This is a genomic window from Sphingomonas sp. Leaf198 (genome assembly GCF_001424005.1).
In the GTDB taxonomy this organism is placed as follows: domain Bacteria; phylum Pseudomonadota; class Alphaproteobacteria; order Sphingomonadales; family Sphingomonadaceae; genus Sphingomonas.
In genome coordinates, this window is record NZ_LMPX01000002.1 from 456,479 (window position 1) to 570,140 (window position 113,662).

Sequence of the window (113,662 nt, forward strand, 5' to 3'; positions counted from 1 at the left end):
CTGGCCTGCCGTACGGGCAGCGGCTGTACGGATGTAGGCTGGGCCGCTGCCAGCTGCACCGGCGCCGGTTGCATGGGGGCCGGCCGCATTGGCACCGCCTGGACTGGCTGCGACTGAACCGAAGCCTGTTGAACCGGCGCGGGTTGCACGGGGCTCGTCGTCGCCGGTTGGGCGGGCGTACGCGTCGCTGCGGCAGCGACCGCATTGGCCACCCGCGTGTTGCTCTCCGACTGTATGCGCCCGGCAGGCACGGCGGCCATCTGCGTCACGGTAGTCGCCGGTAAAGCCCCGGTCGGCGTCAGCGCGGCCCGCGCCACCGAAACCGGCGATGCGGTTTGCGGCCCTCCAGTCGCTGCCTGCGCGACTTGCGGCGCGCGATAGGTCGGCTGCTGCGTTGCGATGCGCTCTCCTGCTTGCATGGGAGTGGCCTGCACCGTCCGGACCGACGACGACGCCAGCTGGACCGGTGGCGCGATCGCCGCGGGAATAGTCGTGGCGGGTGTCGCCGCAACAGGCGTCGTCGCGGCGGCACGCGTGGTAACCGCGGCCATTTCGGTCCGATCCGGCTTGCCGCGCCGGTTACGCTTGGTCTTGCCGGAGGTCGCGACGACCACCGCTCGGGGCGCGGCGGCGACCATGACCGGCGCGGTCGGATCGGGCGCCAGCATGCCCAGCGGCGGGGTCATCCGCGCGTCGGCCAGACGCGTGGGCGTCGCATGGACCTCCCCGAAATGCACAGCGAAGGCGCGGTCGCTCGCCGGCAGGCTTGGCAGGCGCTGGAAGAACGGTTGCAGGCCCTGTGCGGTGCCAGCCGGCATCATCGTCGTCGCGATCTTCTCGGCACCGGCGACGTCGCCGTTCATCGCGATGATGAACGCGCGCGAGCGCCATGCGCCACGATCGCTCTTGAGCAGCAATGGATTGAGCTGCTGGATCGCAAGCTCGGGCTTCCCTGAAATGCCGAGCGACAACGCGTAGCGCCTGATCGTCTCGTCATCGGGCGCATCGCGGAGTGCCACGCGGTAATCGCGCTGCGCCCGGTCCTGCTGGCCGATCAGGTCATAGGCGAGGCCGCGGTCGGCGGCGAACTTGCGCGGATCGAGGCCTAGACCCTCCGCCTGCGCGTAATAACGCAGCGCTTCGCCCGGACGCTCGGACCGGACGAGAATCGACGCCATCCCCGCCTTCGCACGACCATCACGCGGGTTCACCTTCTCGGCGCGCGCGAACAGCGCCGCGGCACCGCTGAGATCGCCGAGGCCCATCGACAGATCGCCGGCCTTGATCAGTGCATCGATGTCGCGCGGATTGGTTGCCAGTTGGCGCATCACGTCGCCGAGCTTGTCCGCATCGGTCGTGCCCGGAAGTGCCTGGACGACGCCTTGCGCGGACGCGGCGGCTGGCGCGGTCGCGAGCACGAGTGCCAGCGCAGCGGTCAGGAAATGATGGGACGAGCGGGTCATGAGGATCATCTGTCTAGACGCCAGCCCGACCGAACCGGCAATGTTTGCGTGCGCGGGTCGCGGCGAACCGGGGCGCGGTGGCGACGAACGCTGTGTTGGGCAGAGTCATTCGCTCAAGACCAGTATCTATCAGCTTCTGACACGCCTTCCTCCTAGATGCTCCGTCACCCCGGACTTGTTCCGGGGTCCACCGTGCCGCGTATCGCTGATCGGCGAGCATGCGGTGCCGTGGACGCCGGAACGAGCCCGGCATGACGGAGCTTTCGAGGCGTGCTTCAAACTCAAACCCGTCAGTCGACCTGCCGCCGACAGGATGATTCCCGGCTTACTGGTTGTTCTGGCGATGCAGGAAGCGCGGGATATCGAGCGGGTCCTGAGGGGCCGCTTCGCCGTCTTCCTTCGCCACGCCACGCGCCGCATTGGACATGCGCTCGAACAGCGTACCGCCGAGCTTCACGCGCGGGGCGGCCGGAACCGCCTCGGGGGCAGCCTCGGCACCCGGAGCGAGCCAGCGGCGACGTGCACCACCTTCGTCCGCAGCCGGCGTCGGCACCGGAACAGCCGGCGCGATCGGCGCGCGAGCGGGCGGCACCGACGATGCCGAAGCCGGACGCGCGATCGGACCACGACCGTAAGGCTCGTCGCCATACGTACGCGGCGCGGGAGCAGGTTGAGGAGCAGGAGCAGGAGCAGGAGCAACCGGCGCAGGCGCGGCCTGCGGCACCATCGTCTCGGCACCGAGCACCAGCTCGTCATCCGACTTCGACGCCGACGGCTCGACTTCCGACGACGCGTTCAGGTCGAGCGGCTCTTCGTCGGCGGACGAAGCAGCAGGCGCGGCCGACGACGCGGCGGGCTCGCTCGGACGGAACGAGGTGTTCTCGTCGGTCTTGCGCGATCCGAAGCTGAACGAGCGGGTCGGCTCGGGTGCGACTTCCGGCGGGCGCGCATCGGCGTCAATCCCGGTCGCGACGACCGAGACGCGGATCTTGCCTTCGAGTTCCTGGTTGAACGCCGAACCCCAGATGATGTTCGCATCGGGATCGACCAGGTCGCGGATGTGATTCGCGGCTTCGTCGACTTCGAGCAGGCGCATGTCGTCGCCGCCGGTGATCGAGATGATGACGCCCTTCGCGCCGCGCATGCTGACGCCTTCGAGCAGCGGGTTCGAGATCGCCTTCTGCGCGGCCTCGAGCGCGCGGTTGTCGCCGCTTGCCTCGCCGGTGCCCATCATCGCCTTGCCCATCTCCTGCATCACCGAGCGGACGTCGGCGAAATCGAGGTTGATGAGGCCCGGCATCACCATCAGGTCGGTGATGCTGCGGACGCCCTGCTGGAGCACCTCGTCCGCCATCGTGAACGCTTCCTTGAAGGTCGTGTTCGCGTTGGCGATGAGGAACAGATTCTGGTTCGGGATGACGATCAGCGTGTCGACATACTTCTGCAGCTCGTCGATGCCGCCCTCGGCCGACTTGGCGCGACGATTGCCCTCGAACGCGAACGGCTTGGTCACGACGCCAACCGTCAGGATGCCCATGTCGCGCGCCGCCTTGGCGATGACCGGCGCTGCGCCCGTACCCGTACCGCCGCCCATGCCGGCGGTGATGAAGCACATGTGCGCACCTTCGAGCATCTTGGCGAGCTGATCGATCGTCTCTTCGGCGGCTGCGCGACCGATCTCGGGACGCGAGCCGGCGCCGAGACCCTGCGTGATCTTGGTGCCGAGCTGGATCCGCTGCGGTGCGGTCGACTGCTTCAACGCCTGCGCGTCGGTGTTCGCCACGAGGAAGTCGACGCCCTGGACGTCGGCCCGCATCATGTTGGCGATCGCGTTGCCGCCCGCGCCGCCGACGCCGATCACCGCGATGCGGGGGGCCAGATCGTCCACTTCGGGACTAAGGAATTCGATGCTCATCGCCGTTCTCCGCACAACCCGGTAGATACGCTACGGCCGGGCCCCTGATTAATCTGTGTGCACCAACGTCACGGCCTGTTCCAGCCGAAATAACGCCAGCACCCTCGAAACTCTTAATAATTCGCGCGTGCCGCCTGAATCAACTTGCGCATCATGCCCATACCCTTTGGCCGATGCACCGTCGTCCGCTGCGGCGCGAGCCCGCGAAGGTCGATCGGGTTGGTCGCCGCGTAGAAGGCCAACCCCGCTAGCGTCGCGAACGCCGGTCCGCCATGCGCTTCCGGCAGCGCGGTCAGACCACGCGGTCGACCGATCCGCACCGACCGCCCGAGCGCCTGTTGCGCATAGTCGGCGATGCCCTTCAGTTCGGCACCACCGCCGGTCAGCACGACCTGACGCCCGACCGGCCCCTCGAACTTCAGCTTGGTGAGCGCGTTACGCACCTCGCCCATCTGATGCTCGAGCCGCTGGCGGATCACCCCGATCAGCTGCGCCTTGGTGATCTGAGCGCCCTCGCCCGCGCCGTCCTCCGCGGAGATCGGCATGACCGGGATCATGTCGTGATTATCGCGAGGGCTCGCATTGGCCGAGCCGTGGAAGCACTTCATCCGCTCGGCATTCTGCCGCCGCGTCCCGAACGCGCTGGCGATGTCGTCTGTAATGTCCTGCGCACCGATCGGGATCGAGGTCAGCCCGACCAGCATGCCGCCGGCGAACAGCGACACGTTGGTGATCCCCGCCCCCATCTCGACGAGCGCGACGCCAAGCTCGCGCTCCTCGTCGCTGAGGCAGGCCAAGCCCGTCGCGACCGGCGAGGCGATGATCGACTTCACTTCGAGATGCGCCGATCGCACGCAGAGATCGAGGTTGCGCACCGGCGAACCGTCCGCCGCGACGACATGGATGTGCACCCCGAGCCGGTCCGCATGCAGACCGAGCGGCGTCTTCACCCCCGTCAGCCCGTCGAGCGTATAGAGCGCTGGCTGCGCGTGCAGCACCATGCGGCCCTGCGGATCGATCGAGTTGCGTCCGGCAGCGAGCAAAGCATCGATATCCTGCTGCTCGACGCGGTGGCCGCCCAGTTCGAACTCGACCTCGGCGACGTCGGACACGAGCCCGCCGGCCGAGAACCCGACCCAGACGTTCTCGATGTTGATGCCGGCGATCCGCTCGGCCTGCTCGACCGCCTCGCGCACGGCCGCCTCGGTCGTCGCCATGTCGGCGATATAGCCGCGCTTGACGCCGCGGCTCTCGCGCTGGCCGGTGCCGAGCACGATCAGCTCGCCGCCGTCTCCCTTTTGCGCGATCATCGCCGATACCTTCGACGACCCGATATCGAGCGCCGTGATCAGCCCTTCCGGTGCCACCTTCGCCATGTCATCCCTCCCCGCCCGTTACGTTCGCGCCCGCCGTTTGCGACGGAGTATTCGTAGTTTCGCCCGTTGCTGGCGCGCTGGCAGGTGCCGGCACGTCGACGCTGTGCGCCAGGCTCGCGCCCGGTTTGCGCGCGACCAGCTTGGTCGGATCGCGCATGTCGAACCGGATCCAGCCGCGCCCCAGCAGCGGCCTTGCCCCGTCAAGTTCGGCGAACTTTACCAGCGCACGCGGCGCACCGTCTTCGGGCAGCGCCAAAGTCTCGCCGCTCTCGAACGTCAGGTCCCAGCGCCGATTGCCGACCCAAGTCGCCGCCTTCACGCGCGGCTTGAGCGCAGGCGCGGCGGCGAGCAGTGTCTGGTACGACGCCTCCTGCCGATCCGCGCCCGGCCCGATCACCAGCGGCAGATTCGGGATCGCATCGGGCTGAACCGGCTCCAGGAGCACCCCTGACGAATCGATCAGCGTGAGCTGGCCATTGTCCTGCCACACCGCCGCGGGGGTCCGCTCGACGATATCGACCAGCATCGTGTTCGGCAGCCGCCGCGAGACGTGCGCGTCCGCGATCCAGCCATAGCGCAGCAGCTTCTGCCGCACCGCCTCAAGATCGACCGACAGCATCGACGTCTGGTTCTGCTTGTCCTCCAGCGCGACCGCATAGACCGACATCCGGTCCATCCGCTTGAGGCCCGTCACCTCGATCTGCTCGACCTTGAAGCCCGCGCGCCCGGCACCTTCTGCCACCGCCGCGCCGATCATGCCAGGAATGCCGACCCACGTCGCCGCCGCGATCGCCACCGCACCGCCCGCGCCGAGGATCGACCACGTCGCGATTTTCCGCAGCGTGTCCTCGCTGACCGGGAGCATCCCGACCAGCCGGTCCATGACCGACACCTTCTTGACCGCGACCTTCCGGCGCGGGGCGGGCCGCTTGGGCGGCGGACCGCGCTTGATCGTGCGGCTCATGGAGAGGGGTGATCCGCGATCGCCTCGTCGACGATCGCCTGCACCAGCTCGGCATAGCTCATGCCGATATGCCGTGCCTGCTCGGGAACGAGGCTCAGCGGCGTCATCCCCGGCTGCGTATTCACCTCGAGCAGGAACAGTCCGTCGACGCCGCGCTCGTCATCCCAACGGAAGTCCGACCGCGACGCGCCCTTGCAGCCGAGCAACCGGTGCGCTTCGAGCGCGAGGCTCTTGCAGGCGTCGGTGATCTCGTCGGGAATCTCCGCCGGGCAGACGTGGACCGTCATCCCATCGGTGTATTTCGCGTCGTAATCATACCAGCCGCTCTTGGGCTTCAACTCGGTAACGCCGAGCGCCTTGCCGCCGAGCACCGCAGTCGTCAGCTCGCGCCCACGGATATAGGGCTCGGCGAGCAATTCCTCGAACTCGCCCCACGGCCCGACGCTATCGCGCGCGATCGGATTTCCGTAATTGCCGCTGTCCGTGACGATCGCCACGCCGACCGAGGAACCCTCGTTGACCGGCTTCAGCACATAGGGCCGCGCCATCGGATCGCTCTCGAACAGGTCCGCGGACTTGACGATCCGCCCACCTGGCATCGGCACGCCCGCGGGGACGAGCAGCAGCTTGGTCAGCACCTTGTCGATCGCGATCACCGACGTGGCGAGACCCGAATGGGTGTAGCGGAGGCCCATCAGGTCGAGCAGCCCCTGCACCGAACCGTCCTCGCCAGGCGTCCCATGCAGCGCATTGAACACGAGGTCGGGCTGAGCCTCGGCCAGCTTGGCAGCAACATCCCGCCCCATATCGATCCGCGTAACCCGGTGCCCGAGCGACTCAAGCGCATCGGCACAGCCATTACCCGACATCAGCGAAACCTCACGCTCCGCCGACCAGCCGCCCATGAGCACCGCGATGTGAAGAGGCGATGTCATAGCCCTCTCCCCTCCGGGGAGAGGGTTGGGTAAGGGGCAGTTCCGGGCGCTGCACTGTTTGGCAGCCCCTCACCCCGACCCTCTCCCCGCAGGGGAGAGGGAGCAGCGATGCCGACCCGCTGGATTTCCCATTCCAACGTCACCCCCGAATGCGCCTTCACTCTATCACGTACCTCTTCACCCAGCGCCTCGATCTCCGCGCTCGACGCGGACCCGAGGTTCAGCAGGAAATTACAATGCTTCTCACTGACCTGCGCATCGCCGCGAGTCAGCCCCCGACACCCGGCCGCGTCGATCAACGCCCAAGCCTTGTGCCCCTCGGGATTCTTGAACGTCGACCCGCCGGTGCGCGACCGCAAAGGCTGCGAAGCCTCGCGCTCGGCCGCAATCCGGTCCATCTCCGCACCGATCACGGCTGGCTCGCCGGGCGTGCCGGAAAACAGAGCCTCGACCACCACCGCGCCAGCGGGCAGGTCGGAATGGCGATAGGTGAACCCGAGTTTCTCGGCGGACCAGACTTCGACCGAACCGTCGCGCGTGACGACGGTAGCCTCGACCAGAATGTCGCTGACATCCCGTCCATAAGCCCCCGCGTTCATCCGAACTGCACCGCCGACAGTACCCGGTATCCCACGCAGAAACTCAAGCCCGGCAATCCCAGCATCCCGCGCGGCACTGGCAACGGTAATCCCCATCGCCCCCGCACCCGCACGAACGCGACCGTCTTGCACCGAAACCTTCGCCATAGCCTTGGGAAGCCGCACCACGACCCCCGGTACGCCGCCATCGCGTACAATCAGGTTCGAGCCTACGCCGACCGGTAGCACTGAAGTCGAAGGGTCGAGGGTCTTTAGCAACTCCGCCAAATCCTCGACATCCGCAGGCCGCACCAGCCACTCCGCCGGGCCACCTGTACGAAACCAGATGAAGTCCGCCAGACTGCCATTAGCCGTTAGAGTACCACGCAGCTCCTCCCCGGCACGGGGAGGGGGACCGCCAAAGGCGGTGGAGGGGGCTCGGCCAGAAGCGTTACGCTCGTGGACGCCCCCCTCCACCATGCCCTGCATGGTCCCCCTCCCCGTGCCGGGGAGGATTTGCGACGCGCCACTCACGCCATCACCTTCGCGCGCTCGGCCGCGATCGCATCTGCGAGGCCAGCCGCCCACTTGGTAATGTCACCAGCGCCGAGACAAACGACCATGTCATCCGCCTCGATCGTAGCCGCCAACTCCACCGCGAGCGCATCCGCATCCGCGACCACACCCGCGAACCGGTGCCCGCGCCGCTTCAACCCCTCGACCAAAGCCGCCGCATCGACGCCCTCGACCGGCGCCTCGCCCGCCGCATAGACCGGCGTCACCAACACCCGATCCGCATCGTTGAACGCCGTCTGGAAATCCTCCATCAGATTGCCAAGCCGCGAATAGCGATGCGGTTGCACGACCGCGATCACGCGACCCTTCACGCCCTCGCGAGCCGCCGCCAGCACGGCCCGGATCTCGACCGGGTGATGGCCGTAGTCGTCGATTATCGTGACCCCAGCCACTTCACCGACCTTGGTGAAGCGCCGTTTCACGCCGCCGAACTTGGCAAACCCCTGCTGGATCGTCGCATCCGCAATTCCCAGTTCCAGCGCCACGCCGATCGCCGCCAGCGCGTTCTGCACATTGTGCCGCCCCGGCATCGGCATCTCGATCCCCGAAATCGTCCGCGTCGCGCCATCGCGCTCACGCACCACGCAATCGAACCGGTTGCCGCCCGGGATCGGCGTAACCTCCACCCCGCGCACGTCAGCCTGCGCCGAGAAACCGTACGTCACGACCCGACGATCGCGCACCCGCGGCAGGATCCCCTGCACCTCCGGATGATCGAGACACAGCAACGCCGCGCCATAGAACGGCACATTCTCGACGAACTCGACGAACGCATCCTTCACTGCGTCGAACGAGCCGTAATGGTCGAGATGCTCGGGATCGATGTTGGTGACGACCGCGATCGTGCCGTCGAGCCGCAGGAAGCTGCCGTCGCTCTCGTCCGCTTCCACCACCATCCAGTCGCTCGCGCCCAGCCGCGCATTCGAACCGTAAGAGTTGATGATCCCACCGTTGATGACCGTCGGATCGACCCCGCCCGCATCGAGCAGCGCGGCTACCATCGAGGTCGTCGTCGTCTTCCCGTGCGTGCCAGCCACCGCGACGGTCGACTTCAACCGCATCAGTTCGGCGAGCATTTCCGCGCGCCGCACGACCGGGACACGTGCATTCAGCGCCGCCTCGACCTCAGGGTTCGAGCGCACGATCGCGGTCGACACGACCACCACCGCGGCGTCGCCGATGTTCGACGCGGCATGGCCGATCGCCACCGGAATGCCCTTGTCGCGCAACCCCTGCACCACATAGCCCTCGGCCACGTCGGAGCCCTGCACGCGGTAGCCGAGGTTCTTCATCACCTCGGCGATGCCCGACATGCCAATCCCGCCGATCCCGACGAAGTGGATCGTGCCGATATCCGTTGCGACGCCCTTCATGCGAACTGCGCCTTGGGCGTGGAGGGCGCAGCGACCGGAATCCGCGACAACGGTGCATCCAGGCTCTCGACCAGATCGGCCAGATCGCTCGCCGCATTCGGCCGCCCGCAACTGCGCGCACGCCCCGCCGCATTCTGCAACGCCGCCGGATCGAGCCCGAGTTTCTGCATCTGCTTGGCCAGTTCCACTGCGGTAAAGTCTCCCTGCGCGATCGTCCGCGCGCCGCCCGCCCGCGTGATCTCGCGCGCGTTCACGGTCTGATGGTCGTCGGTAGCACCCGGCAGCGGCACCAGGATCGCCGGCCGACCCGCCGCCGTCAGTTCCGAAATCGTCGAAGCGCCCGCGCGTGCGATCACCAGATGCGCCCACGCCAGCTGCTCGGGCATATCGGGCAGATACGTCGCCAGCTCGGCCGGAATATGATGCTCGGCGTACTTGGCGCGCACCGCATCGATATCCTCGATCCGTGCCTGATGAGTCACCTGCAACCGCCGCCGGAAGGTCACCGGCAGCATCGCCAGACCGTCGGGCACGACCTGCGACAATATGCTCGCCCCCTGGCTCCCCCCGGTCACAAGCACACGGAAGATGCCGTCTTCCTCCAACAGCGGATACGGCCGCGAGCGCAGCGCCAGCACCGCCTCGCGCACCGGGTTGCCGACCAGATGCGCCTTGCCCAGCAGCTTCGGCGCGAGGCGCTCGGTCGGCTCGGACGAGGTCGCGATCGCGTCCACGCGCCCCGCGACGAAGCGGTTCACGCGCCCCAGCACCGCGTTCTGCTCGTGCACCGCGGTCGGGATCTTATCCGCGAACGCCGCCAGCAACGCCGGCAGCGCAGGATAGCCGCCGAAGCCGATCACGGCCGCCGGCTTGAAGGTCCGGTATAGTTCGCGCGCCATCGCTCGCCCGCGCCACATCTCGCGCGTGGCCCGAGCCCAGCCGAGCGGCCCGCCGGTAAAGCGTCCAGCCGGCAGTACATGCGTCTGGATGTCCTGGAACAGCCCCGGAAAGCGCACGCCGCGCGCATCGCTGACCAGCGCGACACGGTGGCCACGCTTGGTCAGTTCGGCGGCGAGCGCCGCTGCCGGGACCATGTGTCCCCCGGTACCGCCGGCTGCGAGGACGTAATGCTTACTCATTCACCACTCCAGCGGACGACATAGGGGCTCCGCGTGAGAAACGGATTGCGCCGGGTAAACGCCAGCAGCAACCCCATGCCGACCGACAACGCGATCATCGACGACCCGCCATAGCTGATGAACGGCAGCGTCATACCCTTCGACGGTGCGAGGCCGGTGTTCACCGCCATGCTGACCAGCGCCTGCGCACCGAACTGTGTCGCCAACCCGGCGGAGGCGAGGAGCTTGAATTCGTCCTGCTCATCCAGCAGCTTGACGAACACCCGCACGACGATCGCAAGGAAGATCACCGCAATTACCGAACACGCGATCAGCCCGAATTCCTCGCCGATCACCGAGAAGATATAGTCGGTATGCGCCTCGGGCAGCCCGAATTTCGCCGCACCAGCGCCGGGGCCTGTTCCGGTCCAGCCGCCCGCGGTCAGCGTATTATGCGCCGCATTCGTCTGGAAATGGTCGCCCGCGCCCTCGCCCTCGACACCGGGAAACAGGAACGCATCGATCCGCGACCGCGCCACGCCGTAGAAGACATAGGCGGCAATGAGCCCCGCCGGCGCCATCGCGACGAGGCCGAGCATCACCTTGGCCGGCGTCCCCGCGATCATCAGCAGCGCCATCCACACCGAGCAGAAGATGATCGTCTGGCCGAAATCGGGTTGCAGCATCAGCAGCACCGCGACGCCCGCGGTCATCGCGCCGGTGATCAGCACGGTCGGCAGCTCGGCATCCTTCGCGCGCAGCGACAACAGCCACGCGACCGTGACGATGAACAGCGGCTTCAGGAACTCCGACGGTTGGAACTGCGCAAAGCCGACGCCGAGCCAGCGTCGCGCGCCGTTCGCCTCGACCCCGATGAACGGCGTCACCATCAGCATCAGCACGAACAGCGCGCACCCGCCGATCGCCATCCGCCGCGCCATCGACACGGGCATCATCGACACGCCGAACAGTACGGGGAGCGACACGCCGACCCACATCAACTGCCGCCAGAAATAGTAGAGCGGCGCGATCTTGTGGTGCTCGCCCGAATAACGGACCGCGCTTGCCGGCGACGCCGCCGCGACCGCAATCAGCCCGATCGCAATCAGGAACAGCGTCAGCAGCAACAGCATCCGGTCGATATCCCAGAACCACGTGCCGAGCGGCGACTGATCGCCCCGCCCGCCGCGCCGCTTCATCTTCGCGACGATCCCGTTCTTCTGTCCGGACACACCCATATCCATGGTCCCAGCGCGCATATCGGTCATGCCAGCGACTCCACCGCAGCGCGGAACGCGGCCCCGCGTGCTTCGTAATCGCGAAACTGGTCGAAGCTAGCACAGGCTGGGGATAACAAAACAGTGTCGCCCGGCTTGGCGTTTGCGGCGGCAGTCCGGACGGCGGCGTCGAGCGTGCCGACGTTCTCGACGGGCATGGAATCTTTCAAAATCTCGGCGAATTTCGGGCCAGCCTCGCCGATCGTGTAGGCGTGGACGACGTGGCCGAAGGCGGGCTTGCAGGCGTCGAGGTCGTCGCCCTTCGCGCGGCCGCCGACGATCCAGTGGACCCTGTCGAACGCGGCCAAAGCCGGCGCAGTGCTTTCGGGATTGGTCGCCTTGCTGTCGTCGACATAGGCAACGCCGCCATACGCGGCGATCTGCTCCATCCGGTGCGGCAGGCCCGTGAAACTCGTGAGTCCGCGGTCGATATCGACTTCGCTCACGCCCAGCGCCTTGACCACGGCGATCGCGGCGAGTGCGTTCTGGGCGTTGTGCGGGCCCTGGAGCGTCGGCCAATCGCGCTGATCCATGCACACGCCCGGGGCGATCTTGGTGAGGTGCTCGCCCTTCGCCGACAGCCCGCGCGCGATCTCGGCGGACGACGCATCGCCGATGCCGATGACCGCGTCATGCTCGGCCGACTGCATCGCGAACAGCCGCGCCTTGGATGCCGCATAGCCTTCGAAGCCATCATAGCGGTCGAGATGATCCGGCGTGATGTTGAGCAACACCGCGACGTCGCAATCGAGCGTCTGCGTCAGGTCGATCTGGTAGCTCGACAGTTCGAGTACATAGACGCCGCCCTCGGGGAGCGCTTCCTGCTCGAGGATCGGCAGGCCGATATTGCCGCCCATCAGCGTGGGGATGCCGGCGGTTCGGAGAATGTGGTGGACGAGCGCAGTGGTGGTCGACTTGCCGTTGGTGCCGGTGATGCCGACGACCTTGTGCGGCGGGAGGTCCTCTCGGGCCTGCGCGAAGAGTTCGATGTCGCCGATGACGGAGACGCCCGCCGCGCGCGCGGCCGCGGCAAGCGGATGCGTGTTCAACGGCACCCCCGGCGATACGACCAGAGCGTCAAAGCCCGAGAGATCATCCAACGGAGCGACTTCTAAAAGCCCTCTCCCCKSMGGGGAGAGGGAGCAAAGACGGCACGCTTCGCCTCGTCGGAATCCCACGCGACAACGCTCGCCTCACCAGCCACCAACGCCCGCACAGTCGCAGCCCCAGACCGCGCCAGCCCCAGCACCGCATAGCGTTTCCCGCGCCAGGCCTGCGCAACAATCACCGCAACTTCAACGTCGACAGACCGACCAGTGCCAGCACCAGCGCGATAATCCAGAAGCGGATCACGACGGTCGCCTCGGCCCAGCCGAGTTGTTCGAAATGATGGTGGATCGGCGCCATCCGGAACACGCGCTTGCCGGTGCGCTTGTAGAAGAACACCTGGATGATCACCGAGAGCGCCTCGATCACGAACAGGCCGCCGATGATCCCCAGCACGATCTCATGGTGCGCGACGACCGCGATCGTCCCCAGCGCACCGCCCAGAGCCAGCGAACCGGTATCGCCCATGAACACCGCGGCCGGCGGCGCATTGAACCACAGGAACGCGAGCCCTGCCCCAACGATAGCCCCGCAGAATATCGCCAGTTCACCTGCGCGAGGGACATGCGGAATGCCGAGATAGTCCGCGAACTTCACGTTCCCGACCAGGTACACGATCACCATGAACGCGACGCTGGCGATGATCACCGGCATCGTCGCCAGCCCGTCGAGCCCATCGGTGAGGTTCACCGCATTGCCGAACGACACGATCGTGAACGCTGCGAACACCGGGAAGAACCAGCCGAGATCGAGGTACATGCGCGACGTGAACGGCAGATACAGATGCGGCCCGTTCTGCGACATGATAATCGTCGCGGCGACGCCGGCGATGATGAACTCGAGAAGCAGTCGCGTGCGCCCGCTGATCCCCGCCGTGCTCGCCTTGCGCACCTTGTCATAGTCGTCGAGGAACCCGATCGTCCCGAAGCCGAGCGTCACGAACAGGCACGCCCAGACGTACGGATTGCTCAGGTCCATCCACAGGAAGATGGCGAGGCACATCGAGGTCAAGATCATCAGCCCGCCCATCGTCGGCGTGCCACGCTTCGACAGATGCGACTGCGGGCCGTCGGCGCGGATCGGCTGGCCCTTGCCCTGCCGCACGCGCAACCAGCCGATGAACTTCGGCCCGATGATCAGGCCGATGATCAGCGCGGTCGCGACCGCGCCACCGGTCCGCACCGTCTGGTAACGGATGAGGTTCAGCAGGCCGGGAAACCCCAGATGCTCGGCGAGCCAGTACAACATTCAGTTAATCCCGCCTTTGAGGCCAGTCTGGAGACCCGCCACGACGCGAGCGAGCCCCACCCCGTTCGATCCCTTGACGAGCACGACATCGCCGGGCGCCAGGATCGTCCGTAACGACGCGAGCGCGGCCGCAGCGTCGCCCACATGGACGGTTTCGATCTGTCCCTCAAGCACCTGCGCTAACGGCGCCATCGCTTCACCGACGAGCAGCGCCATTTCGACGCGCGCGGCGAGAATGGGCTCGGCGAGGCCGGCGTGATAGTCGTCGGAGCCCTCGCCCAGCTCGCGCATTTCGCCGAGTACCGCGATGTGGCGGCCCGGCTCGTGGCTGAGGACGCTTAACGTCGCGCGCATCGATGCAGGGTTGGCGTTGTAGCTCTCGTCGATCACCAGCGCCTGGCCTTCGCCGACGGTCACCAGCGACCGCGCGCCGCGACCTTGCAATCCGCCGAGTTCGGCCAGCGCGAGGCCGGCGAGTCCAAGATCACTGCCGGCCGCCTGCACGCAGGCCAGCACGCCGAGCGCATTGGACACCCAGTGCGCGCCGGGCTGCGCGATCGTGAAGCTCAGCTCGTGCTCGGCCCCCTGCCCCATCCGCGCGGTGACGAACGTCCCGCCGGTCGGCAGCCGCATCGCCTCGATCGCGCGAACGTCAGCGCTCTTTTCACTGCCGAACGTAACGATATGATCGGCGTGCGGCGCGGCATGGCCGAGCAGGCGATCGCGGTGCGGGCTGTCGGAGGGGACGATCGCCGTCCCGTCCGGTTCGAGCCCGGCAAAGATCTCCCCCTTGGCATCGGCGATCGCGCTCTCGTCGGGAAAGAACGCGGTATGCGCAGGCGCGATCGCGGTGATCATCGCGATGTGCGGGCGGACGAGCTGGGTCAGCTCGGCAAGCTCACCGGCGTGGTTCATCCCCATCTCGAACACGCCGAACTTCGCGGCGCGCGGCATCCGGGCGAGGCTGAGCGGGACGCCGGTGTGATTGTTGTAGCTCTTGACCGAGCGGTGCACGTCGCCGGGGGCAGCGCGGTCGAGGCAGGCGAACAGCGCTTCCTTCGCGCTGGTCTTCCCAACCGACCCGGTGACACCGATGATCTTGGCGGACGAGCGCGCGCGGCTGGCGCGGCCAAGTTCGTTCAATGCGGCGAAGCTATCTGCAACAAGGACGTGCGGATGGTTGCAAGCCTCGGACACGATCGCCCCCGCCGCGCCCTGTGCGAAGGCCTGGTCAAGGAAGAGGTGCCCGTCGCTGGCCTCGCCCTTCATCGCAATAAAGAGGTCGCCGGGCCCAACTTCGCGCGAGTCGAACGCAACGCCAGTGACGGCGAAGTCACCAGACGCCACACCACCGGTAGCGGCTGCGATCTCAGCTGAAGTCCACAGACTCACTGCTCCCCTCCCGCCTGCGGGAGGGGTCGGGGGAGGGGCTGACCAAACAGACCGGACGCCAGTACGTACGTCGCGCCCTCCCCTAGCCCCTCCCGCAGGCGGGAGGGGAATGATGATGTCGCCGCCCTCACGCCGCGCACTCCCGCGCGACGCTCACGTCGTCGAACGGCAGGACCATGTCCCCGACGATCTGCCCCTGCTCATGCCCCTTGCCCGCGATCAGCACGATATCCTCGGGCCCAGCCTCGCGCACCGCCGCGCCGATCGCCGCGCGCCGGTCGCCGATTTCCTCAGCCCCCCGCGCGCCCTTCAGGACGTCGCAACGGATCGCGCGAGCGTCCTCGGTCCGCGGGTTGTCGTCCGTCACGATCACACGGTCAGCATGCTGTACCGCGACCTGCCCCATCGTCTCGCGCTTGCCCGTGTCGCGGTCGCCGCCAGCGCCGAACACGACGATCAGCTTGCCGCCAGCATGTGGCTTGAGCGCAGCGATTGCTGCTTCGAGAGCATCGGGCGTATGCGCATAATCAACGTACACCGGTGCACCCGACTTCGCGATAACCGCGCGTTCGAGCCGCCCGCGTACCGGTTGCAGGCGCGCGAGATTGGCGATCGTCGCGGCCACATCGCCCCCGGTCGCGATCACCAGCCCAGCCGATACCAGCGCATTCGCCGCCTGGTAGGCACCAATCAGCGGCAAGGTGACCTTGTACGTCTGGCCGTCGGCCTCGATCGTCAACCCCTGCCCGAGCAACGTCGGATCGCGCCCCACCAGCCGCAGCGTCTCACCCTGCGTGCCGACCGTCACCAAGCGATTGCCGCGCTCGCGCGCCAGATCGATCACCCGCGCCGACTGCGGATCATCCGCCCAGACAACCGCGGCGCCGTCGGTCGACAACACCTCAGAAAACAGCCGGATCTTGGCCGTGAAATACGCCGCCATGTCGCCATGATAGTCGAGATGGTCGCGACTGAGGTTGGTGAACGCCGCCGCAGCCACCTTCAGACCCTCGGTCCGATACTGCGTCAGCCCGTGACTGGAAGCCTCGAACGCCAGATGCGTCACGCCTTCACGCGCAAGCCCAGCCACGTTCGACAGGAACGTCACCACATCCGGCGTGGTCAGCCCGGTCGTCACCCGCTCGTCGGCCGTCGTAACCCCGAGCGTACCGATCGACGCCGCATGAAACCCCGCCATCCGCCACAGCTGCCGGGTCATCTCGACGCACGACGTCTTCCCGTTGGTCCCCGTGATCGCCACCGACGTCTCGGGAAACGGCGCGAAAAACTTCGCCGCCAGTTGCGCGAACCGCTCGCGGGGGTTGTCGTCGGCGATGTACGTCGCGCCCTCGACCGTCAGCCCAGGCCGCGCGACCACCGCGATCGCACCCGAGCGGATCGCGTCCTCGATAAAGTCCTCACCATTCACGCGCGCGCCTTCGAACGCGCCGAACACCGTGCCCGGCGCGACCTTGCGGTGATCGATCGCGAACCCCGTCACCTGCGCCTCTTCCGTCCCGTCGGTCAGCGCTGCGAGTTTCATGCAATAGTCCTCATTGCCCGGTCGGCTGTGTACGCGACGGGTCCTGCCACAAAGTCGGCAGGATGTCAGACACGTCGATGTCGCGGTGCGCGTCGGGCACCACGCCCAGGATCGCACCGACGCGCGAGATCGTGCGGCCGACCACCGGCGCGGTGTTCCACGCCGCCGTCTTCCACCCGGCGGTTTCCTTCGTCCCGAGCGGCGAGTCGAGCATCGCCAGCACGACATAGCGCGGCGCATCCATCGGGAATGCCGCGGCAAACGTCGCCACGTTGCGCGAATGATCATACCCGCCCGACACAGCGGCCTCGGCCGTCCCGGTCTTGCCACCGACGCGGTAGCCCGGTGCATCGCCCTTGCGACCCGTACCGCGCTGCACGATCAGCCGCAGCATCTGCCGCATCCGCGCGCTCGTCTGCTCGCTGATAACACGACGACCGGCAACCGCATGACCCGGCGCGACCTTGAGCAACGTCGCCGGCCGCCAGATCCCGCCATTGACCAACGCGGCATAGGCGCTCGCCAGATGCAGCGGAGTCACCGCGATGCCGTGGCCATAGGCAGTGGTCATCGTCGTCGTCCGCGCCCAGTATTTCGGCCACAACGGACGGCCCTTTTCGCGCAGTTCGATATCGGGCTTGGTATCGAAGCCAAGTTTCTTGAACATCGCCTGCATCTTCGCGGGCCCGACCTCGTCGGCCACACGTGCGGTGGCGATGTTGGACGAATAGATTAGCGTCTCGGCCATGTTGAGCCAGCGCTTCGGATCGCCGCGCTCGTCATGGATCGTGAAGCGCCCGACCTGCAACGGATGCGTCGCATCGAAGCGCCGCGCAAACGATGTGACGACACCCGTGTCCATCGCGGTCGCCATCGTGATCGGCTTGAACGTGGAGCCAAGCTCGAACACGCTCTGAGTCGTGATGTTGCGAAGCTGTTCGCTACCCGACATGCCGACGCGGTTGGGGTTGAAGGTCGGCAACGAGACCATCGCGATCACCTCGCCGGTCGCCACATCGAGGACGATGCCGCCAGCCCCGCGGGCCGAAAACGTCGTCATCGCGCGACCGAGTTCGCTCTCCATCGCCGCCTGGACGCGGTTGTCGAGCGACAGTGCGACCGGCGTACCGTTGAGCGCGGGATTGGTCAGCCGCTCGTCGAGCACGCGCTCCATCCCGCTCATGCCGTGGCCCGCGGTCGACAGGAAGCCGAGCGCATGCGCCGCCATCGTCGATTGCGGGTACAGCCGCTGCGTATCGCGGTCGAACACGATCGCCGGCTCGCCGATCGCATTGACCTGCTCGACCAGCGCCGGCGACGCGCGCCGCTGGAGATAGATGAAGCTCTTGTCCGACGTCAGCAGCGCATAATAATGCGCCTGGTCGCCCGCCTCGGGCATCAGCGCGGCAAGCTTGCTGGCGATCTCGGTCGGGTCGCCGATCAGCTTCTTCGGGTGCACCGCGATCGTCCACGCATCGATCGTCCGCGCGAGCGGCGCGCCGTTACGATCGACGATATCGCCGCGTGCCGCGATCGCCGCCGAGCGCGCCTGCGGATCGGCGAGCGACGCCTGCACCGCCAGCATTCCGAGCCGACCGACCACCACCAGCACCGCTGCTCCGAACAGGAACATCAGCATCATCAGGCGCGTGTGCGCCGTCGCCACCAGTGCATGACGCTGGTTGGCGCTACGTTGCTGCGAGACGGGCCGGGCGACCAAGGCGGTCACCGCCGCTTACGGCTCTCGGAGCGGGCGCCGCTCATGATGTCACCCAGCGTCGTGTCGGACAGCAGCTTCCGGTCGAGCATCGCGACCGCCTGCGGGCGGACTTTCGAGACTGCTGCGAGGCGTTCGGTCTTAGCGGCGCTGACAAGCGCGGCCTCCGCGGAGCGCGGCGTCGAAACCGAAGCGCGGATCACGACCGGCTGGAGCGCCGTCTTGGACGCTGCCTGGATCGCGACGTTCATCGCGCGCGGTGCGCTGACCTGCGCCATCTGCACCGGAGCAAGCTTCACCACGGCAGGAGCAGCGGTGACCGGCACGGCCGACGTGGAGACGACGGACCCCGCCCCCGACGGCACGAGCAGCGCGGCGGTCTGGACCCCGTCCGCGCGCAGGCTGTTGACGTCGAGCGCCGCGAGCGCGGCCTCGCTCACGACGAACTGGCCCGCCGTCGGTGCCGACAGTGCCAGCGTATCGCCGTTCCAGCGCTCGAGCTGCGCCAGATTGCCCCGCGTATCGAACTCGGTTTCCAGCGCACGGATGTCGCGCTGCGCCGAGCGGATCTGACCATTGACCGCCTCCAGCTTCTTGCGCTCGGCGGCGACCTGCAGCGACACGAGGTAGAAACCGAGCACGACGGCCACGCAGCCCCCGAACCAGCCCACACCCTTCATCCGATACGCCGCCGTCATGTCGTCACCTCTTCCGTCCAGGGTTGCGCGGAGGTCCGCCGCGCCGTCCGTAATGTCGCCGAGCGCGCCCGCGGGTTGCGTGCGATCTCAGCCTCGCCGGCGCGAACACCGCGGCCGACATGAGAAAAACTAGGTTCTGCAACGGCTTTCACCTGCGGAAGATGACGCGAACCTGAAGGAGAGCCCCCAGACCGCGTGCGCAGGAAGCGCTTCACCATCCGGTCCTCGAGGCTGTGGAACGTCACGATCGCGAGCCGACCGCCGGGCTTCAGCACGCGTTCGGCCGCCAGCAGCCCGTCGGCCAGTTCGCCCAACTCGCGGTTCACGTGGATCCGGATCGCCTGGAACGCGCGGGTCGCGGGATCCTTCTTGTCGTGCGCCTTGTAGCCGAGCGCGCGGCGGACGATGTGCGCCAGCTCGCCGGTCCGCGTCAGCGGGCGCGCCGCGACGATCGCGCGGGCCACGCGACGCGACTTGGGCTCGTCGCCGTACTGATACAGCACGTCGGCGATCTCGTTCTCGTCCGCCTCGTTGACGAAGTCCGCCGCCGACATGCCGGCCTGCGCCATCCGCATGTCGAGCGGGCCGTCCGACTGGAACGAGAAGCCGCGCTCGGCCTGGTCGAGCTGCATCGACGACACGCCGATATCGAGCGTCACGCCGTCCACCGGGGCAAGGCCGCGCGATTCGAGTTCGGACGCCATCGCCGAGAAGTCCGCGGCGATCAGGGTCAGGCCTTCTTCGGCCTCTTCCATCGCGCGACCATTGGCGATCGCGTCTGGATCACGATCGAACGCGACGATCCGCGCGCCCGACTTGAGCAACGCCAGCGTGTAGCCGCCCGCGCCGAACGTGCCGTCGACCATCGTCTCGCCGGGCTCGGGGGAAAGCGCAGCGAGGACTTCGTCGAGCAAAACGGGGATGTGCGGAGCGTCGGGGGAACTCACAGCTGCACCCCCTTCTCGGCCATGTAGAAGCGCGCCATCTCCTTGACGACGGGGGGCATGCCGTCGGTGGCGATCAGCGTCGCGGGGTCCCAGATCTCGATGTAGTCGAGCACGCCGTAGAAGAACGCATGGCCCTTGATGCCCGCATAGAAGCGCGGGAACGCGGGCATGATGAAGCGACCGGAGCCGTCGAACGGCACCGCTTCGCCGGACGCGGCGGCGCGCTTGATATTGTAGTCGTATTCGCCGTTCTCGGACGTGTTCTCGGATTCGCGGCGATCGAGGCGCTCGGCGAGGATGTCGACGTAACCGGGATCATACGCGACCAGGCAGCGATTCTTCTGATGCGCGCCGATGATGATGGTCCCGCCGTCCTTGCCGTTCGCCTTGGGCGCATTTGCCGAGAGCGTGGTGCGGAGCGCCGAGGGGATGGCTACCCGGCCCTTGTCGTCGACAAGGCCGATACCGTCTCCTTGATAGCGACCACGCACCGACACGCCAAAACCCTTCGAATGGCGCACATGATTCACCGTCCCGAGCCGCGACCCTCGTCGCGCCTCGACCGCAGCAATCGCCGACGGTGAAACATGCCCCTGTATTAATCTCCATCTACCATAGCGGACTGGGGACGCAACGGGATTTTTGGGGATTGGACGGAATCCATGACAGGTTTCGTCGACCAAAGCGGGGAAAATTGCACCCCACACCGCGGATTAACGCGCCGTTAGGGACGTTCGGCTGGGGAATTCCGGGGATCAGGCACAATCGGCGGTTCGAACGGGCAGCCTCGATGGGCACGCGCGAATGTTCAACGCGCCATGGATCGTGTCCGGCGATGTGCAATCATCGATGTGCAATCAAGGGCAGCAATCAGCCTCAGCGAGTCGCGGATTGACCATTTGCACTGGGAGCTACGCCCATTTCGGCCAGGGGTTCGGTGGGATCCGCGGCGTCCCCACTGTTCGTCACGCCCATGTTGGCCACCACGTCCGGCTGGGCGGCCCCTACCGCCGCGACCGGCCGCTCGCGGCTTGCAGAGCCGATGATCGCGCTGGCAAGCCCGATCAAAAGCACCACAGCCGCAAGGCCGATCAGGCCGACCTTGATGCGCTGCATGCGCTGATAGGGATCGTTGGGTGACTTCATCTTGTCGCGTTCCGATACCCGACCATCGTCCCGCTGTCGATTCTCGACGCAGGGCGGCTCAAGTCAGGCCCTTGGCTGCGCGCCATTCGGGATCGTACAGCGTCGACAGATATCGGAATCCGGTATCGCACAGAATCGTCGCGATGCGCTTTCCCGGACCCAGATGCCGCGCCAGCGCGACCGCTCCCGCGACGTTGATACCCGACGACAAGCCGAGGCAGAGTCCTTCGTCGTCGAGCAGCCGGCGAACCCAGGCATACCCCTCCTGGTCCGAGATCCGGAACTGGGTGTCGATCGGCGCGCCTTCGAGGTTGGCGGTGATTCGCCCCTGCCCGATCCCCTCGGCGACCGACGATCCCTCGGACTTCAGTTCGCCGTGCGCATAATAGTTGTAGAGCGCGGCGCCGTGCGGGTCGCTAAGTGCGATGCAGACCGCCTCGTCCTTGGCCTTCAGCCCCAGCCCGACGCCGGCGATCGTCCCGCCGGTACCGGCCGCGCAAGTGAAGCCATCGACCCGGCCCTCCATCTGCGCCCAGATTTCCTCGGCGGTGCCGACGATGTGGGCGCGACGGTTGGCGATATTGTCGAACTGGTTCGCCCAGATCGCGCCCGGCGTCTCGTCGGCGATCCGGCGCGAGGTATGGACGAAATGGCACGGCGACGAGAACGCCGCCGCAGGCACCAGCACCAGTTCGGCGCCCAGAGCCCTGAGCGTGTCCATCTTCTCGCGGCTCTGCGTCTCGGGCATGACGATGATCGTCTTGTAGCCCTTGGCGTTGGCGACCAGCGCGAGACCGATACCGGTGTTGCCCGCGGTCCCCTCGACGATCGTGCCGCCGGGCTGGAGCAGACCCCGCTCCTCCGCATCCTCGACGATGAACAGCGCCGCGCGATCCTTGACCGACGCGCCGGGGTTGGCGAATTCGCACTTTCCGAAGATATCGCAGCCCGTTGCGTCGCTCGGCCCTTTCAGTCGAACGAGCGGTGTGTTGCCGATCAGGGCGAGCGTATCAGATGTCGTGTGCATCGCCGACAAATGGCGCTGCCATCCGCCGCGGGCAACCCATCGAAAGTTTTGCGTGCTAAACACGATACGCCAAGCCGACAGGTCGTGCCGAACGCCTCTCGCGCAAACCCATAACGTGCTTCCAGGGTGGATTGATCCATGTTAGCCTCGCCACCTGTCCAAGTCGCGGCCAGGAAAAGGGCTATCGGTGATGAAAAACTACGAACATGCGCTGTCGTTGCTGGAGGAAGCAACGCGGATCATGCTCGCTGTCGGCGACACGCTGGTCGCCGCGCACATCGCGACACCGATCGACGTCATTGAAACGCGTCTCACCGCATTGCGCGGCATGCAGAAGCCCTGACCCCCGTCCGACGCGCGCTCGACATGCCGCGCGCCTTGATCAGCCCGTCAGCAAGGCTGACCTGTTCGTCGTCCGGGGATGCGATGGTAGCGCTTAAACCTTGACGCCCTATGCTGCATGCGCGAAGCGAGGTCCGCTATGAAGATCATCCCCATCACCGCCGTTGCCGCGCTGCTCGTGCTGGCTGCCTGCAACTCCAAGCCAGCCTCGCCAGAGGTGGTCGACACCAATCCCGATCCGATGGCGAACACGCTTGCGAACGCCGCGCCGGTCGAACTGCCGCCCGCGATCAAGTCAGAAAAGACGTTGCGTTGCAAGGACAACAGCCTGTTGTACGTGACGTTCTTCCAGGGCGACAAGCAGGCCGTGGTCCGCACCAAGCAGGACGGCACGCCAACCACGCTGAAGTCGGACGTCGCCGGTTCGCCGAAGACCGCCGAGGGCGGCTGGTCGATGACCGGCAACGAGGACAGCGTCACGCTGACTCGTCCGGGCAAGTCGGCGCAGATCTGCCACGCATAAGGCTCGATCGGCCAATATTTTGGCGTGAACGGTTTCAGAAACGGCTGGCGGTCTTTCCGCCGGCCGTTTTTCTTTGTGTCGTGCACCCTTGCCCGGACGCCGCCGGCCCGGCACCGTATGATCCATGGCAACACTAGCGATATACAGCCTGAAGGGCGGCGTCGGTAAGACGACGCTCGCCGTGAACCTCGCCTGGTGCGCCGCCGCGCTGTCGGCAAGACGTACGCTGCTTTGGGATCTCGACCCGCAGGCCGCGGCGACCTGGGTGCTCGGGGGGCCGGGCAAGGTCGACCAGGCGCAGGCGATGTTCTCGAAGGATATCGCAGTCGCCAAGCAGGCACGGCCGACCGCATATCCGCAGCTCGACCTGATCGCCGCCGATGCATCGCTCCGCGGGCTCGACCAGTTGTTCCACGAACTCGACAAGAAGAAGCGCCTCGCCAAACTGGTGTCCGACCTCGCCGGGTACGACCGCGTTGTCCTCGACTGCCCGCCCGGCCTGACCGAGACCGCGGATCAGGTCATGCGCGCCGCCGACCTGATCGTCATCCCGGTCATCCCCTCGCCGCTGTCGACTCGTGCCTATGATGCCGTCGTCGCGCATCTCGGCGGCCGGACGCCGCTGCTGCCGGTCCATGTCATGGTCGACAAGCGCCGCGCGCTCCATGCCGAGGCGCTGGCCATGCATCCCGACTGGCCGGTGATCCCGATGGCAAGCGGGATCGAGGCGATGGCATCGCGGCGAGCACCGGTCGGCGTCTTCTTGCCAAAGTCGTCGGCGGCGCGCGCGTTCGCTGATCTGTGGCGGCGGATCGAACAACGGCTGGCCGCATGAGCGAGGGTCTCGATCCGAAAAATGGACTCGACCCGCAGCTCGTCCTCGGCGCCTACTCGGTCGGCGTTTTTCCGATGGCCGACAGCCGCGATGCCGCCAGCGTCTACTGGGTCGAGCCGCGCCGCCGCGCCGTGCTGCCGCTCGATTCGTTCCGGCTCTCGCGGTCGTTGCGCAAGACGATCGTTGCCGACCGGTTCCAGGTCACAGTCGATACCGCTTTCGAGCCTATTCTGCGACTCTGCGCCGAAAGCGTCGCTGGCCGGCCCGAGACCTGGATCAACGCGAGTATCGAACGCGTCTTTACGACGCTGCACGCGATGGGCTTTGCACATTCGGTCGAATGCTGGGACGGCGGCAAATTGGTCGGGGGGCTCTATGGACTCGCGCTCGGCCGTGCGTTCTTCGGCGAGAGCATGGTCAGCCGCGCGACCGACGCGTCGAAGGTCGCGCTCGCGCATCTGGTCGCGAGGCTACGCGTCGGTGGGTTCACGCTGCTCGACTGTCAGTTCCAGACCTCGCACCTCGCCTCGCTTGGCGCGGTCGAAGTCGATCGCGCGGATTATGTCGCGTTGCTGGCCGCGTCGCTCGACGGCGCGCTCGGCGCATCGGCGGCTGCGGGCGTGGCGTCGGCCGGCGACTTTCGCGCGCTCGATCGCTTGGCGGGCAAGGCCTCCGCATCGGACGCGGTATCGGGCCCGGTCGCGGGGAACGTCATCGCGCAACTCTTGGTCCAGACGTCGTAGACCGGGTTCTGCACCGCGTTCAGCGCGGGGCGTTCCTTGTAGAGCCAACCTGAAAACGTCCGGCGCCAGTGCGTGTCGACGCCGCGCACCAGCACCTGGACGAACGCGCCGGTCAGTTGCTCCTGCTCCCACGGCGCGGTCTGTTCGCAGGCGCGCAGCCGCAGCACCACATCGCCCATCCGCGTCGCCTGACCGGGCTTCAGCGTAACGTCGTGCGTTTCGCCATTTCGCTTGTTCAGGATGCCGATCACCGCAACGCGTTGCGCCATCGGCGTTCCGCCATTCGCGATCGCCGCCGCCCCGGTATCGATCGTTTCGACGGAGGAACTCGCCGACTCGTCCGCCATCGGCAGATCCTGCTGGACGACCCCGGCAGGCTTATTCGGCGTCTGCAACGCGCGATAGCCGAACCAGCCGCCGATCCCCAGCACCGCGACCAGCACGGCCGCGGCAAGCCAGCGCAAATTCACCCTTCGGGGACCCAGGCTTCGTAGTCACCGGTGGCCGCCGCACGCGTTCCGCCCTTTTCGAGCGCACCCGAAGGACGATACGCGAGCGCGGTGCCGGTCATGTTGGGAATCGCCGGCTTCTGCCAGGCCCGAACCGGCGGCAAAGCGCGCTCGGGAACGTCGTCGACCTGATGATGCAACCAGCTGAACCACGCGGGCGGGACCCGGCTGGCGTCAGTCGCGCCCTGATAGATCACCCAGCGACGCGGGTTGCCGGCGGTATCCTTGCCGCCCTCGTAATAGACGTTGCCAAGCGCGTCCTCGCCCTTCTTCGCCATGCTGCGCAAGCCGAATTTGGTGCCGAGGGTGGCGCCGTTCCACCACGTGAAAGTCGATGCAAGAAAGCCCATGCCGATGCGCTTAACCCGAGTGAGGGCGGGCATCAACCATGATGATGGCCGAGGTCAGGCGAAGCCTCGCTTCCTGTGTTATTCGAGAGGCGTGTCGTTGCTCACCCTTTTGCAGCAAGGAGGTGCCGACGTTCGACCGGCATGCCGCTCCCCCTTGTTCTCCCGCAAAAGAGGGAACCCAGTCTGGTCCCCGCCTTTGCGGGGAAACATCTTACCCGCGTAGAGACGCAGCCTTCCCCATCAGCCCGGCTCGGCGATCCGGCAGCCCCTACCGCGCTACTTCGCGCTCTCGTCCCAGGTTACGCGATCACCCTCGGCGATCCCCAATTCCGCAGACCGTCCACCCATCAGTTCCAGCACCGCGCCGACCGGTTCGCCCGACGGGATCGGCGCCTCGGAAAACGGTACGGTGTTGTCCGCGATCCGGGCGATCGTCCGGTCTGCACGGATGTAGAGAATGTCGAGCGGACTCGGCGTGTTCTTCATCCAGAAGTTCGCGTTCACCGGAGCGCCGCCGTCCGCCGGATAGGGCCAGAACAACATCCCGCCATCGGGTTTAAGATCGGTCCGGTACATCAGCCCGCGTTCCTGTTCGGCCGCCGTCTTCGCGCGCTCGACGACGAACACATGCGGGCCGTTCGCGCTTTTGATCGTGAGCGTAAGCACCGGGGCATTCTCGGTCTTGGTATCGGCATGCATGTACGCGATCCCGCCCGCTCCCGCTCCGCCAACCAGAACCGCGGCCAGACCGGCCTTGGCAAATACGCTCATTACAAACCCTCTTCGACCACGACCGCCAGCGGCCCCTTCCGTCCTGCGACGACCCGCGCGCGGAGCGGTTGCTCGGGCTCGACCGATTCGATCCCTGCGCGACGCAGCGTCTCCATATGGACGAATATATCGCTGCCGTCAGCGCTACGGACGAGAAAGCCATAGCCCTTGAGGCGGTTGAACCATTTGACGACGACCGGCTCGAACGGGCCAGCGGCATCGATCATCGCGATCGGATCGACCCGGTCCGGCGACGATGTCGACGAACGCTCCACCTCGGCGACGGCATTGGTCATGTCTATCGAGACGATCTCGCGCGCCTGGAACCCGCGTCCACGCTGAACCGACAGGGTCTCGATTCGTGCGCCCTCGGGCAGGCTGCGGCGACCATGAGGCTGCAGGACGGAAAAATGGACGAGGATATCGCCAACGCTATCGTCATCCGCGACGGCGAAGCCGAACCCACGGGTCACGTCGAACCACTTGATGACGCCGCCGATCGCACGCACATCGACGCCGCCGACAAGTCCGGCCAATAGTCCCCCGTTGTCGATGGTGGCTTCGATCGCAGTTTCGATCGGCATTTCCGCCCCTGTTTGCGTCACTATACGCATCATTACACCCCTAGCCGCCTAGCTAGCACGCTTCGTCGCAATCGCAACGAATCCATAACGGACATCACTCGAAATCTGATGCTTCTACAACCGTCGACGGCGGGGCGGCGACGATCCGGCGTGCCAGATCGAAACGGTGACCGGCGCGAAGCATTGCCGCAAGTTGCTTCTCGTGCAGTTTTCGGTCCCCGTGCCTATCGCCGTCCCCGCTGCCGTATGGGCCGATCCGCTTGCGACGTGCGAACGCCAGCGCCGATTCGACCGCGCGGTCGGCAATCGCCGGCGCGACCGAGTCCGCGTCGCTTTCATCGATGCCCGCTTCGCGAAATGCGCCCGCGACACGTCGCGCCCCAAGGCCCCGTCGCTGCATCGCCGCCGCGCGCTGCTCGGCAAAGGCCCGGTCGTCGACATATCCGAGTTCGGCCATACGGTGCGCCAACTCGGCAGGGTCTGCGGCGGCGCCGGCAGCCTCGTCGGCCCAGCCGCGTTCGCGGATCTTGCGGTTGAGGTAATCGGTCAGCCGCCCCCGCGTCGTCGCGAATCGTTCGACGTAGCGGAGCGCCAAACGTTCGAGCGCGGCGGCATCGAGTGGTTTGGGCGCAGGCCGTTCGCGCGATCGGCTACTGTCCTGGCCTTTGCCCCATCCGCCGCGCTTCGCCGCGCCACGACCATCCGTCGAGCGACTATTGTCGGAGTCGCTAGCACCCCGTTGCGGGTCGAGGGCATCGTCATCGTCGTCCACGCCATCATTGTGCCACACTGACACCCGAAGTTGAACGGCTAGACTAGAGATAGGCGTGGCGTGTTCGATCGCCGCGACGGAGCAAGGCAGGAACTGCGATGACGACCGAAACGGTAACGACCGACACGGCCACCACCGACGGCAAGCACGGCCAGACCGTAGCGGCGCCTGTCGCCACGCCGACCGCAGACGCCCTGCCGCGCCGCTTCGCCGATTTCGGCACGCTGGGCGAAGCCCTCGACTACGCCGCGAGCGGTAACCGTGGTCTTAATTTTCACGACGCGCGTGGCAGTTTGTCGCAACCCTATCCCTACAGCCAGCTCCGTGCGGACGCGCGTGCGATGGCGGATCGCCTGATCGCCGCCGGTGTTGCCCCCGCCGATCGCATCGCGCTGGTCGCGGAGACCGGCCCCGAGTTCGCCGCATTGTTCTTCGGCGTCGTCTATGCCGGCGCATGGCCCGTGCCGTTGCCGTTGCCGACCTCGTTCGGCGGCCGCGATTCGTACATCGAACAGCTTCGCGTCCAGCTTGAAAGCTGCGACCCAAAAATGCTGATCTTCCCGCCCGAACTCGCGCAGATGGCGGGCGAGGCCGCGCGCCTGTCTGGCAACATCGGGATCGACTGGTCCGAGTTCGCGACGCGCGAGGCGCCTGCTGCAACGCTCCCCGAAGCGAAGCCGGACGACATCGCATATCTGCAATATTCGAGCGGCTCGACGCGCTTCCCGCACGGCGTCGTCATCACGCATGCCGCGCTGCTCAACAACCTCGCTGCGCACAGCCACGGCATGGAAGTCTGCGACACCGATCGCTGTGTCTCCTGGCTGCCCTGGTATCACGACATGGGTCTCGTCGGCTGCTTCCTGTCGCCGATCGCCAACCAGGTCTCCACCGACTACCTCAAGACCGAGGATTTCGCGCGCCGTCCGCTCGCGTGGCTCGATCTCATCAGCCGCAACGAAGGCACGACGCTCAGCTATTCGCCGACCTTCGGCTACGATATCTGCGCGCGCCGCATGTCCTCGCAAACCAAGGCCAGCGACCGCTTCGACCTGTCGCGCTGGCGCGTCGCGGGCAATGGCGCCGACATGATCCGTCCCGACGTGATGCAGTCGTTCGTCGACGCGTTCGCCGATGCAGGCTTCAAGGCCAGCGCGTTCCTGCCGAGCTACGGCCTTGCCGAGGCGACGCTCGCGGTTTCGTTGATGCCGCCGGGCGAAGGCATCCGCGTCGAACTCGTCGAGGAAACACAGCTCTCGGGTGGCTCGCGCGGTGGTGACCGCCCCCAGCGCTACCGCGCGATCGTCAACTGCGGCAAGCCGGTCCGCGACATGCAGATCGAGATCCGTGAAGAGGACAGCACCCCCCTCCCCGAGCGCGCGATCGGCAAGGTGTGGTGCAGCGGCAAGTCGGTGATGGTCGGCTATTTCCGCGACGATGCCGCGACCGAGGCGTGCATGGCGGACGGTTGGCTCGATACCGGCGACATGGGCTATATGTCGGACGGCTACATCTACATCGTCGGCCGCGCCAAGGACATGATCATCGTCAACGGCAAGAACCACTGGCCGCAGGATATCGAATGGGCGGTGGAACAGCTTCCCGGCTTCAAGGCCGGCGACATCGCCGCGTTCGCGATCACGACGCCCGGCGGCGAGGAAACCCCCGCCGTATTGGTCCAGTGCCGCAGCTCCGACGAAGCCGAACGCCTGCGCCTGCGCGACGAGATCCGCGAGCGTGTCCGCTCGGTGACCGGCATGAACTGTCTGATCGAGTTGATCCCGCCACGCACCCTGCCGCGCACCTCGTCGGGCAAACTCAGCCGGGCTAAGGCTCGCAACCTGTATCTCAGCGGCGATATCAAACCATACGATATCGCAGCCTGAGATAGCGCCTCGATTGCGATGCTCCGCGGTTCTTAGTTGGGCAGAAGCGCCGGTAGGACAGAGATCCGCGATGAATCGTGATATCGGCGACGGTACGCCAACAGTCTGCTAACTAAAGCTTATTAGGGTTCGCTCCGTGAGCATCAAAACCCCTTCACCGTTGCGCGGGATCGCAGTCACGCTTCCCTTGTTGTTAGGTCTGCGCGACGGCTCCGATCCGGTCGAATGGAGCCGGATCCGGACTGCGCAACTGCACGGCGGGCGCAGGATGGCGCTGGTGATGCTCGCGGCGAACGGTGTCGCCGCAACCGCCACGGCGCTGCTGGTCGACGACACGTCGCCGCAATGGCAGATCGCCAGCTGGCTCGGCGTGCTGCTGCTCGTCGTCGTCGGCATCGCGGCCCGGCGTCTCAGAGCACCTCAACTCGGCGATGGCCAGATCGTGCTGCGCGATGTCCGCAACACCGGCTGGGAAGGCTTGCTGCTGGCACTGGCATGGTCGACCGTCCCCGTGCTGTTCTGTACCCATGCGCCGTCCGGGACGACCGCGGGTCTCGGGCTGACCCTGTGCGCACTGATGACTGGCGCGGCGTTCGCGATGGCGCCGCTGACGCTCGGAACCTTGGTCTTCCTCGGGTATCTTGGCAGTGCTGTCACGCTCCAGCTAGCTATGGCAGGCACGATCGCGGCCTCGGTCGGCGTGTTCGTCTTCACCCTGCTGCTGATGCTGGTCTGCGTGAGCCGCGCGCGGACGCTGATGCTGCTCCACGCCAGCGAGATGGCGCTCGACGAGCGCGACGAGACCGTCAGCCTGCTGCTGCGCGAGTTCGAGGAGACCGGCGCCGACTGGCTGTGGGAGACCGATGCCACGCGCCGCATCGTCCGCGCCTCGCCGCGTTTCGCGTTCGCCGCCGGCCTCGATCCAGCCAGCATCGACGGCATGCCGTTGCTCCAGCTGCTCGCCGGGCCGACTTGGGAGACCGGCGATTTCGCCACCGGATTGCGCACGCTCGCCGACAAGATGAAGAAACGCGAGAGTTTTCGCGACCTGCGCCTGCCCGTGCAGATCAAGGGCGAAGACCGCTGGTGGGAGATCGCGGCCTCGCCGCGGTTCGACGACCGCGGCATGTTCAGCGGGTTCCGCGGGGTCGGCTCCGACATCACCGAACAGCGCAAGTCGGTCGACAAGATCAACCGAATGGCGCGCTTCGACACGCTCACCGGGCTGCCCAACCGGCTGATGGTCAACGAAACACTGGTCCGGACGATCGGCGAGGCCGGCCAATGGGGCGGCCGGTACGCGTTCATGATGCTCGACCTCGACCGGTTCAAGGCGGTCAACGACACGCTTGGCCATCCGTTCGGCGATCGCCTGCTGAGCCGCGTATCCGAACGGCTGAGCCAGTTGATGACCGACAATGAACTGTGCGGCCGGCTCGGTGGCGACGAGTTCGCGGTCATCGTCCGCGACGCCAGCGATCAGGTCGCGCTCGAATCGCTCGCCCAGCGGATCATCGACTCACTGTCGCTGCCCTATGAAATGGATGCGCACACGCTCTACATCGGCGCGAGCATCGGTCTCGCGGTCGGTCCGCGCGATGGCCGGACCGCGGAAATGCTCATCCGTTCGGCCGATCTCGCCTTGTACCGCGCCAAGGATGCCGGTCGCGGCGTCTACCGCAGCTACGAACCCGCGCTTCACGTTCAGGCCGAAGAGCGCCGCGTCCTCGAGATTGCGCTCCGCACCGCAGTCGAGAATGGCGAGATGCATCTCGTCTACCAGCCCGTCGTCGACGCCGAAACCGGCGTCCTGCTGGGTTTCGAGGCGTTGCTGCGCTGGAACAGCCCGGAATTCGGCATCGTATCGCCCGACAAGTTCATCCCGCTTGCCGAGGAAACCCGGCTGATCGCCAATATCGGCGCCTGGGTCCTGCGCACCGCGTGCGAGGAGGCTGCGCGCTGGCCGTCAATGATCCGGATCGCGGTCAATGTATCGCCCGACCAGCTGCACAACCCCGGATTCGTGACGACCGTCACCGGCGCGCTCGCCAGCTCCGGCCTGTCCGCCGAACGGCTCGAGCTCGAAGTGACCGAGAGCGTGTTCATGCATGAGGGGCTGGGCGTCGCTAAGGTCCTCGAGCGCGTCCTCGATCTCGGCGTGCGGCTCAGCCTCGACGATTTCGGGACCGGCTATTCGTCGCTTGGTTATCTCAGCCGGACGCGGTTCTCATCGATCAAGATCGATCGCAGCTTCGTCCAGGACGCGGCCAAGGGGATGCGCGAGGCGATCGCGATCATTCGTGCGGTCGTCGCGCTGGCCGAGAGCCTCGGCATGGCGACCACCGCCGAGGGCGTCGAGACCGAGGCCGAACACCGGATGGTCCGGCAATTCGGCTGCACCAAGGTTCAGGGCTATTATTTCGGTCGCCCGCTTCCGGTCGACGAAGCCCGCGCGCTGGCCAACCGCGGTTGGCAAAAGTCGGCGGCCGCCTGATCCGACAGCCGCCATCTACTGCCAACCCCGATTACCGACCGTAATCTCCAACCGCGCTTACCGGCGGCGCTCCCGCCCACCGAAACTGACGAGGCTCTCGGCGCCATCCGCCGACAGTGCCGACACGCCGACGAACGTGTCGTCGACCGGCACCTGGACCAGCACCGTCTGCGTACCCGTCACGTCGCGGACGTCCGTCCAGCCCTGCGAATCGTTGCGACGCCACCGGACGCGGTAGCGTGCAGCGCCCGGCACGGCAGTCCATTTGACCGTCGTATCGCGCGACAAGGCACCCGCGATCGATACGTCTTCGGGCGCCGCCGGCGCGGCGGCAATCTGCGCGATCGTCGTCACGTTGATCGCCGTCACCTTGGCCAGATACGGAAAGTCCATGCCCTCGATCGTGTCGCCGTAGACGGCACCTTTTTCGGTACGCAGATCCTGATGCTGGCGATCCCAGTTCTCGGCCGCGACCGAGAACCGTACCGCGGGATAGCCGAGCTTGAGAAACGGTTCGTGATCGCCACCGCGACCGAACCGATCCGGCCGCCGATCGATCATCACGTCGAGCCCGCCCGGAATGCCGCCGGCGATCCCATCGATCGCCTTGGCCAGCGCGCGACTCGGGCCATCGTCCTCTCCGCCCTCCGCACGCCGTCCCTGTTGCGCGACCATGTCTTCCGATGCGCGAATGCCTTCCGAAAACACGCGCACCTTGTCCGCGACCCGGACGCCGCCCTGACCGACCGTGTTGCCGACGATGTCGTTGTTGAGCATCGCCGACACCTGCCAGCCGCGCGCCTTCGCCGTATCGGCGAGCAGTTCGGCGCCCCACAAGCCCTGTTCTTCGCCCGAGAACACCGCGTAAACGATCGTCGCGTCGAACTGACGTTGCGACAGCAAGCGCGCGGCCTCCAGGACCAGCGCCACGCCCGAGGCATTGTCGTTCGCGCCCGGCGCATCGGAGGTCGCGTTCATGACATCGGTCACGCGGCTGTCGATATGCGCACCGACGATCACCACCCGGTTCGGATCGCGGCCCTTCTGGATCCCCAGGACGTCTTCTACCACCACGCCGGTCGGTGCCCGCGGGCCGGTGAAACGTCGCGAAATCCGGTCGACCGTGATGCACCCGCCGCACGATGCACCGATCTCCGTAAAGCGGCGCGCTGCCCAGGTCCGCGCGGCGCCGATACCGCGTTTGGGGTCGGTCGTGGTCGACGCCGTGTGGCGTGTGCCGAAATCGACCATCGTTGCGACGTCCGCCTTCAATCGGGTCGCAGAGGTAGCGGATTGGGTCGCAGGTGCGGGGGCGAGCGGGGCGGCGGCTGCGAGAAGCAGCGGAACGATAAAGATCGACATCGAATGATCGTGCCCGGATCGCAGGCCTGCCTCAAGTGTTTAATATCGCTGAGACGAACCAACTGAAACTGGAATTCAGCCGAAGATCACTTTCGGCGGAATCGATAAATCGCACGAACATGATTCAGATTTGATACTTTTTAATCAAATGCGTAGAGGTACTTATCGAAATCCGGGACCGATAGTGATTATAGGCCATTCAATCTCGAATATGGACGGTATCATACAAGCCATCGATGAACCGGTGGCTCGTGTGCTGAAACGTACGCGTACAGAGCTGATCGGCATGTCGTATACGTCAATCACGCATCCTGAGGATATCGCTCGCAACGTATCGCAGGTCCAGGCTCTTCGTCCGAATGGTCAGTCGCAATCGATCCGCAAGCGATATCTTGGCGGCGATGGCAGTATCATCACGCTCACCGTCCAGGTTTTGCGTATCGGCAGCGGCGAGAGCGGCCATCTCGTCGGCACGATGTCGGCCGCCGCCCCACTCGGCTCGATGATTGCAGGTCCGCGTCATGACGATCGCCTGCCGCATAGTCTTTGGCGCCGCGCAAAGGATCTGCTCGCGGTCATGCAGGCACGCGATAAGACGCTGGGCGGCGATCTGTTCGCCGATCATGCCTGGGCACTGCTGTTGAGCGTCTATGTGGCGGAGGCCGAGAGTCGGATCGCAACGGTCGACTCGGTCGCCAGCCAGCTCGGTCTGAATCGCGCGACCTTGGATCGCTGGATTCGTGTGCTGGAGGCCAAATCGCTGGTCGATCCGCCCGATAGCATGCGCGAAGCACTCCAGCTGACACGCTCCGGCATCGATGATGTCGAACGGCTGTTGTCGACCCGATCGCTGGTGGACGTCAGCTAAGACGATCGATCGCCTCGCGCGTCAGCGACCCGGGAATGATCATGACGGGGACCGGCAGCGCGCCCGCGTCGGTTCCCGCGAAATGCGCGATCAACTCGCCCGGCGCGCCGATCGCGGCCGCGCCGAGCACCAGTGCGGCGATCTCTGGGTTGGCCGCGATCATCTCGCGGATGATCTTGGGTGCTTCGCCTTCGCGGACAGTAATCGACGGACGCAGACCGGATTCCTCCAGCAACGTACCCGCGGCGCCGGCGACCAACCCCTCGGCGTGCAACCGCGCCTCCTCCTCGATAGTCGCCTGGACGCCGCCGAACGCGATGAACTCCTGCGGCGGGATCACGGTGAGAATCTCGACGCCGCCGCCGGTCTTCACCGCACGCCGCGCGGCAAAGCGCAACGCGATGCCAGCTTCGGGACTGTCGTCGATCACCACCAGATAAATGCGCATTTTCGCCCCCGTTATCGCCGGTAATTGGGCCGAGGCGGGTCGATACGCAAGTGCGCCGGGGTTGACCCGAGCGGACGAGGGCGCGAGTAGGCATGCCGTTACGTCACGCCCTGGGGAAATCCATGTCGATCGAGATCAAGATGCCTGCGCTGTCCCCGACCATGGAGGAGGGTACCCTCGCCAAATGGTTGATCAAGGAGGGCGACGTCGTGAAATCCGGCGACCTGATGGCCGAGATCGAGACCGACAAGGCGACGATGGAATTCGAAGCCGTCGACGAAGGCACCGTGGTCAAGATCCTCGTCGCCGAGGGTACCGACAACGTGAAGGTCGGCACGGTCATCGCCATCATCGCCGAAGAGGGCGAGGACGCGTCGTCGATCTCTTCCGCGCCGACCAAGAGCGAGACGCCCGAGCCCGCCGCGAAGGAATCGGAGGCCAAGCCCGATCCGACGGACCCGAACAAGACCGGGACCGAGGCCAAGCCGGTCGAGCGGACCGAGGCTTCGGCTGAGGATCATGGCCGTCCCGACGATGCCGGTGCAGCCAAGCCTGCCGCCAGCGGCGACCGCGTGAAGGCGAGCCCGCTTGCGCGCCGTCTTGCCGCCGACAAGGGTATCGATCTCGGCGCCGTGTCGGGTTCCGGCCCCAAGGGTCGCATAGTCAAGGCCGACGTCGAGAGCGCGAAGCCGGGTGCTGCGCCTGTCGCTGCGAAGACCGACGCTGCTGTGCCGACGGCTGCCGCTACTCCGGCCCCTGCCGCGAAGCCTGCGACCGTGCCGGATATCCCGCACGAGACGACCAAGCTCAGCAACGTCCGCAAGACGATCGCGCGTCGCCTGACCGAGTCAAAGCAGACCGTTCCGCACATCTACCTGACGGTGAACATCCGCCTCGATGCGCTGCTCAAGCTGCGTGGCGAGCTGAACAAAAGCCTCGAATCGCGCGGCGTGAAGCTGTCGGTCAACGACCTGCTGATCAAGGCGCAGGCCGTCGCGCTGATGCAGGTCCCGACCTGCAACGTGATGTTCACGCCCGACCAGCTCATTACCTTCCAGCGGGCCGACATCTCGGTCGCGGTGAGCACGCCGTCGGGCCTTATCACGCCAATCATCGTCGGTGCGGACACCGCGTCGCTGTCGTCGATCTCGACGCAGATGAAGGACCTCGCCGCCCGCGCTCGCGACGGCAAGCTCAAGCCCGAGGAATATCAGGGCGGTACCGCCTCGATCAGCAACATGGGCATGTTCGGCATCACGCAGTTCGATGCGGTGATCAACCCGCCGCAGGCGATGATCCTCGCGGTCGGTGCTGGCGAGAAGCGTCCGTACGTAGTCGGTGACGAGCTGACCGTAGCGACCGTGATGTCGGCGACCGGCAGCTTCGATCACCGCGCGATCGACGGTGCGGACGGCGCGCAGTTCATGAAGGCGTTCAAGCATCTCGTCGAGAACCCGCTGGGCATGCTGGCGTAAGATCGTGACCACCGCCTCCACTCCGTTCGCCCTGAGCGAAGTCGAAGGGCATGAGACTCATGTACCTCGACTGCGCTTGGCACGAACGGTTTAGGGGGGTGTTCGACATGAAGAAGACGACCATCGAGATCCTGCACATCCTCGCAGGCCTCGTAGTAGCAATCGCGATCACCTGGGCGGCGGCATGGTCCTATCCGCTCGGGCAGGACGTGATCTGGTCGTGCGGTGCCGCGGCGATGGTGGCGACCATGCTGATGGGCGTGGGACCGCTGCGCCGCGCCCGCCGTCTCGACCAAACGACCCGCAGGAGTGAAGCGTGACCGACCTGCCTCCCAACAAGGCCCCGACGATCCGCGTTACCGCGATGCCGGCCGACGCCAACCCCTATGGCGACATCTTCGGCGGCTGGCTGATGGGCCAGATGGATCTTGCCGCGGGCTCGGTCGCGTCCCGGCGCAGCGGCGGTCGTGCCGTCACGATCGCAGCGGACGCGATGAAGTTCCACATGCCCGTCGTCGTCGGTGACGAAGTCTCGGTTTATGCCGACCTGAGCGCGGTCGGTCGCACCTCCATGACGATCGAGGTCGAGGCTTGGCGCCGCGCGCGGCACAGCAACGACAGCTGCAAGGTGACCCAGGCGCGCTTCATCTTCGTAGCGGTCGGCGACGATCGCAAACCGCGGCCCGTGCCGCCCGAAACCAATTAATTCAAAGGACTCTACCGTGGCTGATACCTATGATCTCGTCATCCTCGGCTCGGGCCCCGGCGGCTACGTCGCTGCGATCCGCGCGTCGCAACTCGGCCTGAAGGTCGCGATCGTCGAGCGCGAGCGCTTGGGCGGCATCTGCCTCAACTGGGGCTGCATCCCGACCAAGGCGCTGCTGCGCACGTCGGAAATCTATCACTACATGCAGAACGCCGAGAGCTATGGCCTCAAGGCGGACAATGTCGGCTTCGACCTCGCCAAGATCGTCGACCGCTCGCGCAAGGTCGCGGGCCAGCTGAACGCGGGCGTCAAGGGCCTGATGAAGAAGAACAAGGTGACCGTCGTCGAAGGCGTCGGCACCGTGACGGCGAAGGGCAAGCTCAGCGTCAAGCAGGGCGACAAGACCGTCGAGCTCGAAGCCAAGAACATCATCGTCGCGACCGGCGCCCGCGCGCGCGACCTGCCGTTCGCCAAGGCTGACGGCGAGCGGATCTGGACTTACCGACACGCGATGGTCCCGACCGAGATGCCGACCAAGCTGCTGGTCATCGGCTCGGGTGCGATCGGCGTCGAGTTCGCCAGCTTCTACAACGACATGGGCGCCGACGTGACGATCGTCGAGATGCTCCCGCGGATCCTCCCCGTCGAGGACGAGGAAGTCTCCGCGTTCATGGACAAGGCGCTGACAAAGCAGGGCATCAAGCTGCTGACCCAGACCGGTCTGGAGGGTCTCGCGCCCTCGGCGAACGGCGTCACGGCCAAGATCAAGGCGAAGGACGGCAAGGTTTCGGAAGAGACCTTCAGCCACGCGATCATCGCGATTGGCATCGTCCCCAACACCGAGAATATCGGGCTTGAGGCTTTGGGCGTCGAAACCGACCGCGGCCATATCAAGACCGACGGCTACGGCCGCACCAACGTCGACGGCATCTGGGCGATCGGCGACGTCACCGGCGCGCCGTGGCTGGCGCACAAGGCAAGCCATGAGGGCATCATCGCGGTCGAGAAGATCGCCGGCGGCTCGCCGCACCAGATGGATAAGGCCAACATCCCCGGCTGCACCTATTCGCGCCCGCAGGTTGCGTCGGTCGGCATGACCGAGGCGAAGGCGAAGGAAGCCGGGTACGAGCTGAAGGTCGGCAAATTCCCCTTCATCGGCAACGGCAAGGCGATCGCGCTAGGCGAGGCCGAGGGCTTCGTGAAGACGGTGTTCGATGCGAAGACCGGCGAACTGCTCGGGGCGCACATGGTCGGCGCGGAAGTGACCGAGCTGATCCAGGGCTATGTCGTCGCGCGCCAGCTCGAGACTACCGAGGCGGAGCTGATGGAGACGGTGTTCGCGCATCCGACGTTGTCCGAGATGATGCACGAAAGCGTCCTCGCCGCCTATGGCCGGGCGATCCACTACTGAGCAACTGATCCTCCCCGTAAGGGTGAGGTGACGCCGAAGACGTCGGAGGGGGAGGACACGGAACCGAGGTCCTTCCTTTCCGCCCCCTCCGTCTGGCAAGCGCCAGCCACTCTATAGCGGGGGACGACTTGAGGTTGGTACTCCTTCTCCGTCATCCTGACGAAAGTCAGGACCCAGGGTACCGCCCGCGGCGCTTTATCGCTCTGGATCCTGACTTTCGTCAGGATGACGGAGGCGAGTGGGGCGGCATTGTTCTTGTCAGGCACGAAGTCGAGACCAGTCTGATATCCGGCCGACCGACCGATCCGAGCGAACCATCCCGTTTCGGCCCTATCTCTCTTGACCCTTGCGCGCGACGCGTCAAAGGGTCGCGCCGGCCACGACATCCCGCTTTCAGGATTTCGCGGTGCATAAGCCACCGGTGCGGGACCCGCGAATGTCGATCGAACCAGACTCCCGCCTCACGCACCGCCATATCACGATAACGGCGGTCGCACTGTGCATCGCCTCGCTCGCGCTGTTCTGGCCGGGCACCGCGATGTACGACACCGTCACGCAATATCAGCAGGTCCTGTCGGGCGTGTACGACGATTGGCACCCACCGGCGATGGCGCGAGTCTGGGCGCTGCTGGCGCCGCTCGGGCCCGGTGCGACGCCGATGCTGGTCCTGCAACTCGTCACCTATTGGCTCGGGCTCGGTTTGATCGCCGCAGCGCTGGCCCGGATCGGTCGCGCCCGCGGCGCCGCCGCGATCCTCGCGATCGGCCTGCTCCCGCCCTTTCTCGGCTGGCAGGGCGTCGTGCTCAAGGATGCGCAACTCGCTGGCGCGCTTCTCGCTGCAGTCGGCATCATAGGCTGGTGGCGGCTCGCGCGGCGCCCGCCGCCCCGCGCGATGTACATCCCGGTCGCACTGCTGCTCGCCTACGCCGTGCTGGTCCGCGCCAACGCCGTGTTCATCGTCGTTCCGCTGATCGTGACGCTTGCCCCGCGCCCGGTACACCCCTTCGCCAAGCTCGTCGCCGGTCTCGTCGCGGTCGTCGCCGTGCTCGGCGTCGCGCCGATCGTGAACCATCAACTGCTCCGCGCGCAACCCAGTGGGGTCGAAGCGACGCAGGCGCTCTACGACATAGCGGGCATCGCCGCGCGTACGCCGGACGGCAACACCATCGGCCTTACCCGGCAAGAGACCGAGACTGTAATCCAGCGGCGGTGCGCGAAGCCGTTCTTCTGGGATCCGCTCGGCGACGATGCGCATTGCGGAACGACGATGGCACGGCTGCGCGCGCTGCCGACCGCGACGCTGTACGTCACGCTGGCGTCGGCGGCGCTGCATCATCCGATCGCCTATGCCGGGCACCGCTTCGCGCATCTGAACTCGACCGACCGGTGGCTGGTCCCGTTCCACTGGCCGAGCGCCGCGCCGCCCGTCGCGTCCGAGCCGAACACGATCGGGCTCGCCAACCCCAGTGCAGCGGCCCGCGCGTGGGAGGTGCTGACCGCGATGATCGTCGAGACCCCGCTCGGCTGGCCGATCGCCTGGATCGTCGTCGCGATCACCGCGCTTGCCGCAAGCCTGTCGCGCCCGCGCGATCCTGTCCGCGAACTCGCCACCGCATTGCTGGTATCCGCCCTAGCGCTGGAAGTCAGCTTCGCGGTGCTGAGCATCGCGTCCGACCTGCGCTATCACCTGTGGCCGATGATCGCGACGGCGGTTTCCGTCGTCCTGCTCGCCGATCGCTCACCGCGGCGGCGGGTCCTGATGATCGGCGCAATTGCGCTGACGATCGTGATCTGCAGCGGGCTGGCGGCGCGCCTGACGCTACCCCTCCCGCCCCAGTCCTATGCCGGCATGCTGGGGTAAGCCACGGGCAGCGCCCCTAGCGCCGGCGTAGCTTGCGCCGCGGATAGGGCACCGTCTCGTAATATTCGGTGGTCGTCGTGGTCGTCGTCACCGGGACGGATTGAACGACCACCGTCGTTGAGCCTGCCGGATAGGCCGGGCCGCTGGTCGTCGTGACCGTCGTGGCGCCATCGCGCGAAACCCAGGTTTCGCCCGGCGCACTCGCGTAGGTACGCGGCGGCTGATAGCCGGCGCCATAGGGCGGCGCGTAGTCGTCCGCATATGTGCGCGGGGGCGGCGCATAATCGTCAGCATACGGCGCGGGCGGCGGATAGCCTGCGCCGTATCCCGCACGGAGTGGTGGCGGCGTGCGACGGCCACGATCCTCGGCCTTGTCGATCGCGTAGCCCGCCGCTGCGCCGACGCCGGCACCGATCAGCGTACCGCCGAGACGGTTGCCACGTCCGGCGATGACGTTGCCCGCGACGCCACCGGCTACAGCACCGATCGCGGCACCGCCCAAACCCGTGTCGCGCCGGTTGTAGCGACCATCGTCCGACCGCGGCGTGCGACCATCATCATATGGCGGCGCATACCCGCGTTCGCTCGGCCCGGCGTACACCGTGTCGTTTGCCGCATAATCTCGAGGACTTATCGTCACCGAACTGCTCGAATCATAGCGGTCCCAATCGACGTCGCCGACGGTGTCGTAGACCGATCCTCGCGGGTCGATCAGGACGGCGTCGTCGTAGTAGCGCGCCCAGTTATACCCCTGCGGCGGTTGCGGAAGACCGTAGGTCGACCAGTCGCCCACGTAGAAGCGCGGCGCATTCCAATAGCCGGGCACCGCCCAGCCGCGATGCGGGCGGCGGTAGCCGGTCCAGCCGCCCGGCGCGTTCGCACCGGCCCACCAGCGACCGCCGATCTTGCTGCCCCAACGCGGCTGGCGGTGCGGTCCCACCTGTCGCGACGCGGTCTGCACGATGGGAGGATTGGCGGCTATCGGACCGGGCCGGCGGGGATTCGCCATCGGTGCCTGCATCGTCGCGCCCGGCATGCCGTAGCCGGCGCCGGGCCGCTGCTGCGCGTACGCCGCGCCGCCGCCGACCAAGGCGAGCCCTGCGCTCGCGAGAATAAGGCTCCGCATGTTCATCTCCCTGGTTCCGCCACCCTATCCCGCGCAAACGCCGGATGTCTTGAGGGGTTGCTTACCAAAGCCGGGGGCGAGTCACCAGCAAGCGTACCGTCCCGAAACGGAGCAGCGCCTACAGACGCTGGCCCAACAATGCCGCGAGCGCCTCGCAGCCTGCCGCATCCTCAGCGTCGAACCGCGCCGGCTCCGGGCTGTCGAGATCGAGCACGGCGACCAGCGTGCCGTCCTTGATCACCGGTACCACCAGTTCCGACCGGCTTGCCGCGTCGCAGGCGATGTGTCCCGGGAATGCGTGCACGTCGTCGACCAGTTGCGTGGTCAGCGTCGCGGCAGCGGCCCCGCAGACGCCCTTGCCGACCGGGATACGGATGCACGCGACCTTGCCTTGGAACGGCCCGAGGACGAGTTCGCCACTCTGCGCTTCGGGCACCAGCCGGTAGAAGCCTGCCCAATTAAGATCGGGCAGATACTCCCACACCAGCGCGGCGGCATTCGCCATGTTGGCGATCGGATCGGTCTCGTCTGCGGTCAGCGCGTCTAGCGCGGCAAGCAGGTCGCGGTAGAGATCGGCCTTGGTGCCGGCGGAGATATCGAACTGGTACATGTGATCTTCCTTGGTCGGCGTCTTGATGGAACTAGCACGCTCCAAAATCCGTCATCCCAGCGAAAGCTGGGACCTCCATGTTGGCGTCGGCGGCCCGTTCCTCAAGGATACCCCAGCTTTCGCTGGGGTGACGGTGCGGAGGGATGGCACCTGATCATGAATCGCTCAATCGTCGCGCACTTTTCCCCGGCCCGCCTTCACACCGCTGCGCACCTTCTTCGTGTCGACCCGACGCGCCTTCGCTGCCTTGGACGGCTTGGTCGCGCGACGCGCCTTAGGGACGATCGTCGCCTCCTTGATCATTGCGACGAGGCGTTCGCGGACCTCCTGGCGGTTGAGTAACTGCGACCGCGATCCCTCGCTACGCAGCACCAGCACACCGTCGCGCGTCAATCGCGATCCAGCCAGCACGGCGATGCGGTTCTTCACCGCCAGCGGCAAGCCCGGCGACAGGCCGACGTCGAAGCGCAGGATCACCGCGCTGTCGGTGGTGTTGACGTGCTGACCACCGGGACCGCCCGAGCGCGTCGTGCTCTCGATCAGTTCACTGTCGTCGATCGAGATCGATCGGGTGATCGGGATCGCGACCATCAGCCCCTGCCCTCGCCAGCCTCAGCCGTCGACGGAGTCCGGCGTCGCATCGCCGTGAGCAATTGGGAGGATCGGCGTATCGGCAGTGTCAGCAGACGCTTCATCGGCGAACCCGGCCTTGGCGAACCGCTCGGGCAGCGGCGCTTCGGCGAGCACGTCGGGCTTGCCCGGGCGCGGGACGATAAGCCGCTGCGCGTGGAGCATCATGCCGAGCCCGTCCGCCTTGCCGTAGACGCCGTCGCCGACCACCGGCGCGCCGAGGCCGCTCGCCGCGTGGACGCGGATCTGGTGCGTACGGCCGGTCTCGGGCAGGAACTCGACCAGCGAACGCCCGTCCCTGATCTCGAGCACGCGCCACTTGGTCCGCGACTTCTTGCCGTCAGGGTCCTCGACCATCCGCCAGCCGGTCTCGGCGGTGCTGACCTTGCCCAGCGCCATCTCGATCAGGCCGGACGTGCCCTCGACGACGCCGTCGAGGAGGGCGACGTAGCGTTTCGAGACGAGGCCCTGTTCGAACGCCTGCTGCAACCGGGCATGCGCCTTGGGATTGCGCGACAACAAAAGGCAGCCGCTCGTGTCGCGGTCGAGCCGGTGCACCGCCTTCGGCCAGCGCTGGAAGCCGAACTTCAGGCTTTCGAGATGATTTTCGAGGCTCAGCGAGCCATCGCGGGGCGGATCGACCGGCAGCCCTGCGGGCTTGTCGATTACCAGGGCCTCGCCGTCGAGGAAGAGTACGCGTTCACCATGCATGGCGCCGCCCTTGCCATCATTAGCGCCTGCGTGCCAGAGCCCGCGTCGATGTTGCACCGCACGCTGGCCCTCGCGCTCCTCTTCGCCCCGACCGTCGCGGAGGCCCAATTGTGCGAAGGCCAGAGCGCGGCGATCGCCCCCGACGGTCGCGCGTTCGGGCATCTGCCGTATGGCGACGCCGCCGAAACCGAACTGGTCACGCTGCCGTCCGAATATTCGGTGGGCAATCCATGCGTCGTACGCGCCGATATCCTGCCCGATCTGCTCCGGCTGTTCGCAGCGGCGCAGGGCGATTCTTCCGTGATGGGCCAGCTCCGCGCGCTCTCGTGTCAGCGGTCGATCGCGCGCCAGCGCAGCGTGTTCTGCCGCGGCGAAATCAGCACCGCGGCCAACCGGGCGATCTCAGTCGCGCCGCCTGGATATAGCGAGCATTCGACCGGCTATGCGCTCGATTTCGCGGTCCGGCCTGCGAACGGGTGTCCCGATGCGGAGGCGTGCATGGCCGCGACGCCTGCCGCGCGCTGGCTGCGGCTGAACGCGCCGCGGTTCGGGTTCGAGCAGAGCTTTCCCGGTGGCAACAAGCAGAACGTGAAATGGGAGCCCTGGCACTGGCGCTGGGTGGGCACGAGCGGCAGTGCGCCCGGGGCGGCGAAGGCGCGGTTCGTGTTCGCGCGGGCGCGGCGGTTGTATCCGGCGGATCCCGCCGTGCTGCCGCTGGTGGTGAAGGTGTCGGCGCAACCGCCGGTGCCGGTGGCTCCGGTCGTGGTGGTGCCGTCGAAGAAGAAGCGGCGGTAGGCGATTTCGACGTTTCGCTAGCGACGCACATCGCTAGCGACGGCACCACCCCGGCGAAGGCCGGGGCCCAGTTGGGGAACGTTGCTGACGACGGGCAGCGCTTCGTTACTGCCACCTTTCCAACTGGGCCCCGGCCGCCGCCGGGGTGGTAGTTTTTTGGGGGGGCACCTTTGAGTTACGATCCCATTGGATGCCCCACTCTACCCAATCAGTGCAGCACCAGTCCGCCCGTACGCACGACGCCGTCCTGCAACGCGTGATCGTACAGCAATTCGGTCTCCAGCTTCACCTGGAGCGACAGCCGGTCGAGCATCGACTCCGCCTGGATGCCGAACGCAGCCCAGTCGTCGGGAGAAATCGTCGGCAGCCAGTGGCCGATGAACGCCTTCCAGTCCGAGCGCAGGATGTCGAGATCCTCCTCCATCATCGCGATCGTATCGGCCGAGCATCGCGCTTCCATCGCCACGACGGTGCGATCGATGACTTCGTCCTCGACGCCCAGATGATCGGCGACGGTCACCGCCAGCTCGATCAGCTTGCGCGACGCGAACGCGCTTTGCGTATTAGATTCTCGTGATAAATTAACGAGTTCCGAACATTGCCGGGCAATCTTCTCGTGATCTTCGATCAACCGAATCCAATTCGCACGGTCCTGATCGGATACTTCTCGCTCTGCGATCTTCGCGTTCATGACGTCGCTACTCCCCTGCGAATGCCAAACGGTAACACTGAATATACGCGTCAAATATTACCAAAGATGCAATAGCGTCAGGCGTTTGACCATAGCTATAGTATTTCCGGCAGTGCGGTCGTGTCGAAACGACCGTGTCGCGTCCACCCTTTGACATGACGCCGCGGCGCGCCTATATCCGCATCTCACCACAGCATCCGGGAAATGACATGCCGTCGCGCAGCGTGTCGATCGTATTGGATACCGAGGTTTCATACGCTGAGAGCCGCCGCACCTGATGCGCGCGGCCTTTTTGCGTGAACGTGCGTCCCGCTTGGGGGTTCCCAAGCACGAAATTACGACTGATCCGTCAGTTTTTATAGGGCGAAACAAAACCTATGGCTTCCAAGGCGATCGAACACGGCACTGCAAAGCGCCGTATCCGCAAGGTTTTCGGCAACATCCACGAAGTCGTGCAGATGCCGAACCTGATCGAAGTCCAGCGCGAGAGCTACGAGCAGTTCCTGCGCTCCGACAAGTCGATCGGCCACGTCTCGGGTCTCGAGAAGACGCTGCGCAGCGTGTTCCCGATCCAGGATTTCGCCGGCACCGCCTATCTCGATTTCGACGACTACGTCCTTGAGCCGCCGAAGTTCGACGTCGAGGAATGCCGCCAGCGCGGCATCACCTACGCCGCGCCGATGCGCGTCACGCTGCGTTTGACAGCGTTCGAGGTTGATCCCGATACCGAGGCCAAGTCGGTCATCGATATCAAGGAGCAGGACGTGTACATGGGCGACATGCCGCTCATGACCGAGAACGGCACGTTCTTCATCAACGGCACCGAGCGCGTCATCGTTTCGCAGATGCACCGTTCGCCGGGCGTCCTGTTCGATCACGATCGCGGCAAGACGCACGCATCGGGCAAGTACCTGTTCGCGGCGCGCGTGATCCCGTATCGCGGTTCGTGGCTCGATTTCGAGTTCGACGCGAAGGACATCGTCAACGTCCGCATCGATCGCAAGCGCAAGCTGCCCGTCACGGCGCTGCTCTACGCGCTCGGCATGACGTCGGAAGAGATCCTCAACTATTTCTACAACCGCGTGACGTTCGTCCGCGGCCAGGGTGGCTGGATCGTTCCGTTCCAGGTCGAGAACTGGCGTGGCCAGAAGCCGATGTTCGACATCGTCGATGCGAAGACCGGCGAAGTCGTGTTCCCGAACGGCCAGAAGATCAGCCCACGCGCTGCCAACAAGGCGTTCAAGGACGGTCTCACCGACCTGCTGATCCCGACCGAGGAAATTTTCGGCCGCTATTCGGCCTACGACCTGATCGACGAGTCGACCGGCCGTATCTACATCGAAGCCGGTGACGAAGTGACCGCCGAGAACCTCGAACTGCTCGACCAGGCAGGCATCGAGCGCCTGGACCTGCTCGACATCGATCACGTCGCAACGGGTCCGTGGATCCGCAACACGCTCAAGGTCGACAAGGCCGAGGAGCGCGAGCAGGCGCTGTCCGACATCTACCGCGTAATGCGTCCCGGCGAGCCGCCGACGCTGGAGACCGCCGAGGCATTGTTCTCGGGTCTGTTCTTCGATCCGGACCGCTACGATCTGTCGGCCGTCGGCCGCGTGAAGCTCAACATGCGTCTCGACCTCGACGTCGAGGACACCGTGACGACGCTGCGCACCGAGGATATTCTCGAGGTCATCAAGACGCTCGTGAACCTCAAGGACGGCAAGGGCGAAATCGACGATATCGACAACCTCGGTAACCGTCGTGTCCGTTCGGTCGGCGAGTTGCTCGAGAACCAGTACCGCGTCGGTCTGCTCCGCATGGAGCGCGCCGTGAAGGAGCGCATGTCGTCGGTCGACGTTTCGACGGTCATGCCGAACGACCTGATCAACGCGAAGCCTGCGGTTGCCGCGGTTCGTGAATTCTTCGGCTCGTCGCAGCTGTCGCAGTTCATGGATCAGACCAACCCGCTGTCGGAAGTCACGCACAAGCGTCGCGTGTCGGCACTTGGACCAGGTGGTCTGACGCGTGAGCGCGCTGGCTTCGAAGTCCGCGACGTTCACCCGACGCATTACGGCCGCATCTGCCCGATCGAGACGCCGGAAGGCCCGAACATCGGTCTGATCAACTCGCTCGCCAGCTTCTCGCGGGTGAACAAGTACGGCTTCATCGAGACGCCGTACCGCAAGGTCGTCGACCACAAGGTCACCGACGACGTCGTCTATCTGTCGGCGATGGAAGAGGCCAAGCACACGATCGCGCAGGCCAACGCCGAGCTCGATTCGTCGAACGGCTTCGTCGAGGAGCTGGTGTCGTCGCGTCAGGCTGGCGAATTCCTGATGGCGCTGCCCGACAACATCACGTTGATGGACGTCAGCCCCAAGCAGCTCGTCTCGGTCGCCGCATCGCTCATTCCGTTCCTGGAAAACGATGACGCCAACCGCGCACTGATGGGCTCGAACATGCAGCGTCAGGCCGTGCCGCTCGTCCAGGCCGAGGCGCCGTTCGTCGGCACCGGCATGGAAGAGACCGTGGCGCGTGACTCGGGCGCCGCGATCTCGGCCAAGCGTGCGGGCATCGTCGATCAGGTCGACGCGGCGCGTATCGTGATCCGGGCGACCGGCGAGATCGATGCCGGCAAGTCGGGCGTCGACATCTACACGCTGATGAAGTTCCAGCGCTCGAACCAGTCGACCTGCATCAACCAGCGTCCGCTGGTGAAGGTGGGCGATGCGGTCCGTGCCGGCGACGTGCTCGCCGACGGCCCGTCGACCGAGTTCGGCGAGCTGGCGCTGGGTCGCAACAGCCTCGTCGCGTTCATGCCGTGGAACGGTTACAACTACGAGGATTCGATCCTGATCTCCGAGCGGATCGTGAAGGACGACGTGTTCACGTCGATCCATATCGACGAGTTCGAGGTGATGGCTCGCGACACGAAGCTCGGGCCTGAGGACATCACGCGCGACATCCCGAACGTCGGCGAGGAAGCGCTTCGCAACCTCGACGAGGCGGGCATCGTCTACATCGGTGCAGAGGTTGAGCCAGGCGATATTCTCGCCGGCAAGATCACGCCGAAGGGTGAATCGCCGATGACGCCGGAGGAGAAGCTTCTCCGTGCGATCTTCGGCGAGAAGGCCAGCGACGTGCGCGATACGTCGCTTCGCCTGCCGCCGGGCGTGTCGGGTACCGTCGTCGACGTTCGCGTCTTCAACCGTCACGGCATCGACAAGGACGAGCGCGCGATGGCGATCGAGCGCGAGGAGATCGAGCGCCTGAAGAAGGATTCGGACGACGAGCGTTCGATCCTGAACCGTGCGACCTGGTCGCGTCTTCGCGAGATGCTGCTCGACCAGACCGCCACCTCGGCGCCGAAGGGCGTCAAGAAGGGCGTCGTGATCGACATGGATCTGCTCGACAGCGTCGACCGCCACGAGTGGTGGAAGTTCGCGGTCGCCGACGACAAGGTCCAGAGCGATCTGGAAGCGGTCAAGATCCAGTATGACGATGCCGCCAAGCTGATCACGGACAAGTTCCACGATCGTCGCGAGAAGCTGGAGCGTGGTGACGAGTTGTCGCCGGGCGTGCTGAAGATGGTCAAGGTGTTCGTTGCGGTGAAGCGCAAGCTGCAGCCGGGCGACAAGATGGCCGGCCGTCACGGCAACAAGGGCGTCATCAGCCGCATCCTGCCGGCGGAGGACATGCCGTTCCTCGCCGACGGTACGCCGGTCGATATCGTGCTCAACCCGCTGGGCGTGCCGTCGCGCATGAACGTCGGCCAGATCTTCGAGACGCATCTGGGCTGGGCCGCACGTGGCCTGGGTCAGTCGATCACCGCGGCTCTCGAGACGTGGCGCGAAGAGAATCCGGACGCCAAGCCGGGTGCGATGCCGGAGGCGGTCCGCGATCGTCTCAAGACGGTGTACGGCGAGCAGTATCACGCCGAGATCGACGCCCGCACGGGTGACGAGATCGTCGAGCTCGCCAAGAACCTGAAGGGCGGCGTGCCGATGGCGACGCCGGTGTTCGATGGTGCCCGCGAAGCCGATGTCTCGGCGATGCTGGCGCTGGCGGGCCTCGACACGTCGGGTCAGTCGGACCTGTTCGACGGCCGCACCGGCGATCAGTTCGATCGCAAGGTGACGGTGGGCTACATCTACATGCTGAAGCTCCACCATCTGGTCGACGACAAGATCCACGCACGGTCGATCGGGCCGTACTCGCTGGTCACGCAGCAGCCGCTGGGTGGTAAGGCGCAGTTCGGTGGGCAGCGCTTCGGCGAGATGGAGGTCTGGGCACTCCAGGCCTACGGCGCAGCGTACACCTTGCAGGAAATGCTGACGGTGAAGTCGGACGACGTGGTCGGCCGCACCAAGGTCTACGAGGCGATCGTCAAGGGCGACGACACGTTCGAGGCCGGCATTCCGGAGAGCTTCAACGTGCTCGTCAAGGAAATGCGCTCGCTCGGCCTGAATGTGGACCTGAAGCAGTCGGAGCCCGGCTTCGACAGCGACGGCATCCAGATCGCGGCGGAGTAAGCCTCAACTCCTCCCCTCCCGCTTGCGGGAGGGGTCGGGGGAGGGTCTGTCCCCGCAGGCACCACCCCGAGAGGCTACGACATCCCCTCCCCTAGCCCCTCCCGCCATGCGGAAGGGGAATGGAGAATAAAATGAACGAGATGACCCCCTTCGCCAATCCGGTCGCCAAGACCGAGACGTTCGACCAGATCCAGATCGGCATCGCGTCCCCGGACAAGATCCGTTCGTGGTCGTTCGGCGAGATCAAGAAGCCCGAGACCATCAACTACCGCACGTTCAAGCCCGAGCGTGACGGCCTGTTCTGCGCGCGCATCTTCGGTCCGATCAAGGATTACGAGTGCCTGTGCGGCAAGTACAAGCGCATGAAGTACAAGGGCATCGTCTGCGAGAAGTGCGGCGTCGAGGTTACCGTCTCGAAGGTTCGCCGCGAGCGGATGGGCCATATCGAGCTCGCCGCCCCGGTCGCGCACATCTGGTTCCTGAAGTCGCTGCCGTCGCGCATCGGCCTGTTGCTCGACATGCAGCTGAAGCAGCTCGAGCGCGTGCTGTACTTCGAGGCGTACATCGTCATCGAGCCGGGCCTGACCCCGCTCGAGAAGTACCAGCTGATGACCGAGGACGAGCTCCTCGACGCGCAGGACCAGTATGGCGAGGACGCGTTCTCGGCCGGTATCGGCGCCGAAGCGGTCCGCATCATGCTCGAATCGCTCGATCTCGTCGGTGAGCGCACCGCGCTGCTCGAAGAGCTCGCGGTCACCAAGTCCGAGCTGAAGCCCAAGAAGATCATCAAGCGCCTGAAGGTCGTCGAGAGCTTCATCGATTCGGGCAACCGCCCCGAGTGGATGATCCTCGAAGTCGTTCCGGTCATCCCGCCCGAGCTGCGCCCGCTGGTGCCGCTGGACGGTGGTCGTTTCGCGACGTCGGATCTGAACGATCTGTATCGCCGCGTGATCAACCGCAACAACCGCTTGAAGCGCCTGATGGAGCTCCGCGCGCCGGACATCATCGTCCGCAACGAGAAGCGCATGCTCCAGGAGGCCGTCGACGCACTGTTCGACAATGGTCGCCGCGGTCGCACGATCACGGGCGCCAACAAGCGTCCGCTGAAGTCGCTGTCCGACATGCTCAAGGGCAAGCAGGGCCGCTTCCGCCAGAATCTGCTCGGCAAGCGCGTCGACTATTCGGGTCGTTCGGTCATCGTGACCGGGCCTGAGCTGAAGCTGCACCAGTGCGGCCTGCCGAAGAAGATGGCGCTCGAGCTGTTCAAGCCGTTCATCTACGCGCGTCTCGATGCAAAGGGTCTGTCGATGACCCTGAAGCAGGCGAAGAAGTGGGTCGAGAAGGAGCGCAAGGAAGTCTGGGACATCCTGGACGAGGTGATCCGCGAGCATCCGGTCATGCTGAACCGTGCACCGACGCTTCACCGTCTGGGCATCCAGGCGTTCGAGCCGGTATTGATCGAGGGCAAGGCGATCCAGCTTCACCCGCTGGTCTGCTCCGCGTTCAACGCCGATTTCGACGGCGATCAGATGGCCGTGCACGTCCCGCTGAGCCTCGAGGCCCAGCTCGAAGCGCGCGTCCTGATGATGTCGACGAACAACATCCTGTCGCCGGCCAACGGCAAGCCGATCATCGTGCCGTCGCAGGACATGGTCCTCGGTCTCTATTATCTGTCGATGATGAAGGAGAACGAGCCGGGCCAGGGGATGCTGCTCGGTGACATGGCCGAAGTGCACCAGGCGCTGAACGCTCAGGCGGTCACGCTGCACACCAAGGTCATCAGCCGCGTTCCGCAGACCGACGAGAAGGGCAAGCAGTACCTCAAGCGGTACGAGACGACCCCGGGCCGCATGCTGCTGGGCGAGTGCCTGCCGCATAGCCACAAGGTGCCGTTCGACACGGTCAACCGCCTCCTCACCAAGAAGGACGTGGGCGACGTGATCGATGAGGTCTATCGTCACACCGGCCAGAAGGAGACCGTGCTGTTCGCCGACGCGATCATGTCGCTCGGCTTCCGCCACGCATTCCGCGCCGGCATCTCGTTCGGCAAGGACGACATGATCATTCCGGACGCCAAGGTTGGTCTGGTCGACGACACCAAGGCGCTCGTAAAGGACTTCGAGCAGCAGTATCAGGACGGTCTGATCACGCAGCAGGAGAAGTACAACAAGGTGATCGACGCCTGGAGCCGTTGCGGCGACCAGGTCGCGAACGCAATGATGGACGAGATCCGTGCGGTGAAGGTCGACGAGGAGACCGGCCGTGAAAAGCCGATCAACTCGATCTACATGATGGCTCACTCGGGTGCTCGTGGTTCGCAGGCGCAGATCAAGCAGCTTGCCGGCATGCGCGGCCTGATGGCCAAGCCGTCGGGCGAGATCATCGAGACGCCGATCATCTCGAACTTCAAGGAAGGCCTGACCGTCCTCGAGTACTTCAACTCGACCCACGGCGCTCGCAAGGGCCTCGCGGATACGGCGTTGAAGACGGCAAACTCGGGCTACCTGACGCGTCGTCTGGTCGACGTGTCGCAGGATTGCGTCATCATCGAACCGGATTGCGGCACGACCCGTGCGCTGGAGATGAAGGCCATTCTTCAGGGTGGTTCGACGATCGCAAGCCTCGGCGAGCGCATCCTCGGTCGTACGACCGCGGAGGACATCGTCGATCCGAAGACCGGCAAGGTCGTCATCCCGTCGGGCACGCTGCTCGACGAGCCGATGATCACGACGATCGAGGGACTCGGCACGCAGTCGTGCAAGATCCGCAGCCCGCTGGTCTGCGAGTCGAAGATCGGCGTCTGCGGCAAGTGCTACGGGCGCGATCTCGCCCGCGGTACGCCGGTCAACATCGGTGAAGCTGTCGGCGTCATCGCCGCGCAGTCGATCGGTGAGCCGGGCACGCAGCTGACGATGCGTACGTTCCACATCGGTGGTGCGGCGCAGCTCAACGAAACGTCGAACCTCGAGGCGCATGCCGACGGTACGGTGCAGTTCCGCGATCTGCGTATCATCGTCGACCAGCGTGGCCGTCGCGTGGTGCTCAGCCGCTCGGGTGAAATCGCGATCGTCGACATGGACGGCCGCGAGCTCTCGGTCGATCGTATCCCCTACGGTGCGTACGTGCTGTTCGACGATGGTCACATCGTGTCGCGCGGCGATCGGATGGCCGAGTGGGATCCGTTCACCATGCCGGTGATCACGGAGAATCCGGGCACGATCAAGTATGTCGACCTGATCGAGGGCAAGACGCTCACCGAGCAGACCGACGAAGCCACGGGCATCGCCCAGCGCGTAGTGATCGAATATCGTGCGGCGACCAAGTCGAAGGAGGATCTGCGTCCGCGCATGACCCTGCTCGACGAGACGTCGGGCGAGACCGGTCGTTACATGCTGGCGATCGGCGCTACGCTGTCGGTCGAGGATGGCGCACAGGTGTTCGGCGGCGACGTCGTCGCCCGCGTCAGCCGCGAAAGCGCCAAGACGCGCGACATCACCGGTGGTCTGCCGCGTGTTGCCGAGCTGTTCGAGGCACGCATCCCCAAGGACTCGGCGATCATCGCCAAGATCTCGGGCCGCGTCGTGTTCGGCAAGGACTACAAGGCGAAGCGCAAGATCGGCATCCAGCCCGAGGATGGCGGCGACGTCGTCGAGTATCTGGTGCCGAAGTCGAAGGTGATCGACGTCCAGGAAGGCGATTACGTCAAGCGCGGCGATAACCTGATCGGCGGCTCGCCCGATCCGCACGACATCCTCGAGACGATGGGCATCGAACCCCTCGCCGAGTATCTCGTGTCGGAAATCCAGGAGGTCTATCGTCTCCAGGGCGTGAAGATCAACGACAAGCACATCGAGACGATCGTTCGTCAGATGCTGCAGAAGGTCGAGATCACCGACGGCGGCGACACCACGCTGCTGAAGGGCGAGCAGGTCGATCGCGAGGAAATGGACGCGACCAACGAGAAGCTGGAGAAGAAGCAGACCCGCGCACAGGGCAAGCCCATCCTGCTCGGCATCACCAAGGCGTCGCTGCAGACCCGCAGCTTCATCTCGGCGGCGTCGTTCCAGGAGACCACCCGCGTCCTCACCGAGGCAGCGGTCCAGGGTAAGCAGGACATGCTGATGGGCCTGAAGGAGAACGTGATCGTCGGCCGGCTCATCCCGGCAGGCACCGGTGCAGGCCTCAACCGCCTGCGGGTCGTGGCCAACAGCCGCGACGCCGCGATGCGCGTCCAGCAGCGCAAGATGGCGGAGGTGTCGATCGTGGCACCGATGTCGGCTGCCGACGAGCACGCCGCCGAACTCGCGCGCTCGCCGCGCGATGCAGGCGGCACGGGTGAGGATCCGCTCGCAGCGGTCGTCACCTCGGGCACCGGCACCGACGCGGATGCCGGCGAGTATCTGAACGAAGCCGAGTAATCGGTTTCGTCAGACGCTTCGGCTCTGATTGAAATAAGAGGCCGTCGTCCGGGATACCGGGCGGCGGCCTTTTTAGTGTTTGGGCGCGGTAGTCGGGGGTTCGGCGGCGATGCAGTCGGACTGGCCGTGACATTCAACGAAGGCGGCGCACACCGACTTAGCGAACGCGGGCAACTCTCGCGCGCTGCGCACGGCGTCTATCTCGGCCAAATTGCCGCAGGTCGCCCCGGCCATCGTCGTGGCGCATCGGCCGGCTTCGGCAACCGACATCGCGGCGAGTGTGCCGGGCGCGGCACTGGCCTCGTACGTCTCGAGCACGTCGCGGAGATCGGCGGGGGACAGCCATTCCAGATGCTTCGCCGGACACTGCCTGCCAATCTCGATACGGTAAGGCCGCCACGGATCGTCCGCCGCCGTACCGGTAAATGCGGGCAGCGCGTAGGCCGCCGCAGTCGCGACGATCCTCACGATCCTCACGATCCGGATGGCAAGCGCAGGAAGACTCGACGGCATCATGCCGCACATCGTGCCGACCCGACATTACAGCGCGCTGACGGCAGTATGGAACACAGCTGTTCTGGGGGGACGCCGGCGCGATTGCGCTGAGATCGCGAAGACCGTTCCCTGCTATTCGCCGACCATATGGCCTGATATCCCGATGAGGATCGGCGCGGAAACATCACGAACACATCGCCGACCTAAGAAAGACCGATGAATTCAACGTCTGTTCAAGAGTCGGCGAAGCCCGTGCTGCTGGTGGTCGACGACGATCACATGATCCGGACGCTGTTGGCGCAGAGCCTCGGCATGCATGGGTTTCAGGTCGAAACCGCCACCAATGCGCACGAGATGGACGCCGTCCTGGCACGATGCCCGGTATCGCTGATCCTGCTCGACGTGATGATGCCCGGCGAAGATGGCGTGTCCGTCTGTCGCCGGCTCGCGCGGGTCGGCGCGCCGCCGATCGTGATGCTCAGCGCACTCGGCGATGAACCCGATCGGATCCTCGGCCTCGAAATCGGCGCGAGCCACTATCTGTCCAAGCCGTGCAGCCCGCGGGAGATCCTGGCGACCGTCCGCGCCGCACTGCGCGCGCGCGAAATCCAGGATGCGGGTGAAAGCCGGTCGTTCGCATTCCTCGGCTGGCGAGTCGATTTCGCGGCGCACGAGCTGTTCGATCCCGACGGTACGCTAATCGACCTGACCGACGGCGAGTTCGCGGTTTTGCGCGCGTTCGTCGAGCGGCCGAGACGCGTGCTGGCGCGCGATGCGCTGTTGGAGGCTGCCCGCGGACCCGACACCGACGCGTTCGATCGCGCGATCGACGTGCAGGTCAGCCGGTTGCGCCGCAAGCTTCGCTCGCGCGGTGACGAGATCATCCGCACGATCCGCAACGAAGGCTATTTTTTCGTACCGCGCGTGGCCCGACAGTGACGCAACCTGCCACGATCTACACGCCGTCGAAACTCGGCAGGCTGCGTCCGTGGACGCTGTTCGTCCGGATTCTCGCCTTGCTGCTGACGACGGTGCTGCTGGTCCAGATCCTGAACTTCGCGATCGTGCTGTTGATGCCGCCGCCGATGCCCGTGATCTACACGACGGCGCGCGTTGCCGGCGTGGTCCGCTCAGGCAGCGACCCGGCAAAGTTGCTGACCATGAGGATCACGGGCGGCCCTCCTCGGCCATCCGACAGTTCGCGGGATGCACGCCTCGCCAAGCTGATCGCCAACGACCTTGCACTGCCCGCAGAGCGCGTGACCGTCGAGACCGAACCCTCGGCGATGCCGATGCTGGCGGGAGCGCTTCGTCCCCCGGTGCCGATGGGCATGGTCCGATCCCGTCATCACCTGTTCGAAAACGCCTTGTTCGGACCGTTCGTGGTGTCGATAGAGCGGCCGGACGGGCGGTGGCTCGTGATCCGGCCAACCAACGGCACGATCGGGCCCTGGCGCGCGCGCATCGTCCTGTGGTTCCTGGCGGCGATGGCGGTCGTCGCGCCGATCGCCCTGCTGCTGGCCCGCCGCGTCGCGACTCCGATCGGGCGGTTTGCCGCCGCCGCCGAACGGCTCGGCCGCGATCCGCGGGCCGCCCCCCTGCCCGTCACCGGTCCGCCCGAGATCGCCGAAGCCGCCAGCGCGTTCAACCTGATGCAGGAACGGCTCAACCGGTACGTCGAGGATCGCACCACGCTGATCGCGGCGGTCGCGCACGATCTCCGGACGCCGCTGATGCGGTTGTCGCTGCGGCTCGAAAAGGCGCCGGAAGATATTCGGATCGCAAGCGAAGGCGATATCCAGGAGATGAGCCAGCGGATCGGCTCGGCGATGGCGTTCGTCCGCGACATGACCCGCCATGTCCGCCGCCAGAAGCTCGACCTTCGATCGCTCGCCGAAAGCGTGACCGACGATTTTGCGGATCGCGGCGACCAGGTCGTGCTGCATCCCGGATCGCCGCTGATCATCGAAGGCGACACGCCGTCGCTGAAGGCCCTGCTCGCGAATCTGGTGGGCAATGCCGTCAATTATGCCGGGCATGCCGAAGTCCTGCTCCACCGCGCCGGCGGGATGGCCGTGCTCGACGTGTTCGATTCCGGCAGCGGCATGGCGCCCGCCGACCTGGCGCGCGCGTTCGAGCCGTTCTTTCGCGCCGAACATTCGCGCAACCGCGATACGGGTGGCAGCGGGCTGGGCCTCGCCAGCGTGCGTGCGGTCGCCCGCGGACACGGCGGCGAGGCGACGATCGAAAACCGCGCCGACGGTGGCCTGCTGGTGCGGGTGACGTTGCCCGTATGACCTGAGCGATACGTCGGGACCGGCGCGACCCGACATATCGGGGCAACGTTTCGCGTGCCAGCTGGTCGTCACGGTATCGAGGAGGCGTCATGCGCACAGTATTTCTTATCGGCCTGGCCGGCGCGCTGGCGGGATGCGCTGGCGACCTGCCAAGACCTCGCGGATCGGGCGCGCAGGGTGATGCAGCACATCGCCTTGCCGACGCGGGGGCCGACCACGGCCGCGGGCAGTTGTTCGTCAGTCCGATGGGCGAACCGTTCAGGGCGTCGCAACATCCCGGCGCGGCGGAGGCGCTCTGGTTCGCGGGTGCCGACGCCGACGGCAATGGTCGTATCACCGAGGCGGAATTCCAGCGCGATGCGATGCGGTTCTTCGCGGTGCTCGATCGTGGCAACGACGGCGAGATCGATCCCGACGACATCGCCTATTACGAAAACGTCCTGGTTCCCGAGATCCGTGTAGGGTCGGGCGGCGGCGGTACTTCATCCGGCGCGCGCGGCCCCGGGGGGCGTGGCGGACGCGGCTCCGGTGGTGGACGGAGGCAAGGCGGCGGCGGCGGCGGCGGCGGCGGTCAGGGGATGCACAGGGGCAGCGACGACGGCAAGAAGACCGATGCCGCCGTCCATGAACGGCTCGGCGCCGCGAAGTTCGGGTTCTTCGATTTCCCCGAACCGGTCATCGCGGCCGATCGCAACCTGAACCGCGGTGTCGATCGATCCGAATTCGCGATGGCTGCGGCGACCCGGTTCGCCGCGCTCGACCGCAATCGCGATGGTGCGCTGACCCGCGGCGAATTGCCGAAGGCCGGCGCCGAAACGTGGCGGAACGGATCGGACCGCCCCGCCGCCCCACCGTCACCGGATCGCGATACGCCGTAATCGTGGCGACGGCGGCGGATCGGACGCCCCTTTTACCAATATCGCGACCGCATCAGCCGAGCACGCCCGAGACGATCCAGCGGCGGCTGACCGCGGATTTGACGATCGCCGCGCCGCAGCGTCGACAGGCGGAGTGCTGCACCGGTTGATCGGCCACATCGCGATGGCGTGACCGCGGTGCGTGCAACCCCAGCGCGCAGTCACTGGCGTGTGTCGATAGTCCGCGCATGCCGCCTCCACCCCAAGATCAAGCATCGGTCATGGCGCGCCATGTTTTCCGGCGTATGTCTGTGCGGTGAAAGGTTTGTCATGCGGCGATCCGGGTGCTCCGGCGTTTGCAGTCGATACCGCACCGCGCCGGTCGGCGCACAAGGGAGCCGATCATGGCCGTAACGGACCTCGTCACCTTCTCGAACATCCAGCTTCGCCCCGATCCGTCGCGGACCGTGATCCGCCCGTTCAACGTCGACTATCCCGGTCCGTTCAAGGTCGAGGGCCACCCCCGCGTCGAGCGCGTGATCGACCGCGTGCTGTCGCTGACCCCCGACGAGCTTCATGCCGAACGCGAGCGCGTCACCGCGTCGCTCGACGAGCGCCACCGCGATGTCGACGACCTGCTGCTCCACCGCTTCGGCGAGGTCATGGCGAGGACGCCGGACGCCCGCACGATCACGCGCGACCAGCAGGTGCTGATCGGCGCGTATCTCAGCGAGGAATATTCGTTCGAGGCCGCCGCGCTGTTCAACCCGAGCATGGTGCTGCATCCCGACCAGACAGGCGCGCCCGACGATGGTCTACGCTTCATCCTGTCGCTGCGCGGGATCGGCGAGGGTCACGTCTCGTCGGTGACGTTCCGCACCGGGAGCTGGTCGCCGCAGGACGGTTTCTCGGTCGATCCCGCCAGCCGGACCGCAGTGCCGCCGCGGATCGAACCGTCGGATCAGGGCGCGACCGATGGCGGCCCCACCCGGCTGCAATGCGGCAATAGTCGCGAGCTGTCCGAAACCGTGATCTTCCCGATCCTGCCGAGCCAGCGCCAGGGGATCGAGGATCTGCGGCTCGTCCGGTTCGAGGATGTCGGCGAGGTCCAGTATCTCGGCACCTATACCGCGTTCAGTGGCTCCGAGACGCGCTGCGAACTGCTGCGCGGCGAGGACTTCAAGACGTTCGAGATGCAGCCGATGCGCGGCGCGGTCGCGGATACCAAGGGGATGGCGCTGTTCCCGCGCAAGATCGACGGGCGCTTCGCGATGCTGGGGCGGCAGGACAACGAGAATATCTGGTATCTGACCTCGGACGACCTGCTGACCTGGGAGGGCGGTGAGAAGATCGTCGAGCCGAAATGGCCGTGGGAATTCATCCAGATGGGCAATTGCGGCTCACCGATCGAGATCGACGAGGGCTGGCTGGTGCTGACCCACGGCGTCGGCAGCGTCCGCAACTATTGCGTCGGCGCGTGCCTGCTCGACAAGGCCGATCCGACCAAGCTGCTCGCGCGGATGACCGATCCGCTGATCGTGCCGAGCCCGAAGGAGCGCGACGGGTATGTGCCGAACGTCGTCTATAGTTGCGGCGGGATCGTCCATGACCGGACGCTATTGCTGCCGTTCGGGGTTGCCGACAATTTCGCCTCGTTCGCGACGGTGGATGTCGGGCGGCTGATCGCGGCGATGGCGTGAACGCCGGCAGCGTGAAAGCATGTTCCCCCGCGAAGGCGGGGGTCCAGCCTGGGCTCCCGCCTTCGCGGGAGAACAAGGGGGAAGAACATCGCTGGACTTGGGGACGCCGGCTTATGCGAGGAGTGGCTCGACAACCAGCCGCGCACCGGCAAAATCCTCTGCGGCGACTATATCGATCTGCCGTTCGATCCCGCGCGTCAGCCCTGCCGGCACGGTTACGGCGAAGCCGCGCGCGATCAGTCCGTCGACGGCCCAGCGGACGCAGTAATCCGCCGCGACGCCGATCACCGTGACGTCGGTGATGCTGTTGGCTGCGAGCTCCGCGAAAAAGTCTTCGCGCAGGATCGTCGGCTTGCTCGCATCGCGCGCGTCTTCGATCGCCAGCTCTGGTTCGGCCCACATGTCGAACACGCCCTTCTCGATCCGCCACGCCGGGATCGCCGGGTCGACCAGCGCGACCTCGAGCATGTTGTTCCAGCCCTGCGTGCCGCGGACGCAGTGGATCGGGAACATCTGCGCTTCGGGTGAGGCGGCGTAGGTTTCGCGAAAATGCGTATCGAAGGTGAAGAGGACACCCGCAGTCTCGTCCGGCTGCAGTGCCGACAGCCACGCCTGCATCGGCGCGACCAGTGCGTCGGCTCCCGCCACGCTCAGCGCGCCGTCGCCCGCCATGAAATCCCACTGCGTATCCACCACGACCACGAACCGCGCCATCGCCCGTCTCCTTTGCCCGCTGCTTGACACAAACGCGTCTTCTCGGACACCCGCACCGCAACAACGCAGGAGCCCACGCGCATGGCCGTGACCGATATCGCCACCCGGACGTACAATCACAATTTCCGGCTCGATCCGATCGTCCGCAGCCTGCTCGATACCGATTTCTACAAGCTGCTGATGCTGCAGATGATCCGGCAGGTGTATCCCGACGTCAGCGCCACCTTCGCGCTGATCAACCGGACGAAGACGGTGCGGCTCGCGGAGATCGTCGACGAGGCCGAACTGCGCGCGCAGCTCGATCACGCGCGGACGCTGCGGTTCGCGAAGAAGGAGCTGATCTGGCTGGCGGGCAACAGCTTCTACGGCAAGCAGAAGATGTTCGGGCCCGAGTTCCTGGCGTGGCTCGCCGAGTTCCAGCTGCCCGCCTACGACTTGCGCAAGGTCGACGGCCAATATGAACTGCATTTCGAGGGGCCTTGGAGCCACACGACAATGTGGGAAATCCCCGCGCTGACGATCATCAACGAACTCAAATCGCGCGCAGCCCTGCGCGACCGCGGCCGGTTCGCGCTCGATATCGTCTACGCGCGCGCCAAGGCCAAGCTGTGGGAGAAGGTCGAACGGCTGCGCGAACTGCCCGACCTCGTGCTGTCGGACTTCGGCACGCGGCGGCGGCATGGGTTCCTGTGGCAGCGCTGGTGCGTCGAGGCGCTCAAGGAAGGGCTCGGTGACCGGTTCATCGGCACGTCCAACGTGCTGCTGGCGATGGACGCCGACCTCGAAGCGATCGGCACGAACGCGCACGAACTGCCGATGGTCACAGCCGCGCTGGCCGACAGCGACGCCGACCTTGCGGAAGCGCCGTACCGCGTGCTCGAGCATTGGCGGCAACATTATAACGGCAATCTGCTGATCGCCCTCCCCGATGCGTTCGGTACGACCGCGTTCCTGCGCAACGCGCCGCACTGGCTGGCGGAGTGGACCGGCTTTCGTCCCGACAGCGCGCCGCCGATCGCGGGCGGCGAGCAGATCATCCGCTGGTGGGAGGAACAAGGCGTCGATCCGAAGACCAAGCTGCTGATCTTCTCCGACGGGATGGACATCGACACGATCGAGCAGACGTATCGCCATTTCCACGGCCGCGTGCGGATGAGCTTTGGCTGGGGGACCAACCTGACCAACGATTTTCGCGGCTGCGATCCAGATGGGGCGGCGGCGTTGGAGCCGATCTCGCTGGTGTGCAAGGTGATCCAGGCGAATGGGCGACCGGCGGTGAAGCTGTCGGATAATCCCGCCAAGGCGACCGGCGAGCCCGCGGAGATCGCGCGGTATCTCCGGGTGTTCGGGGAAGCGGACCGCGAGACGGCTCCGGTGCTGGTGTAACCCTATCGATCCTCCCCCGCCAGGGGGAGGTGTCTCCGAAGGTGACGGAGGGGGAGGACACGGAACAGAAGTTTCCCTTTCCTCCCCCTCCGTCAGGCAAGCGCCTGCCACCTCCCCCTTGCGGGGGAGGATCACGAAGTCTCGCCCTAGTCCTCGACCAGCTTCATGAAACGCCGCTCGACTGGCGCCAGCACCGGCCCGAGTTCATGCCCACGCTTTACCACCGCGCCGGCCTCGCCGATCAGCGCCCACATCCCCTGCTTGTTACGCAGCGACGGGCGTTTTTCGATCCGGAACTCCGGCCGTTCGGCGGCACGGCGGAAGGCGGCGAAGACGGCGGCGTCCTTGCCGAGATCGATCGCGTAGTCGCGCCAATGGCCTGCCGCGACCATCCGGCCGTACAGGTCCAGGATGCGGTTCAGTTCGAGGCGCTCGAAGCCGACCTGCGTCGCCTTGGACGGTGTGGGGAAAGGTACGACGCCCATCAGTTATCCACCATCATGCGCGGTCGCGACGGTCCTCTGGATGCTCGTCGGCGAGCAGCGCGTCGAGCCGCTTGCGCATCGTCTCCAGCTCGCAGCGCATGATCTCCATCTTCTGTGTCGCGGGATCGAACATCTCGCTGCACGGCGTACCGTAGGGCACGAAGCGTGGCACCTCGGGGGCGTTTCCCCCCTCGATCGTCGTGGCGCGGGCGGGGATGCCGACGACCGTCGTGCCCGCCGGGACGTCTCGCGTCACCACCGCGTTGGCCCCGACCCGCGAGCGCTTGCCGAGCGTGATCGGGCCGAGCACCTGCGCGCCCGAGCCGATGATCGCGCCATCGGAGATGGTCGGGTGGCGCTTGCCCTGCACGCCGTTGTCGGGGCTGGTGCCGCCCAACGTCACGCATTGATAGATCGTCACGTCGTCGCCGATCTCCGCGGTCTCGCCGATCACCACGAAGCCATGGTCGATGAAGAAATTGCGGCCGATCGTCGCACCCGGATGGATGTCGATCGCCGTCGTGAAGCGCGACCAGTGGTTGACGCAGCGCGCGAGGAAATAAAGCTTCGCCTTGTACAGGCAATGCGCGATCCGGTGATAACCGAGCGCCCAGACGCCGGGGTACAGCATGATTTCGGCGCGCGAGTGCGGAGCAGGATCGCGGGCGCGGATCGAATCCAGATAGGCCAGTAATCCGCTCGACATCCGCAGTCCCCTTCGCGATTTCCGTATCTAGGGTATCGAACGACCGATTTCCAGAACCGCGCGCATGAGCCGCCTCACCCCATCGGGATCGGGGTAAAGCCTATCTTTGTTGTGGGATAAGCCCGCGCGTTGCACTCTGCGCGCGATATTGAGGGGATGCCGATGTTCGACCTGACGACCTTGAGCTTCGAGACGCTGTTGCCGTTCATCCTGGTCGGGTTCGCCGCGCAGATCGTCGATGGCGCGCTGGGAATGGCGTTCGGGGTGATTTCGAACACGCTGCTGCTGTGGGTCGGCGTACCGCCGGCCGCGGCGTCGGCGGGCGTGCATACCGTCGAGACCTTCACGACCGCGGTGTCGGGGATCAGCCACGTGCTGCACAAGAACGTCAACTGGACGCTGTTCCTGCGGTTGATGATCCCGGGTGTTATCGGCGGCGTGCTGGGCGCGTACGTGCTGTCGAACATCGATGCGAGCACGGCGAAACCATTCATCCTGGCGTATCTGACGTCGATCGGCGTGTATCTGCTGTACCGCGGGCTTCGCTATCCGCCGAAGCAGAAGGAGCCGAAGATCGTCGAGCCGCTCGGGCTGGTCGGCGGGTTTCTCGATGCGGCGGGCGGTGGTGGCTGGGGACCGGTGGTGACCTCGAACCTGCTGGTGCAGGGCGCAAGCCCACGGACCACGATCGGCACGGTCAACACGGCGGAGTTCTTCCTGACCGCGACGATCTCGGCGACGTTCATCACACAGCTCGGCTGGGCGGCGTTTACGCAGGCCACCGTGGGATTGCTGATCGGCGGGGTGCTGGCGGCACCGTTCGGGGCGATGCTGGCGAAGCGCGTGCCGGCCAAGACGCTGATGGTGCTGGTCGGTGTGATCCTGACGATCACCAGCCTGTTCGGCCTCTACCGCGCGATCTGGCACTGACCCAACTCCCCTCCCGCTTGCGGGAGGGGTCGGGGGAGGGCGTGCCAAATATGACGCCGTGCTTGAGGCCAGCCCCTCCCCTAACCCCTCCCGCAAGCGGAAGGGGGACTGAAGGTCACAGCGTCGCGTGGACCGTCGCGACCGCGGCCATCACCGCGCCGATCCGCACCGACGTCTGGATCGCCTCTGCCGTAACGCCGGCCTTCTTCAAGATCTGCTCATGGCTGTCGATGCACATGCCGCAGCCGTTCATCGCCGACACGGCCAGGCTGAAGAGCTCGAAATCCACCTTGTCGATGCCGGGCTGGCCGATCACGTTCATGCGCAGCTTGGCGGGCATGTTGCGGTATTCCTGGTTTCCGGCGAGGTGCGTGAACCGGTAATAGACGTTGTTCATCGCCATAACCGCAGCGGCTGCACGCGCTGCGTTCGCGGCCTCGGGCGAGAGCTTCGGCGCGCATTCGGCTTCTGCGGCCTCGACCAGCGGCTTGTAGCCCGAGCCGTGCGCGCAGGTGAGCAACAAGCCGTATTTGCGCTGGTCGGTGAGATGCGTCTCGTTCAGCAGCGAGCCGACGTTGAGGCGGATGTCCTTGGCGTAGTCGGGCAGTTGCCCTGCGAATTCCTTGAGCGACATATTATTCTTCCTCCCCTCCCGCTTGCGGGAGGGGACCGAGGGGTGGGCCCGCGCTCACCAGGAACGGATGCGTTCGGGGAGCGCGCGGGCCCACCCCCTGCCCCCTCCCGCAAGCGGGAAGGGGAAAGAATATTTCAATTACGCAGCGAGCTGGAGGACGTCGTCGCCCTTGTTCCAGTTGCACGGGCAGAGCTCGTCGGTCTGCAGCGCGTCGAGCACGCGGAGCGTCTCGGCGGGGTTGCGGCCGACGTTCAGGCCGTTGACCTGAACCGCCTGGATGACGTTGTCCGGATCGATGATGAAGGTCGCACGGAACGCGACATGCTCGTTCTTGTCGACGATCCCGAGCGCGTCGGCGAGCTTCGCGCCGTTATCCGCGAGCCACGGGAAGTCCGCGGCGGCGAGATCCGCGTCCGACTTGCGCCAGGCGAGGTGAACGTGCGCGGTGTCGGTCGACGCGCCGATCAGGACGGCGTCGCGGTCCTCGAAATCGCCGCGGATGTCGCTGTAGCCGACGATCTCGGTCGGGCACACGAACGTGAAGTCCTTCGGCCAGTAGAACAGCACCTTCCACTTGCCGGGATAGGCGGTCGTCAGGTCGAGCGTCTCGCCGGCGGGCAGCGCAGCGGTGCCCTGCTGGACGGGAATGGTCATCGAGGGGAACTGGTCGCCGATGGTCAACATGATGGAAGCCTCCTGGAAATAAACTTAGCTCCAGGCATCCTCAAAGGCGGCGGTTGGCCCGCTCGGTTGTTGTGCATTGCGGTATAGGGGGCTGGTGTAATCGATCCAACGCTCTATTTATCATCTGATGATCGATAGAGGCGATTAATGGCTGCGACCTACCTACCCACGTTGAAACAGTTGCAATATTTGGTTGCGCTGAAGGACCACGGCCATTTCGGACGCGCCGCGGAGGCGTGTTTCGTGACGCAATCGACGCTGTCCGCTGGCCTGCGCGAGCTTGAAACGCTGATCGGCGTGGTCTTGGTCGAGCGCACCCGGCGAGTCGTGCGGTTCACGCCGCTGGGCGACGGGATCGCCGACAAGGCGCGGCGCGTGCTGCGCGAGGCGGAGGAGCTGGGCGACATGGCGCGCGCCGCCGGCCAGCCGCTGTCGGGCGACATGCGGATGAGCGTCATCCCGACGATCGCGCCGTTCATGCTGCCGAGGATCCTGCCACGGTTGCGGAAGGACTATCCCGACCTGAAGCTGTTCCTCCGCGAGGAGCCGAGCGGTCCGGCATGCGAGGGGCTGCACAATGGCCGGACCGACTGCGTGCTGCTCGCGCTCCCCTATGCGTGCGGCGAGGTGACGTTCGAGACGCTGTTCGAGGATCGCCTGTTCGTGGCGTATCCTTCGGGCGAGGAGCCGACCGCGCTGCCCGCGATCCCGGCGTCGGCGATCGACGAGACGCGGCTGCTGCTGCTCGAGGACGGACACTGCCTCAAGGATCACGCGCTCGGCGCCTGCAACCGGCCGGAGTTGCGTGCGGAGGCGACGATGCTGGGGACGTCGCTGCATACGATTGTGCAGATGGTGGATAACGGCCTCGGCATCACGATGCTGCCGGAGATGGCGCTGAAGGCGGGGATCCTCGACAACACCAATATCACCGCGCGGCCGCTCGACGAGATCAATGCGGTACGCAAGATTGCGTTGGTGTGGCGCCGGGCGAGCCCACGCGAGAAGGACTTCCGGTTGATGGCTAAGGCGCTGGCCGACGTTCAGTAACTACACTGTCGTAGCGCCCTGCCCTCACTTCTGCCCCCATCCCTGAAAGGGAGGAGTCGGGGGTGGATCGGCCAGCTTGTGTCGCTGACGGTCCACGATGCGGAAGCCGACCCACCCCCTGCCCCTCCCTTTCAGGGATGGGAGACCGTTGCGAACCGGGCGCGCTCGGTCTTCACCTCGACCGGAGATTGGCACGCTTGCGCAACCAACTTGGCGTTCGATCGTATGTTTCGCGAGTTCCCGCTGGAGACCTAACGATGTCGAAGACGCTTCCGCTACTGCTGATCACGGGTGCGCTGGCGCTTGCGGCGTGCAGTGGCAAATCGAAGGACGACGTCGCCAGTGCGTCGACCACGCCGATCAATCCCGCGCTCGCCGTCCCGAACGGACCGCCCGCGGTGGCCAATCCGACCGTCGGCGGCGTGCCGATGATGGCGACGCAGACGATCGTCGACAACGCGTCCGCGGCGCCCAATCTCTCGACGCTGGTCGCCGCGGTGAAGGCCGCCGGCCTCGTGCCGACCCTGTCGGGGCCGGGACCGTTCACGGTGTTCGCACCGACCAACGACGCGTTCGGGCGGCTTGCCCCCGGCATGGTCGACACGTTGTTGAAGCCCGAGAACAAGGCTTCGCTGACCAAGGTGCTGACCTATCACGTCGTACCCGGTGTGGTGACCGCCGACGATCTGCGCCGCCGCATCACGGCAGGCGGCGGTACCGCGACGCTAACCACGGTCGAGGGCGATCCGATCACGGCGACGCTGGTCGGCGCGGTCATCACGCTCACCGACGTCAACGGCAACAAGAGCTATGTCGAGACTGCGGATGTCCGTCAGTCGAACGGCATCGTTCATGTCGTCAACGGCGTGATCGTGCCCAAGCTGAGTTGATCCGGGTGGAATTAGGCTCAATTCATCGCGCCGATGCTACGACTTGTCGGCAAAATCATTGAGTCCGACTGATATCTCCCCAAGTTTTTCCGTTCGAGTTTCACACGTCCCTTCCACAATCTCTGGAGTTGCAGATGACTGTTAAGACCAACCTGATGATCGCAGCCGCATCGAGCCTGCTCCTCGCAACCGGCGCGACCGCACAGACCACCGCACCGGCAGCGCCGCGGACGGGCGCGCCCACGACGGCTGCTCCGATGGCAGCGGCTCCGGGCGCGACGACCGCAGCGCCTCAGGCTGCCGGTGTGCCCACCGCGTCGACGGCCGCAGCGACCACGACGATCGCGGCCGCTCTCCCGACGCTGCCGAACCGCGCGACACTGACCAAGCTGGTCACGGCGGCGAAGTTGCAGACGACGCTGGCAGGCCCCGGCCCGTACACGCTGTTCGCGCCGAGCGACGAAGCGTTCACGCGTCTGCCCGCCGGTGCGCTCGACACGCTGCTGAAGCCTGAGTCGGTGCCGACGCTGGCGACGATCATCAAGTATCACGTCGTCGCCGGTGCGCTGACGTCGGATCAGCTGAAGGCGCAGATCACCGCAGGCGGTGGCAAGGCCACGCTGACCACGCTGGCAGGCCAACCGCTGATCGCTTCGCTCGAAGCGAACGGTAATATCGCGCTGACCGATACCGCCGGGATCAAGTCGTTCGTCGATACGGCGGACATCAAGGAGACGAACGGTGTCGTTCATCTCACCAACGGCATGAGCGTTCCGAAGCTCGGCTGATTTGAGTGCGGGCCGGGATCTCTACGGAGGTTGCGGCCCGTTTCTTGTTTCCTCGCGAAGGCGGGAGAGCAGATTTTCGGCTAAGTGCTCGGCTTATCCCAGCGCGTAGCAGCGGCGTGATCGTGATCACGCGCTTCGACCCAGCTACTCTCAACCCCACGGGTTTCGCGCTTCCAGAACGGCGCGTCGGTCTTCAGCCGGTCGATCAGATACGCGCAGGCCTCCAGCGCTGCGCCGCGATGTGCCGCCGTCGCCGCGACGAACACGATCCGCTCGCCCGGATGCATCGGCCCAACGCGATGCACGATGATCGCGGCGCTCAGCGACCAGCGCTCGATCGCGCCCTCGGCAACCTTGAGCAACGCAGCCTCGGTCGCGCCGGGATAATGTTCGAGTTCGAGCGTCCCCACACCGTCATCCGCACGCACCAGCCCGGTGAATGTCGCCACCGCGCCCGCCCCTGCCGCTTCCGCGCGTGTCATCTCGGCGGCGATATCGATCGGCAATTGCTGGACCGAGATATGGATCATCCGCCAGTCACCGGCGGGAAGATCGCAATCTCCTGTGCGCGACCGATCGGCGTATCGAGCGGCACGAAATCCTGATCGATCGCCGCGCGTAGTCGCGAGCGGTTCTCGAACGCCCCCGCATGGGCCGCGCTCGTCTCCGCCAGCCAGTCGACCAGATCGGCCACCGTCACGACGCTCGTCGGCGGCTCGATCGACTCTTCACCCGTGCCGATACGCTCGCGCACCCAGGCGAAATACACCATTCGTATCGTCATGCCCGTAATGCCTACTCAGTCCATGTGCTTCAGGCCGACGCGGAGATAATCCCAACCGGTCATCAGCGTAAGGACGGCCGCGCCCCACAGCGCGACGATGCCGACGGTGTGGACCCAGGCCATCTCGGGCACCGCGCCGCCGAGGATGATGCCGCCGAGCGACACGAGCTGCAACGTCGTCTTCCACTTGGCGAGCTGCGATACCGGCACCGAAACCTGCACCTGCGCCAGGAACTCGCGCAGGCCGGATACCGCGATCTCGCGCAGCAGGATGACAAGCGCGGCTATCACGTGGACGCCCGGAATATCGCGCGTCCCGACCAGGATCAGGATCACCGCGGCGACCATGATCTTGTCCGCGATCGGATCGAGGAAAATCCCCAGTCGCGACACCGCGCCGCTCGACCGCGCGAGATAGCCATCGAAATAATCGGTAATACCCATCAGGCAATACAGCACGAAGGCGATGCCGTAGCCCGCCTCCCAGTCGGGCCACCACAGGAACCAGACCAGCAGGGGCACCGCGACGATCCGCGACAATGTCAGGAGGTTAGGCAAGCTCAACACCCACTACCCCTATACCGGTCGGTCGCGCGGCGAAACCGGTTTAAGCGTTGGCGCGCGGATGACGCTCGGCTAAGGGTTAGACATATTACCGCAACGATCAGGGCTATTTCCCGTCATGCTCAATGCCCTTGGGTTGCTGAAGCAACGTCGCTTCCTCCCGCTGTTCACGACCCAGTTTCTCGGCGCGTTCAACGACAATCTGTTCAAGACCTCGATGGTCCTGTTCGCGACCTATGCGGTCTTCAACGACCCGAAGATGGAGGCCAATTTCAACGCGCTGGCGACGGGACTCGGCATTCTGCCGTTCTTCCTGCTGTCCGCGCTCGCCGGGCAATTGGCGGACAGCCACGACAAGGCGCGGATCATCCGGATCGTCAAGACGGTCGAGATCGGCATCATGATCCTGGGCGCGACCGGGCTGATGGTCGCGCGTGCCGGGCATCCGTCGCTAGGGATCGGGCTTATGCTCGGCGCGGTCCTGTGCCTCGGCGTGCATTCGACGTTCTTCGGCCCTATCAAATACGCGATCCTGCCGCAGCATCTGAAACCGTGCGACGTGCTCGGCGGCACCGGGCTGGTCGAGGCCGGGACGTATCTCGCGATCCTGCTGGGCACTGTAACCGCGGGCTGGATCCCGATCGAGGGTGCCGCTGCCAGCGTGCTGGTCGTCGCCGCGATCGGCTGGTTTGCAGGACGCCAGGTGCCGCCGGCGCCACGCGAAGGCCCGCCGCTCAAGCTCGACTACAACCCGTTCACAGCGTCGTGGCGGCTGATCAGCGCAACACTGCACATCCCGCGGCTGTTCCTCGCAATCATCGCGATCAGCTTCTTCTGGACGATCGGCGCGGTGCTGATCATCGTCTTCCCGCCGCTAGTGAAGAACGTGCTGACCGCCGATGAGCGAGTCGCAAGCTTCGTGATCGCGGTGTTCTCGGTCGGGGTCGCGATCGGATCGGTGGTGATCAACACGATGCTGCGCGGGCGCATCTCGGCTAAGTTCTCGCCCGCGTCGGTGATCGCGATGGGCGGGTTCGTCGTGCTATTCTCGTTCCTCGCGCGGACCTGGACGCCGGCGCCACCGGGGCATTATTACGACTGGGCGGGCTTCATCCATCAGCCGGGTGCGATCCCCGTGCTGGCGACGCTGCTGGCGATCGCGATCACCGGCGGAATGTTCGTGGTGCCGCTCTATGCGTTCCTGACGACGACCGTCGAGAAGGACCAGACCGCGCGCACCGTGGCGGCGAACAACGTCGTCAATTCGGGCGCGATGACGGTCGGTTCGATCCTCGTCATCGGCATCACCGCGATGGGCGTGACGCCCGAGGACATGCTGTTCCTGGTCGCGGCGATGTGCCTGGTCTCGGCATGGCTCGCGCAGAAGCTGCATCGGGCCTGCGACGACGACGCGATCGGGTGTTTGCCGACGCTGAGGGGGTAGCCTCACCCCTGAGTCCGTTCGCCCTGAGCGAAGTCGAAGGGTGAGTCCCAAAAGCAGGTGCTTCGACTGCGCTCAGCACGAACGGAAAAAGGGGTGCGTGGGCCTCAGAAAATGAAGCTGTAGAAGCACGTGAAGAACGCGGCGAAGCTCAGCAGGAAAAGCTTCACGTCGTGATCGTCGTTCTTCGCGCTGGCGATTACCGGTGGCGGCAATGAACGGCGCAGCGGATGGCGGGCGGCTTCGTTGGTAAGGACTAGGCGTCTGGTCATGATGAAAACGTTAACGTCGCGTTTACCAATTCGACCAGTGGCAAAAGTGGTTAAGCTGGCGGCGTCCGGCAATGGGACAGAAATGGGCCCCAGCTAACGGCCCATAAACCCGCCGCCGATCCGCTATCCTTGCGTAAAAACCGCGTATAAGCTCCGGTCTTTCCCCGTGATTCCGCGGGCGTGAGGACCCGGACCATCGAGCAGATCGGCGCACTTCCCTATGTGATCGACGAGACCGGGCATGCGCGCGTGATGCTGATCACGTCGCGTGACACCGGCCGGTGGGTGATTCCCAAGGGCAACCCCATCACAGGGCTCGCCAGCCACGAGGCCGCCGCGCAGGAGGCCTATGAGGAAGCCGGCATCCGCGGCATCCCCTGCCCCTCTCCCGTGGGGCAATTCGCCTATCGCAAGCGCCGCCGCACCGGCCGTTACCGCGACATGATCGTCACCGTATTTCCGCTCGCCTTCGTCGAGCAGGTCGACGACTGGCCCGAGCGTCATCAGCGCGACACACGCTGGTTTACGCTTGATCGTGCGGCGGAGGCTGTCAATGAGCCCGGCCTGAAGGCGCTGATCGCTGCTTTCCGTGAGCCGCCGATCCCGGCGTCGCTCGCGCAACGTATCTTACCCGTCGTGCGCACGAGTGCGAAAAGGAGAATTCCGATGCTGGGCTGGTTCCAGTCGCTGATGCCGAAGCAGGGACGGTTCTTCGAACTGTTCGACGCGCATGCCGCGACCCTGGTCGCCGGCGCCGATGCGCTTGCAAGGCTGCTCCACGGCGAAGGCTCGATCGAGGGTCAGATCGCCGAGATCGTCAAGCGCGAGCACGAGGCCGACGATATCACGCGCGAGGTTCTCCAGGACGTCCGCCGGGTGTTCGTCACGCCGTTCGACCGCAGCGCGATCACCGACCTGATCGGCGTGATGGACGACGCGATCGACCAGATGAACGGCACCGCCAACGCGATCGCGCTGTACGAGGTCACCGAATTCTCGCCGCAGATGCGCGACATGGCTGGCATCATCGTCGAGGCCGCTCGGATCACCGCAGAGGCGATCCCGCTGCTCCGCTCGCTCGGCACCAATGCGGGCCGGTTGCACGACCTGACCGCACGGCTGATCCAGATCGAGGGGCATGCCGACGACATCCACGACACCGGCCTGCGCGCGCTGTTCCAGGCGTCGAAGATCAGTGCGGACCCGATGACCTTCATCATCAACCGCGAGATCTACAGCAGCCTGGAAAAGATCGTCGACCGCTTCGAGGACGTCGCGAACGAGATCCAGGGGCTGGTCATCGACCATGCTTGAAGTCGGCTCCCCTGCAGGTGCTCCCCCCCGGCGAAGGCCGGGGCCCAACTGGGGGACGGCAATAACGAAGGACCGCGCGCCGTTACTGCGACCTCTCCAACTGGGCCCCGGCCTTCGCCGGCGTGGTAGAGTGGTAGAGCGTGCGACGGTCCGTCACATGCGCGCACCGACAGGCATCAGCGCATGATCCTCTCCCTCCCGCTCCTCATCGGCCTCATCGGCATCGCGCTGCTGTTCGACTTCCTGAACGGCCTGCACGACGCCGCGAACTCGATCGCCACCGTCGTCTCCACGCGCGTCCTGAAGCCCCAATACGCCGTGCTCTGGGCGGCATTTTTCAACTTCATCGCGTTCGCAGTGTTCGGCCTGCACGTCGCGCAGACCGTCGGCACCGGCATCGTCCAGGCGCACGTCATCGACGCACAGGTGATCTTCGCCGCGCTGATGGGCGCAATCGCGTGGAACGTCATCACCTGGGTGCTCGGCATCCCCTCGAGCAGCAGCCACGCGCTGATCGGCGGGCTGCTCGGCGCCGGCATCGCGAAGGTCGGCTTCGGCGCGATCGTCTGGAGCGGCGTGATCAAGACCGTCGTCGCGATCTTCGCCTCGCCCGCGATCGGCCTGATGCTCGCGCTCGTGCTGGTCCTGATCGTCGCGTGGACCAGCCTCAAGCTCACCCCGCTCGGCGTCGACAAGCGCTTTCGCAAACTGCAGCTGATCTCCGCCGCGCTCTATTCGCTTGGCCATGGTGGCAACGACGCGCAGAAGACGATGGGGATCATCGCCGTGCTGCTCTACTCGCAGGGCCTGCTCGGCGGCGAATTCCACGTCCCTCTCTGGGTCGTGCTGTCCTGCCAGGCTGCAATGGCGCTCGGCACGCTGTCGGGCGGCTGGCGGATCGTCCACACCATGGGCTCGAAGATTACGCGGCTCACGCCTGCGCAGGGCTTCTGCGCAGAGACCGGCGGCGCGATCACCCTGTTCGCCGCGACCTTCTGGGGCATCCCGGTGTCGTCGACGCACACGATCACCGGCTCGATCGTCGGCGTCGGTGCAGCACGACGCTTGTCCGCCGTCCGCTGGAACGTGGCCAGCAACATCGTCGTCGCCTGGACGCTCACCCTGCCCGCCGCCGGATTGATCGGCGCGGGAACGTATCTGCTCGTCGGCCTGTTCGTCTGAACGACCGCCTCCCGCGCCCAATCGGCACTCTATTGACGCGGACGTAAACGGCTCCGACACTCCCTGTCGAGCGAAGGACAAAGATCCTTCGCCGCCAGGGAGAGGGTATCATGAAGACGACCTACACGGCGTTGCTGTTCGGGACCGCGCTGAGCGTCGCGAGTCCCGGCCAGGCACAGACCGCCAACCCGACCAGCATCGCGAGCACCGAGACCTATAATCGCATGGTCGTGTTCGGTGACAGCCTGGCCGACGGCGGCTATTACCTGACGCTCGACCCACGCCTGCCGCGCGACGCGGGCAGCTTCACGACCAACCCCGACCCGGTCGCACCCGAGGTCCTCGCGGCGCGACTCGGGCTGTCGCTCGATCCGGTCTATGGCAAGGGCGGCACCAACTACGCGGTCGGCGGCGCCCGCGTGACCGTCGCGAACGCGCTGTCGATCCCGGTCGCGACCCAGATCAGCAATTTCCTGGCCGCAGGTGGCAGTTTCGGACCGCGCGATCTCGTCTACATCCAGGGCGGCGGCAACGACTATTTCGCGTTCCAGGCAGCCGGCAGCACCAATACCGCGATCCTGACGACCGCCGCCACGCAGCTCGCCGCGCAGGTCGGCCGCCTCCAGGCCGCCGGTGCGACCCGGATCGTCACGCTCGCGGTTCAGACCGGCGGCGCGGCCGGGCTCCAGCTGTTCAACCGGACCTATGCCGCGGCATTGGCGGCGGCGAACGTCAACGCGCTGTATTTCGATACCGACCGGCTGTTCGGCGAACTCGTCGCCAGCCCTACGACCTATGGCTACACCAACATCACCGGCGTCGCCTGCACCGTCCCCTCGTCGCTCGCCTGCACGCGCGCGACGCTTGTGTCGCCGAACGCCAACGAGACGTATATCCAGGCGGACAGCGTCCACCCCGCCGGCATCACACAGCGTATCCAGGGGCAGGCATTGGCGAGCCTGGTCCAGGCGCCCGACCAGATCGCCGGGCTCGGTTATGCGGCGCAGGCGATGTTCCGCGGACAGCGCGACCTGTTCGAGGCCGCCGAGCGTGGCGGCGCGCAACGCGACGGACACGCGGTGTCGGTGTTCGGCAGCGCCGGCTATCATTATTACTCGAGCGGCACCTCGGCCCAGCGCGTCGGCATCACCGAGCGCGGCCTCAGCGGCACCGCTGGCGCCGACCTCGCGATCGGCAGTGCATCGGGAGTCGGTCTGGCGGGCGGCTATTCGGACGGCACCGGGGACTTCAAGACCGGCGCCGGCAGCTACAAGCCCCGCGCCTGGTCGATCAGCGGCTACGCGCGCGGTGACCTCGGCCCGGTACGGCTGCTTGCGGACGGGACCTATGGCGAGATCGATTACCGCCACATTCGGCGCACCGTCCAGCTCGGCCCGGCGATCAGATCGCACGAGGGTGAAACCGACGGCACCTACGTCGCCGGGCGAGTCACTGCCGCGGTCGACCTGATCAAGTTCGGCGGGCTCGCGTTCGGGCCGGACCTCGCGGCGCAGTATGACCGGGTTCGCATCGCCGGCTATGCGGAGACCGGCGGGCTCTCGACGGCGGCGAGCTTCGGCAAACAGGAAGTGAAAAGCCTGACCGGCCGCTTCGGTGCCGTGATCCGGACCATTCCGGGCGAACCGGTGCGGTTCTTCGCCCGCGCCGGGTACGAGCGCGAATTCGACGGCGATCCGCACACGCTGACGATGACGCCAACGAGCGCCCCGATCAGCTTCACGAGCACGGTCGAACGCGCCAATCGCAGTTACATGAGCTATGCGATGGGGGTGGACGGCAATGTCGCGGGACAATTGTCGCTCCGCGCCGGTGTCGCCGGCTATGCGCTGCGCGACGACCGCAACAGCGTTTCGGCGTTCGCAGGGTTATCCGCTGCATTCTAGACGTGCGGCATTCGTCTCGGGGTGTGGCGATGCCGCATCCCGAACCGCGTTCGACCAATTTGCGATGTCAGTTTAAAAAATATCCGGCGAACCGGTCATCAACGGAAATGGTGGAGCCGAGGGGGATCGAACCCCTGACCTTTCGCATGCCATGCGAACGCTCTCCCAGCTGAGCTACGGCCCCATTCCCGTTGGGAGGCGGGTCACTAACCGGACCCGCCCGGGTTGGCAAGCGGCGTAAATGCCGCCTGCCAAATTTATTCTACTTAACGCTCGTGCTCGTCCTGCGGCGTCTCGACGCCGAGGTCGTCGTCGCCGCCGAGATCGACTTCGTCGTCCGCCGATGGCTCTTCGTCCTCGCCGGTGATCGAGGCGATGTCCTCTTCCTCGTCACCCTCGAGATCCGCGTCGGGCTTCTTGGTGTCGGGCTTGGCGACCTCGAACGGCAGCGGCTGCTTCGACTTCAGGATGGGCTCGGGCTCCCACGCATACCCGCATTCGATGCAGGTCACGGGGTCGGCTTTTTCGAGGTCGTAGAAACGCGTCGCGCATTTCGGGCACGAACGCTTCGTGCCCCATTCCGGCTTGATCATGCCGATAGAACCTTTCGGATGAATGGATTGCGGGGGGATACCCTCGCAAAGTGGGCGCGCCTTGCCATAGCGCAAGGCCACTGTCAAAAGCCCGGCCCCATGGCACACCCCCTCCCCACTTCGATGGACGTCGTCGCGCGCGGTCCACTGACCGGCTCGATCGCGGTCCCCGGCGACAAGTCTATCAGTCACCGCGCGCTGATGTTCGCGAGCTTGGCGGTCGGCACCAGCCGGATCGAGGGGCTGCTGGAGGGCGAGGACGTGCTCGCCACCGCGGCTGCGATGCGCGCGATGGGGGCGACGATCGAGCGTGGTGAGGACGGCATTTGGGTCGTCGACGGCGTCGGCGTGGGCGGATTGCTCCAGCCCGAGACCGCGCTGGACATGGGGAATTCGGGAACGTCGACGCGGTTGCTGATGGGCCTCGTGGCGAGCCATCCGATCACCTGCACCTTTACCGGCGACGCGTCGCTGTCGGGGCGACCGATGGGGCGCGTGATCGAGCCGCTGTCGCAGATGGGGGCGGACATCACGTCCTCGCCGGGCGGGCGGCTGCCGCTGATGGTGCGCGGGATGTGCCCGGCGGTGCCGATCGAATACACGCTGCCGGTTGCGTCGGCGCAGGTGAAGTCGGCGATCCTGCTCGCGGGACTCAACACGCCGGGGATCACGCGGGTCATCGAGCCGGTCGCGACGCGCGATCATAGCGAGCGGATGCTGACCGGGTTCGGCGCGAAGCTGACCGTCGAGGAGACGAACGAGGGTCGCATCATTTCGATCACTGGCGAAGCGGAGTTGCGGCCGCAAGATATCGTGGTGCCGGGCGATCCGTCGTCGTCGGCGTTCTGGCTGGTCGCGGCGTCGATCGTGCCGGGGTCGGATATCGTCGTTCGCAATGTCGGGCTGAACCCTACGCGGATCGGGATCGTCACGGCGCTGCGGATGATGGGCGCGGATATCACCGAGCTCGATCCGCGCACTGTCGGTGGCGAGCCGGTCGCGGACCTGCGCGTTCGTCACGCACCGCTGACCGCGATCGAGGTGCCGGCCGATCTCGCGCCGAGCATGATCGACGAATATCCGGTGTTGTTCGTTGCTGCAGCGTTCGCGAGCGGGACGACGATCGCACGCGGTGCGCACGAATTGCGCGTCAAGGAATCGGACCGGATCACGACGATGCGGATCGCGCTCGAAGCGTGCGGCGTGGTGTGCGAAGAGTATGAGGATGGCATGGCGATCACCGGGTCGGGCGGCATGGCGATTCGTGGTGGCGCTCGGATCGCCTCGAAACTCGACCACCGCATCGCAATGAGCATGGTCGTGGCTGGACTTGGCGCCCGCGAGCCCGTCACGATCGATGATGTATCGCCGGTGGCGACGAGCTATCCCGTGTTCTTCCGGTCGCTCGATGCGCTTACCGGCCGGGGGAATTAAGATGATCATCGCAGTCGACGGTCCGGCGGCATCGGGCAAGGGCACCATCGCGCGCGCCTTGGCCAAGCATTACAAGCTGCCGTATCTCGATACCGGGCTGTTGTACCGCGCGGTCGCGTTGAGCGTGGCGCGGATGGGGCTAGATCCGGAGACGGAGGCCGACGCAGTCGCGGCGTGCGATTTCAGCGATGCGCTGTTGAGCGATCCGGCGTTGCGTGATGACGATATCGGCGCGCTGGCGTCGGTGGTGTCAGCGCATCCGCTGGTGCGGGCGGCGCTGCTGCACCGGCAAAAGCGGTTTGCGGCGCAGGAGGGTGGCGCGATTCTTGACGGGCGCGATATCGGCACGGTGATTGCGCCGGATGCGGATGCGAAGCTGTTCGTGAAGGCTACGCCGAATATTCGGGCTCAGCGGCGGCATGCGGAGTTGCAGGCTCGGGGTGGGACTGCGAGCAAGGATCGGGTTCTGGCGGATATTCGGGCTCGGGATGCTCGGGATAGTGGGCGGTCGACCGCGCCGCTGGTGATGGCGGCGGATGCTGCTTTGCTGGATACGAGCTTTTTGTCGATCGAGGCTTCGGTGCAAAGGGCGGTTGCGCTGGTGGAGGCGCAGCGGGCGAAGAAGGCGGCTTCGGTTTAGAGCTTCCGCCCACCCGGGCGAGCGCACCACCCCGGCGAAGGCCGGGGCCCAATTGGAACGTCCGCGGTAACGAAGCGTGATCCTCAGTTAGTACCGTCCCCCAATTGGGCCCCGGCCTCCGCCGGGGTGGTTGCTCTGTTGGGGGGAGCTACCGCAACCCAATATTGTTCTCCCGCGAAGGCGGGGACCCAGACTGGCCTCCCGCCTTCGCGGGAGAACAAGGAAGTAGGAGCTTCCGCCAGTTACCCGCTCGCAGCCTAAAGCGCCGCTGCCGGCGCGCGCACCCCTAAAGCGCAGTAGCCAGCGCCACCGCCCCGAACACCACCCCCGGCGCATTCGCCACGACGATCGGCCAATCCCGCTTGTCCTTCAGAAACCCGTACCCGACCCACAGCGCGCAATTCACCATCGTCGCGAACGGCTGGACTACCGATCCCTTCTGCCCCGCGAGGTTCAGCATGATCTGGTCGATGTACGACAGGTACATCACGATCGCCGTCACGGTGGCGACCCAGCCCAGCACGAGAATGCCGCGTTCGTTCAAATCTTCGCTCCTGTTGTGAGCGGCCCCTAACGAAGCAGCGGCGAACTTGCTCCGAGACGGGGTTTCGGCTATACGGAACCGTCCGGCGAGCGATGCTCGTGGAGGAAGGCGCGGAGACCCTCGAGTCTCACGCGCCGTTTTCGCATTCAGCGTCTACGTCCTCCGCGCCTCGTGCCGTCCGGATGCTGCGCCGGCGTTCGGTCGTCGCGGCAACGAAGGCCAAGACCAGCGGACCCAACCGCTTGGCCGGAAACAGACTAGGATTACTGAATTCTATGGCAACCCAGGTAATGCCGACCCGCGACGATTTCGCGGCGATGCTGAACGAAACGCTCGGCGACGCCGACAGCTTCGAGGGCCGCGTGGTGCATGGCACCGTGACCGGCATCGAGAACGACATGGCCGTCATCGACGTCGGTCTGAAGTCGGAAGGCCGCGTGCCGCTTCGCGAATTCGCAGCGCCGGGCCAGAAGGCTGACCTCAAGGTCGGCGACGAAGTCGAAGTCTATGTCGACCGCGTCGAGAACGTCCACGGCGAAGCGATGCTCAGCCGCGATCGCGCCCGTCGCGAAGCCGCATGGGACAAGCTGGAAACCGAATTCTCCAAGACGACCCGCGTCGAAGGCGTGATCTTCGGCCGCGTGAAGGGTGGCTTCACCGTCGACCTGAACGGCGCCGTCGCGTTCCTGCCCGGTTCGCAGGTCGATATCCGCCCCGTGCGCGATGTCACCCCGCTGATGGATATCCCGCAGCCGTTCCAGATCCTGAAGATGGACCGCAAGCGCGGCAACATCGTCGTGTCGCGTCGCGCCGTTCTCGAAGAGACGCGCGCAGAGCAGCGTTCGGGCCTGATCCTCAGCCTGGCCGAGGGCCAGATCATCGACGGCGTCGTCAAGAACATCACCGATTACGGTGCGTTCGTTGATCTCGGCGGCATCGATGGCCTGCTGCACGTCACCGATCTCAGCTACAAGCGCGTCGGTCACCCGAGCGAAGTCCTGAACATCGGCGACACCGTCAAGGTGCAGATCATCCGCATCAACAAGGACACCCAGCGCATCAGCCTCGGCATGAAGCAGCTGGAGAGCGATCCCTGGGATGGCGCGATGGTCAAGTACCCGGTCGGCGCGAAGCTCACCGGCCGCGTCACGAACATCACCGAATATGGTGCGTTCGTCGAGCTGGAAGCGGGCATCGAAGGCCTCGTCCATGTGTCGGAAATGTCCTGGACCAAGAAGAACGTCCATCCGGGCAAGATCGTGTCGACCTCGCAGGAAGTCGACGTCATGGTCCTCGAAGTCGATTCCGAGAAGCGTCGCATCTCGCTCGGCCTCAAGCAGGCTCAGGCCAATCCTTGGGAGGCATTCGCTGCCGCTCATCCGATCGGTTCGACCGTCGAAGGCGAAGTCAAGAACGCGACCGAGTTCGGTCTGTTCATCGGCCTCGACAACGACGTCGACGGCATGGTCCACATGTCCGACATCGCATGGGGTGTTTCGGGCGAGGACGCGCTCAACCTGCATCGCAAGGGTGAGACCGTCGAAGCCGTCGTGCTCGACATCGACGCCGAGAAGGAGCGTATCTCGCTCGGCATGAAGCAGCTCGAGCGTGGCGGGCCATCGGCCGGCGGCATCGCAGCAGCAGGCGACAAGCTGAACAAGAACGCGATCGTCACCGTGACCGTTCTCGAAGTCCGCGACGCTGGCCTCGAAGTGCAGCAGGGCGACGATGGCGCGACCGGCTTCATCAAGCGCACGGATCTGGGTCGCGATCGCGACGAACAGCGTCCGGAGCGTTTCCAGGTCGGCCAGAAGTTCGACGCGATGGTCACCGGCTTCGATCGTTCGAAGAAGCCGACCTTCTCGATCAAGGCTATGCAGATCTCGGAAGAGAAGCAGGCTGTCGCGCAGTATGGTTCGTCCGACTCCGGCGCGACCCTCGGCAACATCCTGGGCGAGGCTCTCAAGGCCCGCACGGAAGCCGAGAAGAAGTAAGCTCAACGGCTTAACCAAGATTTGGCCCGGCATGTCGCGAACATGTCGGGCTTTTTCGTATCTACCCCATTTTGGTTTTTGACTGCGTCCGGATTAGTGCTAACGCTTCGCATGTTGACTTACATCAACGAGCGGAACTGCCACATGAGCGGGAAATCGAATGATTCGATCTGAACTAGTCTTGAAGATCGCCGAAGCGCATCCGGACTTGCAACCGAACGAAGTCGAGCTGATCGTCAGCACGTTCTTCGACGAGATTTCGAAGCGGCTCGCCGGCGACGGTCGTGTCGAACTGCGCGGGTTCGGCGCATTTTCGACGCGCGCGCGCGATGCGCGTACCGGTCGCAACCCGCGTACCGGCGAGGTCGTCGCGGTCGACGCCAAGCGCGTGCCGTATTTCAAACCCGGCAAGGAAATGCGCGCCCGCCTCAACGTGTGAGGTCTTGGCGGCGGCACCGAAGCGCCTTAAGACCGCCTCGGATGCGGGCGTGGCGGAATGGTAGACGCACCGGACTTAGACATGCTTGAGTGCCCACGGGGAAACCCGCGGCGTAGAACTGCTCAAATTCGGGGAAGCCTGTAAAATGGGAATCCCGAGCCAAGCCCGAGAGCGATCTCGGGAAGGTGTAGAGACTAGACGGGCAGCACCTGTATCCCGGCCTGCCGGGACATGGTGAAGGGATAGTCCAGACCACAAACGCCCTCGGGCGGCGGTGAAAACCGTAGCTGGTACGAAAATCCGTTGGGCCTAGGCCCGTGGGGGTTCGAGTCCCCCCGCCCGCACCATCCCGCCCAATGGGCCTGCCCGTTGATCGAAGCCAGCGATGCCACTGCGGCGACGCAGTTTAACCGGCAGCCACACCCATCACTCTGCGCCCGACGATCCTTTTGCGGCGTGCATCAGGTCGACCAGCTGTTTGTTGATCGATGCGCCGTGGAGGTGAAGATGCACCGCATCATAGCCCTCGCGACGCAAGCGCTGCCGCAGGTCGTTGACCGAGCTGCAGGCGCCGGATCGTGCCAGTTCGAATGCGCGCTCCACGGTGGTGATCTGTTCCGTCATCATACCGCCCTAGGCGTTCTGTCGCCCCTTCGCGAGCGCTCATTCGAAGCCCGACCGATGGATCGGAAATGGACGCAACCGTGCTGGGTTAACCTTGTCGAAACCACGTGCCGGGGAGAGAGACAGCCGTGGGATCAGCCAGGGGGCTGGTTCACAGGGGACCTATCGAATGTACAAGTACCTGCTTATCGCGGCACTCGCCGCCGCACCGGCCGCGCCGGCTTTCGCACAGTCCGACGTCGGTCCGAATGGCGCCAGCGACGCTGCGTCCGCGTATGGCCAGTCCGATGGCGTCAGCGGCCTGCGCGTCGAGCCGCGGATCGGCTACGACCGCGTCATCACCGAACTGAACGTCGAGGCCGGCGAAGACTCGGGCCGTCTGAGCGAAGGCAAGAGCGGCGTCACCTATGGCGGCGAGGTCGGCTACGATATGGTCGTCAACGGCGGCACCATGCTCGGCGTCTATGGCGGTATCGAGGGGTCGAGCGCCAAGCAGTGCTTCGACGGCGGCGACGGTGTCGACACCTGCCTGAAGCCCGGCCGCAACCTGACCGCCGGCGTGCGCGGTGGCTTTCTGATCAACCCGACGACGGTAGTCTATATCAAGGGCGGCTATTCGAACGGCCAGATCCGCCTCAACTACACCGATCCGACCTTCCCTGAGGACAATTTCCGCCTCTCGGACAACCTGAGCGGCTTCCATGTCGGTGCGGGCGTGCAGGCCGGGTTCGGGCGCAATTTCTACGGCAAGCTCGAATACGTCTACACCGATTACAACGGCTACGAAGTCGTCGACGGGTCGGACAAGGCGAGCCTCGATTTCAGCCGTCACCAGGTCGTCGCCGGGATCGGCTTCCGCTTCTAATATCGTTCTTGCTATGTTCCGTGGCGGCGCCTAGTTTCTATTGATGAAACACGCCCGCCCGGTTCGTGGTGCTACCCGCAATGACGAAAGCCGCCGGTTCAATCTGCCGCAGACCGAAGCGGATGGCGACTGGCTCGACATGCGCGAAGGAATCGACGGGATCGCGCCGAAGCTTCGGACGACGGTGACCGTCGAGACGCCAAGGACGATTATTAGCCGCAACGCGTCGCCCGACGTGCCGTTCGATCGCTCGATCAATCCGTATCGCGGGTGCGAACACGGCTGCATCTATTGCTTCGCGCGGCCGAGCCATGCGTTCCACGACCTGTCGCCGGGGCTGGACTTCGAGAGCAAGCTGTTTGCCAAGCCTTCGGCGGCGGCGCTGTTGCGGGCCGAACTGTCGAAGCCGGGCTATGTCGTCGCGCCGATGGCGCTAGGGACGAACACCGATCCCTATCAGCCGATCGAGAACGACTGGCGGATCACGCGCGGCATCATCGAGGTGCTCAGCGAGACGGATCATCCGTTGACGATCACGACGAAGTCGGACCGCGTGGTGCGCGATATCGACTTGCTCGCGCCGATGGCAGCCAAGGGACTAGCGGCGGTGGCGATGTCGATCACCTCGCTCGATCCGAAGGTCGCGTCGACGGTCGAGCCGCGCGCGCCACATCCCGAGCGACGGCTGGCGGCGGTGCGCAAGCTCGCGGATGCAGGCGTGCCGGTGTACGTGTCGATCGCGCCGGTCATCCCGGCAATCACCGATCATGAGATCGAGCATTTGATCGCGCGCGCGGCGGAGGCCGGGGCGACGCGCGCGTTCTTCATTCCGGTGCGATTGCCGCATGAGGTGGCACCGCTGTTCCGCGCGTGGCTCGACGAGCATTTTCCGGATCGCGCGGGGAAAGTGATGGCCACGATCGCGTCGTTGCGCGGGGGCAAGGACAATGATCCGAACTTCTTCACGCGAATGAAGGGGCAAGGGCCTTGGGCGGACCTGCTCGGGACCCGGTTCCGGATTGCGTGTGCGAAGCATGGGCTGAACCGCGAGCGGGTGGCTTTGCGGAACGATCTGTTCCGGGCGCCAAGGGGGCCGCAGGGGGAGCTGTTCTGAGAAGAAGCGTGGTGGTTCCGAGCTCGGCTAAAGCGCCGTAGCAACCTGCCGGTTAGAGAGGACTGGCCGACCTGTTCCCCCCTCCCCGGAAGGGAGGGGTTGGGGGTGGGTCGGCTTCCGCACATCCGAACCATCGCGGCTCAAGCAGGCCAACCCACCCCCGGCCCCTCCCTTCAAGGGAGGGGGGAAAGTCTCCACGTCGGCAAGGTCGAGACCAAAAGCGCCCTATTCCGATCTACCGCTGATCGTCAGATCAAACTCGGGCGCTTCCTCAACCTTCTGGGTCCTCGGGTTGCCAAAGTTCGATCGGATTGCCTTCCGGATCATGGATACGCGCGAAGCGGCCGAACCCAGGCATGTCCCATTCGGGATCGGTGATCACCGCGACTCCTGCCGCACGAAGGCTCGCGATCAGGCCATCGAGGTCGTCGACGCGCAGATTGAGCATCCAAGGGCGATCCACCGGAAAATAGTCGGCGTCGACCGCGAACGGCGCGAAGACGCTGGGCCCTGCCTGCGTCTCCCACGATCCATACGGCACCGACCCGACTCTGAGATGCTCGACATACCAGGCGCGTATCGCCTCCGGGTCCTTCGCTCGGAAGAAGAAGCCGCCGATCCCCGTCACGCTCATACCTGCCCCCAAGGTCGCACCGCTTAAAGCCGATGCGATGATACCTCACGAAGCACCGCGACGCCGCCCATAGACCGGTCCGTTTCGGTTGCTGCGTAGCACTGGGTATCCGGGCCGTTTCGACACCCCCTGACTTCGGGCGAGCCCCTGGACCTGCCTTCGGCCGTAGCCGATCAGCGCGCTTAGTAAGCGCGGCCGATCAGGATGCGTTCCACCGCGGGTTCGCCGGTGAAGATGCAAGCGCCGTCGACGCAGCCTGTCTGCCCCATCGGCGCGTTGCGGATGGTGAGCTTGAGCGCCTTCAACCGCTCGACGACCTTGTCGAGTGCCGCCCCCGTCGGCTTGGACCAGCGGACGTCGACCCAGCCGGGGTTCTTCACGCCGTCGGCGAAATGCGCCTCGACCGCGGCGAAGTCGTTCGCGGGGACGATGTTGCCCTTCACGCGGTTCATCGATTCGACGTGGAGCGTCGCCTGGATGTCGTGGAGCATCCCCGAGACGTCGCCGACGAACGCGTCGCGCGGCGTGGCGATGCTGTCGAGCTTGCCGTCCTCGCGGTAGAGGCGGTCGCGGCGGATCACGGTGACGTTGCCGCCGGCCATGTCGCGGCCGCCGACCTCGATCACGATCGGGGCGCCCTTCTTGACCCAGCCCCAGCGCTTGGTCGCGGCCTTGGCAGGCTTGAGGTCGAGCAGCGCGCGGACCGGTTCGCCGAGCGCGGACTGCTTGGCGAGTTCGGCCTGGAGCGACTTGCAGTATTCGACGATCGCCGCATCTTCGGGGACGTCGCGCAGCATCGGCACGATCACGACCTGCCACGGCGCGATCATCGGCGGCACGCGCAGGCCGTCGTCGTCGCCGTGGACCATGATGACCGCGCCGATCATCCGCGTCGACACGCCCCAGCTGGTCGTGTTGCACAGCTCGAACTCGCCGCCCGCGTTCTGGAAGCGAATGTTCTGTGCGGACGCGAAGTTGGTGCCGAGGAAGTGCGAGGTGCCGGCCTGGAGCGCCTTGCCGTCCTGCATCATCGCCTCGATCGAGTAGGTCGCGACGGCACCGGGGAAGCGCTCGTTCTCCGGCTTCTCGCCGGCGATCACGTGGACGCCAAGGCATTCCTCCGCGAAGTCGCGATAGACTTCGAGCATCTTGAGCGTCTCGTCTCGCGCCTCTTCGGGCGTGGAATGCGCGGTGTGGCCTTCCTGCCAGAGGAACTCGCTGGTGCGCAGGAACATGCGGGTGCGCATTTCCCAGCGGACGACGTTGGCCCACTGGTTGATCAGCACGGGCAGGTCGCGCCACGACTGGACCCAGCGCGCGAACGCCGCGCCGATGACCATCTCCGAGGTCGGGCGGACGACGAGCGGCTCCTCGAGCTTCGCGTCGGGATCGGGGATCAGGCGCCCGTAACCGTCGGCCTTGAGGCGGTGGTGCGTGACCACGGCCATTTCCTTGGCGAAACCGTCGACGTGCTCGGCCTCCTTCTCGAAATACGAGAGCGGGATGAACAGCGGGAAATAGCAGTTCTCGTGACCGGTCGCCTTGATCCGGTCGTCGAGCAGGCGCTGGATGCGCTCCCAGATGCCGTAGCCCCAAGGGCGGATGACCATGCAGCCGCGGACGCCGGATTCCTCGGCGAGATCGGCCTCGGAGATGACGGCCTGGTACCAGGCGGAGAAATCCGCCTCGCGGGTGACGGGGAGTGCGCGCTTTATCATGCGGTGCGGATAGCGGGTGTGGGTGGTTTCGTCACCCCGTCTACAGCGCCGGTCTCGTCAGATCAGCTTGCGAAGTCGCTCGAATCTATTGGGGGTATCGTCATCGTACCTCCGACAGCCGACGCCCTGAAGAACCGTGCCCCATGATCTAGCCCGTTGCGCGTATCGTAGATCATCCAGCCAAGGTCGATCGACTCCGACGCGTAGTGGCTGACAGGGGGCATATCATCCTTGTCCAGCAACGTGATCGCAGCTGGAAATTCGGTCAGTCCGAGAAAGGGTGGATGACGGTACCGCCCCTGCATGACTCGGCGTCGAAATAGTCCGGCATGCCCCGCCGCCGTATCGGTAGTATCTGCGACCGCCGTCAGATCGAAGCGTCCCGTGACGAGATAGCCGACATCGAGCAGAATGTTCGCGCGACGAGTCCCCGCCCCTCGGTGGTCGACTTTCGCCCACTGACTCCGGATCGGATGCAAAATCGTGATTTGCTCGATCGCCCAGCGGATCGACGGCGGCCCATGGATAGCCTGAAAGATATTGCGGGCCGCGACCGGCGGCATCGCGTCGTAACTCACGAGATCGGCGCCGAACTCCGGACGCCGGAAACACGCGCGGTCGCCGCGGATCAACAATCTGAATGCCACAGATTCTCGCCTCGTGTCGTTTTTGTTCGTCTTATGTTTTCGGTATTATCTGTTTCCGGGGCAAGGCAAAGTTCAGCCGAATTGGCGGCTGTTTTCCAGCATCCTGCCGTCTCCCGCTCTATCCTTTACGAGCCGCTGGCATTTGCCGGCGATTGTAGGAGGGCTAGCCTCATGACTACCAAACTAACGGCTACATGCGTTTTGAAAGGCTCTATCTGGACTGCGATCACGTTCGCAATCGAACGTCGAGGGGCGCACTCCAGTGAGCCAGCCCGGCCGAGCCAAGCTAGTGCTAGCGAGGCAACCATTGCCGATCCTGCGAACAGGCATGTCTGCCGTTGCCAAACACTTTGAGGGTTGAAAGCGGAATGACGTGAGCGGGATGCTCGGTTAGGAGGCCCCATGCCCACCGACCGCATCCTTCCCGCCATCGGCATGCGGTTGCTGTCGGTCGTGATCTTCGCGTTGATGAATACCGCGATCAAGCTGGCCGAGCGGCACGGCGCCAGTGTGTCGGAAATCCTGTTCTTCCGGCAGTTCGGCGCGTGTTTGCTTGTGTCGGCGGTGATCGTGGCGGGGCCTGGTCTGCCTTCGGTCAAGACCAAGCGGTTGCCTGCGCATGTCGTGCGGGCGATCGTGGGGCTTTCAGCGATGGCATTTACTTTCAATGGGATCGTCGCGTTGCCGCTGGCGGAGGCGACGACGATCGGGTTCACCGTGCCGGTGTTCGCGACGATCCTGGGGGCGCTGGTGTTGCGCGAGCCGACCGGGTGGCATCGCTGGGCGGCGGTCGCGACCGGCTTTGCGGGCGTGTTAATCGTTGCACAGCCCGGAAGCGGCGATCACTTTCCGTTATGGGGTGCGGGGTGTGCGCTGGCGGGGGCGTTCGGGACCGCGAGCGTGTCGATCCTGTTGCGGCAGATTGGCAAGACCGAGACCGCGCTGACGACGGTATTCTGGTTCTCGGCACTGTCGCTGATCCCGTTGTCCGTGTTTTACGGGCGGGCGGCGCAGTCGCATGATCTGGTCGCGTGCGTGTGTCTGGCGAGCGTCGGGATCTTCGGCGGGCTGGCGCAGATCGCAATGACGACGTCGTTGCGGCTCGGGCCGGTGTCGGTGGTGGTGCCGATGGATTATTCGAGCCTGTTGTGGGCGACGCTGCTGGGGTGGCTGGTGTTCGACACGCTGCCGGCGGAGGCGACCTGGGTCGGGGCGCCGGTTATCGTAGCGAGTGGGTTGTATATCGTCTGGCGCGAGCATGTGCGGCGGCGGGAAGAGACTGAGCAGGCGATCGCTTGAGGCCACTCTCTGTCATTCCCGCGGAGGCGGGAACCCAGACTGGCGGACCTATCGTCTGCATTACTGACGCTTGCCAGTATGGGTCCCCGCCTTCGCGGGGATGACGGTTCGGGTTAGTGTTCGAGCATCCGCTTGGCGCGGAGGTACATTTCGATGCGTTGGGTGGTGAACAGGCCTAGCGCGAGCGCGACCAGCAGGTCGGTGATGGCGAAGGCGTCGAGGTGGAGGACGTGGCCGTCGCCGATGACGGCGCGCGCGCCGGTGCGGACTGCGACGATCGCGACGATGAACAGGACCGCTGCCGGGGAGGACGTCGTGTTGAGCGCGTGGCTGTCGGGATCGATCGTGATCCGCATGAGCTTGCCGCGCTGCCAGCCGAGCGCTGCGCCCATGAGCAGGGCCAGTGCGCAGAACAACCAGGCGAAGCCGTGCGGCGGGTACATCACGAACATGTACAGCGCGACGGCGGCGTAGAGCGCGGGGAAGACCCAGAGGCGTTCGAGCTTGAGCGGCTTTACGATACTCATGCGGCGCCAGCGGACCGCGAAGACTATGCCGATGACGACCGCAGTGATCGCGTAGCTGATCCAGCCTTGTGCTTCGTGCGCCTGCATCGATCCTGGCCCCCACCCCTGTTGGGGCGGAGGCTAGATCGGTTGCGGTGTTCTGGGCAATCCGTTTTCCTGCGTATGCAGGAATCCAGGGTTACGGCACGCAGCGTTCGTAACCCTGGGCTCCTGCGTTCGCAGGAGAACCGCGAGGTTTACTCCGCGGCTTGCGCCAGCGGGGCGGGGTCCTTCCAGACAAGCACCGGCTTCCGTGCCGCGAGCGTCTCGTCAAGGCGCGCGCGGGGGGCGAAATGCGGGGCGGTCTTGAGGCTGGGATCGCCGGCTTTCGCGCGTTCGGCGACCGAGCGGAGCGCGGCGATGAACTGGTCGAGTGCCGCCTTCGACTCGGTCTCGGTCGGCTCGACCAGCATCGCGCCGTGAACGACGAGCGGGAAGTACATCGTCATTGGGTGGAAGCCCTCGTCGATCAGGCCCTTCGCGATGTCGATCGTCGAGAAGCCGGCGGCGAGGCCGGAGTCCGAGAACAGCGCCTCGTGCATGCACGGACCCGACGGGCCGAACGGTGCGTCGAGCGTGTCGTCGAGGCTGCGCAGGATGTAGTTCGCGTTGAGCACCGCATCCTCCGACACCTGGCGCAGACCGTCCGCACCGTGGCTGAGGATGTAGGTCAGTGCGCGCGTGAACATGCCCATCTGGCCGTGGAACGCGACCATGCGGCCGAAGCTGCCGGCGTGATGTTCACCTGCGGTTTCCTCTTCGACGAGGACGAACTGGCCGTCCTGGTTCTCGACGAACGGGAGCGGTGCGTAGGGGGTCAAAGCCTCCGAGAACACGACCGGGCCCGAACCTGGACCGCCGCCGCCGTGGGGCGTCGAGAAGGTCTTGTGCAGGTTGATGTGCATCGCGTCGATGCCGAGATCGCCGGGGCGGACGCGGCCGACGATCGCGTTGAAGTTCGCGCCGTCGCAATAGACGAAGCCGCCCGCCGCATGCACCGCGTCGGAGATCTCGCGCATGTCGCGCTCGAACAGGCCGCACGTGTTGGGGTTGGTGATCATCACGCCGGCGACGTCGGGGCCGAGCCGGGCCTTGAGCGCGGCGGTGTCGACGCGGCCTTCGGCGGTGGCGGGGATGTCCTCGACGCTATAGCCGGCGAACGCTGCGGTGGCGGGGTTGGTGCCGTGTGCGCTCTCGGGAACGAGGATGATCTTCCGCGCACCTTCGCCCTTGGCTTCCAACGCGGCGCGGATCGCCAAGATGCCGCAGAGTTCGCCGTGCGCGCCCGCCTTGGGGCTCATCGCGACCGAGGTCATGCCGGTGAGCGTGACGAGCCAGTGCGCGAGCTGGTGGATGACTTCGAGCGCGCCCTGCACCGTGTCGACCGGCTGGAGCGGGTGGACGTCGGAGAAGCCGGGCAGCCGCGCCATCTTCTCGTTGAGGCGCGGGTTGTGCTTCATGGTGCACGAGCCGAGCGGGAAGAAGCCGAGGTCGATGCCGTAGTTCTGGCGGGAGAGGCGCGTGTAGTGGCGGACGGTTTCGGGTTCGGAGAGACCGGGGAGGCCGATCGGCGCCTTGCGCGACAGGTTGCCGAGGCGCGATAGCCCTCTCCCCTCCGGGGAGAGGGTTGGGTGAGGGGCTGTTCTAGGCGCAGCATTGCTGGGCTGCCCCTCACCCCGGCCCTCTCCCCGGAGGGGAGAGGGAGCAGCGAAATCTACGCCGGTGGTATGCGTGTCGCCGATCTCGAAGATCAGCGCTTCTTCGAGCATCAGGGCCTTGTTGCCGGTTACCGATGCAGGGACGTTACCCGTGTTCTGCTCGGGCGAGGTCGGGCGCCAGCCGCTCTGGTTGATGCTCATGCCAGTATCTCCTGGAGTGCGGACGCAAGCGTTTCGACGTCCTCCGCGGTGGTCGTTTCCGTCACGGCGACGACGAGGCCGTTCGCGAGGGCGTCCTGGCCGGGGTAAAGACGCCCCAGCGATACGCCGGCGAGGATGCCGCGATCGGCTAGCGTGCGGACGACGGGGCGGGCTTCGACGGGCAACTTCAACGTGAACTCGTTGAAGAAGCTGTCGTTGACGAGTTCGACACCGGGGATCTGCGAGAGGCGCTCGGCGGCCGCGACCGCCCCCGCGTGGTTGATCTCGGCCAACTGGCGCAGGCCGGCTTCACCGAGCAGCGTCATGTGGATCGAGAACGCCAGCGCGCACAGGCCGGAGTTGGTGCAGATGTTCGACGTCGCCTTCTCGCGGCGGATATGCTGCTCGCGGGTCGACAGCGTGAGGACGAACCCGCGGCGGCCGTCGGCGTCGACGGTCTCGCCGCAGAGACGGCCTGGCATCTGGCGGACGTATTTGTCCTTGCAGCCGAACAGGCCGACATAAGGTCCGCCGAACTGCAGGCCGACGCCGAGCGACTGGCCTTCGCCGACGACGATGTCCGCATCCATCTCGCCCGGCGAGGTGATCGCGCCCAAGGCGACCGGCTCGGTGACGACGGCGATCAGCAGCGCCTTCTTGGCGTGGCAGGCGTCGGCGAGCGGGCGCAGGTCGGCGATGCGGCCGAGGATGTCGGGGTATTGGACGACGACGCACGACGTATCGTCGTCGATCTTCGCGATCAGCTGGTCGAGGTCCATGTCGGCGACCAGTTCGGGTGCGGTCGTGTCGAGCACGTCGCCGGTGAACTTGGCCATCGTGTTCGCGACCGAGACGTAATGCGGGTGGAGGCCCGACGACAGGATCGCACGCCCACGCTTGGTGATGCGACGCGCCATCACGATCGCTTCCCAGCACGCGGTCGAGCCGTCGTACATCGAGGCGTTGGCGACGTCGGTGCCGAGCAGCCGTGCGACCTGCGTCTGGAACTCGAACAGCATCTGCAGCGTGCCCTGCGCGATCTCGGGCTGGTACGGCGTGTACGCGGTGAGGAACTCGCCACGCTGGATCAGGTGGTCGACCGACGCGGGGACGTGATGCTTGTACGCGCCGCAGCCGAGGAAGAACGGCGCTTCGCCGGCGGTGAGGTTCTTCTTGCCGAGCGCGGACATGTGGCGTTCGACCGCCATTTCGGAGGCGTGCATCGGCAGGTCGCGAACCGGGCCGTCGAGGCGGGCAGCTTCGGGGACGTCGACGAAGAGGTCGTCGATGGTCGAGGCGCCGATGACGGCGAGCATTTCCGCACGGTCGGGCTGGGTCAGGGGAAGGTAGCGCATCGGCATCGACTCCCCCCTCCCGCATGCGGGAGGGGTCGGGGGTGGGCGCCCGGCATCAAACGGGCGAAACGCTGGAGGAGAGCGCGTGCCCACCCCCTGCCCCTCCCGCTAGCGGGAGGGGGTTCTAGGACTTACAGCCCTTCGACGAAGGCTGCGTAGGCGGCTTCGTCCATCAGGCTGTCGAGTTCGCTCGGGTCGCTGAGCGTCAGCTTGAAGAACCAGCCCGCCGCTTCGGCATCCGAGTTCACCAGGCTGGAGTCGTCGGTCAAAGCAGCGTTGCCCTCGGTGACGGTGCCCGAGACCGGGGAGTACACGTCGGACGCGGCCTTGACCGACTCGACGACCGCAGCTTCGCCGCCCTTCGACAGGGTCTTGCCGGCTTCGGGAACGTCGACGAACACGACGTCGCCGAGCTGGCTCTGCGCGTATTCGGAAATGCCGACGGTGCCGACATCACCGTCGACGTCGACCCATTCATGATCCTGCGTGAAGTAACGGCTCATATCACTTGGCTCCTGCGCGGACGTAGCGGTGGGGAATGAAGGGCATCGCTGTGACGGTGGCGGTGTGGACCTTGCCGCGTTGCGCGATCTCGATGCGGGTGCCGGGCATTGACAGCGCGAGCGGCACATAGGCCATCGCGATCGGCTTCCCGAGAGTGGGTGCGAAGCCACCGCTGGTCAGGCGGCCGATCGTCGCGCCGGTGTCGTCGATCACCTCCGCGCCTTCGCGCGCGGGTTGGCGCCCCTCGACGATCAGGCCGACGCGCTTGGTGGCGGGGCCGTGCTCGCGCTGGGTGAGGATACGATCGGCGCCGGGGAAGTCGGCGGCCTCGCGGCGACGCTTCGACAGCGCGAAACCGAGGTCGGCCATGACCGGCGTGATCTCGGGATCGAGGTCGTGGCCGTAGAGCGGCAGGCCGGCTTCGAGGCGGAGCGAGTCGCGCGCGCCGAGGCCGATCGGCTTGATCTCGGGGAGCGCGAGCAATGCGTCGGCGAACGCGACCGCGTGCTCCGCGGGGAGCGAGATCTCGACGCCGTCCTCGCCGGTGTAGCCCGAGCGGCTGATCCAGAGCGGGACGTCGTTCCAGTGGAACGCGCCGGCGGTCATGAACACGAGCGCGTCGACACCGGGGACGATCCGCGCGACCGCCTCGACCGCCTTGGGGCCCTGCACCGCGAGCAGCGCCTGGTCTTCGAGGATGTTGATCGTGACGTCGTCGGGCAGATGCTCGATCAGGTAGCTGATGTCGTCATACTTGGTCGCCCCGTTGACGACGACGTAGAAGCTGCCGCTCGCGGTCGGCGACGGGTGGAGCGGGTCGTACGCCTCGGGCTCGACGTCCTGCGTCGAGAAGGGCGACGGCTGGTCGTCGGGGAGGCGCGTGGCCATCAGGTCGTCGAGGATGCCGCCGTCCTGTGCGAGCAGCAGCGAATAGCGCATCTTGCCCTCGCCAAGCCCGGCGATGTCGCCCGGCAGGACGGTTTCGAGCGCGTGTGCGACGCCTTCGCCGGAGAAGATGAGCTGGCCCATGTGGCTGACGTCGAACAGGCCGGCCGAATCGCGCGTCCAGGCGTGCTCGGCCATGATGCCTTCATACTGGATCGGCATCTCGTAGCCGGCGAACTCGACCATCCGCGCGCCTTGTGCGCGGTGCCATGCGTCGAGCGGCAGGGGCAGGATCTCGGGCTCGACGTAGTCGTCGGCCTGGTCGATGATGCTGGCGTAATCGCGCAGTTCTGGGTCGCTCATGGTCGTCTCCGTCGAAGGGGCGCGCGGCACCAATGGGTGCAACGATCCGAACCCCCTCTGTCACGGGACCTGAGAGCTTTCGCGCGGGATATGTCCAGCGCTTACCCCTTCGGTGGCCCTCGACTCACGTCAGGACGCTTTCCAGAGTGTCGATCAGCCCCGCGCGGTCTCTGGTGCCTGAGAGATTCCGGGGTGGTTGCTCCTTCGGCGGTTCCATCAGCCCTGAAAGGACCGGAAACGCTCTCCCGCGCGGTGCCATGCCGGTTGCCCGACATCGACGCCGCGAGTTGTGACGCGGCGCACAATCTTAGTCAATCGAGGGTTTGGGAGTACGGGAAGAAATCGGTGGATACCCCGCCATTAGCACCACCCCGGCGAAGGCCGGGGCCCAATTGGAAAGGTCGCTGTAACGGAGGAGCGCGCCTCAGTTACCTCCGTCCCCAAATTGGGCCCCGGCCTTCGCCGGGGTGGTGTATTGGGTGGGGTACGGGCGCGTTATTCGACCGTCACCGACTTCGCCAGATTCCGCGGCTGGTCGACATCCGTGCCCTTCAGTACCGCCACATGATACGCGAGCAACTGGACCGGTACCGCGTACACCAAAGGCGCGATCAGCGGGTGGACCTTGGGCATCGTGATCGTCGCCATGCAGCCTTCGCCGGCCGCCTGGATGCCGTCGTAATCCGAGATCAGCACGACCTTGCCGCCGCGTGCCATGACTTCCTGCATGTTGCTGACGGTCTTGTCGAACAGCGGTCCCGACGGTGCGATGACGATGACCGGGACGTGCTCGTCGATCAGCGCGATCGGGCCGTGCTTCATCTCGCCCGCGGCATAGCCCTCGGCGTGGATGTAGCTGATCTCCTTCAGCTTGAGCGCGCCTTCGAGCGCCAGCGGGTAATCCGTGCCGCGGCCGAGATACAGCACGTCGCGCGCGCCGGCGATGTTGTGCGCCATCGCCTCGATCGCCTCGTCATACGCGAGCGCGCCGTTGAGCGCAGCGGGCGCCTCGGCGAGGTGGCGGACGATCTCGCGTTCCTGGTCCCTCGTCAGCAAACCCTTCGCGCGCGCCAGGTTGGCGGCGAGTGCGGCAAGCACCGCGAGCTGGCAGGTGAACGCCTTCGTCGAGGCTACGCCGATCTCGGGGCCGGCATGCGTCGGCAGCAACAGGTCCGCCTCGCGCGCCATCGAGCTGGTCGGCACATTGACGACGACCGCGATCTTCTGGCCCTCGGCCTTCGCGTGGCGCAGTGCCGCGAGCGTGTCGGCGGTCTCGCCCGACTGCGAGATGAAGAGCGCGAGGCCGCCGTCTTCCATCACCGGCGCGCGGTAGCGGAACTCCGACGCGACATCGAGGTCGACGGGGACGCGCGCGAACTGCTCGAACCAGTATTTGGCGACCATGCCGGCGTAGAAGCTCGTCCCGCACGCGACGATCGTCACGCGCTTGATCGTGGACAGGTCGAACTCGGGGATCGGCAGCGAGACCTCGCCTTCCATCCGCTTGAGGTACGAGCGGAGCGTCTGCGCGACGACGATCGGCTGCTCGTAGATCTCCTTCAGCATGTAATGCTTGTGGTTACCCTTCGAGATCACCTCGCCGGTGATCCCCGAGAGCGTGATCGCGCGCTCGACGGGCGCGTTGTCGCGGTCGTAGACCTGTGCGCCGTCGCGCGTCAGCACGACCCAGTCGCCCTCGTCGAGATACGCGATCCGCTGCGTCAGCGGCGCGAGCGCCAGCGCGTCCGAGCCGAGATACATCTCGCCATCGCCGTGACCGACGACCAAAGGCGACCCGAGGCGCGCGCCGATCAGCAGGTCGGGATGCTGGCGGAACAGGATCGCGAGCGCGAACGCGCCGTGGAGGCGCGGCAGGATCTCGCGGACGGCCGATACCGGGTCCATGCCCGCCTCGACCTTCTCGCTGATCAGATGCGCGACGACTTCGGTGTCGGTTTCGCTGGTGAACGTCCGGCCGCGCGCGATCAGTTCGTCGCGGAGCGGCTTGAAGTTCTCGATGATACCGTTGTGGACGACAGCGACCTCGCCGGTCGCGTGCGGATGTGCGTTGTTGGTGGTCGGGCCGCCATGCGTTGCCCAGCGCGTGTGCGCGATGCCGGTCTTGCCGGGCAGCGGATGCGCGGCGAGTTCATTGGCTAAATTGATGAGCTTGCCCGACGCCCGCCGCCGCTCGATCGCGCCGTCGTTGTCGGTGGCGATGCCCGCCGAATCATAGCCCCGATATTCGAGCCGTTTCAGGCCGTCGAGCAACCGACCCGCGACGTCTTCGCCGCTCAAAATTCCAACGATGCCGCACATCAGATCATACTCCGGGGAAACAGGATTTCGCTTGCGAACTTCATCGAGCAGCCTTGCGTGCGATCATCTTCTCGCGAAAGCGCGCTGCCCAGCCTTGCTTCGAGGTCTGCGGCGGGCGGACCAGCGCCAGCGCATCGGCCTCCACGTCCTGCGTCACCACCGACCCGGCCGCGACGATCGCGCCTGCGCCGATCGTGACCGGCGCGACCAGCGCGGAATTCGAGCCGATGAACGCGCCTTCGCCGACGACCGTGCGATACTTGAAATAGCCGTCGTAATTGCAGGTGATCGTGCCCGCGCCGATGTTCGCGCCTGCACCGATGTCCGCATCGCCGATATAGGTGAGGTGGCTGACCTTCGCGCCCTCGCCGATGATCGCCTTCTTGATCTCGACGAAATTGCCGACCTTGGCGTCCGCCTTCAAGTCCGCGCCGGGGCGGAGGCGCGCGAAAGGCCCTACGTTGGCGCCCTTGCCGACCGAGGCGCCCTCGATGTGGCTGAACGCATGGATCGTCGCGCCGTCTTCGATCCGTGCGCCGGGGCCGAACACGACGTTAGGCTCGATCACGACGTCGCGGCCGATCTGAGTGTCGTGTGAGAACCAGACGGTGTCGGGCGCGATCAACGTCGCGCCGTCCGCCATCGCTTGAGCGCGCCGCGTCGCCTGCCAGGCGCCCTCGACACCGGCGAGTTCACCGCGGCTGTTGACGCCGGCGACTTCGTCCGCGCCAGTCTCGATGACAGCGGACGAGCGGCCGGCGGCACCTGCCAGCCCGACGATATCGGTGAGGTAATATTCGCCTGCGGCATTGTCGTTGCCGAGCCGGTCGAGCAACGCGAACAGGTCGGCCGAGCGCACCGCCATCAGCCCGGAGTTGCACAGCGTCACCGCGCGCTCCGTCTCCGACGCATCCTTATACTCGACGATCCGGTCCATCCGGCCCGCGGCATCGGCGATCACGCGACCATAGGCGCCGGGATCCGCGGGGCGAAAGCCGAGCACGATGACGGCGGGCGTGTCGTCGCCGTGCAACCGGCCGATCATCCGCTGCATCGTCGCCGCGGTAACGAGCGGAACGTCGCCGTAGAGGATCAGGACGTCGCCCTCGAATCCCGCCAGTGCGTCGCGAGCCTGTGCGACCGCATGGCCTGTGCCGAGCTGCTCCGCCTGAAGTGCAGTAGAAATACCGAGCGGTGCGACCGCCGCCTCGACCTGCTCGCGCCCTGCGCCGGTCACCACGACGGTCTGTGCCGGCTGCAGCGCGGCCGCGCTTGCGACCAGATGCAACAGCATCGGCCGCCCGGCGATCGGGTGGAGGACCTTGTGCAGGTCCGATCTCATCCGCGTGCCCTTGCCAGCGGCAAGAATAACGACCGCAATCGGGTGTGCGGGGGAAGGCGCCGAAAACGGTTGGTCGTTGGAATGCGTCATCATGGAAGGATCGCTGCCACGAAAGCCTTGCCAATTCCATAGCGCCGCTGGCAGGCGTAGCTGCAATGACGTATTTTTCTTTCGATATCGTCGGGTTCGACCTCGACGGTACGCTTCTCGATACCAGCGGCGACCTGGCCGCCGCGGTCAACCACGCGCTGATTACGGCCGGTCGCCCGGCATTGAGTGTCGAGCAGGTCAAGCCGATGATCGGCGGCGGCGCGCGGCATATGCTGAAACAGGGCCTGACCGCGACCGGTGGCTATGACGAGGCGATGCTCGACACGCTGCATGCCAAGCTGCTCGCCTATTACGAGGCGAACATCTGCGTGCTGACCAAGCCGTACCCGGGTGTCATCGAGGCGCTCGATGCGCTGGCGGCGAACGGCGTGACGCTGGGGATCGTCACCAACAAGATCGAGCGCTTCGCGCGGACCGTGCTCGACCAGCTCGGCCTGACCGATCGGTTCGCGTGCATCCTCGGCGGCGATACGCTCGCCGAGTCGAAGCCATCGCCGATGCCCATCCTTGAAATGGTCCGACTTTGTCGGGACAGCGGGGGCGGCGGAGGACGCGCCGCGTTCGTCGGCGATTCGATCTTCGATATCCAGGCGGGACAGGCGGCGGGGCTGCCGACGATCGCGTGCAGCTTCGGCTTCCTGATGCAGCCGGTCGCGGACCTCGGCGCCGACGCGGTGATCGACGGCTATGCCGAGCTGCTGCCGACGCTCGAAAGGCTCGGCGCATGAACCGGCCGCTGTTTCTCCGCATCGCGCTGGTTTTGGCGATCGTATTCGCGGTGACGATGGCGTTGCTGCCCAAGCCGCCGCACATGCCGATCGACCAGTTCGGCGACAAGTTCGAGCACATGCTCGCGTTCGCGACGATGTCGTTGCTGGCGGCGTTCGCGTATCCGACCGCCAAGCTGTCGCGGATCGGCGAGCGATTCTCATTTCTGGGCGCGCTGATCGAGGTGCTGCAGTCGATTCCGTCGCTGCACCGCGATTGCGACATCCACGACTGGATCGCGGATACGCTGGCGATCACGGTCGTGTTGCTGATCGTCTGGTCGGTGCGGCGCCAGCGTGGCGCGCGGTTACCGTAGGTCTGGCGCCCTAACCCTTGCGGAACTTGGTCCAGAGATGCCGTGCGAGCATTGCCGGCGGCATCCGCAACCAGTGCGAGCGGATGTAGAAGGCGAGCCGCGTGACCGGTCGCGTCGGCCTGCCCCAGCCGTCGCGAGCGGTAAGCCGACGGACGTAGAGGCGATCGATACCGCGCGCGTTGCCGGCGCCGAACAGCGCATCGACCAGCCGTAGCGACCGCGCCACCTGTTCTTCCAGGCCGTGCCGACGCGCATCCGCATCGAGTCCATCGGTCCCGAACTCTTCGACGAGACACCGGATGTCCCACAGGTTGCGCAAGCCGCCCGCCAGATCGCCGTCCGCGAGCAGATGCGCCGCGGCATGGACGATCATCCCGTTCGGCGACAGCGTGCGCAGCCCGTTCTCCAGCGCCACGCTGCCCGCGATCAGCGCCGGCGCATCTGGCGTGACCCGCGCGGTGAGCGGCAGGATCGTGTGGTGCACGTCGATCATCCGGTCGCGCTCGCGGTGGATCAGCGGCGGGAGTTCGTGCATCCAGCGCCGATAATAGACGTCGTCATACGGATCGGGCTTCACCCATTCCCAGCCCGCCGCGAGCAACGCCGCCTCGACCGTATCGAGCGACGCGCGCGGCACCAGGATATCGAGATCGCCGATCGACCGCCCCTGCCCCGCGGACAGTCCCGCCGCGACGAACGCGGTTCCCTTTAACAGCACGACCGGGCAGTCGACCGCGGCGAGCGCCCGCCGCGCCATCTCCCCCTCCCAGAGCGCGACGCGGCGGCCCTGCTCGGTGGAGGCGCGCGCATCCGCCAGGATCGTCTTCACCGCGCCCGGCATCGGCAGGCCGTCGAGGCGGATGGCCAGCGTCCCGATCAACTGCTCCGCGCGCGCGATCGCCAGCAATGCGGCCCAGCCATCCGCATCGAGCCCGACGACGCTGGCCGGATCGGCGAGCGCGCGCGCGAGCATGCGGGCATTGGTCACAGTGCGGCCCACAGCGCCTCGACCTGCTCGATCGCGCTCGCCCCGTCGGGATAGTCGACCGCTACTGAGGGAACCCCCGCGATCAGGCCGGTCAGCGCACGGAACCCGGCCTCGCCCAGTGCAACATAATTGGTCGATGCCTGCGTCATCCGCACGAACGCCTCGGCCGGCGGCACCGGTCGCGTCTCCGCCTCGAACCCGTAGCGAGGGAATACCAGCAACGCCGGGCGCGCTGGAACATCCATCGCCGCGATCGCGCCTGCATCCGGAACCATATGGCGGATGTCGCCCTTTGGCGTCGCCGGCATCAGCGGCCCCATCCGCGCGTCGGGCCATGCCGCCTCGGCCGCGGCGATCGCTTCGTTCTTCAGGCTTATGAGACGCGGAAACGCGTGGACCAGCCCGGTCGCCGGATCGAGCAGCGCGAACTCGTCGCCCATGAACCGCCAGCCCTTCGCCGCAAGCAGCGTTGCCAGCGTCGACTTCCCCGCCCCCGAAATCCCCGTCATCAACAGCGCGCGCCCGTCGCGCTCGACCGCCGATGCGTGGAGCAGCAGATACCGCCGCGCGCCGAGCGCCATCTGCAGGTTCATCGCCATCTCGGCCGCGAGCAGACCCTGCCGCAATGGCAACGGCGCCGCTTCGGGCAGCATGTAGTCGCCGCCGATCTCGACCGAGGGGCGGATGAGCCGCCGCCAGGGTCGGCGTGCAAAAAGGCGCACGGTGAAGTCCGGTACGCCGTCGTTCGGTCTGGGGTAGTCGCGGTACAGCGTCTCGAGTTGCGCGATCGGAGACCGCCAGTCGGAACCGATGCGGAACCCGATCGGGCCGATGCGCACGGCAAACGCGTGCCTCACGCCGCCTCGACCAGTCCGGCTTCGACCAGTTCGTCGAGCCGCGCCGCCAGCGCCTCGCGCGTCCCTTCGGTCAGGTCATAGTCCTGCCCTAGCCGATCGAGCAGCGCATCGAGCGATAGTCCGCCCTCACCCAGCACGGCCAGGATCTGCGGCGCGGGTTCGGTCAGCAGATGCGTGATCCCCGACGCGCGATGATAGACCGCGGTGAACTCGTCGAGCGGCGCGATCAGCAATCCGTCGATCGGCGGCGCTCGATAGACCGCGTCGTCCACGGTCTCAGGCGCGCGGCATCTGCAACGACGCGAAGCAGGTAAAGCCGCCCTGGCCGCGCTGCAACCGGCGGATATAATTCACGTACGCACGGCTACGCTCGGAATCGGTCCCGGGCAGGCTCCTGCCGGTCGCCATCGATCGCTTGACCTCTTCGCCCTTGAACGGGCGCGACGACGACGGAAACGCGCCCTTGGTGCGCGCCGGAACGACCCTGCCGTTCGCATCGATATAGCTGCCGGCGCGGCCCGGATCGGGCACCGGGATCTCGCAATTCAGTACCGAACCCGCGGTCTGCGCGAGCGCGGGCCGGATCGACACGACCGCACCCGCCGTCACCGCGCCGAGCGCCAGGACGCGCCGACGCGTCGGCACGCCGTCCTCGCGGTGCTCCGGGATCATGGCCGGATCCTGCTCTGGTCGCGTATCGTCGCTCATGATGCCCCTGTTATTCCCAAGCCCTTTCACAATCCTGAAGCGCTGACAATATAGCCGCACCGATCGTACCGAACTAGGACGGGTGCGCGCCCCGTCCGCGCGCCTTGGAGATCACCATGCTTTCCGGATTTGGCCTGCGTACCTTCTGGGCGATCGTCGTCGTCATCGTCGCGTCGATCGCGGTGTTCGTTATCACGCGCGACATCCAGGGTGCGATCGTCGCGGTGGTCGGCGGCGTCGCCGCCGCGCTGGTGGCCGCCGGGACCGGCGACGAGACGCCCGCCCCGGACGACACCCTGTCCGCCGTGCCCTCGGTGATGGACGAAGTACTCGACGCGATCGTCGCGCCGGTGATGCTGGTCCAGGACGGGCGGGTCACGCTGGCCAACAGCGCGGCGCGGACGCTACTGGGCGCGCACATTCTCGGCGAGGATGCGCGCGTCGCGATCCGCCACCCCGCCGCCGCCGAGCGACTCGGCACTCCCGGGCCGATCGACGGTGAGCGGCCGATCGAGCTGGTCGGGCTCGGGACGCGCGATCAGCGTTGGGAAATGCGATTGGGCGAGGCGTCGGACGGCCAGCGAATCGTCCACCTCGTCGACCAGACCGGCAACTACGCCGCGGAACGGATGCGGATCGATTTCGTCGCCAATGCGAGCCACGAACTGCGCACGCCCTTGGCGTCGATCCTGGGCTTTATCGAGACGCTCCGTGACGAAGCCGGCGAGGATGCCGAGGTTCGCGCGCGGTTCCTGAAGGTGATGGACGACGAGGCGCGGCGGATGCAGCGACTGGTCGAGGATCTGATCTCGCTGAGCCGGATCGAGGCGGAGAAGTTCCGCCTGCCCGATCAGGCGGTCAACCTCGCGCAATTGGTCACCGACGTCTGTGCGGAAGTGGCCGACGCCGCTGGGGATCGCGGGCTTGATCTCGTCGCGACGATCGATCCCCGTCTCGCGCCGGTGTCGGGCGACAAGGCGCAATTGTCGCAGATGCTCCACAATCTGATCGGAAATGCGATGAAATACGGCCGTGCGGGAACGCCGGTCTCGATCGATCTGAAGCGCGACGATCTGAGCATGATCCGCCTGTCGATCCGCGACGAAGGCGACGGGATCGCGGCCGTACATATCCCGCGGCTGACCGAGCGCTTTTATCGCGCGGACGCTGGGCGCAGCCGGTCGCTGGGCGGCACGGGGCTAGGTCTGGCAATCGTCAAGCACATCGTCGAGCGCCATCGCGGGCGGCTCGATATCGCCAGTCAGGTCGGTGTCGGGACGGTCGTTTCGGTCATCCTGCCCCCGAGTGGCGGCGCGGCCAAAGGCGCTGTCATAAAAGGGTAACCCAACTGTCACACAGGATCGTCTTAAGTACCGCTAAGGCCGGTGCATGACGGGAATTCTGGTGCAGCGGTTCGTTCTACTTGGGGTGTTGGGTGCTCTGGCCGCGTGCGTCGATCAGGCGAACGGCGGCGGTGCGGGCTCGCGTGACCAGATCACCGCTGTCGGGTCCTCCACCGTCTATCCGTTCACGACGATGATCGCCGAGCAGCTCGTTGCCAACGATCCCGATGCGAAGGCGCCGGTGATCGAATCGACCGGGACCGGGGCGGGGATGAAGCTGTTCTGCGCAGGCGTCGGCGCGGCGCATCCCGATATCGAGGACGCGTCGCGGCGGATGAAGGCGAGCGAATACGCGACGTGCGCGAAAAACGGCGTGCGCGACGTGATCGAGATCCAGGTCGGGATCGACGGCATCGCCTTTGCCGAGGCGAAGAACGGCCCGAAGATGCAACTGACGCCAACCGATCTCTACAAGGCGCTCGCCGCCAATCCGGGGGGCAAAGTGAATACCGCTCGGGTGTGGCGCGACGTCAATCCTGCGCTGCCCGCGGTGCCGATCCAGGTTTACGGGCCACCGGCGACGAGTGGCACGCGCGATGCGCTGGCCGAGCTGATCCTGACCAAGGGGTGCGAGGCGAGCGATCCTTCGGCCAAGGCGCTCGCGAAGTCGGATGCCGAGGCGCACAAGGCGCTGTGCACGCGGGTGCGCGAGGACGGCGTGTATGTCGATGCGGGCGAGAACGACAATCTGATCGTCCAGAAATTGCAGTCGAACCCGAATGCGATCGGCGTGTTCGGGTACAGCTATCTCGAAGAGAACAAGGACGACGTGAACGGGGTGTCGATCTCGGGCGTCGCGCCGACTTACGCGACGATCGCGGACAATGCGTATCCGGGGTCTCGGCCGCTCTATATCTATGTGAAGAAGGCGCATCTGACCGCGATTCCGGGACTGCGGAACTTGTTGAAGCTGTATGCGGCCAACTGGGTTGTGACGGGGCCGTTGGTGAAGCGGGGGTTGATTGCTTCGCCGGCGGCGATCCAGGCTCGATCGGCGGCGATCATCGCGAACGAGACCGTGCTGGATCCGGCGGTGTTGTCGTGATGTTTGTTTCGTCCAACCGCACGCCCCTCCTAGTTCCCTCGCGAACGCGGGGGCCCAGGAGCCAAGCGTGCCATCGGAACTTAGCCGGGCCCCCGCGTCCGCGGGGGAACCGAATGGTAGTGGCGCTCGCCCCACATCATAGGACAACTACCCCGGCGAAGGCCGGGGCCCAGTTGGGCGCCGTTGCGTTGGTGAGCACAGCCCGTCGTTACTGCGACCTCCCCAATTGGGCCCCGGCCTCCGCCGGGGTGGTTGCTCTGGGAGGACACGCCTGATGTCCCCCATCGCCCTCCTCTTCCTCGTCCTAGGGCTAGGCCTCATCGGCTGGCTCACCGCACGAGTCCGCGCCACCCGCTTCCGCGCCGGCAGCACCGTGCGGTTCAGTTCGCTGCCGTCGCACCACGGCTGGTACGTCGCGTTGTGGACCGCGATCCCCCCGCTCGTCTTCCTCGTCGTCTGGTCGATGACCGCGCCGGCGCTCGTCACCGATGCGGTGCTTGCGACCCCGGCAGCGATCCAACTCCCCCCGCCAGGCTTCGACCGCGCATCGATCCTGTCCGAAGCGCGCAGCCTCGCCGAGGGCCGCAGCTTCGGTGCGTTCCACGGCCTCGCCCGCACGCTCGCCCCCTCCTACGCCGCGGCGCAATCGCGCTACGACTGGATCGCGACCGCCGCCGCGCTGCTGCTCGCCTTTGCCGGCGGCGCGTTCGCCTTTACGCGCGTGAAGCCCGGGTTCGGCGCGCGGACGCAGGTCGAGCGGGTCGTGATGCTGATGCTGCTCGGCGCGTCGTTGATCGCGATCCTGACCACGGTCGGCATCGTCGCGTCGCTGCTGTACGAATCCGCGCGGTTCTTTTCCGTGGTGCCGATCACCGATTTCCTGTTCGGCACGCACTGGAGCCCGCAGGTCATCGACGGCCGCGATCCGGGCGCGTCGCTCGGCGCGGTGCCGTTGTTCTGGGGGACGTTCTTCATCGGCGCGGTGATCGCGATGATCGTCGCGATCCCGTTCGGACTGATGAGCGCGATCTACCTGACGCAATACGCCGCGCCGAACACGCGCAAGTGGATGAAGCCGATCCTCGAGGTGCTCGCGGGCGTGCCGACCGTCGTCTATGGCTATTTCGCCGCGCTGACCGTCGCGCCTGCGGTGCGTGACCTTGCCGTGTCGGTCGGGATCAGCTGGGCGTCGTCGGAAAGCGCCCTCGCTGCCGGCCTCGTGATGGGCATCATGATCATCCCGTTCGTGTCGTCGATGGCGGATGACTCCATCGCCGCGGTCCCGTCGTCGATGCGCGATGGCAGCCTCGCGATGGGCGCGACCTCGTCCGAGACGATCCGCCGCGTGCTGCTCCCGGCCGCCCTACCCGGCGTCGTCGGCGGCGTGCTGCTCGCCGTGTCGCGCGCGATCGGCGAGACGATGATCGTCGTGATGGCCGCCAGCGGTGTTGCGACGCTGACGCTCAACCCGTTCGCCAGCACCACCACCGTCACCAAGCAGATCGTCGACCTGCTGACCGGCGAGGCCGAGTTCGACAGCCCCAAGACGCTCGCCGCGTTCGCGCTAGGGCTGACGCTGTTCGTGGTCACGCTCCTTCTCAACATCGTCGCGCTGCGCGTCGTCAAACGGTACCGCGAAGCCTATGAGTGACACGCTCGTGCCCCAGATTCCGGTTACCAATGCTGAGCCGGTCCGCCGCGTGCCGACCGACTGGACGACGCAGGCGATGCAGTCGCGAATCCGCCGTCGCTATGCATCCGAGCGCCGCTTCCGCTTCGCCGGGCTCGCCGCGGTGTGGCTGTCGGCGGCGTTCCTCGCCTATCTGCTGATCACGATGGTGATGCAGGGCGCGAGCGGGTTCGTCGAGACGCGCGTGTCGCTCCCGATCGATCTCGCCGCCGCCAAACTGCCGATCGAGCCCGCCCGCCTCGTCGGTCGCGGCGCCGATCTCGCGCTAGCCGGCGCAGGGCTGGAAGGCACCGTCGACCTCGCCGCCACGAAGGCGTTCGGCAAGGACGGCACCGACCTTCTCTCCGACGGCGCCTGGGTGGTGGTCCGCGATGCGATCAAGGCCGACCCGTCGCTGCTCCAGCGCAAGACCGTGTTCGAGGTCCCCGTCTCCAGCCCGATTGACGTCGCCGCCAAGGGCAACGGCACGCGTGATGCAGAAGCGGTCGTCGCGCGGCTGAAGGCGAGCGGCGCGCTGACCCGAGGGTTCAACGCCGGCTTCCTCACCTCGGCGGACTCCACCGATGCCACCCGAGTCGGCATCTGGGGGGCGTTCAAGGGGTCGCTACTGACGATGATCGTCACGCTGTTGCTGGCGTTCCCGATCGGCGTGCTGTCGGCGCTGTATCTCGAGGAATATGCGCCGAAGAACCGCTGGACCGACCTGATCGAAGTGTCGATCAACAACCTCGCGGCAGTGCCCTCGATCATCTTCGGTTTGCTCGGCTTGGCCGTGTTCCTCGGCACGTTCGGCATGCCGCGCTCAGCGCCGATCGTCGGCGGCCTGACGCTCGCGCTGATGACGATGCCAGTGATCGTCATCGCCGGGCGCAACGCGATCAAGGCCGTGCCGCCGTCGATCCGCGACGCCGCGCTCGGCATCGGCGCGTCGCCGGTGCAGGTCGTCTTCCACCACGTCCTGCCGCTCGCGCTGCCCGGTATCCTCACCGGCACGATCATCGGCATGGCACGCGCGCTAGGCGAGACCGCGCCGTTGCTGATGATCGGCATGCGCGCGTTCATTGCAGCCCCGCCTTCCGGGCTAAGCGATCCCGCAACCGTGCTGCCCGTCCAGATCTTCCTCTGGTCCGATCAGGTCAGCCGCGGCTTCGTCGAGAAGACCTCCGCGGCGATCATCGTCCTGCTCGTGTTCCTGCTCGCGATGAACGGCGTCGCGATCTACCTCCGCAACCGATTCGAGACCCGCTGGTGATGCCAAAACCTTTCAAGCCTCCCGTCCTCAAGATGACGGCGCGCAACGTCTCCGTCGCCTATGGCAGCAAGATCGCGATCAACGACGTCTCGATCGACGTCGACCAGGACGAGGTCGTCGCGTTCATCGGTCCGTCGGGCTGTGGCAAGTCGACCTTTCTGCGCACGCTCAACCGCATGAACGATACCGTCGCGAGCGCGCGCGTGACCGGCGAGATCAAGCTCGACGGCCAGGATATATATTCGCCCGACATGGACGTGGTGCAGCTCCGCGCGCGCGTCGGCATGGTGTTCCAGAAGCCCAACCCGTTCCCGAAATCTATCTACGAGAACGTCGCCTATGGCCCGCGCATTCACGGGCTGGCGGGCGCGAAGGCTGACCTCGACCGGATCGTCGAGAAGTCGCTGCGCCGTGCGGGCCTGTGGGACGAGGTCAAGGATCGCCTCTCGGACAGCGGCACCGCCTTGTCGGGCGGCCAGCAGCAGCGCCTGTGCATCGCGCGCGCGATCGCGGTCGATCCCGAGGTCATCCTGATGGACGAACCCTGTTCGGCACTCGATCCGATCGCGACCGCGAAGATCGAGGAGCTGATCCACGAACTGCGCGGGCGCTATGCGATGGTGATCGTCACGCACAACATGCAGCAGGCGGCGCGCGTCAGCCAGAAGACCGCGTTCTTCCACCTCGGCACGCTGGTCGAATACGGCAACACCTCGGACATCTTCACCAATCCCCGCGAAGAGCGGACCAAGGATTACATCACCGGCCGTTACGGCTGAGTCGGGAAACGACCATGAACACGCATACGGTCAAGGCCTTCGACAACGACATCGGCGAGCTCCGCGGGTTGATTTCGCAGATGGGGGGGCTCGCCGAGGACGCGATCGACAAGGCGATGCAGGCGCTGCAACGCAACGACCTCGCGCTCGCGGAGCAGGTGCGCTTAGCCGACAAGCAGATCGACGTCATCGAGGCGGAGGTCGAGCGACTCGCGGTGCGGATCATCGCCTTGCGTGCGCCGATGGCGGTCGACCTGCGCGAAGTCGTCGCCGCGCTGAAGATCGCGGGCGTCGTCGAGCGGATCGGCGACTACGCCAAGAACATCGCCAAGCGCGTGCCGATGATCGAGAGCGAGCACCGGATCGAGCCGATCTCGATCCTGCCCGCGATGGGTCGGATGGCGAGCGAGATGGTTCACGACGTGCTCGACGCGTTTGCCGCGCGCGACCCCGAGGAAGCCGTCCGCGTCGTCGAATGCGACAATGCGCTAGACGATTTCTACGACAGCATATTTCGCACGCTCGTCACCTACATGGTCGAGAACCCCAGGACGATCGGCCAGGTCGCGCATCTGCTGTTCGTCGCCAAGAACCTTGAGCGGATCGGCGATCACGCGACCAACGTCGCCGAGATGGTCTATTTCGCCGCGACCGGCACGCAGATGGTCGATCGCGAACGCGGCATAAAGAAGGAGCAGGCATAATGGCGCGCGCAAAGATGCTGTTGGTCGAGGACGACGCCGCCCTCGCCGAATTGCTGGTCTGGCATTTCAAGCGCGAGGATTTCGAGATCGCGCATACCCCCGATGGCGAGGAAGCCTTGTTGCTCGCCAAGGAGAAGGTGCCCGACATCGTCCTGCTCGACTGGATGGTCGAGGGGCTGTCGGGGATCGAGGTGTGTCGTCGCCTGCGTCGCGCGCCCGAGACGCAGAACGTGCCCATCATCATGCTGACCGCACGCGGTGAGGAGGAAGATCGCGTCCGTGGCCTCGAAACCGGTGCCGACGATTACGTGACGAAACCGTTCTCGCCACGCGAACTCGTCGCGCGGGTCGGGGCCGTGCTCCGCCGCGTCCGCCCTGCCCTCGCCGGTGAAGCGCTCAGCTATGCCGACATCGAGATGGACACGGTCGGCCACAAGGTCCGTCGCTCGGGCGAAGTCGTGTCGCTCGGACCGACCGAGTTCCGGCTGCTCAAGCATTTCCTCGAGCATCCGGGCTGGGTGTTCTCGCGCGAACGGCTCCTCGATGCGGTGTGGGGCCACGATTCGGATATCGAGAGCCGCACGGTCGACGTGCACATCCGGCGACTGCGGAAAGCGATCAACGTCGGCGAGCGTCCGGATATCATCCGCACCGTTCGTTCGGCAGGCTATTCGCTCGACACGGGCGGCTGAACCGCTGTCCCGATATGGGTCTAGCGGCGGGCCGAATGGAATCGGTTGCGAAACGAAGGACCCAAGCGCGACTTAGTGCGTTCAACCGTCGCGCTACCAAAATGGTGCACCCATTTAGGAGATTCGTATGAAGTCCATTCTTCTCGCCGCCGCCGCTCTTCTCGCGACGCCCGTGATCGCCCAGACGGCTCCGGCCGATCCCGCAGCGCAGACGGCACCCGCCGATCCCGCCGCGCAGGCCGCACCCGCCGACCAGGCGGCGCCGGCACCTGCCGATCCGGCAGCGGCCGCACCTGCCGATGCCGCCGCACCTCCGGCCGCGCCGATGGCGCCTCCCGCACCACCAGCAGGTGCAGGCAAAATCGTCTTCGGTCAGCCGACCGTGACGCCGCCGACGCCCGCACCAGCCGACTATCCGGTCTGCTCGAAGACGGTCAAGGACGGCTGCCGCAACCGCGGCGGCAAGTAATTCTCTCGCGCAGGCGGCAGTGATGCTGCCGCTTGCGCAGACAGCTTTACGTTCTAGGAAAGGCGCTCCAACTATAAGAGGGGGCGCCTTTTCCATGTCTATCAGCTTTGAAAATCAGGTCGCGATCGTCACCGGCGCAGGCGGCGGCCTAGGTCGCGAATACGCGCTCGAACTCGCCCGTCGTGGTGCGAAGGTCGTCGTAAACGATCTCGGTGCGTCACGCGACGGTACCGGCCATTCCGACGCCGCGCTGAAGGTCGTCGAGGAAATCGAGGCGGCGGGCGGCGAGGCGATGTCGAACGGCGGCAGCGTCACTGACTACGAGCAGATGGTCGAGATGGTCGCGCGCGCCTCGGAGAAATGGGGCGGCGTCCACATCCTCATCAACAACGCCGGCGTCCTGCGCGATAAGAGCTTCGCCAAGATGGAGCCCGCCGACTTCAAGTTCGTCGTCGACGTCCACCTCAACGGCTCGGCCAACGCCACCAAGGCGGTGTGGGACACGATGCGCAGCCAGAACTACGGCCGCATCCTGATGACCGCGTCGTCGACCGGTCTCTTCGGCAATTTTGGGCAGGCCAACTACGGCGCCGCCAAGCTAGGTCTTGCCGGCCTTACCAAGACTCTCGCGATCGAGGGCGCGAAGAACAACATCAGGGTCAACACGATCGCGCCGACCGCGGGCACGCGCATGACTCAGGACATCTTCCCCGAGGAAGCGTTCAAGGCCTTCTCGCCGGACAAGGTCGCGCCCGCCGCGGTGTTCCTCGTGTCGGAGGATGCGCCCACCAACATGATCGTCGGCGCCGGCGCGGGCGTGTTCCAGGCTGCGTATGTTACGCTGACGCAAGGCAAACTGCTGACCGGCGACGATCTATCGGTCGAAGGAGTTGCCGCGCATTGGGACGCGATCATCGACCGTGCCGGGGAAATCGTTCCCCAGTCGGGGTCGGAACAGTCGATGAGCATCCTGGCCAAACTACAGGGTCGTTAGAATTCCTGCACCCGTGCATCGCCGTCGGCCGCGGACAATACGGCATGTGCGGGGAGAGGCCTTATTCCCCTCGAGTCATTTGGCGTAAGGGTCGTTCAACGCCGCCAGCCAGCCGGCGGAGGGTGGGGCAACGACGTGCCCTGCCACCCGTCGCGCCCTGGCAAGTGCGAGATCGATCGGCTCGTGGAACCGCAAGCCGGCAAGGCCCGCCCTCACCCACATCACATCGGCGACCATATGCTCGACCCTGCCGATCACCAGCACGACCACGTCGCCAACGGCCATTTTGACGGGTTGCACGATGCACATCCCCATCTCGGAGATGTTGGTCACCCGGTGAGCGGTGCTACCCGCTCGGCCGGCCTGAAAAACATCCGCACTCAACATGACGCTGGTCCGCGTCGCCCGTCCAAGGAATGTCGAAGGTTGCATCGCTCACGTCTGCAGGAGTTCGGGAGATGATCCGAAGCCTTCCAGCTCAAGACCGAACCAGGACACCCTGCCCAACAAGACGTCCCGGACCGACATACGACGACCGTTACGTGTCGCCGTTCCGCAGCGGCGCGACCGCATCCTTGCCGAAGCGCATGATCAGTTCGCCGATCTCGCGCGCCTGGCTCATGCTGCGCTGGCTCTGCTCGCGCAGATAGTCCCCCTGGATCTTCATGACCTGCTGAAGGTCCTTTGCGCTTGCGGCTTCGCGCATCGCGGTGAATGCTTCGCGCGCGTTCTGCTCGGCCTGATCGATCATCGTCTTGCCAATCGTCGCGCCGCCCTCCGCGATCTTCTCGCCCGATTGCTTCATGGCCTCGCCGGCACGCTTGGCGGGCTCGGCGACCTTCTCGGAAAAGCTGGCCCGCGCGGTGTCGGCGCCTTCGCGAATCCGGTCGGCGGTCGCTTTGGCATAGTCCGCACCCTGATCGATCGCGCTTTTGACTTCGTCGGCCATGATCTCGTTCCTTTCGATTCCACCGGTCACGGCTCTTTCAACCGGCGCGCGCCGCAATGGTTGCACAAACGAAACACCGATCGCCAGTATGATCTTGCGGTAACTGGACCTTTTGACGTGTCGGCCCTATATACCGACCGGTATGAATAGGCTTTGCACGCTCACCGCCCCCAAGGGCCGCCCCCGCGAGTTCGATCTCGATCAGGCTTTGGCGGGGGCGTTGCGCGTGTTCTGGCGCAACGGCTACGAAGGCGCGTCGATGGCGGAACTGACCGCCGAGATGGGGATCACCAAGCCCAGTCTCTACGCCGCGTTCGGCAACAAGGAGGCGCTGTTCCACAAGGCGCTCGACCTCTACGAGCGCGAGAAGCTGGCCTATATGACGTCCGCGCTCGACGCGCCGACCGCACGTGCCGTAGCGGAAAACCTGCTGCGCGGCGCCCTACAGATGCAGATGAGCACCTGTGACCCCAAGGGGTGCCTGAGCGTCATCAGTAGCGTCGCGTGCAGTGCGGAAGCCGAGCCCATCAAGGCCGAGGTCGCCAAGCGTCGCGCGTCGTCCGAAGCCGCGCTTATGAAGCGGTTCGACGAAGCCAAGGCGGCAGGCGAATTTCCCGAAGGTCTCGAGTCGCACGCGCTAATGCGCTACCTCTTCGCGATCATGCAGGGGCTGTCGATTCAGGCCGGCTCGGGCGCTAGCTGCACCGAACTTCAGCAGCTCGTCGAGACCAGCATGCTGATGTGGCCAACCCAATAGACACGGTTTCTGCCGCGCCGCGCAAAAAAATACCGGCCGGTACAAAAGTCTTGTTGACTAGATGAACGCCAGGTTTATATACCGACTGGTATCGAAGCTCTCTCCTACTTCGGATGGGGCAACCGGGGACACCCACCCATGACCACGGTTAAAACCTAGGCTTCGGCCGAACTTTCGAAAATTCCAAGCGGGCAAGCGCGGCACGGTGATGTGCCGGCAACGACCGCGCACGCCCTGCGACCAGCTGACGTCGGTGGACCGTCCACCGACGAAGGCCAGCGCTTGCCCAAGATCAAAAGGGGGACAATCCCATGGCTTATCTCGACCTCGACAACATGTTCGCTTCGCCCGTCACCAGCCGCACGCAGACAGTCCCCGCCCCTGCCCCGACCGGCTTTTCCGCGCTGGAATGGAGCGTCATCGCGCTCGCCAAGCGCGACACGTTGCGCAGCCTGTCCGGCCCGAGCCGCATGTCGCGCGCGATGGGCAGCTTGTTCGGGCTGAGCACCGCATCGCGGCTCGCCGACCCCCGGCTCGAGGCGCTGCGGCGGATGGCCGTGTACGCCTGGCGCCGCGGCTTCGCGCTGCCGATGGCCGAGATCCAGGGCTTCCTCGCCGCCGGTTTTGCCGAGGCTCAGATCGAAACGCTCGTCGAGAGCGTGACCGGCATGCGCGTCGGCCTCCAGCAGAAGCGGAGCATCGCAGCGTGAACCAACTTACCACGATCACGGCCGCGAACGACGCCGACATCGTCGCGTCGCCGCCCGCGGACCGTCACCGACGACCGGCATGGCAGCGCGGCGCGATGGTGCTCGTGCCGATCGCGCTGCTCGGTGCGGTCGGCGTGAAGATGTTCGACCATCCCGACGCAGCGATGGCGGCACCCCCGCCTGCTTCCGTCACGGTCGCGTCGCCGCTCGTCCGGCAGGTCAGCGAGTGGGACGATTATGTCGGCCGCTTCGCACCGAGCCGCACCGTCGAGATCCGCCCGCGCGTGGCGGGCGAAGTCACCGGCATCCACTTCCGCGACGGCGAGATCGTCAGCAAGGGGCAATTGCTCTTCACGATCGACTCCCGCCCGTTCGCCGCGGCTCTGGCCGAGGCTCACGCCAACGTCGCGAGCGCCCGCAGCGCTCTGTCGCTCGCCCGCACCGATCTTGGTCGCGCCCAGCGACTGGTGGCCGACGAAGCGGTCTCCGCAGGCGAAGTCGATGCCCTGCGCGGCCGGCTCGAAGCAGCCCAGGCCGCGCTTGCCGCAGCCCAGGCACGCGAACGCGCCCGCGCCTTGGACGTCGGCTTCACCCAGGTTCGCGCACCGATCGGCGGTCGCATATCCGATCGCCGCGTCGATGCGGGCAACCAGGTCGCGGGCGGCGAAGGCACCGGCGGCACGGTGCTGACGACAATCAACGCGCTCGACCCGATCTACTTCACGTTCGACGGCTCCGAGGCGCTGTACCTCAAGACGCAACGCGCACGTCAGCCCGGCGCGACGCCGGCGGCGGTCGAGATCCAGTTGCAGGACGAGACCGAGCATCGCTGGAAGGGCAAGCTCGACTTCACCGACAACGGCCTCGACCAGCGATCGGGCACGATCCGCGGCCGTGCAGTCCTCGCCAACCCGGGGTATTTCCTGACGCCGGGGATGTTCGGCAACATGCGCCTCGCGAGTGCTGGTACGCGGCAGGCTCTGCTGGTGCCGGACGATGCGGTGCAGACCGATCAGGCGCGGAAGGTCTTGCTGACGATCGATGCGAAGAACGTCGTGAGCCAGAAGCCGGTCGAACTCGGCCCGGTGGTCGATGGCCTGCGGATCGTGCGCTCGGGGATCGGGCCGAACGACCGGATCATCATCCAGGGTACGCAGATGGCGATGCCGGGTGCGACCGTCGCGCCAAAGACTGGCCGGATCGTCGTGGCCTCGGGGACCACTGCGCCAGCCTCCGTCCAACCCATATCGGGTGAAGCTACCCTCGCGAAATAGCTATCCACCCCGGCGAAGGCCGGGGCCCAATTGGGTTAGCGTTTCGACTAAATCACTGCGGTTCGCCCAATTGGGCCCCGGCCTCCGCCGGGGTGGTGTTGGGGCGTGTCCGTCGCTCTTCTTTCGAGGACACAAACCATGCGCTTCTCGCGCTTCTTCATCACCCGGCCGATCTTCGCGGGCGTGATCGCGGTGATCATCACGATCGTCGGCGCGATCGCCTACATGACGCTGCCGGTGTCGCAATATCCCGACATCGTCCCCCCAACCGTCACCGTCAGCGCGACCTATCCCGGCGCCTCCGCCGAGACGGTCGCGGAAACCGTCGCCGCGCCGATCGAGCAGGAGATCAACGGCGTCGACAACATGCTGTACCAGTCGTCGCAATCGACCGGTGACGGCAAGGTCACGATCACCGTCACCTTCAAGATCGGCACCAACCTCGACGCCGCGCAGGTGCTCGTCCAGAACCGTGTCGCGGTCGCCGTCCCGCGCCTGCCCGAGGACGTCCAGCGTCTCGGCGTGGTG

108 protein-coding genes, 1 tRNA gene, 2 pseudogenes and 2 riboswitches (2 of these 113 cut by a window edge) are annotated in these 113,662 nt (G+C 65.9%); of the genes and pseudogenes, 50 read left to right on the plus strand and 61 right to left on the minus strand.

What is annotated here, in order from left to right; genetic code table 11:
- The 19 genes and pseudogenes from ASG20_RS09180 to ASG20_RS09270 form a co-directional block, all read right to left on the minus strand.
- Positions 1–1,463 carry the 5' portion of a tetratricopeptide repeat protein gene (locus tag ASG20_RS09180; RefSeq protein WP_056052913.1) on the minus strand. It extends 727 nt beyond the left edge of the window, so the window shows 1,463 of its 2,190 coding nt (coding positions 1–1,463); it begins with the start codon at positions 1,461–1,463; the stop codon falls past the left edge of the window.
- 325 nt (positions 1,464–1,788) lie between these two features.
- Positions 1,789–3,378: a cell division protein FtsZ gene (gene ftsZ, locus ASG20_RS09185; protein WP_056051321.1), complete on the minus strand. Its 1,590-nt coding sequence runs from the start codon at positions 3,376–3,378 to the stop codon at positions 1,789–1,791.
- 113 nt (positions 3,379–3,491) lie between these two features.
- Positions 3,492–4,754: a cell division protein FtsA gene (gene ftsA, locus ASG20_RS09190; protein WP_056051322.1), complete on the minus strand. Its 1,263-nt coding sequence runs from the start codon at positions 4,752–4,754 to the stop codon at positions 3,492–3,494.
- 1 nt (position 4,755) lies between these two features.
- Positions 4,756–5,718, minus strand: coding sequence for a cell division protein FtsQ/DivIB (locus ASG20_RS09195; protein WP_056051324.1), 963 nt, complete (start codon positions 5,716–5,718; stop codon positions 4,756–4,758).
- On the minus strand, positions 5,715–6,653 hold the full coding sequence (locus tag ASG20_RS09200) for a D-alanine--D-alanine ligase (protein ID WP_056051325.1): 939 nt from the start codon (positions 6,651–6,653) through the stop codon (positions 5,715–5,717). Before ASG20_RS09200 ends, ASG20_RS09195 begins: the two co-directional genes overlap by 4 nt.
- On the minus strand, positions 6,650–7,711 hold the full coding sequence (gene murB / locus ASG20_RS09205) for a UDP-N-acetylmuramate dehydrogenase (RefSeq protein ID WP_082470941.1): 1,062 nt from the start codon (positions 7,709–7,711) through the stop codon (positions 6,650–6,652). Before murB ends, ASG20_RS09200 begins: the two co-directional genes overlap by 4 nt.
- Positions 7,712–7,761: 50 nt before the next feature.
- Positions 7,762–9,180: a UDP-N-acetylmuramate--L-alanine ligase gene (gene murC / locus ASG20_RS09210; RefSeq protein ID WP_056051327.1), complete on the minus strand. Its 1,419-nt coding sequence runs from the start codon at positions 9,178–9,180 to the stop codon at positions 7,762–7,764.
- Positions 9,177–10,319: an undecaprenyldiphospho-muramoylpentapeptide beta-N-acetylglucosaminyltransferase gene (gene murG / locus ASG20_RS09215; protein WP_056051329.1), complete on the minus strand. Its 1,143-nt coding sequence runs from the start codon at positions 10,317–10,319 to the stop codon at positions 9,177–9,179. Before murG ends, murC begins: the two co-directional genes overlap by 4 nt.
- Positions 10,316–11,497, minus strand: a complete 1,182-nt coding sequence (locus ASG20_RS09220) for an FtsW/RodA/SpoVE family cell cycle protein (RefSeq protein WP_060526809.1) — start codon at positions 11,495–11,497, stop codon at positions 10,316–10,318. The genes murG and ASG20_RS09220 overlap by 4 nt, the downstream gene beginning before the upstream one ends.
- A 65-nt stretch (positions 11,498–11,562) precedes the next feature.
- Positions 11,563–12,863, minus strand: a pseudogene (murD, locus tag ASG20_RS09225) (UDP-N-acetylmuramoyl-L-alanine--D-glutamate ligase).
- On the minus strand, positions 12,860–13,930 hold the full coding sequence (mraY, locus tag ASG20_RS09230) for a phospho-N-acetylmuramoyl-pentapeptide-transferase (RefSeq protein WP_056051331.1): 1,071 nt from the start codon (positions 13,928–13,930) through the stop codon (positions 12,860–12,862). Before mraY ends, murD begins: the two are co-directional and overlap by 4 nt.
- On the minus strand, positions 13,931–15,322 hold the full coding sequence (locus tag ASG20_RS09235; RefSeq protein ID WP_056051334.1) for a UDP-N-acetylmuramoyl-tripeptide--D-alanyl-D-alanine ligase: 1,392 nt from the start codon (positions 15,320–15,322) through the stop codon (positions 13,931–13,933).
- Between the two features lie 127 nt (positions 15,323–15,449).
- On the minus strand, positions 15,450–16,865 hold the full coding sequence (locus ASG20_RS09240; protein ID WP_056051337.1) for a UDP-N-acetylmuramoyl-L-alanyl-D-glutamate--2,6-diaminopimelate ligase: 1,416 nt from the start codon (positions 16,863–16,865) through the stop codon (positions 15,450–15,452).
- A 10-nt stretch (positions 16,866–16,875) separates the two neighbouring features.
- The gene (locus tag ASG20_RS09245) at positions 16,876–18,594 is read right to left on the minus strand and encodes a peptidoglycan D,D-transpeptidase FtsI family protein (protein ID WP_056051339.1); all 1,719 of its coding nucleotides are present in this window, start codon (positions 18,592–18,594) and stop codon (positions 16,876–16,878) included.
- Entirely contained in the window at positions 18,591–19,280 is a 690-nt protein-coding gene (locus ASG20_RS09250; RefSeq protein ID WP_056051342.1) for a hypothetical protein, read from the minus strand. The genes ASG20_RS09245 and ASG20_RS09250 overlap by 4 nt, the downstream gene beginning before the upstream one ends.
- Positions 19,277–20,227: a 16S rRNA (cytosine(1402)-N(4))-methyltransferase RsmH gene (gene rsmH, locus ASG20_RS09255; protein WP_056051344.1), complete on the minus strand. Its 951-nt coding sequence runs from the start codon at positions 20,225–20,227 to the stop codon at positions 19,277–19,279. The genes ASG20_RS09250 and rsmH overlap by 4 nt, the downstream gene beginning before the upstream one ends.
- The gene (locus tag ASG20_RS09260) at positions 20,224–20,748 is read right to left on the minus strand and encodes a division/cell wall cluster transcriptional repressor MraZ (protein WP_231420261.1); all 525 of its coding nucleotides are present in this window, start codon (positions 20,746–20,748) and stop codon (positions 20,224–20,226) included. Before ASG20_RS09260 ends, rsmH begins: the two co-directional genes overlap by 4 nt.
- 355 nt (positions 20,749–21,103) lie before the next feature.
- The gene (locus ASG20_RS09265) at positions 21,104–21,373 is read right to left on the minus strand and encodes a hypothetical protein (protein ID WP_056051346.1); all 270 of its coding nucleotides are present in this window, start codon (positions 21,371–21,373) and stop codon (positions 21,104–21,106) included.
- A gap of 58 nt (positions 21,374–21,431) precedes the next feature.
- Positions 21,432–22,400: a cysteine synthase A gene (locus ASG20_RS09270; RefSeq protein ID WP_056052922.1), complete on the minus strand. Its 969-nt coding sequence runs from the start codon at positions 22,398–22,400 to the stop codon at positions 21,432–21,434.
- 190 nt (positions 22,401–22,590) lie between these two features.
- Between ASG20_RS09270 and ASG20_RS19370 the strand changes: the two genes are divergently transcribed.
- The 4 genes from ASG20_RS19370 to aat all read left to right on the plus strand — a co-directional run bounded on the left by ASG20_RS19370 (position 22,591) and on the right by aat (position 24,843).
- Positions 22,591–22,743 carry a hypothetical protein gene (locus ASG20_RS19370; RefSeq protein ID WP_156364198.1) on the plus strand — a complete coding sequence of 51 codons (153 nt, stop codon included), beginning with the start codon at positions 22,591–22,593 and terminating at the stop codon, positions 22,741–22,743.
- Between the two features lie 138 nt (positions 22,744–22,881).
- Positions 22,882–23,265, plus strand: coding sequence for a hypothetical protein (locus ASG20_RS09275; protein ID WP_056051347.1), 384 nt, complete (start codon positions 22,882–22,884; stop codon positions 23,263–23,265).
- A gap of 124 nt (positions 23,266–23,389) precedes the next feature.
- Positions 23,390–24,100: a ParA family protein gene (locus tag ASG20_RS09280; RefSeq protein WP_056051349.1), complete on the plus strand. Its 711-nt coding sequence runs from the start codon at positions 23,390–23,392 to the stop codon at positions 24,098–24,100.
- Complete coding sequence (gene aat, locus ASG20_RS09285; protein ID WP_056051351.1) at positions 24,097–24,843, plus strand: leucyl/phenylalanyl-tRNA--protein transferase; 747 nt, start codon at positions 24,097–24,099, stop codon at positions 24,841–24,843. The genes ASG20_RS09280 and aat overlap by 4 nt, the downstream gene beginning before the upstream one ends.
- Positions 24,844–24,878: 35 nt before the next feature.
- Here the strand turns inward: aat and ASG20_RS20095 are convergent.
- From ASG20_RS20095 to ASG20_RS19795, 5 genes and pseudogenes are all read right to left on the minus strand, one after another.
- Positions 24,879–25,190: pseudogene (locus tag ASG20_RS20095) on the minus strand (DUF2155 domain-containing protein); the annotation flags it as partial.
- 119 nt (positions 25,191–25,309) lie between these two features.
- Positions 25,310–25,702 carry an NADH:ubiquinone oxidoreductase subunit NDUFA12 gene (locus ASG20_RS09295; RefSeq protein WP_056051356.1) on the minus strand — a complete coding sequence of 131 codons (393 nt, stop codon included), beginning with the start codon at positions 25,700–25,702 and terminating at the stop codon, positions 25,310–25,312.
- A 276-nt stretch (positions 25,703–25,978) separates the two neighbouring features.
- Positions 25,979–26,473, minus strand: coding sequence for a DUF192 domain-containing protein (locus ASG20_RS09300; RefSeq protein ID WP_082470869.1), 495 nt, complete (start codon positions 26,471–26,473; stop codon positions 25,979–25,981).
- Complete coding sequence (locus ASG20_RS09305; protein ID WP_082470870.1) at positions 26,473–27,057, minus strand: cold shock domain-containing protein; 585 nt, start codon at positions 27,055–27,057, stop codon at positions 26,473–26,475. Before ASG20_RS09305 ends, ASG20_RS09300 begins: the two co-directional genes overlap by 1 nt.
- A gap of 94 nt (positions 27,058–27,151) precedes the next feature.
- Entirely contained in the window at positions 27,152–27,829 is a 678-nt protein-coding gene (locus ASG20_RS19795; RefSeq protein WP_201780717.1) for a regulatory protein RecX, read from the minus strand.
- A gap of 98 nt (positions 27,830–27,927) precedes the next feature.
- Here ASG20_RS19795 and ASG20_RS09315 point away from each other — a divergent pair, with 98 nt between their 5' ends.
- Positions 27,928–29,715: a fatty acyl-AMP ligase gene (locus ASG20_RS09315; protein WP_056051357.1), complete on the plus strand. Its 1,788-nt coding sequence runs from the start codon at positions 27,928–27,930 to the stop codon at positions 29,713–29,715.
- 136 nt (positions 29,716–29,851) lie between these two features.
- Positions 29,852–32,209: a putative bifunctional diguanylate cyclase/phosphodiesterase gene (locus tag ASG20_RS09320; RefSeq protein WP_231420260.1), complete on the plus strand. Its 2,358-nt coding sequence runs from the start codon at positions 29,852–29,854 to the stop codon at positions 32,207–32,209.
- A 57-nt stretch (positions 32,210–32,266) separates the two neighbouring features.
- On the opposite strand, the gene ASG20_RS09325 is transcribed toward ASG20_RS09320, so the two are convergent.
- Complete coding sequence (locus ASG20_RS09325) at positions 32,267–33,571, minus strand: M20/M25/M40 family metallo-hydrolase (protein WP_056051358.1); 1,305 nt, start codon at positions 33,569–33,571, stop codon at positions 32,267–32,269.
- A gap of 211 nt (positions 33,572–33,782) precedes the next feature.
- On the opposite strand from ASG20_RS09325, the gene ASG20_RS09330 reads away from it, so the two are divergent.
- Positions 33,783–34,439 (plus strand): PAS domain-containing protein, encoded by a 657-nt coding sequence (locus tag ASG20_RS09330; protein ID WP_056051359.1) that lies wholly within the window; start codon positions 33,783–33,785, stop codon positions 34,437–34,439.
- Here the strand turns inward: ASG20_RS09330 and ASG20_RS09335 are convergent.
- Positions 34,432–34,887, minus strand: coding sequence for a universal stress protein (locus tag ASG20_RS09335; RefSeq protein WP_056051362.1), 456 nt, complete (start codon positions 34,885–34,887; stop codon positions 34,432–34,434). The two genes, ASG20_RS09330 and ASG20_RS09335, sit on opposite strands and share 8 nt — an antisense overlap.
- Before the next feature lie 122 nt (positions 34,888–35,009).
- Between ASG20_RS09335 and ASG20_RS09340 the strand changes: the two genes are divergently transcribed.
- The 5 genes from ASG20_RS09340 to ASG20_RS09365 all read left to right on the plus strand — a co-directional run bounded on the left by ASG20_RS09340 (position 35,010) and on the right by ASG20_RS09365 (position 40,340).
- A complete protein-coding gene (locus tag ASG20_RS09340; protein WP_056051364.1) occupies positions 35,010–36,362 on the plus strand; it encodes a pyruvate dehydrogenase complex dihydrolipoamide acetyltransferase in 1,353 nt (450 codons plus the stop codon).
- 107 nt (positions 36,363–36,469) lie between these two features.
- Positions 36,470–36,682, plus strand: coding sequence for a hypothetical protein (locus tag ASG20_RS09345; RefSeq protein ID WP_056052935.1), 213 nt, complete (start codon positions 36,470–36,472; stop codon positions 36,680–36,682).
- Between the two features lie 44 nt (positions 36,683–36,726).
- On the plus strand, positions 36,727–37,068 hold the full coding sequence (locus tag ASG20_RS09350; RefSeq protein WP_056052938.1) for an acyl-CoA thioesterase: 342 nt from the start codon (positions 36,727–36,729) through the stop codon (positions 37,066–37,068).
- A 16-nt stretch (positions 37,069–37,084) separates the two neighbouring features.
- Positions 37,085–38,479 (plus strand): dihydrolipoyl dehydrogenase, encoded by a 1,395-nt coding sequence (gene lpdA / locus ASG20_RS09355; protein ID WP_056051366.1) that lies wholly within the window; start codon positions 37,085–37,087, stop codon positions 38,477–38,479.
- Between the two features lie 436 nt (positions 38,480–38,915).
- On the plus strand, positions 38,916–40,340 hold the full coding sequence (locus ASG20_RS09365) for a hypothetical protein (protein WP_056051370.1): 1,425 nt from the start codon (positions 38,916–38,918) through the stop codon (positions 40,338–40,340).
- A 16-nt stretch (positions 40,341–40,356) separates the two neighbouring features.
- Here the strand turns inward: ASG20_RS09365 and ASG20_RS09370 are convergent, their stop codons facing one another.
- The 4 genes from ASG20_RS09370 to ASG20_RS09385 form a co-directional block, all read right to left on the minus strand.
- The gene (locus ASG20_RS09370; protein ID WP_082470945.1) at positions 40,357–41,466 is read right to left on the minus strand and encodes an RcnB family protein; all 1,110 of its coding nucleotides are present in this window, start codon (positions 41,464–41,466) and stop codon (positions 40,357–40,359) included.
- Positions 41,467–41,584: 118 nt separating this feature from the next.
- The gene (locus tag ASG20_RS09375) at positions 41,585–42,076 is read right to left on the minus strand and encodes a GAF domain-containing protein (protein ID WP_056051374.1); all 492 of its coding nucleotides are present in this window, start codon (positions 42,074–42,076) and stop codon (positions 41,585–41,587) included.
- 165 nt (positions 42,077–42,241) lie between these two features.
- Positions 42,242–42,667 carry an alternative ribosome rescue aminoacyl-tRNA hydrolase ArfB gene (arfB, locus tag ASG20_RS09380; protein ID WP_056051376.1) on the minus strand — a complete coding sequence of 142 codons (426 nt, stop codon included), beginning with the start codon at positions 42,665–42,667 and terminating at the stop codon, positions 42,242–42,244.
- A gap of 21 nt (positions 42,668–42,688) precedes the next feature.
- Positions 42,689–43,417 carry an RluA family pseudouridine synthase gene (locus ASG20_RS09385; protein ID WP_082470871.1) on the minus strand — a complete coding sequence of 243 codons (729 nt, stop codon included), beginning with the start codon at positions 43,415–43,417 and terminating at the stop codon, positions 42,689–42,691.
- Positions 43,418–43,447: 30 nt separating this feature from the next.
- Between ASG20_RS09385 and ASG20_RS09390 the strand changes: the two genes are divergently transcribed.
- Positions 43,448–44,212: a M15 family metallopeptidase gene (locus tag ASG20_RS09390; protein ID WP_231420258.1), complete on the plus strand. Its 765-nt coding sequence runs from the start codon at positions 43,448–43,450 to the stop codon at positions 44,210–44,212.
- Between the two features lie 208 nt (positions 44,213–44,420).
- On the opposite strand, the gene ASG20_RS09395 is transcribed toward ASG20_RS09390, so the two are convergent.
- The gene (locus ASG20_RS09395; RefSeq protein WP_056051378.1) at positions 44,421–44,903 is read right to left on the minus strand and encodes a hypothetical protein; all 483 of its coding nucleotides are present in this window, start codon (positions 44,901–44,903) and stop codon (positions 44,421–44,423) included.
- A 377-nt stretch (positions 44,904–45,280) separates the two neighbouring features.
- On the opposite strand from ASG20_RS09395, the gene rpoB reads away from it, so the two are divergent.
- Positions 45,281–49,435, plus strand: coding sequence for a DNA-directed RNA polymerase subunit beta (rpoB, locus tag ASG20_RS09400; protein ID WP_056051380.1), 4,155 nt, complete (start codon positions 45,281–45,283; stop codon positions 49,433–49,435).
- A 131-nt stretch (positions 49,436–49,566) separates the two neighbouring features.
- On the plus strand, positions 49,567–53,853 hold the full coding sequence (gene rpoC, locus ASG20_RS09405; protein ID WP_056051382.1) for a DNA-directed RNA polymerase subunit beta': 4,287 nt from the start codon (positions 49,567–49,569) through the stop codon (positions 53,851–53,853).
- 72 nt (positions 53,854–53,925) lie between these two features.
- On the opposite strand, the gene ASG20_RS09410 is transcribed toward rpoC, so the two are convergent.
- Positions 53,926–54,369 (minus strand): hypothetical protein, encoded by a 444-nt coding sequence (locus ASG20_RS09410; protein WP_056051385.1) that lies wholly within the window; start codon positions 54,367–54,369, stop codon positions 53,926–53,928.
- 195 nt (positions 54,370–54,564) lie between these two features.
- Between ASG20_RS09410 and ASG20_RS09415 the strand changes: the two genes are divergently transcribed.
- The 4 genes from ASG20_RS09415 (at position 54,565) to ASG20_RS09430 (ending at position 59,202) form a co-directional block, all read left to right on the plus strand.
- Positions 54,565–55,287, plus strand: a complete 723-nt coding sequence (locus ASG20_RS09415) for a response regulator (RefSeq protein WP_056051386.1) — start codon at positions 54,565–54,567, stop codon at positions 55,285–55,287.
- The gene (locus tag ASG20_RS09420) at positions 55,284–56,645 is read left to right on the plus strand and encodes a sensor histidine kinase (RefSeq protein ID WP_056051389.1); all 1,362 of its coding nucleotides are present in this window, start codon (positions 55,284–55,286) and stop codon (positions 56,643–56,645) included. The genes ASG20_RS09415 and ASG20_RS09420 overlap by 4 nt, the downstream gene beginning before the upstream one ends.
- A gap of 89 nt (positions 56,646–56,734) precedes the next feature.
- Complete coding sequence (locus ASG20_RS09425; protein ID WP_056051391.1) at positions 56,735–57,523, plus strand: hypothetical protein; 789 nt, start codon at positions 56,735–56,737, stop codon at positions 57,521–57,523.
- A gap of 383 nt (positions 57,524–57,906) precedes the next feature.
- A complete protein-coding gene (locus ASG20_RS09430; RefSeq protein ID WP_056051393.1) occupies positions 57,907–59,202 on the plus strand; it encodes a glycoside hydrolase family 130 protein in 1,296 nt (431 codons plus the stop codon).
- A gap of 111 nt (positions 59,203–59,313) precedes the next feature.
- On the opposite strand, the gene ASG20_RS09435 is transcribed toward ASG20_RS09430, so the two are convergent.
- Positions 59,314–59,916 (minus strand): isochorismatase family protein, encoded by a 603-nt coding sequence (locus ASG20_RS09435; protein WP_056051395.1) that lies wholly within the window; start codon positions 59,914–59,916, stop codon positions 59,314–59,316.
- Between the two features lie 81 nt (positions 59,917–59,997).
- Here ASG20_RS09435 and pncB point away from each other — a divergent pair, with 81 nt between their 5' ends.
- A complete protein-coding gene (pncB, locus tag ASG20_RS09440) occupies positions 59,998–61,302 on the plus strand; it encodes a nicotinate phosphoribosyltransferase (protein ID WP_056051397.1) in 1,305 nt (434 codons plus the stop codon).
- Positions 61,303–61,448: 146 nt separating this feature from the next.
- On the opposite strand, the gene ASG20_RS09445 is transcribed toward pncB, so the two are convergent.
- Positions 61,449–61,787, minus strand: a complete 339-nt coding sequence (locus ASG20_RS09445) for a DUF2794 domain-containing protein (protein ID WP_056051400.1) — start codon at positions 61,785–61,787, stop codon at positions 61,449–61,451.
- Between the two features lie 13 nt (positions 61,788–61,800).
- On the minus strand, positions 61,801–62,493 hold the full coding sequence (epsC, locus tag ASG20_RS09450) for a serine O-acetyltransferase EpsC (RefSeq protein WP_056051402.1): 693 nt from the start codon (positions 62,491–62,493) through the stop codon (positions 61,801–61,803).
- Between the two features lie 162 nt (positions 62,494–62,655).
- Here epsC and ASG20_RS09455 point away from each other — a divergent pair, with 162 nt between their 5' ends.
- Positions 62,656–63,423: a sulfite exporter TauE/SafE family protein gene (locus tag ASG20_RS09455; RefSeq protein WP_056052944.1), complete on the plus strand. Its 768-nt coding sequence runs from the start codon at positions 62,656–62,658 to the stop codon at positions 63,421–63,423.
- A gap of 115 nt (positions 63,424–63,538) precedes the next feature.
- Here the strand turns inward: ASG20_RS09455 and ASG20_RS09460 are convergent, their stop codons facing one another.
- Positions 63,539–64,057, minus strand: a complete 519-nt coding sequence (locus tag ASG20_RS09460; protein ID WP_056051403.1) for a carboxymuconolactone decarboxylase family protein — start codon at positions 64,055–64,057, stop codon at positions 63,539–63,541.
- A gap of 138 nt (positions 64,058–64,195) precedes the next feature.
- On the minus strand, positions 64,196–64,741 hold the full coding sequence (locus ASG20_RS09465; protein ID WP_055879693.1) for a peroxiredoxin: 546 nt from the start codon (positions 64,739–64,741) through the stop codon (positions 64,196–64,198).
- Positions 64,742–64,888: 147 nt separating this feature from the next.
- Between ASG20_RS09465 and ASG20_RS09470 the strand changes: the two genes are divergently transcribed.
- The 3 genes from ASG20_RS09470 to ASG20_RS09480 all read left to right on the plus strand — a co-directional run bounded on the left by ASG20_RS09470 (position 64,889) and on the right by ASG20_RS09480 (position 67,469).
- Positions 64,889–65,791 (plus strand): hydrogen peroxide-inducible genes activator, encoded by a 903-nt coding sequence (locus tag ASG20_RS09470; RefSeq protein ID WP_056051404.1) that lies wholly within the window; start codon positions 64,889–64,891, stop codon positions 65,789–65,791.
- Between the two features lie 257 nt (positions 65,792–66,048).
- Positions 66,049–66,681, plus strand: a complete 633-nt coding sequence (locus ASG20_RS09475) for a fasciclin domain-containing protein (protein WP_082470873.1) — start codon at positions 66,049–66,051, stop codon at positions 66,679–66,681.
- Between the two features lie 134 nt (positions 66,682–66,815).
- Positions 66,816–67,469: a fasciclin domain-containing protein gene (locus ASG20_RS09480; RefSeq protein ID WP_056051406.1), complete on the plus strand. Its 654-nt coding sequence runs from the start codon at positions 66,816–66,818 to the stop codon at positions 67,467–67,469.
- Positions 67,470–67,549: 80 nt separating this feature from the next.
- Here ASG20_RS09480 and ASG20_RS09485 read toward each other — a convergent pair whose 3' ends face one another.
- Genes ASG20_RS09485 through pgsA form a run of 3 tightly spaced genes read right to left on the minus strand, consistent with a single transcriptional unit; the run spans position 67,550 to position 68,820 of the window.
- A complete protein-coding gene (locus ASG20_RS09485; RefSeq protein ID WP_056051407.1) occupies positions 67,550–67,999 on the minus strand; it encodes a molybdenum cofactor biosynthesis protein MoaE in 450 nt (149 codons plus the stop codon).
- On the minus strand, positions 67,996–68,253 hold the full coding sequence (gene moaD / locus ASG20_RS09490; RefSeq protein WP_056051410.1) for a molybdopterin converting factor subunit 1: 258 nt from the start codon (positions 68,251–68,253) through the stop codon (positions 67,996–67,998). Before moaD ends, ASG20_RS09485 begins: the two co-directional genes overlap by 4 nt.
- 15 nt (positions 68,254–68,268) lie before the next feature.
- Positions 68,269–68,820 carry a CDP-diacylglycerol--glycerol-3-phosphate 3-phosphatidyltransferase gene (gene pgsA, locus ASG20_RS09495; protein WP_056051411.1) on the minus strand — a complete coding sequence of 184 codons (552 nt, stop codon included), beginning with the start codon at positions 68,818–68,820 and terminating at the stop codon, positions 68,269–68,271.
- Positions 68,821–68,935: 115 nt separating this feature from the next.
- Here pgsA and ASG20_RS09500 point away from each other — a divergent pair, with 115 nt between their 5' ends.
- Positions 68,936–70,261, plus strand: coding sequence for an MFS transporter (locus ASG20_RS09500; RefSeq protein ID WP_056051413.1), 1,326 nt, complete (start codon positions 68,936–68,938; stop codon positions 70,259–70,261).
- A 104-nt stretch (positions 70,262–70,365) separates the two neighbouring features.
- Here the strand turns inward: ASG20_RS09500 and ASG20_RS19660 are convergent, their stop codons facing one another.
- The gene (locus ASG20_RS19660) at positions 70,366–70,530 is read right to left on the minus strand and encodes a hypothetical protein (protein WP_168371617.1); all 165 of its coding nucleotides are present in this window, start codon (positions 70,528–70,530) and stop codon (positions 70,366–70,368) included.
- Positions 70,531–70,725: 195 nt separating this feature from the next.
- Between ASG20_RS19660 and ASG20_RS09505 the strand changes: the two genes are divergently transcribed.
- The 3 genes from ASG20_RS09505 to ASG20_RS09515 all read left to right on the plus strand — a co-directional run bounded on the left by ASG20_RS09505 (position 70,726) and on the right by ASG20_RS09515 (position 74,930).
- A complete protein-coding gene (locus ASG20_RS09505) occupies positions 70,726–71,844 on the plus strand; it encodes a DUF47 family protein (RefSeq protein WP_056052950.1) in 1,119 nt (372 codons plus the stop codon).
- Positions 71,845–72,027: 183 nt separating this feature from the next.
- Positions 72,028–73,026, plus strand: coding sequence for an inorganic phosphate transporter (locus ASG20_RS09510; protein WP_056051415.1), 999 nt, complete (start codon positions 72,028–72,030; stop codon positions 73,024–73,026).
- Between the two features lie 110 nt (positions 73,027–73,136).
- Positions 73,137–74,930, plus strand: a complete 1,794-nt coding sequence (locus tag ASG20_RS09515; RefSeq protein WP_056051417.1) for an autotransporter domain-containing protein — start codon at positions 73,137–73,139, stop codon at positions 74,928–74,930.
- Between the two features lie 108 nt (positions 74,931–75,038).
- Here the strand turns inward: ASG20_RS09515 and ASG20_RS09520 are convergent.
- Together ASG20_RS09520 and ASG20_RS09525 are read right to left on the minus strand one after the other, a co-directional pair.
- Positions 75,039–75,114: transfer RNA gene (locus tag ASG20_RS09520), tRNA-Ala, on the minus strand.
- 82 nt (positions 75,115–75,196) lie between these two features.
- On the minus strand, positions 75,197–75,523 hold the full coding sequence (locus ASG20_RS09525; protein ID WP_031395784.1) for a TIGR02300 family protein: 327 nt from the start codon (positions 75,521–75,523) through the stop codon (positions 75,197–75,199).
- A gap of 99 nt (positions 75,524–75,622) precedes the next feature.
- Between ASG20_RS09525 and aroA the strand changes: the two genes are divergently transcribed.
- Together aroA and cmk are read left to right on the plus strand one after the other, a co-directional pair.
- Positions 75,623–76,957, plus strand: coding sequence for a 3-phosphoshikimate 1-carboxyvinyltransferase (gene aroA, locus ASG20_RS09530; RefSeq protein ID WP_056051419.1), 1,335 nt, complete (start codon positions 75,623–75,625; stop codon positions 76,955–76,957).
- 1 nt (position 76,958) lies between these two features.
- Positions 76,959–77,597, plus strand: coding sequence for a (d)CMP kinase (gene cmk, locus ASG20_RS09535; protein WP_056051420.1), 639 nt, complete (start codon positions 76,959–76,961; stop codon positions 77,595–77,597).
- Positions 77,598–77,883: 286 nt separating this feature from the next.
- On the opposite strand, the gene ASG20_RS09540 is transcribed toward cmk, so the two are convergent.
- A complete protein-coding gene (locus tag ASG20_RS09540; protein ID WP_056051422.1) occupies positions 77,884–78,141 on the minus strand; it encodes a SemiSWEET family transporter in 258 nt (85 codons plus the stop codon).
- A gap of 275 nt (positions 78,142–78,416) precedes the next feature.
- Between ASG20_RS09540 and rpsA the strand changes: the two genes are divergently transcribed.
- Positions 78,417–80,135 (plus strand): 30S ribosomal protein S1, encoded by a 1,719-nt coding sequence (gene rpsA / locus ASG20_RS09545; RefSeq protein ID WP_055879635.1) that lies wholly within the window; start codon positions 78,417–78,419, stop codon positions 80,133–80,135.
- A gap of 160 nt (positions 80,136–80,295) precedes the next feature.
- Positions 80,296–80,574 (plus strand): integration host factor subunit beta, encoded by a 279-nt coding sequence (gene ihfB / locus ASG20_RS09550; protein WP_056051424.1) that lies wholly within the window; start codon positions 80,296–80,298, stop codon positions 80,572–80,574.
- A 426-nt stretch (positions 80,575–81,000) separates the two neighbouring features.
- Here ihfB and ASG20_RS09555 read toward each other — a convergent pair whose 3' ends face one another.
- Positions 81,001–81,198 carry a hypothetical protein gene (locus tag ASG20_RS09555; RefSeq protein WP_082470946.1) on the minus strand — a complete coding sequence of 66 codons (198 nt, stop codon included), beginning with the start codon at positions 81,196–81,198 and terminating at the stop codon, positions 81,001–81,003.
- Positions 81,199–81,367: 169 nt separating this feature from the next.
- Between ASG20_RS09555 and ASG20_RS09560 the strand changes: the two genes are divergently transcribed.
- Both ASG20_RS09560 and ASG20_RS09565 read left to right on the plus strand, forming a co-directional pair.
- Positions 81,368–82,063, plus strand: a complete 696-nt coding sequence (locus ASG20_RS09560) for an outer membrane protein (RefSeq protein ID WP_056051428.1) — start codon at positions 81,368–81,370, stop codon at positions 82,061–82,063.
- Positions 82,064–82,106: 43 nt separating this feature from the next.
- Positions 82,107–83,177, plus strand: coding sequence for a PA0069 family radical SAM protein (locus tag ASG20_RS09565; protein WP_056051430.1), 1,071 nt, complete (start codon positions 82,107–82,109; stop codon positions 83,175–83,177).
- Between the two features lie 271 nt (positions 83,178–83,448).
- Here the strand turns inward: ASG20_RS09565 and ASG20_RS09570 are convergent, their stop codons facing one another.
- The 3 genes from ASG20_RS09570 to cas5 form a co-directional block, all read right to left on the minus strand.
- Complete coding sequence (locus ASG20_RS09570) at positions 83,449–83,811, minus strand: VOC family protein (protein WP_056051432.1); 363 nt, start codon at positions 83,809–83,811, stop codon at positions 83,449–83,451.
- 182 nt (positions 83,812–83,993) lie between these two features.
- Positions 83,994–85,529: an aminoacyl--tRNA ligase-related protein gene (locus ASG20_RS09575; RefSeq protein WP_056051433.1), complete on the minus strand. Its 1,536-nt coding sequence runs from the start codon at positions 85,527–85,529 to the stop codon at positions 83,994–83,996.
- 62 nt (positions 85,530–85,591) lie between these two features.
- Entirely contained in the window at positions 85,592–86,176 is a 585-nt protein-coding gene (cas5, locus tag ASG20_RS09580) for a CRISPR-associated protein Cas5 (protein ID WP_082470874.1), read from the minus strand.
- Between the two features lie 402 nt (positions 86,177–86,578).
- Between cas5 and ASG20_RS09585 the strand changes: the two genes are divergently transcribed.
- Positions 86,579–87,475, plus strand: coding sequence for a DMT family transporter (locus ASG20_RS09585; RefSeq protein WP_056051435.1), 897 nt, complete (start codon positions 86,579–86,581; stop codon positions 87,473–87,475).
- 113 nt (positions 87,476–87,588) lie between these two features.
- Here the strand turns inward: ASG20_RS09585 and ASG20_RS09590 are convergent, their stop codons facing one another.
- From ASG20_RS09590 to glmU, 7 genes are all read right to left on the minus strand, one after another.
- A complete protein-coding gene (locus tag ASG20_RS09590) occupies positions 87,589–88,089 on the minus strand; it encodes a CcdC protein domain-containing protein (RefSeq protein ID WP_056051437.1) in 501 nt (166 codons plus the stop codon).
- Between the two features lie 149 nt (positions 88,090–88,238).
- Positions 88,239–89,900, minus strand: coding sequence for an aminomethyl-transferring glycine dehydrogenase subunit GcvPB (gene gcvPB / locus ASG20_RS09595; protein WP_056051439.1), 1,662 nt, complete (start codon positions 89,898–89,900; stop codon positions 88,239–88,241).
- The gene (gene gcvPA, locus ASG20_RS09600; protein ID WP_056052953.1) at positions 89,897–91,255 is read right to left on the minus strand and encodes an aminomethyl-transferring glycine dehydrogenase subunit GcvPA; all 1,359 of its coding nucleotides are present in this window, start codon (positions 91,253–91,255) and stop codon (positions 89,897–89,899) included. The genes gcvPB and gcvPA overlap by 4 nt, the downstream gene beginning before the upstream one ends.
- Before the next feature lie 131 nt (positions 91,256–91,386).
- Positions 91,387–91,758, minus strand: a complete 372-nt coding sequence (gene gcvH / locus ASG20_RS09605) for a glycine cleavage system protein GcvH (protein ID WP_056051441.1) — start codon at positions 91,756–91,758, stop codon at positions 91,387–91,389.
- A gap of 1 nt (position 91,759) precedes the next feature.
- The gene (gcvT, locus tag ASG20_RS09610; RefSeq protein WP_082470875.1) at positions 91,760–93,007 is read right to left on the minus strand and encodes a glycine cleavage system aminomethyltransferase GcvT; all 1,248 of its coding nucleotides are present in this window, start codon (positions 93,005–93,007) and stop codon (positions 91,760–91,762) included.
- Positions 93,008–93,054: 47 nt separating this feature from the next.
- Positions 93,055–93,160: riboswitch (glycine riboswitch) on the minus strand.
- 1 nt (position 93,161) lies between these two features.
- A riboswitch (glycine riboswitch) is annotated at positions 93,162–93,265 on the minus strand.
- Between the two features lie 237 nt (positions 93,266–93,502).
- Positions 93,503–95,326, minus strand: coding sequence for a glutamine--fructose-6-phosphate transaminase (isomerizing) (gene glmS / locus ASG20_RS09615; RefSeq protein ID WP_056051442.1), 1,824 nt, complete (start codon positions 95,324–95,326; stop codon positions 93,503–93,505).
- 40 nt (positions 95,327–95,366) lie between these two features.
- Positions 95,367–96,758, minus strand: a complete 1,392-nt coding sequence (gene glmU, locus ASG20_RS09620) for a bifunctional UDP-N-acetylglucosamine diphosphorylase/glucosamine-1-phosphate N-acetyltransferase GlmU (protein ID WP_056052959.1) — start codon at positions 96,756–96,758, stop codon at positions 95,367–95,369.
- Positions 96,759–96,823: 65 nt separating this feature from the next.
- On the opposite strand from glmU, the gene ASG20_RS09625 reads away from it, so the two are divergent.
- Positions 96,824–97,507 (plus strand): HAD family hydrolase, encoded by a 684-nt coding sequence (locus tag ASG20_RS09625; RefSeq protein WP_056051444.1) that lies wholly within the window; start codon positions 96,824–96,826, stop codon positions 97,505–97,507.
- Complete coding sequence (locus tag ASG20_RS09630) at positions 97,504–97,863, plus strand: hypothetical protein (protein WP_056051447.1); 360 nt, start codon at positions 97,504–97,506, stop codon at positions 97,861–97,863. The genes ASG20_RS09625 and ASG20_RS09630 overlap by 4 nt, the downstream gene beginning before the upstream one ends.
- 10 nt (positions 97,864–97,873) lie before the next feature.
- Here ASG20_RS09630 and ASG20_RS09635 read toward each other — a convergent pair whose 3' ends face one another.
- Genes ASG20_RS09635 through ASG20_RS09650 form a run of 4 tightly spaced genes read right to left on the minus strand, consistent with a single transcriptional unit; the run spans position 97,874 to position 100,380 of the window.
- Complete coding sequence (locus ASG20_RS09635) at positions 97,874–98,836, minus strand: nucleotidyltransferase domain-containing protein (protein WP_056052962.1); 963 nt, start codon at positions 98,834–98,836, stop codon at positions 97,874–97,876.
- A gap of 11 nt (positions 98,837–98,847) precedes the next feature.
- The gene (locus tag ASG20_RS09640) at positions 98,848–99,708 is read right to left on the minus strand and encodes an HprK-related kinase A (RefSeq protein ID WP_056051449.1); all 861 of its coding nucleotides are present in this window, start codon (positions 99,706–99,708) and stop codon (positions 98,848–98,850) included.
- Entirely contained in the window at positions 99,705–99,980 is a 276-nt protein-coding gene (locus ASG20_RS09645) for an HPr-rel-A system PqqD family peptide chaperone (protein WP_056051452.1), read from the minus strand. The genes ASG20_RS09640 and ASG20_RS09645 overlap by 4 nt, the downstream gene beginning before the upstream one ends.
- Positions 99,981–99,984: 4 nt before the next feature.
- Positions 99,985–100,380, minus strand: a complete 396-nt coding sequence (locus ASG20_RS09650) for a hypothetical protein (protein ID WP_183129021.1) — start codon at positions 100,378–100,380, stop codon at positions 99,985–99,987.
- A 152-nt stretch (positions 100,381–100,532) separates the two neighbouring features.
- On the opposite strand from ASG20_RS09650, the gene ASG20_RS09655 reads away from it, so the two are divergent.
- The 9 genes from ASG20_RS09655 (at position 100,533) to ASG20_RS09695 (ending at position 109,444) form a co-directional block, all read left to right on the plus strand.
- Positions 100,533–101,759, plus strand: a complete 1,227-nt coding sequence (locus ASG20_RS09655) for an ATP-binding protein (protein WP_056052966.1) — start codon at positions 100,533–100,535, stop codon at positions 101,757–101,759.
- 46 nt (positions 101,760–101,805) lie between these two features.
- A complete protein-coding gene (locus ASG20_RS09660; protein WP_056051455.1) occupies positions 101,806–102,864 on the plus strand; it encodes a substrate-binding domain-containing protein in 1,059 nt (352 codons plus the stop codon).
- A gap of 274 nt (positions 102,865–103,138) precedes the next feature.
- On the plus strand, positions 103,139–104,515 hold the full coding sequence (gene pstC, locus ASG20_RS09665) for a phosphate ABC transporter permease subunit PstC (protein ID WP_056051458.1): 1,377 nt from the start codon (positions 103,139–103,141) through the stop codon (positions 104,513–104,515).
- Positions 104,508–105,806 (plus strand): phosphate ABC transporter permease PstA, encoded by a 1,299-nt coding sequence (pstA, locus tag ASG20_RS09670; protein ID WP_056051460.1) that lies wholly within the window; start codon positions 104,508–104,510, stop codon positions 105,804–105,806. Before pstC ends, pstA begins: the two co-directional genes overlap by 8 nt.
- Positions 105,806–106,585: a phosphate ABC transporter ATP-binding protein PstB gene (gene pstB / locus ASG20_RS09675; RefSeq protein WP_056051462.1), complete on the plus strand. Its 780-nt coding sequence runs from the start codon at positions 105,806–105,808 to the stop codon at positions 106,583–106,585. Before pstA ends, pstB begins: the two co-directional genes overlap by 1 nt.
- A gap of 14 nt (positions 106,586–106,599) precedes the next feature.
- On the plus strand, positions 106,600–107,289 hold the full coding sequence (gene phoU / locus ASG20_RS09680) for a phosphate signaling complex protein PhoU (RefSeq protein WP_056051464.1): 690 nt from the start codon (positions 106,600–106,602) through the stop codon (positions 107,287–107,289).
- Positions 107,289–107,981 carry a phosphate regulon transcriptional regulator PhoB gene (gene phoB, locus ASG20_RS09685; protein ID WP_055873047.1) on the plus strand — a complete coding sequence of 231 codons (693 nt, stop codon included), beginning with the start codon at positions 107,289–107,291 and terminating at the stop codon, positions 107,979–107,981. Before phoU ends, phoB begins: the two co-directional genes overlap by 1 nt.
- Positions 107,982–108,108: 127 nt before the next feature.
- Complete coding sequence (locus tag ASG20_RS09690; protein ID WP_056051466.1) at positions 108,109–108,450, plus strand: hypothetical protein; 342 nt, start codon at positions 108,109–108,111, stop codon at positions 108,448–108,450.
- Between the two features lie 94 nt (positions 108,451–108,544).
- Positions 108,545–109,444, plus strand: a complete 900-nt coding sequence (locus tag ASG20_RS09695) for an SDR family NAD(P)-dependent oxidoreductase (RefSeq protein ID WP_056051468.1) — start codon at positions 108,545–108,547, stop codon at positions 109,442–109,444.
- Positions 109,445–109,519: 75 nt separating this feature from the next.
- On the opposite strand, the gene ASG20_RS09700 is transcribed toward ASG20_RS09695, so the two are convergent.
- Both ASG20_RS09700 and ASG20_RS09705 read right to left on the minus strand, forming a co-directional pair.
- Complete coding sequence (locus ASG20_RS09700; RefSeq protein ID WP_056051469.1) at positions 109,520–109,876, minus strand: PilZ domain-containing protein; 357 nt, start codon at positions 109,874–109,876, stop codon at positions 109,520–109,522.
- Between the two features lie 106 nt (positions 109,877–109,982).
- Positions 109,983–110,393 carry a phasin family protein gene (locus tag ASG20_RS09705; protein ID WP_056051472.1) on the minus strand — a complete coding sequence of 137 codons (411 nt, stop codon included), beginning with the start codon at positions 110,391–110,393 and terminating at the stop codon, positions 109,983–109,985.
- 142 nt (positions 110,394–110,535) lie between these two features.
- Here ASG20_RS09705 and ASG20_RS09710 point away from each other — a divergent pair, with 142 nt between their 5' ends.
- From ASG20_RS09710 to ASG20_RS09725, 4 genes are all read left to right on the plus strand, one after another.
- Positions 110,536–111,150 (plus strand): TetR/AcrR family transcriptional regulator, encoded by a 615-nt coding sequence (locus ASG20_RS09710; RefSeq protein WP_056051474.1) that lies wholly within the window; start codon positions 110,536–110,538, stop codon positions 111,148–111,150.
- 311 nt (positions 111,151–111,461) lie between these two features.
- Positions 111,462–111,860 carry a hypothetical protein gene (locus tag ASG20_RS09715; RefSeq protein WP_056051476.1) on the plus strand — a complete coding sequence of 133 codons (399 nt, stop codon included), beginning with the start codon at positions 111,462–111,464 and terminating at the stop codon, positions 111,858–111,860.
- Entirely contained in the window at positions 111,857–113,134 is a 1,278-nt protein-coding gene (locus ASG20_RS09720; protein ID WP_056051478.1) for an efflux RND transporter periplasmic adaptor subunit, read from the plus strand. The genes ASG20_RS09715 and ASG20_RS09720 overlap by 4 nt, the downstream gene beginning before the upstream one ends.
- Positions 113,135–113,272: 138 nt before the next feature.
- Positions 113,273–113,662, plus strand: the 5' portion of a protein-coding gene (locus ASG20_RS09725) for an efflux RND transporter permease subunit (RefSeq protein WP_056051480.1). The gene runs 2,790 nt beyond the window's last position; 390 of the gene's 3,180 nt are visible here — the first part of the coding sequence; it begins with the start codon at positions 113,273–113,275; its stop codon lies beyond the right edge, outside the window.

Bases quoted from the DNA above. Each gene is read 5' to 3' on its own strand.
- ASG20_RS09365 (WP_056051370.1), top strand. From the start codon at position 38,916: ATGTCGATCGAACCAGACTCCCGCCTCACGCACCGCCATATCACGATA.
- gcvT (WP_082470875.1), bottom strand. From the start codon at position 93,007: ATGAGCGACCCAGAACTGCGCGATTACGCCAGCATCATCGACCAGGCC.
- phoU (WP_056051464.1), top strand. From the start codon at position 106,600: ATGAACACGCATACGGTCAAGGCCTTCGACAACGACATCGGCGAGCTC.
- ftsA (WP_056051322.1), bottom strand. From the start codon at position 4,754: ATGGCGAAGGTGGCACCGGAAGGGCTGATCACGGCGCTCGATATCGGG.
- ASG20_RS09265 (WP_056051346.1), bottom strand. From the start codon at position 21,373: ATGAAGTCACCCAACGATCCCTATCAGCGCATGCAGCGCATCAAGGTC.
- murC (WP_056051327.1), bottom strand. From the start codon at position 9,180: ATGAAGGGCGTCGCAACGGATATCGGCACGATCCACTTCGTCGGGATC.
- ASG20_RS09695 (WP_056051468.1), top strand. From the start codon at position 108,545: ATGTCTATCAGCTTTGAAAATCAGGTCGCGATCGTCACCGGCGCAGGC.
- ASG20_RS19660 (WP_168371617.1), bottom strand. From the start codon at position 70,530: ATGACCAGACGCCTAGTCCTTACCAACGAAGCCGCCCGCCATCCGCTG.
- ASG20_RS09300 (WP_082470869.1), bottom strand. From the start codon at position 26,473: ATGAGCGTATTTGCCAAGGCCGGTCTGGCCGCGGTTCTGGTTGGCGGA.
- ASG20_RS09455 (WP_056052944.1), top strand. From the start codon at position 62,656: ATGTTCGACCTGACGACCTTGAGCTTCGAGACGCTGTTGCCGTTCATC.
- aat (WP_056051351.1), top strand. From the start codon at position 24,097: ATGAGCGAGGGTCTCGATCCGAAAAATGGACTCGACCCGCAGCTCGTC.
- rpoB (WP_056051380.1), top strand. From the start codon at position 45,281: ATGGCTTCCAAGGCGATCGAACACGGCACTGCAAAGCGCCGTATCCGC.
- ASG20_RS09630 (WP_056051447.1), top strand. From the start codon at position 97,504: ATGAACCGGCCGCTGTTTCTCCGCATCGCGCTGGTTTTGGCGATCGTA.
- ASG20_RS09295 (WP_056051356.1), bottom strand. From the start codon at position 25,702: ATGGGCTTTCTTGCATCGACTTTCACGTGGTGGAACGGCGCCACCCTC.
- rpoC (WP_056051382.1), top strand. From the start codon at position 49,567: ATGAACGAGATGACCCCCTTCGCCAATCCGGTCGCCAAGACCGAGACG.
- ASG20_RS09340 (WP_056051364.1), top strand. From the start codon at position 35,010: ATGTCGATCGAGATCAAGATGCCTGCGCTGTCCCCGACCATGGAGGAG.
- mraY (WP_056051331.1), bottom strand. From the start codon at position 13,930: ATGTTGTACTGGCTCGCCGAGCATCTGGGGTTTCCCGGCCTGCTGAAC.
- ASG20_RS09585 (WP_056051435.1), top strand. From the start codon at position 86,579: ATGCCCACCGACCGCATCCTTCCCGCCATCGGCATGCGGTTGCTGTCG.
- ASG20_RS09335 (WP_056051362.1), bottom strand. From the start codon at position 34,887: ATGCGCATTTATCTGGTGGTGATCGACGACAGTCCCGAAGCTGGCATC.
- gcvPB (WP_056051439.1), bottom strand. From the start codon at position 89,900: ATGAGCATCAACCAGAGCGGCTGGCGCCCGACCTCGCCCGAGCAGAAC.
- ASG20_RS09465 (WP_055879693.1), bottom strand. From the start codon at position 64,741: ATGTTGACCATCGGCGACCAGTTCCCCTCGATGACCATTCCCGTCCAG.
- ASG20_RS09510 (WP_056051415.1), top strand. From the start codon at position 72,028: ATGATCCTCTCCCTCCCGCTCCTCATCGGCCTCATCGGCATCGCGCTG.
- ASG20_RS09525 (WP_031395784.1), bottom strand. From the start codon at position 75,523: ATGATCAAGCCGGAATGGGGCACGAAGCGTTCGTGCCCGAAATGCGCG.
- pstC (WP_056051458.1), top strand. From the start codon at position 103,139: ATGTCCCCCATCGCCCTCCTCTTCCTCGTCCTAGGGCTAGGCCTCATC.
- ASG20_RS09715 (WP_056051476.1), top strand. From the start codon at position 111,462: ATGGCTTATCTCGACCTCGACAACATGTTCGCTTCGCCCGTCACCAGC.
- ASG20_RS09625 (WP_056051444.1), top strand. From the start codon at position 96,824: ATGACGTATTTTTCTTTCGATATCGTCGGGTTCGACCTCGACGGTACG.
- ASG20_RS09650 (WP_183129021.1), bottom strand. From the start codon at position 100,380: ATGATCCCGGAGCACCGCGAGGACGGCGTGCCGACGCGTCGGCGCGTC.
- ASG20_RS09345 (WP_056052935.1), top strand. From the start codon at position 36,470: ATGAAGAAGACGACCATCGAGATCCTGCACATCCTCGCAGGCCTCGTA.
- moaD (WP_056051410.1), bottom strand. From the start codon at position 68,253: ATGACGATACGAATGGTGTATTTCGCCTGGGTGCGCGAGCGTATCGGC.
- ASG20_RS09200 (WP_056051325.1), bottom strand. From the start codon at position 6,653: ATGACATCGCCTCTTCACATCGCGGTGCTCATGGGCGGCTGGTCGGCG.
- glmS (WP_056051442.1), bottom strand. From the start codon at position 95,326: ATGTGCGGCATCGTTGGAATTTTGAGCGGCGAAGACGTCGCGGGTCGG.
- ASG20_RS09275 (WP_056051347.1), top strand. From the start codon at position 22,882: ATGAAGATCATCCCCATCACCGCCGTTGCCGCGCTGCTCGTGCTGGCT.
- ASG20_RS09470 (WP_056051404.1), top strand. From the start codon at position 64,889: ATGGCTGCGACCTACCTACCCACGTTGAAACAGTTGCAATATTTGGTT.
- ASG20_RS09385 (WP_082470871.1), bottom strand. From the start codon at position 43,417: ATGCATGGTGAACGCGTACTCTTCCTCGACGGCGAGGCCCTGGTAATC.
- ASG20_RS09565 (WP_056051430.1), top strand. From the start codon at position 82,107: ATGAAACACGCCCGCCCGGTTCGTGGTGCTACCCGCAATGACGAAAGC.
- ASG20_RS09250 (WP_056051342.1), bottom strand. From the start codon at position 19,280: ATGACGGCGGCGTATCGGATGAAGGGTGTGGGCTGGTTCGGGGGCTGC.
- pncB (WP_056051397.1), top strand. From the start codon at position 59,998: ATGGCCGTGACCGATATCGCCACCCGGACGTACAATCACAATTTCCGG.
- rpsA (WP_055879635.1), top strand. From the start codon at position 78,417: ATGGCAACCCAGGTAATGCCGACCCGCGACGATTTCGCGGCGATGCTG.
- ASG20_RS09325 (WP_056051358.1), bottom strand. From the start codon at position 33,571: ATGTCGATCTTTATCGTTCCGCTGCTTCTCGCAGCCGCCGCCCCGCTC.
- ASG20_RS09590 (WP_056051437.1), bottom strand. From the start codon at position 88,089: ATGCAGGCGCACGAAGCACAAGGCTGGATCAGCTACGCGATCACTGCG.
- ASG20_RS09220 (WP_060526809.1), bottom strand. From the start codon at position 11,497: ATGAAGCGGCGCGGCGGGCGGGGCGATCAGTCGCCGCTCGGCACGTGG.
- ASG20_RS09305 (WP_082470870.1), bottom strand. From the start codon at position 27,057: ATGCCGATCGAAACTGCGATCGAAGCCACCATCGACAACGGGGGACTA.
- ASG20_RS09315 (WP_056051357.1), top strand. From the start codon at position 27,928: ATGACGACCGAAACGGTAACGACCGACACGGCCACCACCGACGGCAAG.
- ASG20_RS09330 (WP_056051359.1), top strand. From the start codon at position 33,783: ATGGACGGTATCATACAAGCCATCGATGAACCGGTGGCTCGTGTGCTG.
- pstB (WP_056051462.1), top strand. From the start codon at position 105,806: ATGCCAAAACCTTTCAAGCCTCCCGTCCTCAAGATGACGGCGCGCAAC.
- ihfB (WP_056051424.1), top strand. From the start codon at position 80,296: ATGATTCGATCTGAACTAGTCTTGAAGATCGCCGAAGCGCATCCGGAC.
- ASG20_RS09710 (WP_056051474.1), top strand. From the start codon at position 110,536: ATGAATAGGCTTTGCACGCTCACCGCCCCCAAGGGCCGCCCCCGCGAG.
- murG (WP_056051329.1), bottom strand. From the start codon at position 10,319: ATGAGTAAGCATTACGTCCTCGCAGCCGGCGGTACCGGGGGACACATG.
- phoB (WP_055873047.1), top strand. From the start codon at position 107,289: ATGGCGCGCGCAAAGATGCTGTTGGTCGAGGACGACGCCGCCCTCGCC.
- gcvH (WP_056051441.1), bottom strand. From the start codon at position 91,758: ATGAGCCGTTACTTCACGCAGGATCATGAATGGGTCGACGTCGACGGT.
- ASG20_RS09660 (WP_056051455.1), top strand. From the start codon at position 101,806: ATGACGGGAATTCTGGTGCAGCGGTTCGTTCTACTTGGGGTGTTGGGT.
- ASG20_RS09635 (WP_056052962.1), bottom strand. From the start codon at position 98,836: ATGCTCGCGCGCGCGCTCGCCGATCCGGCCAGCGTCGTCGGGCTCGAT.
- cmk (WP_056051420.1), top strand. From the start codon at position 76,959: ATGATCATCGCAGTCGACGGTCCGGCGGCATCGGGCAAGGGCACCATC.
- ASG20_RS09280 (WP_056051349.1), top strand. From the start codon at position 23,390: ATGGCAACACTAGCGATATACAGCCTGAAGGGCGGCGTCGGTAAGACG.
- ASG20_RS09560 (WP_056051428.1), top strand. From the start codon at position 81,368: ATGTACAAGTACCTGCTTATCGCGGCACTCGCCGCCGCACCGGCCGCG.
- aroA (WP_056051419.1), top strand. From the start codon at position 75,623: ATGGCACACCCCCTCCCCACTTCGATGGACGTCGTCGCGCGCGGTCCA.
- ASG20_RS09240 (WP_056051337.1), bottom strand. From the start codon at position 16,865: ATGAAACTCGCAGCGCTGACCGACGGGACGGAAGAGGCGCAGGTGACG.
- ASG20_RS09410 (WP_056051385.1), bottom strand. From the start codon at position 54,369: ATGATGCCGTCGAGTCTTCCTGCGCTTGCCATCCGGATCGTGAGGATC.
- ASG20_RS09570 (WP_056051432.1), bottom strand. From the start codon at position 83,811: ATGAGCGTGACGGGGATCGGCGGCTTCTTCTTCCGAGCGAAGGACCCG.
- arfB (WP_056051376.1), bottom strand. From the start codon at position 42,667: ATGGTCGCGATCCCGATCACCCGATCGATCTCGATCGACGACAGTGAA.
- ASG20_RS09370 (WP_082470945.1), bottom strand. From the start codon at position 41,466: ATGCGGAGCCTTATTCTCGCGAGCGCAGGGCTCGCCTTGGTCGGCGGC.
- ASG20_RS09350 (WP_056052938.1), top strand. From the start codon at position 36,727: ATGCCGGCCGACGCCAACCCCTATGGCGACATCTTCGGCGGCTGGCTG.
- ASG20_RS09435 (WP_056051395.1), bottom strand. From the start codon at position 59,916: ATGGCGCGGTTCGTGGTCGTGGTGGATACGCAGTGGGATTTCATGGCG.
- ASG20_RS09375 (WP_056051374.1), bottom strand. From the start codon at position 42,076: ATGTACCAGTTCGATATCTCCGCCGGCACCAAGGCCGATCTCTACCGC.
- ASG20_RS09430 (WP_056051393.1), top strand. From the start codon at position 57,907: ATGGCCGTAACGGACCTCGTCACCTTCTCGAACATCCAGCTTCGCCCC.
- pstA (WP_056051460.1), top strand. From the start codon at position 104,508: ATGAGTGACACGCTCGTGCCCCAGATTCCGGTTACCAATGCTGAGCCG.
- murB (WP_082470941.1), bottom strand. From the start codon at position 7,711: ATGGTGGAGGGGGGCGTCCACGAGCGTAACGCTTCTGGCCGAGCCCCC.
- ASG20_RS09655 (WP_056052966.1), top strand. From the start codon at position 100,533: ATGCTTTCCGGATTTGGCCTGCGTACCTTCTGGGCGATCGTCGTCGTC.
- ASG20_RS09195 (WP_056051324.1), bottom strand. From the start codon at position 5,718: ATGAGCCGCACGATCAAGCGCGGTCCGCCGCCCAAGCGGCCCGCCCCG.
- ASG20_RS09480 (WP_056051406.1), top strand. From the start codon at position 66,816: ATGACTGTTAAGACCAACCTGATGATCGCAGCCGCATCGAGCCTGCTC.
- ASG20_RS09700 (WP_056051469.1), bottom strand. From the start codon at position 109,876: ATGCAACCTTCGACATTCCTTGGACGGGCGACGCGGACCAGCGTCATG.
- ftsZ (WP_056051321.1), bottom strand. From the start codon at position 3,378: ATGAGCATCGAATTCCTTAGTCCCGAAGTGGACGATCTGGCCCCCCGC.
- ASG20_RS09445 (WP_056051400.1), bottom strand. From the start codon at position 61,787: ATGGGCGTCGTACCTTTCCCCACACCGTCCAAGGCGACGCAGGTCGGC.
- ASG20_RS09515 (WP_056051417.1), top strand. From the start codon at position 73,137: ATGAAGACGACCTACACGGCGTTGCTGTTCGGGACCGCGCTGAGCGTC.
- gcvPA (WP_056052953.1), bottom strand. From the start codon at position 91,255: ATGCGCTACCTTCCCCTGACCCAGCCCGACCGTGCGGAAATGCTCGCC.
- ASG20_RS09270 (WP_056052922.1), bottom strand. From the start codon at position 22,400: ATGCACACGACATCTGATACGCTCGCCCTGATCGGCAACACACCGCTC.
- ASG20_RS09415 (WP_056051386.1), top strand. From the start codon at position 54,565: ATGAATTCAACGTCTGTTCAAGAGTCGGCGAAGCCCGTGCTGCTGGTG.
- ASG20_RS09485 (WP_056051407.1), bottom strand. From the start codon at position 67,999: ATGATCCATATCTCGGTCCAGCAATTGCCGATCGATATCGCCGCCGAG.
- ASG20_RS09475 (WP_082470873.1), top strand. From the start codon at position 66,049: ATGTCGAAGACGCTTCCGCTACTGCTGATCACGGGTGCGCTGGCGCTT.
- ASG20_RS09460 (WP_056051403.1), bottom strand. From the start codon at position 64,057: ATGTCGCTCAAGGAATTCGCAGGGCAACTGCCCGACTACGCCAAGGAC.
- ASG20_RS09575 (WP_056051433.1), bottom strand. From the start codon at position 85,529: ATGATAAAGCGCGCACTCCCCGTCACCCGCGAGGCGGATTTCTCCGCC.
- ASG20_RS09425 (WP_056051391.1), top strand. From the start codon at position 56,735: ATGCGCACAGTATTTCTTATCGGCCTGGCCGGCGCGCTGGCGGGATGC.
- ASG20_RS09705 (WP_056051472.1), bottom strand. From the start codon at position 110,393: ATGGCCGACGAAGTCAAAAGCGCGATCGATCAGGGTGCGGACTATGCC.
- ASG20_RS09500 (WP_056051413.1), top strand. From the start codon at position 68,936: ATGCTCAATGCCCTTGGGTTGCTGAAGCAACGTCGCTTCCTCCCGCTG.
- epsC (WP_056051402.1), bottom strand. From the start codon at position 62,493: ATGTCGAGCGGATTACTGGCCTATCTGGATTCGATCCGCGCCCGCGAT.
- ASG20_RS09555 (WP_082470946.1), bottom strand. From the start codon at position 81,198: ATGACGGAACAGATCACCACCGTGGAGCGCGCATTCGAACTGGCACGA.
- ASG20_RS19370 (WP_156364198.1), top strand. From the start codon at position 22,591: ATGAAAAACTACGAACATGCGCTGTCGTTGCTGGAGGAAGCAACGCGG.
- ASG20_RS09395 (WP_056051378.1), bottom strand. From the start codon at position 44,903: ATGAACGCGAAGATCGCAGAGCGAGAAGTATCCGATCAGGACCGTGCG.
- glmU (WP_056052959.1), bottom strand. From the start codon at position 96,758: ATGACGCATTCCAACGACCAACCGTTTTCGGCGCCTTCCCCCGCACAC.
- ASG20_RS09690 (WP_056051466.1), top strand. From the start codon at position 108,109: ATGAAGTCCATTCTTCTCGCCGCCGCCGCTCTTCTCGCGACGCCCGTG.